The organism is Candidatus Fukatsuia symbiotica (genome assembly GCF_003122425.1).
In the GTDB taxonomy this organism is placed as follows: domain Bacteria; phylum Pseudomonadota; class Gammaproteobacteria; order Enterobacterales; family Enterobacteriaceae; genus Fukatsuia; species Fukatsuia symbiotica.
The window spans coordinates 1,095,758-1,211,100 of record NZ_CP021659.1 but is presented as its reverse complement, the minus strand read 5'-3'; the positions used below and the strand labels follow the sequence as shown (position 1 = coordinate 1,211,100).

Here is a 115,343-nt window from a genome sequence, read left to right as displayed (position 1 = left end):
TCCAGTTGATTTCTGGATAGGCTGCCAGGGCAATCTATTCAGAAATCAGCGGGTAAACGCAAGGGTGCACTTTGTCAGTGCTACCAAACCCCAAATTGTTAAAGAGCATCCGCCTGAGCGGGGTATATCGGGCATTCTATTTCGCGAATCATTCCGATTTTCATGCGCCTCGGACGGCTACTTCGTGGGCTTTCCTTGCCTGCTTCGCGGGGTGCTTGCCGTGTTGATAAAATATATGATAGTACGAACGATTATTTTAGTCAATCGCTTGTTCGATAAATATTTATAGCTTGTGCGATTCAATAAGAATGCAACACGTATTTATTTTCAAAAATACGTCTATTTTTCGATTGGCTGTATCTTATTACTTGAATTTGTTGCGTTTGTGTAATGAAGGTTTTTTGAAAAATACAAGGTCGGAAAGGAAGCCCACTCAAGCGAGTGGGCTGAAAAAAATAAAGTTTAATCAATTATGCCGGCAACATAATATACTTTTCCTATTATTGTTAACTCCTTTTTAGGGACAATCACTTCTGGATAATCAGAAGGGTTATTACTTTTCAAACGTATTTTTTCTTCAGGGAGTTCGAACAGTGTACGAAACATGCCAATACCACCAAAAGAGACAGCATAAATTTTTCCATTTTTAATATCCGTATAACTCGTATCCAATGTCACCATATCTTTTTCATTGATAGCAGGAGACATACTGTCGTCTTGCGCTACGATGGCGATAGAGTCATCAACCGAAACCTGAGCATTCACTGCAACTATTTTAGGAAGCCAAAACATAGATTCAAAGTCCTTTTTACCCCCTACGCCGGGGGTAAGCACCCACTCTATGCGGTTATATATTGTTAATGGATACACATCCTTTTTGGCTCTTTCTTCTGGATCATAACAAGCGACAGTATTAGAAATTGACAGGGGCATATCGACACCCAGAGTCGATTTCATTTCACCGATCCCTTCAGCAAGCCAGTGGGGGTTAATATTTAAAACCCGGGCTATCCTGAACAATCTTTTTGAACTGGCTCCTCCGCCGCTTGCCAAGCGCCACACACTAGATTGTGCCATGCCTACTGCTTTGGCTAAAGAACCCTGTGTATATCCAGCTTCCTTCATAGCTAGACTCAATCTTGCTGAAAAGTCCACGTGATTACCCCTCTTTTATTAACTCTTATGATTGTATCGCTTACACGATATTCAATCAAACCGTAATAACGATTGACATTTAACTTGGTTTATGACTAAAATCGCTTTTTAAAAGATAGGAAGCACGATTTATGAGAAATATAGGGTTAGAGAAAGCGATTGCTTTTGTCGGTAATCAAAGAGTTCTAGCTAACAAGTGTGGCAAGGCTCAATCAACAATTAGTGACTGGTTAAACGGGAATAAACGTGTAGCACCAGAAACCGTCCCTGCCTTAGTGAAGGCCACAGAGGGGAGAGTATTGGCTTACGAGTTTCGCCCTGATTTACCCGACCTTTTTCCACGTCCAAGTAAAGTATCCTGACTTTATTACCACCAATTCTCTCACAATCTGAGTAGAAATATAACCACAGAGGAAGCATTGGAATCATGGATAAACGCGCATTAATTAACCGGATGTGTGAACATATTGAAGGGGGAAGGAGTGTCGCAGCGGCTTATCTCGGTGTGTCTGAAGCCAAGTTTAACAATCGGTTATACGAAAGCAAAGGTTGTCGATTTTTTAGCGTTGATGAATTACTGGCCTTGCAAACGTTGAGTCAATCAACCCTGGTCGCGGAGTACTTCGCCGAGCGATCAGATGCACTCGTCGTCCCCATCCCTTCAGCCGATGAGGTCGATACGGTAGAACTGCATCACATGGGGTTACGCACCACAATTAAGCGCAGTGCAGTAGATAAGCTGATCCTGGATGCGATTAACAATGACGGTGCGGTTGATGAAAAAGAAAAGCAGAAAATCATTGAGGCTCACCGTAAACACATGGCAATGCGAGATTCTGAAATCAAAGCCACCTTGCTGGTTTACGCTAAGTAAAAACACCGCGACTGCAGATCAGACGAGTACGACGAAAATTTCGTCGTTCAAAATAAGAACAAAACAGGATAGGTTTTGAAAACGATCAAGAATGCGGCATAGGAAATAGAAAATGAGCATGAGCCAAGCTGGACAGGGTAACGACAGGGCAATAGACAGACAAGAACAACGTGTGGCGAATATTGATGAGGGCTATACCCGTTTGGCTAACGAATTATACGAAGAGCTTATTGGTGTTAATTTGACACGAACTCAAGCGAAGGTCGTGCATGCTGTTTGTCGTAAGACGTATGGTTTCCACAAGAGTATGGATAGGATCACAGATAGCCAGCTAGCCGATCTGTGTCGGATAACGCGTCCAAAAGCCAATGTGGTCAAAAATGAGTTAATCAAAATGAGGGTGTTATTGAGCGAAGGGAAGAAAATGGGTCTTAATAAGAATTTGTCGGAGTGGATCATCGCGAACTGCTCTCAAATTGAGAACACTGTACCTAAAACAGGAACAATAAAAAATGTTTCCAACACGATAACAGAAAGTGTTCTCAAAACAATGACACCCGATATATCTGAAGATGTTCCCAAAACGATAACAGAAAGTGTTCTCAAAACGATAACAAAGGTGTTCCCAATTCGAGAACACACAAAAGAAACTATTACAAAAAAAAGGAAAGAAATTATAACCCCTTTATCCCCTTTCGGGGATGAGCGTGTAAAAACGGTTTTTGCGTTCTGGCAAAAAAATCTGGTGCACCCCCAGGCCAGGCTGGACAAAAAACGCGCTAAGCGCATTCAGGCGCGGCTGAAAGAAAAATTCAGTGCGGAAGACCTCTGCCAGGCGATAACCGGTGCGACCTACGACCCTTGGTTGATGGGCAAAAACCCTGAAAACAAGCGCTACGACGGCATCGATACCGTGCTACGGGATGCCGCGCAGGTCGAGCGCCTGATGGGCCTGGCGGGTAATCACTATGCCAAGGCCCTCGCCCACGGTAAATATTCAGCGACCACGGCCAGAAACATCCAGAATTTACAAAGCTGGATGAGCGGCAGCGAGAACACGGGAGCACCTTTCTGATGAACGAGGCAGAAAAACCACAATTCGCGCAATCGATGGCGGCAGTAGGGGAAATATACGGCCGTGAGATATCAGAAATCATGGTGGATATTTACTGGAACGCGTTGAAAAACTACGAGATGACCGACGTTCAAAAAGCCTTTCAGGGGCATACTCGTGACACGGACAACGGTCAATTTTTCCCCAAGCCTGCCGACCTCATCCGGCATATCGACGGCAACAAGGACGGCAAAGCGTTAAGAGCCTGGTCGAAAGCCTACCAAGCCATTCGCCGTTACGGTCGTCGTAACAGCGTGGTGTTTGACGATGCATTAATCCATGCGGTGATAGAGGAGATGGGCGGCTGGATAGATTTTGCCGGGATGAGTGAGGAGGACGCGCCTTTTCGTGCCAGAGAATTTGAAAAAAGGTATCGCTCTGGGTTATTGACTGGGGTGGGTAACTACTTGCCGGTACTCATTGGTATGGACGATGCGCACAACATACTGGGCGGCTTTCAGGAAAAGCCGGCCCCTTTTTTGATGGGTGATACGGCGCGATGCCAGTTGGTGCTGAGTGGTGTTCCCGCCCTTGAGTTGAAAGGGGTAGCCTGATGGACGCTTTTTGCCTGCATGAAGCAAGCCCTGGCATCGGAGACGTAGAAAGGCGGCAGGAGGGAGATAATCATAACGGAACAGGAGGCAGCATGAACGTCGCACAACTTAGGCTCAATAATGAGCAGTATCACTGGGTTAACCACTGGCTGGAACGCTGGGGTGCTTGGGTGTACAGCGGCAGACTTGAGAAGCCACAGAGTAGCATCATCGCCCACTACATGGCGAAGGTAAATCCGCAAGAAAGCCCTACAAGACTAATGTGCAACGATGATGACGGATTATTGATCTCTCGGGTAGTCGATACGGTGATGCGCGTTGATATCAAGGCATTTAAGATTGTGCTCAGTTATTACGTACAATGCACATCAAGGCGTGCGATTGCCAATTATTATCACCACTGTGCCTCGCCCCGTAAAATGAATGGACGAGGGGGAGACAGAGTCAAGAAACCTTCGTTTGGAACCTGTAGGAATGAAATCGACGCTATCTTAGAGGCGGCGGTGTGGCTTTTATATCAACCTCTGCAAAAGGCTTTTGACTCGCGCAAACCAGTCGCCAAAATACATAAAACCGCATAAATATGTTGACTTTTTTTAGCCATTTAGCCACTATTGCAGGGTACGTTGCCGTGTCTGTGTATTGATAACGGGTAATAGTAAAGCCCTGGCCTTCGCTGTCGGGGTTTTTTGCATTTGAATTTGACGAAAAAGATATCTGGGGTTATATTCAGCTCGTAGCCGCAAAATCGGCTATCGGGCGTAGCAACCTGGATATCTACTCAGCGCACAACCGCGTTATGCGGTTTTTTTGTGTGCACAGTCACACTCTAAATTACGGTGGACTGGACAGGGGAGCCGTAAGGCTCGCCGGTACTTGAGTAGACCGGTATTGCTACACCCGTTCAGTTCACCACCAGTAAGCGTAGCAACTTCGGTGGTGATGGTTAACCAGATACGCAAAAGGTGAAGCTATGACTACTCAACCCATTCAAACTGTTAGTTTTTCATTTCACGAAATTTACGATGTACGAGTTCAGATAATCAATGCTGAACCTTGGTTCTGCTTGAAAGATGTTTGCGAAGTTTTAACTATTGCAAACGCTCATAGGGTGGCATCTGAAATGCTTGATGTAAAGGGGGTACGTAAAGCGTATACCCTTACAAAAGGGGGGACAGCAAGAGCTGTCTTACATCAACGAACCTAATCTCTACCGCGTTATATTTCGCAGTAACAAACCAGAGGCTAAACAGTTTCAGGATTGGGTATTCAATGAAGTACTACCACAAATAAGAAAAACGGGGACATATCAAAATCCAGAATACCAACCTCAATCCCCCGCACTTCTCAATGACGCCGATTTAAATAACCTTACACGGTTAGTCTGGTGCATAAGTAATGGATTCAAGTTCAATCGGGCGTGGAGTAACGGTATCTGGTACGCCTTGCGCAAGGTAACAGGTATCCCCTCACCGAAACAGTTCCAGGTAGACCAGATACCTATGCTAGCTGAAGAATGCCGCCGTATCTACGCTATAACCAATCAATTTAAAGAGGTTATTTTTGAAGCGGAAAAGCAGGTTATCCGGCGTTGTCTCCGCAAGCGAGAAGAAGCCGAAACGGTAATCAGCGAAATGAAACAACTACTCAATGCTGCGACACAAAAGGATTATGCCACGCTCAACACCACATTGGCGAAATGGGAAGAACGTGAAATTACTGCATTCTTCCGGCGTGACCATGACTGTATGGCTAATTATTAATCGATCTTATACTCCTAGTACTTTTCCAAGAAGTTATCAAAAAGTAGAAAACTTGTAATTGTACAGTATTTCTGTACAATTACTGTGATTGATCTAATCTGGGAATAGACGAAATGTTTAACACAACTTATAGCGCCGCCAGGAAAAATCTTGCTTCAATCATGACTCAAACCGTTCAGGATTGTGAACCCATACTGATAACACGGAAAAATGGAGAAGATTGTGTTTTGATTTCCAGTTCAGAGTACGGAAGTCTTAAAGAAACCGCTGATCTACTACTATGCTCTCCAGCAAATACCATGCACCTGCTAACATCGTTAGAGCAGGCGAGTAAAGGGGAATTGCGGGAACGTCAGCTTGATGAATAAGCTTTTTACTGACGAATCCTGGCGAGATTACCTTTACTGGCAACAAAACGATAAAAAGCTTGTTAAGAGGATTAATGAGCTTATTAAAGATATAGAGCGTACTCCTTTTAGTGGCATAGGTAAGCCTAAGTCTTTAAAACATAATTTATCTGGTTATTGGTCACGACGAATTAACGAAGAACACCGGCTTATATATAAAATAGACGATACACGTATAGTGATTATATCGTGTCGTTATCATTACTGAAACGTTAGCGTGATAAGCTATTGAACGACAAAATTTATTAGAATTAGATGTTAAAAACCTTAGTTAGTCGCTTTTACGTTGACTCGTTCATAAAAACGACTATTAACCTCATAAAAACTCTCACCCCCCCCCAAAAAAAATATGTTTATTTTATAAACAAAATAAAAAGTAGAAAAATGAATGTATTAGATACAATTGGACAAAAAATATTACATTTATCCTTGTTATATCCACTCCAAGAGAGTAACGTTCACTCAAAGTGACCTCGACTTCTTACTTTGTTGTCGTCGCCCTAAGTAGATTTGCCTGAATATATATGAGGGGGCTATGTATGATGGATGAAGTTAATTGCAGAAAAGAGACTGAGTCTCATAAGTTGATTGTAGAATCTCTTAATTCACTTTCATTTAGGTCGTTTATGGACATAAGTGAGCACTCTTGGGGAGTGAAAGATCGCGAATCTCGATTTGTTTATATGAATCCGGTAGCGTTGGATATGTGTAATATACCCGTTGGATTTGATGTTGAAGGTCGCCTGGATGATGAATGCCCTGCACCTTGGGCAGAATTTGCCTCCGACTTCCGAAAGCAAGATCGAGAGACTGAGAAAAGCGGAAAAAATGTAGCGATAATTACAACACAATACTACGGCAGGCAGCCGAAACTTGAACCTTATTATGCGGAAAAATCGCCGTTATACAATAAGATCGGCGAATGTATAGGTACCATTTGGTGTGCAAAAAAATTCAATTTTCTTAGCATTTCTCAATATGTTAATAAACTCACTCCCTCGGTATTGATATTGGAACCGCCTGTATGTGATACGTTTGATGATAAAGAACTTGAAGTGATGTTTTATCTACAACAGTCACTGCCCAGTAAGGTGATAGCCCAAAAGCTCAATATTTCTTACTGCATGCTCGAAGGATACAGAGGATCGATATATCAAAAGGCTGGTGTCAATTCAATGAAGCAATTTCAAGAATTTTGTGAATCAACTGGTTTTAATCGGTATATCCCAAAGGAACTTATACAGCCTGGTGTACAGTTTGTTTAGTTCTAAAATCTAAATGCGGCAGGGTTTTCTATTAAAGTAAGAGGATTACCTGTACCGTATCGCTATTCTACAATTTTTACATACTTTTTAAGGACAAAAGGATTAATGGACAAGGATAAACCTACCACTGACGATTACGTTGCCGAGCGTGTCCCTCTAACTGCACGCTCAAGCTTCCTCAGTGTTGCTTTGGTGCGTATTGGCATGACGACTGCGTTATCTCAATTTATGTTAGGTGCGATGCTGGGTAATTCGATGACCTTTGGTCAAGCGATGCTCGCTACCTTACTGGGTAGTTTAATTCTCGAATTTGTTAGCCTGGGGCTAGGGTTAGCGGGTTCTCGCGAGGGATTATCGACGAGTCTTTTAGCACGCTGGTGTGGGTTTGGGCGTTTCGGGTCGGTGTTAATCGGAATACTGCTTACTATCAGTCTGGTGGGCTGGTTCGGTGTACAAAATGCCGTTTTTGCTCATAGTCTGGATTATGCGTTAGGGGGACGATTGGGGTTTACCTGGTCTGCTGTGCTGGCAGGAGGTGCGCTCACGGTATTGGTTGCCTTTGGGTTTCGCGCCTTAAGTTGGGCAGCAAAAATAACAGTGCCCCTTTTCTTTCTGGTAATAGGCTGGATTTCATTCGGTATTTTGCAGGAACACACACTCTCTCATCTTGTTACCCGTCTTCCTATGGGAGCACCGATGACACTCGGGGCCGGTGCCACTATTGTTGCCGGTGGCTATATGGTAGGGGCCCTTATCACCCCCGATATTAGTCGCTTCTGCCAAAACGGTCGGCATGTATTTTGGATGACTTTGATTTCTATCATTGTTGGAGAATTTATTTTCAACGGCATTGCCATATTGGTTGCTCGTGCACTCAATACCGCCGATGTCGTCACTATCATGACCCAAAGCGCGGGCTGGATAGGCTTGTTGACCGTTATTCTTGCGACGACCAAGAACAACGATGCCTGTTTGTATTCTTCATCACTTTCCTTAGCAAACGTTGTGGAAGGTGTCACCTGTAGGAAATTGAGTCGTACAAAGCTGACGATAATATTAGGTGTGGTCGGCACCCTGCTATCAATGCTGGGGATTTTAGAGCGTTTTACGGGTTTCCTTATTCTACTCGGCGTTGTTTTTCCGCCTATTGCAGGCGTGATGCTGGTGGACTATTACATTTTACGTACCAGCCGTCACTTACTTGATGTAACATGCCAGAGACAGACGTTACCAGAATCAACACAATTAATGGGCTGGCCTGCCGTTGCTGCTTGTATCCTGGGCGCCATCGGGGAATGACTATCGAATTCGGTATTCCGTCATTCAATTCGCTGATTATCGCCTGTGTCGTCTACAGTGTCCTCGTTAAAGTGAGGCTGGAAAAATGAGACTACTGAATAGTGTATAACATTATAATTTTAATCAAAAATTAATAATAATTTCTAAACTAGAACCAGTATCTTCAGATAAAATGGGTATAACACTTTGTTGGTTAGCTCTCTCATGTGAACAAATCTGATGTCAGTCGTAGCCGAATCTATGATAGATTTTGGTTCATAGCATGTTCCTATAGGCATTAATCCATCCCAGGGAGCTTCACAGTCTCGAGGTCTTTCTTGAATAGCTTGAGCATGCATGGGTAATAATAAAATGGGTAATACCATTAAAAACTTTTTTATATTTTTCATCTAATCTCTCTCGTTTTCACAATAAGTTGAAGAAATAGACTATCCCGCCCACGGGGAAAAATGGGGAAACAGGATAAATCTTTCTCATATGTCTGTTTCATTTTCTGATTGAAAAAATGTATTACCTATGTTGGCAGACGTCTTTTCACACGAACATATTTTTGATGGGAAAAACTGAATCTCTCCCGATTTCCAAAGCTCTTGGCATACATTTGAAATTGTTCTTTCATGAGAAGCCCAGGCGAACATTGGCAATAATAAGATAGGTAATTTCAAGAGAGTCTTTTGCATATACCTGTCTCCCGCTTTCCGATTAGCATCATTTGATATGTACAGAGTTTATTTCTCTCATTAAGCATAGTCACAATAATAGTTATTTTCCTTTATCATTCTGATGACTACCGATTATTAGTCAGTGAGAATAAACAGGATACGAGACACACTAAAAGAGTGGAAAGAAACACTATAAGTAATGATGTCCCCTGAAAATTTCGTGGTTTTCTTTAAAGGAAATCGTTATGAAGACACGATACCCACCGGTCAAAAAGTTTTTATTGATAAAAATGGAAATATAAGACTGAATATATTGAACATTGAGGTTCAGAAGGATTTTGCCAGAAATGTTGAGAACATCAGTAAAAGGGGACGGCCCATGCCTATTTATTAAGCATTTTTTCAGGCGCACGTGGCCTTTTTACATGTCAGTAACCCGCAGACCTGTTCATATTACCTGAGTGTGAGAACAGCCCGTAAATTTTTTGACAGACAGGATAGCGTTGGGATAGGTATGCACCTACTTTTTAATCCCTATCTGTTCTTCCTGTTCGCCCATACCCACATGCAAAGAAGGCGCGGACGAGCTGGCTAATTGATTCAATACGGAATAATAATTATCCAGCAATACACTGAATTTTTTCAGCTTGTTGCCGATGAGTCTGCGTTTGAGCTTGGCAATATAACACGGGGGAAGTGTGTACTCTGTGAGGCAGGTTTCTTTTTCCAGCCAGGCTTGCATGTCTTCAAGCTTTTCAAGCACGGGTTCTGCCAACACATTAAATTCTTTACGTTTATCTCCGAGCGTATTTATTCCCGAGAACCAGGCCAAGGAAAAAGGTAAACAGACTGATAACCGGAGAGTAATCTTGTAAGAACTTTATGCTTTCATCCTTATGCCATTATTGATTTTTTTCGGTGGTGCCGTTTGGCTGGCCGCCTTTCACCGGGAAGCAAATGAACACCGTCAATATAAAGAGGTAACAATACGTTACCTCTTCTTTCGTTGTTGGGGAATAGCAGGAAGCACACGCCGGGCGAGAGTGATACCCGGCAATTATTAAGGGCTGCGCATCGCGTGGCCTTTTTTCATTTTAGCGCCTCCCTCCACTGCCCATCAGTGCCCATAACTTTTATTCATGAAGGGGTCAGGAGGGCAGCGCTATTTCTATGACACCCCCGACCCCTAGCGGGAAACGGTATCCCCACTCAGAGACGAGAATGAGCATGGAAAAACTGACCACCGGCGTTGCCTACGGGGCTTCCGCCGGTAGCATCCTGAATGGTTTGCTAAACAGCTACAGCCCGGAACAATGGAACGCCATTGGCGTACTCGCTGGCGGTGCTGACCTATTTGACCAATCTGTATTTCAAGATTAAAGAAGACCGGCGTAAGAGCGCAACAAGCCAATGAGCAAGCTAAGCAAACCCATGCTGGGACTGATTTTGGCAGGGACGACAGCGACCGCCCTTCTTACGCAATTTCTGCATGAGAAAGAGGGTAATCGGCTGACGGCCTATCGAGACGGCGCTAACGTGTGGACAATTTGCCGCGGTGCGACACGAGTTGATGACAAGCCGGTAATGCAAGGCCTGCAACTCAGTGCAGAGAAATGCGAGCAGGTTAACAAATTTGAGGTGAATAAGGCGATTGCCTGGGTAGAACGTCATGTTCAGGTGCCGTTAAGCGACGCCCAGAAAGCCGGTATTGCCTCGTTTTGTCCGTATAACATCGGTGCAGGCAAATGCCTTTCCTCTACCTTTTATCGCAAACTCAATGCCGGTGACTACCACGGTGCCTGTGCTGAAATTAAACGCTGGCTATTTGACGGCGGTAAAGATTGCCGCATTCGAGCTAATAACTGTGCAGGTCAAGTGATGAGACGCGCGCAAGAAAGTGAACTCACCTGTTGGGGACTCGATGTTTAATCGCTTATTTTTTATCCTGATGAGTCTCATTCTGCTCGTCAGTCTGGTGGCGGTTTATTACCATGCTGAATCAGAAAAAAAAAGACAGCGTCATCAAAATGATAAGGAATGAGCGCGATAACCTCTTTATCATGCTCCAAACAACGCAAAAGCAACATCAACAAATAGCCGTGCTTGATAACAAACACACCCAGGAATTAACCGATGCTAAAACTCAGCTCGCGGCCCTTGAACGTGATGTTCTTGCTGGCCAGCGTCGGATGCAGCTCGCTGCCCGCTGTGAAAAATTGCCCGCCACCCCCACGGCCACCCGCCTGGATGATGCTGCCGGTGCCCGACTTGACGACGCCGTTGTCAACGATTATTTCCGTCTCCGAAAAGGCATTGAAATAGTCACGCAGCAAATTGCGGGCTTGCAAGCGTACGTTACCCAGGTTTGTTTGACCCAATAAATAATCGAGAAGATAACGTTGGGTTACGGTGTTAGCGCCATGCGCATTTGAAATGCGACCCCTTAAACTACCCGTTTTACTGGTTAACCCATGGCTCACTTCGGTGGGCTTTTTTATGTCTGTGCTTCACACGCGTATTCACACCAAGAACCTTTTCAGGAATGAACCTTTGAGGAAGCCAGTAGTGGTAGGCGTACTCTCTTGGACTGGTATTCCTGTGTGACAAGGGTTCATTACTGAACAGGAACCACGTAATGAAATACCCCCTCGTTTTCATTGAAAACACCCCTATTCGCAGCAATGAGTATGGCACTTATCATCTCAATGATATGCATAAAGCCGCTGTTGACGCTTGTATGGCAAAGAAATGGCAGGTACCTAGCCAATTCTTAAATACCGACGGTGTGGTTCAGTATATTGAAGAAGTGACCAAAGTGCTAAAAAACACTTTGGAACAAAATCAAATACTTAAAACCATTCATGGCGGTAACAGTCGAGGCACCTAGGCACATGAGTTGATTGCTCTTCGCTATGCGGCATGGTTATCACCGGCTTTTGAGTTCAAGGTTTATCAAACCTTTCATGAGGTTGTCATACGTCGAATGAGTGTCATGGCGCAGCTTCACCGTCTTGATAGGGTGATTAATCGCGAGGAAAAAACCATCAGTGATTGTGCACGAAAAATGCGTCACTGGGGGAGGGGTGGCAGAAAGACAGAGTTACAGACCAAGAGACAAAGAATGAGAGAAGCAGCCCAGTTATCGATTCCCAGTCTAGCATCATGAAATGCCAAATAGCAGAAAACTATCGCATTTGAAATACATCCGTTAAATAGCGGTCAGTCGTCTTCATGATGAAGACAACTGTCCTCCTCCATGTTGAGGAGACAGGTTTCATTCATCATTCTCAGAATGCAAAATCACACTCTGGAATAAAATCCACCGGTTAGCACTGCCGCGCGCTGTTTTTTCCTATTCATTTTATTCACTTTTATCGACATCATTTTATGATATGTCGATCACATTAACACATCCACACAGGAGCAAACTATGTACACCATCAAAGTTAATTTCGGCAACGGTCGAGGTGAAATCGGCTATCCTAGCGTCAATTGGAGCTGGAACCGCAATTCTCAGTGCCTTGATATCGTCTCCGAGGGCATCAGTAATGCCATTCATCTTGCCTCCTCTGATACTGCCTTTGTGCTGAACGCTGCAGGCCAGCCGGTAGCGACCTATACCCATCTCGATAAATCCCCCTAACCCAAGGAATGCTCACCATGGCAAAACCTGACTGGGAGGCCATCGAATCGGCTTACCGCGCGGGTGCGTTGTCTGTCCGTGCGATAGCAAAACGCTATCAGGTACCTGAATCGACCCTCAGGAAGTTTGCAGTAAGAAACGCGTGGCAAAGAGACCTGACCGAGAAAGTGGCAGCAGCCACAAAAGATAAAGTGGTGCGCAGTGCGGCTGTGCGCACTTTTTCTACTAAAAATACCGTGCGCACCGACCACGATATTATTGAACAAGCTTCGGATGAAGCCTTATATCTTGATTATTAACTTTCAAAGGTTGATGATCCCCAACTGATCATTGGGATGTCACCGGAGAGTTTGTTTGCGCCCTTAGGCTTAAAGCTTGTGCAGTCAGATAAAACCCCGGTGACATATTTATCGTCGCCTGTAAGACCGAACGGTATCTTGTGCTAAGAGCACGTATTTATAAGGAAGGTCGGGGCGATCATTTAATTATCTGTTTTTCATGGGAGAATCAGCCATGGACAAGACCTCAGTGGGTATTGATGTTGCCAAATTAAAATTCGATGTTGCAGTGTGGGTAGAGAGAAAAAAGTATAAAACAAAAGCATTCCCGAATACCCCCTCTGGATTTAGCCAACTACTGAAATGGCTTATCCCTTACGGGGATTGTCATATTTGTCTCGAAGCCACAGGGAGTTACAGTGTTCCACTGGCTATGTTCTTAGTTGATAATGGCATTGACGTCAGCCTAGAAAACCCATCACGTATTCATGCCTTTGGTGAGAGTGAACTGAGTCGGAACAAGACGGATCAGGGGGATGCAAAAATGATAGTGCGCTACTGCGCACTGCATACACCTGTCCTCTGGACTCCTCCTCCCTTGAGCGAACGTCAATTAACCGCGCTAGTACGCCATCTAAAGAGTTTAGAGGAAATGAGGCAAATGCAAGAAAATCGGCAATCAGTGGCTGACGATGTCGTTCAATCCTCACTGCTTGAAATCATTTCTGCACTTAAACAACAAATCCAGGCCACCAAAGAAAAAATAAAAAACCATATCGATAACGATCCTGACTTAAAGAAAAATAAAGCGTTGCTGGAGAGTATTCCTGGTATCGGTGAAATACTAAGTGCCAGTTTGCTGGCGTATGTGGGTAATGTGTCAAAATTCACTAACAGTAAGGCAGTGGTGGCCTATGCCGGGCTTAACCCAAAACTTTGTGAATCAGGTTTATTTAAAGGACGGAGCCGCCTATCAAAACGGGGTCATACCGAGCTCAGGAAAGCGTTGTATATGCCCGCTCTGGCTGCCCTTTCTTGTAATCCGATAGTGAAAGCACAGTGGCAACGACTCGTATCACGCCATAAAGGGGGTAAAATGGGCGTCTGTGCAGCAATGCGCAAATTACTCCAACTGGCGTATGGTGTGCTGAAATCAGGCATCCCATTCGATACAAAAATAGCACTTGCATCATGATGGGCAAGACGGTATCTGATAGAGACCACAAGGTGTTTCCTCACAGAAGGTTTCCGGTACTAGATAAGCATGATCTTTTCCGATTCCTGCAACTTGTCGGACATAATTCTTATCGAAGATACCCATTTCTAGTAACCATAAAGACAACCTTGTAAGGGAGAGACGGATACGGTAACTTCCTCCCTCGATAGCCCTTCTTTTAAGTGCAACCATCGCACCAAGGGCGCCAAGCCAAGACATGGCGTAATCATTAACAACGAATATCTCAGTTAAGCGCGGATCCTCAGCTGTACCTTCCAGCGAAAGTATTCCACTAACTCCCCCAGCATTTTGATCGAAACCAATACGGTTGGCCCAAGGACCTTGATGGCCGTAAAGTGACATATCAACATGGATAATGCCAGGTTTAAGAGAGCTTATTGATTCTGCGGATAAATGTAACTTTTCCAGATAACCTGGCCTACGATTCGAGAAGAAAATATCGGCTCCCTTTAGGAGGGTATGGAATTTTTCCATTCCTTCTGTCTGACCGATCTCAAGTATTTTTGAACGCATACCCACATTTGCCGAGTAGTAAATCATATCAAATTCAAAATCCATGGGGCGCCAGATATTCAGTACATCGGCACCATGATAAGCCAGTGCACGACCGAAACCCGATCCGGCAATAACATGACCAAGCCCCAGTGCACGTATCCCGTCCAGCGGATGCTTAGGGCTATGCGTGAAAGGAACAGGTTTACTATCTCCAATTTTTTCGATTTCGATGAGTGGTAATGCATCGATATAAGGGAATTGTTCACAGGTTAAAAACTCTTCGACAGTACGGATGACGGTTGCCTGAATGCCATGACGATTGGCCGCCTCTTCAAGTTTAAAGGAATTCCATTTCTTAACGATCTCGGCAATAGCACTAGGATCTTCGTGACAACCTAATAATTTCAGTGTCTCAGCTTTGCTCTTAGGATAAGGATTCACCAATTGGATCCGACGATTATCTAGGGTTTCATACATACAACTTGGCATAAATGGTTTTTTTAGATCTTCCGGTGTACCTGGAGGGCATCCGTTGAGCAATTCCCATTTTCTATCGTAGAAGGGGCAGAGGCGGTGCAGTACCTGCCCGAGATTAATAGAAAGATTTTGACTTTGACCCGTTCGCATACGCCATATGTCTGCAACTGCAATGGCTTTCGCCATAAGGCTGACGCCTGCCATAGTCGCGAGCGGCAGTGGGCTGCTGATAATCGGATCTTTTCCGGTAAAACTTACAGAGCCACCACCAGAATTGAGATGTAGCCCGACACTTTCAATAACCTTTGTTAATTCACGTACAGGATCAAGAATATTGTCACTTTGCATGGGATGGGCTAGGGCTTGGAGGATATTTTTTTGTCTCGTATTCATAAGCATAATGTCCTTTTTTATATAAGGTAAATTATGATAGCTTTTATTAATGGGGGTTATTTAATATCAATCGATTAGCATGTGTTTTTAACATCAATTTGCATCGGTCCCGCTATACAGGATCTCTCTGCATTATCAATCAACTCAGCCTAAATTAGGTTAACTGTTTTTCGCAATATGTGTATCAATTCAGTTCTCAATGAACATGGCTCAGCGGGGAGATGACCTATTTGCAAGCAGAGTCACACTATCGAGTGTCATACTGTAATACAATCATATTGATGGCTATTTTTCTCCAACTCCCTCTAACAGTCACACCATTATGGTTTTATCCGTAGCGTATTGGCTGCTGAAAAAACGTAAAGCAAAATCATAACGGACACATACTTTATAATTGTTTATTTGGATAGACCGTTATCACATGCAGAGGGGTAGGCTATATGATTTCAAACAGGTTCCTGGCGATTTTTTTATCTGTGTTCTCTACTTGGGCACTTTCAGCTAACACAAACATCTCATTGTTTAAAAAAACATCAAAACAATGGGATTTCGTTTTAAAAGTTGCCAATTGTAATGATGATGAACTTTCTCCAAGCTGTGAGGGAGCAGGTACCCTGGATATTTTTAACAAAGGTCGGGATGATTTGTTTCAACGCATTACTATTAAGAAAATAGGTATCCAACTGGATACTACGAATAAAACAACAGTTAATACGGTAACAATAGACGATAAAGATAATAGTACATTGGTTATTGATGACTTCAATTTCGATAATCACGATGATATTGCTTTGCTCAATGGCTATGATGGGGGTTATGGCTCGCCATCCTATAATATTTATCTCTTTGATGTAGATAAAAAACAATTCCTGTTCAGTAAAACGTTGACTGTACTGGCGAGTGAGGGGATGGGATTATTTGATGTCGATAAAAAAAAGAGAACCTTAACGACTTTTATGAAAAGCGGTGCCTCTTGGTCGCAAGAATCCACTTACAAGGTCGTTCACAATACACCCATGTTAATTAGCGATGTGACAAAAGAATATTTATTTAACGAGAATATGTTAGAGATCACTATTCGTAATCTGGTAGAGGGTCAGTGGGAAATTTCGAAGAAAAAAAGCAAATTTACACAGTAATCTGGAAGATCTTATATAGTGTCGTCATGAAATTTTGAGCCATAGAGCAAGGCACCGTATTTGTAACATCCGAAAGAGGCAGTTTATAGTTTATCCAGAAGAGCAGGTGCCGCTGTACAATCATGAATTTCACCTCCCGTGATTTCAAAGGCAACAGGTAATCCGTAAGCATCCACACCGAGATGAATTTTTGTGGTGTTACCTGCTCTGCTTTTGCCAATCGCCTCCGGTGCCAATGCTTGCAGCACCGGTACTGTGTTGATGCGCTTTTACGTCACTGCCATCAATAAATTGCCATTCCAAATCAGGGTCATCAACTCACGCTTTGAACATAGATAGCCATTTCCCTTTTTTCGACCCATTATTGAATTTTTTTAAAATAGAATTCCAGCGGCCAAATTGTTCAGAGAGGTCACATCATGGGCATCCTGTGCGTAGTCGGAAAAACATGCCTTCTACCATTAAACGTAATTTTGGCTTGTCATAAATAATGTGTTGAAGCATGATACCTTTCAGCTTCGGCCAGAGCTCATCATTGAACATCAATCGGGGCATCGCAAACTCGTCTTATTAGGTGTAGGAACTGTAATAATACGAATTTGCTATTATTTTTCAATTCTTTATTATCAAACGTCAACAGCCCCTAACACAGAATTATGAACACTCTCAAATCAGGAAAGTTTATTTCTATCTCCCGTGGAGCAGTTCTATCTATTAGCTGCTTAAAAAATAGGTACACCGTTTCCAATTCATTTATCTCTATTAATGCAACAAAACCAATTTTGACACCGGGGCGCCAACGCTCAAATTGAGCCTTTAGCTCATCATTCAAAACAACTGTTCGTGTCTGAAGCAAATAATGAGCACCTTCCTGGCTCCATTACATCTGTTGCTTTTTAACCCTCCGCTTTGCAATAACTTCAATTATCCATCACAAGGACCGCGCCTGGAGGGGATTTTGGCAGTAAATCTTGGGTGACCCAGGCATAAAAAATATCGCTGTTGATATGGCAGTCGAAGGTACAAACCGTGGTTAATGTTCCGTTAAGCTGGGCACCAATGACATAAGTACGGGCTTTAGCATGCCAATCGTGCTGGCCGTAACAGCGCTTACCTTTCACTCAATAACCATAAAGACGCGGCATATCATGGGAAAAACCGCTTTCATCCACGTAAATTATCGGGGTATCACAGGTTTCATAGGCCTGTATCTTAGTCTGAAAATCTTTTCGAGCTTGGACGTCGATTTTGGGATGATAAAATGTTTTTTTTATAGCTAAACCCAGCCCGTTTTAACGCATCGCCTATCCCTCGAGCACTGACCCCCATACGTTGAGCGCGTTCGTATTGAGACGCCTCAGGATAGGTTTCCACATCAAGGAGCAACGCGGCGCGATTTATTTTGGTCGCCGGTTTATCACGCGTTAGGCAAGGGTCGATACGTTTAGCCCAGCGCATTAGGCTCGCTATCCCCACACAAAAACGTGTCGCCGTTTCGGCATAAGTGAGCTTTTCTTGCTTTTTAATAGCCAAGACATGTTGGCGGAATTTTATGCCATAACATCATTAAAGAAGCAGAAGAAGCCGGCATGCAAATCGTAAAATTCAACGCGAATACGATAAAGTGCTCTACAAACATCGACATCTCGTGGAGAATGCTTTTCTACTCTACACCTAAAGCGCTGGCGGGGGATTGCTACTCGCTATGTAAAGAATACCTCCTCTTTTCCCGCTGCTGTACAAATACGATGCCTTGCTCTATGGCTCAGTATTTCATGACGACACTATTTAAATCATTCCCTAGAAAACTACAAAGTGACCTAGGTACCTTGTTTTCTGCTCGATTATTTTAAATCAATTTATATGGAGCCATATAGTAACTGAGCAGTATGCTAAACGCCTTGTTATGGCACTGTTGACAAAGTTTGTTTTGAAATAAGCTTGTTTTTTACGTGGTTTAAAAGATAAGAGACCGACATTATCCAATCAAAGCAAGTGTTTTTACAAAAAAAACGAGCACCGTATTCTTAGGCATAAGTGCTACGGTTATAGGCTCTACGGATTTGGTGTGTATCCAACATGTACCAAGGCTGCTTCGATCACATCTGGAGCAAATCCTTTCCTTGCCTCTACCAGAGACAAAGTAGGGTAATGTCCTGGTGTTAACGTTGTCTGCTTTTTCGTTGTAGGGTGGTAGTAACGTAGACGCCATGTTTTAACGCCTGATGATTTAACAAACAGCAGTAATCCACCACCGTATAAAGATAAATCTTTGTTGGGTGCCTTTGCCGCTTCCACTTCGGTATTAGTCAAAGGTTTTGCTTGTATTGCCATATTAATCACCATAGTAGGACTACGGGACTACCTATTTTAAGGACTAGAGAATAGAGTCTCAAATCTAGTCCCTAAAAAACAGAGTATAACCCTGCCACACCGAAAGACAACAGGCAATAAAAAACCCACAAACTTAGTTAGAGTGCGGGTTTTTCTTGTTTTACCGGTACTCGCTGGTGAGTGCCGATAGAGTATTTGGTGGAGCTAGACGGGATCGAACCGTCGACCTCTTGCATGCCATGCAAGCGCTCTCCCAGCTGAGCTATAGCCCCACAAGCCTAAACATATTAAACGCTTCGAACCGCCCGCATCATATGAAACCACTGAAATAGTGTCAATGGTTAAATCAACCTTTTACGTTGAGCGTTGAAAAAGACGCCAAATTCACATCACTCAATAGATTTGCGAATGGATCTAAGAACCTGTTCGAAATCTTTTGTGCTCGCTGATACTTCGTCAAAAACGAGTTCAAAATGCTCACTTACTCTATGTAAACTGCGCTTTTTCGCTCATTTTTTCCTTGTCTGAGCGTCGCTCAAGAAGATTTAGAACAGGCTCTAAGACCTATTCGAAACCGTCATGAACAGCCAGAAAAAGAAAAAATCGAAGAAAAAGCACCGTCACTGTATATAGCACAAGACAATAATGAGCGTTTTACACCTATTTTTCACGAAGTATATCAAAGAGCATAATAATCTCGAACAGGCGTTATACTACCAAGGCATCAATTATTGAGCTTCACGTGCGGTAATAAATTTTAGTGCTCCATCGATACGGGTGAGCGTCCGCTGCTGACCAATAGCGCAAACAGTCACATCTATTGAAGGAGACTGACCACTTCCTGTCACTGCCACACGTAGTGGCATCCCAATTTGCCCCATACCGATACCGAGTGCCACCGCAGTGCTTTGTAGTGCCTGGTGAATGTTTTCCACATTCCATTCAGAAATTGCAGCCAGTTTAGTACGCAGTGCTTCTAATGGTTGACGGTCTAACGGACGCAAATGCTTTTTTGCCATATCTGCATCAAACTCATCAAACTCCTCATAAAAATAGCGGCAAGAGCTGGCCATTTCTTTCAGTGTTTTGCAACGTTCACCAAGTAACTTAATGATTTCAACCAATTGTGGTCCATTACGGGTATCAATACCTTGTTGTTTTATATGCCAAGAGAGATAAACTGCGACACTTTCCGGTGGAAGATGGTTAATGTAATGATGATTTAGCCACAGCAGTTTTTCAGTATTAAATGCGCTTGCAGATTTACTGATAGCATCAAATGTAAACAACGTTTTCATCTGCTCTAGAGAAAAAATTTCCTGATCACCACAAGACCAGCCCAAACGTACTAAGTAGTTTAGCAAAGCTTCTGGCAAATAACCGTCATCACGGTATTGCATCACGCTGACAGCACCATGACGCTTTGACAATTTTTTACCATCATCTCCCAAAATCATCGATACATGAGCATACTCAGGTATCGGTGCCCCTAAAGCATGCAGAATATTGATTTGACGCGGAGTATTATTGATATGATCTTCACCACGGACCACATGGGTAATTTGCATATCCCAGTCATCGATAACGACACAAAAGTTATAAGTGGGAGAACCATCACTACGACGAATAATTAAATCATCCAACTCCGCATTACTAACTTCAATTAATCCGCGAATTTTATCATTAAAAGCGACGGATCCTTCTTGTGGATTACGAAAACGTACTACCGAGCATTGATCCGAATTATACTGGCTATCGCGACAATGACCGTCATAACGGGGTTTCTCTCCTTTGGCCATTTGCGCTGCACGTAACGCCTCAAGACGCTCCCTGGAGCAACAGCACCGATATGCCTTACCATCTTCTAGCATCTGATCGATCACACTGTTGTAGCGATCAAAACGCTGAGTCTGCAAATACGGGCCTTCATCCCAGTCCAAATTCAACCAATTCATGCCGTCCATAATCGTATCAATAGCTTCTTGAGTTGAGCGTTCCCGATCAGTATCCTCAATCCTCAATACAAATTCACCGCCCAAATGACGAGAAAACAACCAGGAATATAGTGCTGTACGGGCACCACCTACATGTAAGTAGCCAGTAGGACTGGGGGCAAAACGGGTTTTGATTTTCATTCGGATGCCTTATTACGCTACGCTATATCAGCAAATGCTGACGATTGCCTTGGATGGGGAAAAATTAGCTAGCATTCTACCACTCCGCTTCGATTCCTCAACGCTGTTACTATCTGCTACACATTCATACGACCCCAATTGATAATGACATCATAATATTCTGACTAAATTTGCTGCTAATGACGGTTTTCGTTTTAAAAAGCGTTGACTCACTTACAACTATCCCTATAATGCGACTCCAATAACGCGACGGGGCGATTAGCTCAGTTGGTAGAGCATCTCCCTTACAAGGAGGGGGTCATCAGTTCGAATCTGGTATCGCCCACCAAACTCGGCGTGTTAAGGTATAAAAGAAATGATGGGCGATTAGCTCAGTTGGTAGAGCATCTCCCTTACAAGGAGGGGGTCATCAGTTCGAATCTGGTATCGCCCACCAGAACGTGTTTTTTTGGGTCGTTAGCTCAGTCGGTAGAGCAGTTGACTTTTAATCAATTGGTCGCAGGTTCGAATCCTGCACGACCCACCAAATTCCTCATCAGCCACTCCCATTTAGTAACAGTGATCCACTCAGCCAACTCACCCCGAGAAAACTAAAATTATCCTGAGTGAGTTAACTTGATCTTTAAGCACAACATTTGGCGACTACGCGCCATCCGTTAAATCATTTCTATCCAACACTTCATATTTAATTTCTCCACGCGACCACCCTGTTGTTCAAGTGATTACTTGACTCAGACCGTACCCCCGACCGTCAAATTATCCAGTTTCAATGTAGGTTGCCCAACACCCACCGGCACACTTTGTCCTTCTTTACCACAGACGCCAACACCTTTATCTAAAGCCAGATCATTGCCAACCATCGAAATCTGTTTCATTGCCTCAATACCAGAACCAATCAAGGTTGCACCTTTCACGGCATCAGTAATGCGGCCTTCCTTAATCAGATACGCTTCTGAGGTCGAAAAGACAAATTTCCCCGAGGTGATATCCACCTGACCACCACTAAAATTCGGTGCATACAAACCGTGTTTTACGCTGGCGATAATTTCCTCTGGTGTCGATGTGCCCGCTAACATATAAGTGTTGGTCATTCGTGGCATCGGCAAGTGAGCGTAGGATTCACGACGACCATTACCCGTCGGTGCCACACCCATTAAACGTGCATTCAGTTTATCCTGCATATAACCCTTTAAAATACCGTTTTCAATGAGAACATTGTACTGACCAAGGACACCTTCATCATCTATAGACAGTGAACCACGGCGATTTGCCAAAGTGCCATTATCAACCACCGTGCAACAAGGAGAAGCGACAAGTTCCCCCATCTGACCACTGAATACCGAGCTACCACGACGATTAAAATCACCTTCCAGACCATGTCCAACCGCTTCATGCAGTAATACACCCGGCCAACCTGCACCCAAGATCACCGGCATCGTTCCCGCTGGGGCAGCAATGGCCGAAAGATTGACCAGGGCTATTCTGACGGCTTCTTTAGCAAAAACATCAGCACGTACTTCACCATCAATTGATGTAAGAAAATAATCATAGCCACAACGACCACCGCCACCACTGGCACCACGTTCCCGTTTGCCATTTTCTTCAATTAATACACTTACCGATAGACGTACTAACGGCCGCACGTCTGCCGCCAATGTGCCATCGGTGGCAGCGACCAAAATTAGCTCATAAACTCCGGTCAGGCTGGCACTGACTTCCTGTACTCGATGATCTTCCTCACGAGCAGTTTTATCCACACGGTGTAGTAACGCAATTTTGTCTTCCCGTGATAAGCTTTCCAGTGGGTTCAATAACGGGTAACGCCGACAATGGACAATTTCTCTCAACTGATGAACTTTACTATTGCCGTTATCGCTAACAATGCTACGTGCCGCTTGTGCACTCTGCTGCAATGCATTGAGGGTTATTTGATCTGCATAGGCGAATCCGGTTTTTTCGCCGCTGACTGCTCGTACCCCAACACCTTGGTCAATATGGTAAGACCCTTCTTTAATGATACTGTCTTCAATCACCCAAGCTTCGTGATAGCACGATTGAAAATAGAGATCAGCATAGTCAAGGTGTCGTTGATTCAATTGTTCAAGTACTGAAAACAGATCTTGATGATTTAATTTGTGAGCAGCGAGTAGCTGCTCACTAACAAAAGTGAGGCTCATATTTTTATCGCTCTTTATTAGACTTCTTGCAAAATCGTCACGAGTGACGACACACAGCAACCGCAGTGTACATACGAGTACATGAGAACTGCGAACACCACGTAACGTAGAATTCGCGCCACGCAGCAGGTTATGCAAGAGGTCTATTAGATTAATTATTATTAAAGGGCACTATCAAACACCAGGCCTCTTCCAAAACGATTTTATACAACACGAATATCTTTAATATCTTTTATAATGCTAAGTTGCAACAGAATATTTGTCACTCATGCAACGCAGGTGAAACTGCTCTTGACGATAAAGTGGTTCAACCTGTATTTTTATCGGCTTACCAGTGACAGTTTCTATTGCCGCCAACACATCAGACTCTTCGTTTTTTAATGCGTTACTCACAGCAGAAGAGGTACAAACCAGAAGATCATTTGCAGGATAATCGTGACGAAAACGCAAAATTTCACGCAAAATTTCGTAGCATACTGTCTCCAGAGATTTTATCGTCCCGCGGCCATGACAGTTCGGGCAATGATGACATAAAACATGTTCAATACTTTCGCGCGTACGCTTACGAGTCATTTCCACCAGCCCTAGCTGCGAAAAATCGCTGAAGGTGGTTTTTACCCGATCTTTACTCAATGCTTGTTCCAAAGCTTGTAATACCTTTTGACGATGCTCCTGGCTATTCATATCGATGAAATCAATAATGATGATGCCACCCAAATTACGTAATCGCAGCTGACGGGCAATAACCTGTGTGGCTTCAATATTGGTATTGAAGATAGTTTCATCAAGATTACGCTGCCCCACAAAGGCACCAGTATTGATATCAATGGTGGTCATGGCTTCAGTTTGATCGAAAACCAAGTAACCACCTGAACGTAAGACCACTTTGCGATCCAATGAATACTGAATTTCCTTCTCAACATTGTGGCGAGCAAAGAGAGGCTGATTACCCGTGTAGTGCTCCAGTTTTGGTACCATTGCAGGAATATACTCAGTAGTAAATTTTACCAAAAGATCATAGGTCAGTTTAGAATCAACCAGAATGCGATCAAGTTCAGCAGCAGCAAAATCACGCAAAATACGCTGCTCGAGTGACAATTCCCGATAAAGTATGTCGGATTTTACTGTGCTGTTTTTTTTCCGTTTAGTGATTTTTTCCCATAACCGTTTGAGAAAAATAACATCGGCCAACAATTCTTCCTCACTGATATTTTCGGCAGCAGTACGCACAATAAACCCCTGCACCGGACCACAATGCGACGTAATGATACTTTTTAAACGCTCACGTTCTTTTTCATTTTCAATACGCCGAGAAACACCAACATGTGCCACCTTGGGCATCAGCACCAAATAACGAGAAGGCAAACTGATATCAGTCGTCAAACGGGCACCCTTAGTACCTAGCGGCTCTTTAACCACTTGCACCATTAAACTCTTCCCCGAATCAACCAGTTCGGCAATATCCCGATTCTGAATTTTTTTCGTTTCATCTTTAGCAGTATATGGGGTATCGGATACGATGTCTGACGCATGAAGAAATCCTGCTTTCTCTAAACCAATATCAACAAAAGCCGCCTGCATTCCCGGCAATACTCGACCAACGAAACCTTTATAAATATTGCCTACTATGCCTTTTTTTGCTTCACGCTCAATGTGAATTTCTTGCACAATACCATCATCGATATAAGCTATCCGTGTTTCATATGCAGTAATATTGACCAATAATTCAGTGGTCATGTAATCCTCTCGTACGCAATAGACCTTTTCACGAAAGCTGAAGGCTACTTGAAACGTAGCTCATCCTCATTGCACTCTGAACTGACGGCGAACTTTGCGCATTAATAAAAACAGCCAAGGCCATAGAATACCGTTTATTACGCTGCTATAGAAAATCTCCGGACGAAACGAAACGTTAATCACCAAAAATTCAGCCCAAAACACCACAATATCCCGCATGAGTACCAGTAATACCACAATGAGTGCCTGTTGCCACAACGCCATATTACGGAATAACTGAAATCTAAAAGCGGCAAAATAAGCCACTAGGCTTAATCCCAGTGCGCGGACACCCAAGGTCGATCCCAGAATAAGATCCATAATCAAGCCAAGAACAAAAGCACTACCGACATTAACCCGATGCGGCAATGCTATCACCCAATAGATCAACACCAGAGTCAACCAAGAAGGACGAAACATATACATTTGCTCCGGCCAAGGCATAATCTGTAAGACCATCGCCAACAGAAATGATAGCCAGATTATCCAACGACCATGACTATACAAGGCACTCATGGTATTACACCATCCCGAACTGACGGTGTATTCGTCATCGGAACCAATGGCCTCACGATATTTGTTGGCTCACGACCATGTGATGTTGTACTTTCAAAACCGACCGTGCCTGGTGAATCAGATGTTGTCTGATATGGGCAATTTTCATCGATTTGAGTACATTCTCTAGGCGTGGGCGCTTTAACTTGATCCCATTCACCACGCGGGTGAAGCAGGTCTACCATCTGTGTCAGACGTTCTTTGGCCACCTGATGGACAGCATCCGGCGCCAAGGGTGTATCGCCATGACGATCCCCAGCCCACAACAATAGCAGATAGCGTAAGCGTTGTAAGTCCGCCGTGGGGCGTGCCTGAATCATAGTATAAGCACGCTGATTATCTACTTTTACCGAAGAAACAATCGCAACCGGATAACCTTCAGAAAAACGCCCGCCTAGTCCCGATGTCACCAACATATCACCGACACGGATATCGGTATTGCTCGGCAGATGCTCCAATATTAAATCATCAGCACAGCCCCCTCCCGCAGCGATCACCCTAATATCATTACGCAATACCTGAATCGGCAACGCGTGGGAGATATCGCAAATTAATACCACGCGACTCGTGAATTTACTGACCGCCGTTACCTGACCAACAACCCCACGATCGCTGATAACCGGTTGACCTTCATAAACACCGTTATTACTGCCTTTATCAATAACCACTTGATCACTATAGGGATCAGTACCACTGGACATCACTTGCGTTACCATCTTATGCTCATCCTGACGCAAAGGAGAACCCAGTAACTCACGCAAACGAATGTTTTCGTGTTTAAATTGTTTCAATAGTTGTAAATCAGCATTTTTAAATAACAACTCCTGACGTAACACACTATTTTCCAGTTCAATCTGCTGTCTTGTTGCTAGCGTTTCAGAAACACCATCCAATAGAACACGTGGCCCATTAGCGAGAAAATAGAAAGGACTGACCAAGGTATCCATGTAAGTTCGTATTTTAACAAACGAACCGAACCGACTATCAGCAATAATCAGCGCAATGGCTGCAATGGCTGCAATGAACAGTCGCAGCTGCAGAGATGGACCCCGGCTAAACATTGGCTTCATAAATTACGCAAACTCCTCGACGACACCAAGAGGAGACACTAAATCCGCTGAGCGTAGAGTTCGTTCACCTGATTCAGCGTTCCCTTATCCGACTGACATTATTCTCTGTCAGCTATTTTCGCTGACATTCATTATTCTTCGCTAAATAAGTCACCACCATGCATATCTATCATTTCCAGCGCCCTACCACCGCCGCGAGCGACGCAAGTCAATGGATCTTCAGCAACCACGACGGGAATACCCGTTTCTTCCATCAATAAGCGATCCAGATTACGCAATAGCGCACCACCACCGGTCAGCACCATACCACGCTCAGAAATATCAGATGCCAATTCCGGCGGACATTGTTCCAGTGCAACCATCACCGCACTCACAATACCGGTCAGTGGTTCCTGCAAAGCCTCAAGAATTTCATTGGAATTCAAGGTAAAACCACGCGGCACACCCTCAGCGAGATTACGACCACGCACTTCAATTTCTAACACTTCTTCACCGGGATAAGATGAACCAATACCGTGCTTAATACGTTCGGCTGTCGCTTCGCCAATCAAGGAACCATAGTTGCGACGTACATAATTAATAATAGCTTCATCGAAACGATCACCACCAATACGCACTGAAGAAGAATAAACCACACCGTTGAGTGAAATAACGGCCACTTCGGTTGTACCACCACCAATATCCACCACCATCGAACCAGTGGCTTCAGAAACAGGCAGTCCGGCACCAATCGCGGCAGCCATGGGCTCTTCGATCAAAAATACTTCACGGGCACCGGCACCTTGTGCGGATTCCCGGATAGCACGACGTTCAACCTGAGTCGCACCCACAGGTACACACACTAGTACACGGGGACTTGGACGCATAAAACTATTGCTATGAACCTGCTTGATAAAGTGTTGCAACATTTTTTCAGTCACGAAGAAATCAGCAATCACTCCGTCTTTCATTGGACGAATCGCAGCAATGTTACCAGGGGTGCGCCCTAACATCTGTTTGGCGTCATGCCCCACGGCCGCTACGCTCTTAGGTGAACCGGCACGATCTTGGCGAATTGCAACTACGGAAGGTTCATTAAGTACAATACCTTGTCCTTTAACATAAATCAGGGTATTGGCGGTACCCAGGTCGATTGACAAGTCGTTAGAAAACATGCCACGAAATTTCTTAAACATAGTGAAAGGATAATCCTGCAAGCTGAGGGCGGAAAAATCCGCCTACTTTACCAATCACACGTAGCAGCGACAAGGCTCAAAAACATACTGCATTGGTGAGAAAAGTGGTTTAATTATATACATCCGCCATTGCTAAAAACGTATATAGATTGAAAATCCTATCTATTTTGCATGCAACCCGGCGTAGTACAGTACATTTGACATCCTCCCCCTAAAGGATGGAGTTTTACGGCACACTGGATATCCAACAATTAGTTTACCAGCGATAGGTCGGTCTTTGCTCGCTGCTGATAGAAACAGCTACAAAACATTCTACGTCAATTTTTGTGTTACGCTTAGGTTAAATATCAATCTCTGGCACAGGCTCTTGATTAAAATCTCAAATATTCCCTTGCCCCGTCCAAAAACATCTGTGTTGATAACATCACCAGGATCAACCCCATGAGACGCTCCAACGCGCTAACACCTCTTTTCCCCAATAAACGTAAAAACACATTAGACATAAGCAAAATGGCCACCGATAGCCCCCAGGCAATCATCAATGCCAACACCAGTTGTGTAATCTTATTTTTGTATTGATGAGACAACAATATCAAAGTTGCAAGGATAGACGGGCCAGCAACCAGCGGGATAGCTAATGGCACTAAAAAAGGTTCTTCTTGGGCAGGTAAACCCCGGACACTGTCTTCATGACTGGGAAAAATCATTTTAATGGCGATAAGAAATAAAATAATACCGCCGGAAATTGAAACCGTTTCAGTACGCAAATTAAGGAAAGTCAAAATTTTTTCGCCGACAAACAGAAATATCAGCATAACTATCAGTGCCATCAATAGCTCACGGATTAACACCACCCGCCGCCGCTGAGGCTCTAATTGTTTAAGCATTGACATGAAAATAGGCAAGTTTCCTAGCGGATCGATAATCAAAAATAGCAATACAGTTACCGCTATCATTTCTGTCATGTCGACCTCCTTAACCATAAAAATATCGGGGTTAGGCATTACGATGTTTGCTGCTCAAACCAACTTTCTAGAATACAAGCTGCCGAAGCAGCATCGATACGGTTTTTATCCAGTGCACGATAGCCCCTACTTTCGAACAAATAAGCTCGTGCCTCCACCGTACTCAGTCGTTCATCATGCAAAACAGCCTGCACACCAAAACGCCCATGTAGACGGTTAGCAAATTTACGTGCTCTGATGGTCAATGGTTGCTCTGTTCCGTCCATATTTAATGGTAATCCGACCACCACTAAATCTGGTTGCCATTCTTGTAACAATTTTTCAATCTGTTGCCAATCAGGAATGCCCTCTTGTGCCTTAAATGCAGTCAAACCTGTCGCTGTACCAATGATCTCCTGACCGATGGCGACACCAATACTTTTGGTACCAAAATCAAAAGCCATGATAGTACGATTAACCATTAATCCTATCCTGCTGGTTGCCTGCAATATACCTCGATAGCATCCATCAGCATACCCGTGATAGAGGTCGAAGACTCTGCTTCAATTTCTCTGATGCAAGTGGGGCTGGTGACGTTAATTTCAGTAAGACGGTCGCCGATAATATCCAAACCAACAAAAATTAGCCCTTTTTCTTTTAACAGCGGTGCGACAGTACGTGCAATTTCCCAATCACTGTCACTAAGAGAACGTACTTCACCACGACCGCCCGCCGCCAAATTACCGCGCGTTTCGCCCTGAGCGGGGATTCGTGCCAAACAATAGGGCACAGGTTCACCGTCAACGACCAGTACGCGCTTATCGCCCTCTTCGATTGCCGGCAGAAAGTTTTGTGCCATACAGAAACGGTGCCCCTGCCCCGTTAAGGTTTCAATAATCACTGATAAGTTAGGATCTTCAGGTTTTACGCGGAAAATCGAGGTTCCTCCCATACCCTCCAGTGGTTTCAGGATGATATCCCTGTATTTCTCATGAAATTCACGGATCCGTTTTGCACTCCTCGTCACCAAAGTATCCGGCGTTAAATCAGGAAACCACGCAGTGAATAGCTTTTCGTTACAATCACGCAGGCTCTGCGGTTTATTAACCACCAAAGTACCTTTCATTTCCGCTCGCTGTAAAATATAGGTGGCATAAATGAATTCAGTATCAAATGGTGGATCTTTACGCATCAGAATAACATTGAGATCATGCAGCGACTGATCCTGCTCATCCCCAAAGCTATACCATCCCTTATCGTCGTCTTTGACTGTGATTACGCGAGTGTGAGCATACCCCTCGCCGTTACGCAGATAGAGGTCATCGATTTCCATATAATACAACTGCCAGCCCCGCTTTTGGGCGGTAAGCAGCATCGCAAAGCTGCTATCTTTTTTTATATTGATCGATGAGATGGGATCCATCACGATACCAAGCTTGATCATTTTTTTTCCTTATAATCCAGATCACCAAAACGCAGCTGTAATGCAGTGATTGCAACAAGCGCCGTGGTTTCTGTACGCAAAACACGTGGCCCTAATAGGATATCAGTAAATCCATTGCTTGCAGTCATGGCAACTTCAGCAGTGGACAAACCACTTTCCGAACCAATCAACAGGCGAATATTATTTATTGATGGTGTTAAACTATTGATGCCTCGACCGGTGTGCGGATTCAGATTTAACTTAAGGCCATCACTTTGTTGTTGGCACCAATCGGAAAGTAGCATGGCAGCACGAATTTCGGGAATAGTATTACGACCACATTGCTCACAAGCAGCGATAGCGACATTTTGCCACTGCTGGTTTTTTTTCTCTAAGCGTTCTCCGTCGAGTTTGACACCACAACGTTGCGAAAATAACGGAGTAATTATATTGACACCTAATTCAACAGATTTTTGAATAGTGAATTCCATCTTTTCACCACGAGAGATAACCTGTCCCAGGTGCAATTTCAAAGGTGATTCACGATCCTCCACTTTGCCAGCGTCAAGCCGGACAGAGACATTTTTTTGATCCAGGTGAATGATGTTGGCAGTAAAAACCTGATTACTACCATCAAATAAATACAGAGCCTGCCCAACAGACATGCGTAACACACGGCTAACATGCCGGGCAGCGCTATCACTGAGCGACAACTCGCTGTAAGCGGACAACAGCACGGGATGATAAATACGAGGTATATGCATACATTTGCCCTGGTCAATACTGGCAAGCCCGCTGTACATAGGGATTGTGATTGCCTTGAACTTGAGCAATACGTGCTTCACGCTGACACTCCCATGAACTCACTGGATATTGTCGATCCCAAACTTCAAGCAGTTTACTCTGTTGGCTAGATAAGCGTAATTGATAACGGTCACTCATATAAAAATAAGTGCGGGCAATAGCACCACGAGCACGGACGGGGGGCTCAGCCTGTTTATTTTTGAAATCGACTTTCATCGCGCATTGACCATATTGATCTGCCTTACTATTCCATTGACTAAATTTAAAGTTACCACGATCTCCATTCACTTCGCCAATGGCAGGTTGTAAATTGTGTAAATCGTTTTCCATCTGACGATATACCGGATCATTAACACAGTTTTTGCGGCCGCCTTGCTGCCAACATTGACGTTGGTGACCAAACTGCCAGGCTGGTACCACATGTTCCCACTCGATACGCTCAGCACGCTGACTGGTCTTGCGTACCTGATAACCACAAGCGGCTAAATCAGGTATCCCTTTCTTCCCCTGCCAACGAATGGGACAGCCACAGTAAAAACTTCCTGATACATCCCGATGAATTTTAGCCGCTGCCATTTTAGCCTGCGAGAAATTATTTATACTTTGACTATAACTGATTGGAGAAAATAACGGGGAGAGTAGAATAAGAAAAAATAAAATTTTGCGTAGCATATCTCAAAATAGCTCAAACATGGAAAAACACGCAGATTATAGAAAGTTGTACAACAAGGCAAATTCAGTCGAACCTCTAACCCTATTCCCAACGGAGCAAAACAATAGATCCCTTGTGAAATCACAGCGAATAATGTGAAGTCAGCGCGGTAGCACGGTGTGCATAAGTACACCACATGACGCAAGATCCACATCACGCAGTAGGTTTCAAGTCAGGGCGGGATCCCACTTTAATGTGAACTAATAATAGGCAGTAAGCTCATAATATTATGTATCCTAAAGAATATGTAATCATGAGTATTTTAAAGCAATTAGCCCTGATCCCTGACCCGCGTAAAGATATTAATATCAAACATCACCTGCTCGATGTTATTTTCCTGTTTTTTGCCGCCGTGTTAAGTGGGGCCTCGGGATGGAAATCCATCCAGGATTTTGGCGAAGCTCAGCTCGATTGGCTAAAAAAATATGGCTCTTATCATGGTGGGAGCCCACGTCGTCATTGTATTGCTAAAATCATCAATGCATTAGATACAAATTTGCTGATTCAATCCTTGTTTTTATGGATTAACGAACGACGCCAACGAGCCGGTAAGACGTTGCTCGCCATCGACGGTAAAACCTTGCGGAGAACCTGGTCTGAAGAGATTTGCACTGCGCTGCATGTGGTGAGTGCCTATGATGTTGATGCTGGTATTACGCTTTATCAAAAAGCGGCGAACAATAAGGGAAAAGAAGGAGAATTAGCCCGTCAGAGCATTGACGCGTTAGCGCTGGATAATGCTATTGTGACGCTCGATTCATTGCATTGCCAAACCTCAACTTCATCACTTATCACGCAACGTAAAGGCAATTTTGTGGTGCAGCTTAAAGCGACTCAAAAGAAGCTGTTTGAACAGGTAAAACAGCAATTTGCTTTTGCCTATGATAGCGATAAATTGCACGAATATACGCAGACTAATCAGGGGCATGGCCGGATAGAAAAACGTACGGTTATGCAAATTAATGCGGAATTACCCAATGAATTAAAAGCGAAGTGGCCTACCATTCGTACTTTCATTGAGGTCGCTAGTGAACGAACAAAAAATAATGTCACCCACTGTCGGTCACGTTGGTATGTCAGCTCATTAACGCTGAATGCAGAACAAGCGGCACAGGCAATTCGGCTGCATTGGGGGATAGAAAATCAACTTCACTGGGTATTGGATGTGGTGTTTAGAGAAGATGAACTCTTGATAAAAGCTCCGGATGGAGCAGCCCATGTCGCTCTTTTCAATCGCGTCGTGTTGGGTGTGATTAAACAGCACAAAGGTAAACAAGATAGTATTGCCAGTAAACGTAGACGAGCCGCCTGATCAGCCGATTTTCGTAGTAAACTTATTTTTGGTTAAAAAATCAGCAAAGTGGAATCCCGCCCTGGGTTTCAAGTAGCCTTCGGCTTTCAAAAGAAGTCTAATTTGAAGATGGCATAATATCCATTAAGACAAGCAATGGCTTCATTACCTGATTTATTTTATATCTATTAGTCTTTAAGATTACGATTAACATTATCAATAATCATTTTGGCTTTATTTTTAAGCTCATCCAGTGACGGTAAGTTCAATCCGTGACTTTTTCTAGCTATATCATAAAAAGCATTACAAATAGCCATGTTTTCTTCGTAAGATCCCAGCAGTTGATTTTTTTTAAGTATTTTTAAAGTTTCATAAACTAATTTACTGACCAATCTTGTTGTCTTTTCTATACCTTCCGAAGCACCATTTGAATAGAGAAAGTTAATAAGCGAAGCTTCATAGAGAATAATTAATTTCTCTCCCTTATTTTTCTTAATTTGTTTCTTTGTGTAAGTAAACATATATTCTATTAAATAAGCTGTAATTGTCTTTTGGTCAAAATGATTTCTATAATAAGGCTCTATAATTCCCTTAGCAATAACATAATTAGCGTTACATTTTTTTACATTAAAAACAGATTCAGCAGTAGCAATAGCGATTGATCGTAATAACGCCTCTGCTGGAAGATTATACTTAGGAGCATGTTTTTTATAATAAAGAGAAAGAATATTATCGACTATTTTTTCTTTATTAGTCTCAATTTGATGATGAGTCTCCAAATTATCACTCAAAACCTGAAACAAGACTTCCCGCATTGCCATAATGCCCTTAGTACTGTTCCGTTCTGTAGACCTACTGCCCACCATACCTAGCATCTGTGAGATTTGACATAATAAATCGCCACATTTTTCGTTGTAGTGTTCGAGAGAAAATGTTTTTATTTGCAACCTAATATATTTCTTTTTAATATGAATTAAAGCCAATTCTGACATGAAACGAATTGCAAAAATACAGAGATAGTCCTTGCTAACATTCTTAAAACTCAGCGAAGATTTATGTATATCACACCAGGCTTTCTCACAAAATAATGAGCTGATCACGCTATTTTCTTGTGCTTTATTGAGATAAAACTCATAATATTTTTTATTAGCAAACATAACATCAATAATTAATTTTTTTATAGATTGAATACCAAGATTGTCTCTGGTACTTTCAATCAGCCTTCGGTCATGTGCATTAAACATAGAGAGGATATCGTCACACTCATGAGTAGATTTTTCATCCATGCTAGCTACTGCAACTAAAATCTGATTGAGTTCAGTATCAAATGTGTTGTTATAATAATTTTTGAAACGATTCGTTACCATATCAGAAACATTTGGGTCTATAAAATTCATTTTTATATTCTCCCTCTAAAAGTAAAGAGTATTTAATACTATTTTTGCTAGGAAATAAATATACTCAGTACCTTATATGATAACAATCGATCTTTTTCGATAACGAGAGATAGGAGTAACAGATACCAAACCCAGGTATCAATAGACTTCTTGCAAAACCATAATTCGTTATCAATCTGTATAAAAAAACCGCCCTTTAAAGGGCGGTATCATTAAAAAGCAATGATTTTTACGGCATTGATGCTTATTTCAACTTTGCAGCTTCCCGCAAACATTCCTTCTTATCGGTTTTTTCCCACGGAAAATCTTCACGACCAAAGTGACCATAGGCTGCCGTTTTACGGTAAATCGGTCTTAGCAGATCCAACATCTTGATTAGACCGTGTGGGCGTAGATCGAAAAACTCCCGCACTAACTCAACCAACTTCTCAGCACTAATTTTTCCAGTACCAAAGGTTTCTACCATGATGGAAATGGGTGCAGCCACGCCAATAGCATAAGAAAGCTGAATTTCACAGCGATCAGCCAAACCTGCAGCGACAATATTTTTTGCTACGTAACGAGCAGCATAGGCAGCAGAACGATCAACTTTCGATGGATCTTTACCTGAAAATGCACCACCACCGTGACGAGCCATACCACCATAAGTATCTACGATAATTTTACGGCCAGTCAAACCACAGTCACCCATAGGGCCACCAATCACAAAACGACCAGTAGGATTAATCCAATATTTAGTGTCTTTAGTAAGCCAGCCAGCAGGCAGAACCGGCCTAATGATTTCCTCCATCACGGCTTCTTGCAACTCTTTCAACTCGATATTTTCGTCATGCTGTGTTGACAACACTACTGTATCAATGCCGATAATTTTGCTGTCATCATATTTAAAAGTCACTTGACTTTTAGCATCAGGACGTAGCCACTCTAATGTACCCTCTTTACGTATTTTCGCCTGACGCTGTACCAAACGATGCGCATAGGTGATAGCCGCAGGCATCAGCTCAGTGGTTTCATTCGTCGCATAACCGAACATTAACCCCTGATCACCGGCACCTTGTTCCAGCGGATCAGTGCAATCAACGCCTTGGCTAATATCCGGTGACTGTTTACCAATGGCACTTAATACTGCGCAAGAATCAGCGTCAAACCCCATGTCAGAATGAGTATAGCCGATTTCACGTACAGTATTGCGGGTTATTGTTTCAATATCCACATACGCTTCGGTGGTAATTTCACCACCAACGATAACCATACCGGTTTTAACGTAGGTTTCACAAGCAACACGGGCTTGTACATCCTGTTCTAAAATTGCGTCGAGTACTGCATCGGAAATTTGGTCGGCTATTTTATCAGGATGCCCTTCTGAAACAGATTCTGAGGTGAAAAGGTGTTGTGCCATTTTTTTTACCTTGGAATAGAATTAAAAATTAATTCATATTATTAATTGTTATTTTTAATTTATTACTAAAATTTGTACTTTGTACTGACTAGGCTAAGAACTGACAGATATAGATGGATTTACATCTAGATGGCTATTATAAGTTGTTTTTTACCTCAGGGGTTACTTCTTTTTTTATCAAAATATTTCTAATCGCCTTAAAAAATATGTTTCAACATCTTAAAACATATACTGATACAACTAATGATGATGAATAGCGGTATACTCAGCAGTTGAAAACTTCTAACCCTCTGATCAGCATTTATGAACTCACCCTATATTGAAAAAATCAAAACCTTTCTGCTTTTTTTGCAGGATGACATCTGCGAAAAATTAGCTAGAACAGATGGTCAAGGTAAGTTTACAGAAAAAAAATGGGCGAGTGCTCCAGACAGCGGCGGACGTAGCCGAGTGATGACAGAAGGCGCGCTATTCGAACAAGCCGGTGTTAATTTCTCGCATGTCCATGGTGAAAAACTCCCGATTTCAGCGACAGCACATCGTTCCGAACTAGCGGGTCGCAGTTTTCAAGCTATCGGTCTTTCAGTCATTATTCATCCGCAAAGCCCTTATCTACCAACCAGCCACGCTAATGTACGTTTTTTTATTGCAGAAAAAGCCGACGAAGATCCCGTTTGGTGGTTTGGCGGAGGCTTCGATTTGACGCCCTATTATGGCTTTAAGGAAGACGCGGTGTCTTGGCATAAAACCGCAAAGGAACTCTGTGATAAGTTCGACAATGAAAAATATGGTCGATATAAAAAATGGTGTGACGACTATTTTTACATCAAACATCGCAACGAAGCGCGGGGTATTGGTGGATTGTTTTTTGACGATCTTAATACCCCAGATTTCAACAGCTGTTTTGATTTTATGCAAACTATAGGCAACGGATTTTTAGCCGCTTATTTGCCGATTGTTGAAAAGCGTAAAAATTTACCTTGGGGGGAAAGAGAACGTCAGTTTCAACTCTATCGCCGTGGTCGTTATGTAGAATTCAACCTCGTTTATGATCGCGGGACACTTTTTGGCCTGCAAACCGGAGGACGCACTGAATCCATTTTAATCTCGCTACCACCACTGGTTCGTTGGCAATATGATTATCAGCCTACTCCCAATAGCCCCGAAGCCAAACTGTATAGCGATTTTTTACCCGTGCGTAAATGGATTGATGAATAGAGGTCTTGCAAAACTGTAGTTCGTTATGCGAATTCAAGGCGCATGGCGCGCAGTAACTGCGCGGTACATACGAATATGAGGATTGCAAGCAACTAGGTAACGCAGAATTTGCAGCACGTAGTAGGCTTTGCAAGAAGTCTAATCATCTTCCATATTTAATCGCGTAAAATACCGAGGTAAGTTTTGCGAAAAATTTATCTGCATTAGCGGTGACGCCCGTGATATTTGAAAGAGGTTTATGCTAAATGGCCAATTTTTTTATCGACCGCCCTATTTTTGCCTGGGTACTCGCGATTATTTTGTGTCTTGCCGGCGTGTTATCCCTCTTTTCTCTACCTATTGAACAATACCCTAATTTAGCGCCACCAAAAGTGCGTATCAATGCCAGTTATCCTGGTGCTTCCGCAGAAACCCTGGAAAATACGGTTACCCAAGTCATTGAGCAAAGCATGACCGGCTTAGATAATCTGCTGTATATGTCTGCACAGAGTAGCAATACCGGCAAAGTCAGTGTCACTCTCACCTTTCAAGCCGGTTCCAATCCCAGTGAAGCCATGACACAAGTGCAAAATCAACTGCAATTTGCCATTAAAAGATTACCGCAGGATGTTCAACAACAAGGGATATCAGTATCAAAATCTGGCGATAATGCCTTGATGATGTTGGCTTTTGTGTCCACTGACGGCAGCATGAACAAGCAGGATATTGCCGATTACGTCGCCAGTAATCTGCAAGATCCTCTCAGTCGTATCCAAGGCGTCGGCAGCGTCGATGTCTACGGCTCTCAATATGCCATGCGTATCTGGTTAGATCCTGGAAAACTTAATAAGTATCACTTGACAGCTCAAGATATTGTTGCTGCCATTAAATCCCAAAACCGTCAGGTTGCCGTTGGACAGCTAGGAGGAACACCTGCCGTTGCTACGCAAGCACTGAACGCGGTGATCAACGCTCAGTCACAATTACAGACCCCTGAGCAATTTGACGCCATCACTTTACGTGTCAATCAGGATGGTTCAGTAGTCACCTTAGGCAATGTAGCCAAGGTTGAATTGGGAGCAGAAAAATACGATTATCTCAGCCGATTCAATGGTCAAACCGCGTCAGGTCTCGGCATCAAATTAGCCTCCGGTGCTAACCAACTACAAACTGATGCATTGGTGAAAAAACGCCTCGCCGAATTAGCGCCCTTCTTTCCCAGAGGATTGGAGGCAAAGATTGCCTATGAAACCAGCTCATTTGTGAAGGCTTCTATCCAGGATGTAATAGAAACACTACTGGAAGCGGTGTTACTGGTCTTTTTGGTGATGTATTTATTCTTACAAAATTTTCGCGCTACCCTTATCCCCACGATAGCAGTACCCATAGTGCTACTCGGCACTGTCGCCATCCTTTTTGCTTGCGGCTTTAGCATCAACACACTTACCCTATTTGCTATCGTACTGGCGATTGGATTACTGGTAGATGATGCTATTGTCGTCGTCGAAAATGTTGAACGAATAATGAGTGAAGAAGGACTCGGCCCACGTGAGGCAACACGTAAATCAATGGGACAAATACAGGGAGCATTAATCGGTATCGCTTTAGTCCTCTCCGCCGTATTTGTGCCAATGGCATTCTTTGGTGGCACTACTGGCGCCATCTATCGCCAATTTTCAATCACTATCGTCTCAGCAATGGGATTATCAGTATTGGTCGCACTCATCCTAACCCCAGCACTTTGTGCAACGCTACTAAAGCCCATTGCCAAGGGACAATATCATAAGAAAAATGGTTTTTTCGCCTGGTTTAACCACATGTTCGATCGCAACACTGGCTGCTATGAAACTGCGGTCAAACGGGTGCTACATCGCGGCGGATACTACATAATACTCTATTTATTACTCCTCACAGGTCTGATATTTCTGTTTTTTAAATTACCCAGTTCTTTTTTACCTCAGGAAGATCGTGGGGTATTTACGGCTCAAGTACAACTCCCGGTTGGTGCGACACAACAGCAAACACTCAAGATCGTTGAAAAAGTAGAACATTACTTCCTGAGTGAAGAACAGCATAACCTACTCTCGGTATTTTCAACCATAGGGGCAGGATCGGGCGGCAACGGACAAAACGTCGCTCGTTTGTTTATCCGTTTAAAAAACTGGCAACAACGCTCAGCCAGTCAGAACTCTTCTTTCGCCATCATTGAACGAGCTAACAAAGCCTTTAATAAAATAAGTAGTGCCAAGATTTCTGCCAGCAGCCCTGCAGCAATTTCCGGGCTGGGTAACTCGGCAGGTTTCGTTATGGAATTACAGGATCATGGCGGGTTGGGACACAATAAACTCACGGCAGCCCGTGACCAACTATTACAACTTGCCACCCAACAACCTCAACTCACCAAGGTACGACATAATGGACTCGATGACAGTCCACAGCTGCAAATTAATATTGATCAACATAAAGCACTAGCGTTGGGTGTGTCACTCGATGCTATTAATAACACACTAAAAACTGCTTGGGGCTCAACTTACGTCAATGATTTTATCGACAGGGGTCGAGTAAAAAAAGTGTATGTTCAATCAGAAGCCAAGGCACGTATGCTGCCAGAAGATATCTATAAATGGTATCTGCCGAATAAAAATGGCAGTATGGTGCCTTTTTCAGCTTTCAGCACCACTCATTGGGAATATGGTCCGCCACGGCTGGAGCGCTATAACGGTTACTCCTCATTGGAAATAACAGGCGAAGCTGCCTCAGGAGTAAGTAGCGGCAGCGCCATGAATATTATGGAAAAACTAGTCGATCAACTGCCTCATGGTTTTGGACTCGAGTGGACAGGCATGTCTTACCAGGAAAGACTATCAGGATCACAAGCTCCGGCACTGTATGTCGTTTCGCTCTTAGTCGTATTTTTATGCTTAGCCGCCCTATATGAAAGCTGGTCAATTCCCTTCTGTGTCATGCTAGTGGTTCCTCTAGGAGTGATAGGAGCTGTGAGCGCCACTTGGCTACGCGGCTTAGAAAATGATATTTATTTTCAGGTTGGTCTATTAACCATCACGGGTTTATCAGCAAAAAATGCCATATTAATCATCGAATTTGCTAATAATTTAAATAACAAAAACCAAGATTTATTAGCAGCGACATTGGAAGCTTGTCGTCAACGGCTACGACCCATTTTAATGACTTCCTTGGCATTTATTTTTGGTGTTCTACCTATGGCGATCAGCCAAGGGGCGGGTTCTGGCAGTCAGCACGCCGTTGGAACAGGTGTGACGGGAGGTATGATTTCAGCAACAATATTAGCTATTTTCTTCGTGCCACTGTTTTTTGTATTAATAAAGCGTCGTTTTCCAGGCAAAATCAAACTATAAAAACACAGACACTATGTAGATGCCGAACTTATACCACTACACCACAATGGAATTTGTAAGAAATCTATCTTAAAACCTATTCGAAATAGTTAGAGTAAAACTCAGTCAAGGAAACCAATGGCAAAAAAACGCAGTTTACACAAAGTAAATAAGAATTTTAAACACATTTCTGACGAAATATCAGCAAACGCAACGGGTTTAGAAGAAGGCGTTCAGAATTCTGTGTCAGGTTAAAAAATCACTGTAAGGTTATCATGCTATCAAGGCGTCCTTCAAAATAAAGGACTAACTGTGACAGCGTCAGATTCCAGCTCTGGATCGGCATAGTCCATTTTTCCTACGTATTCTGTAATCCAAGATAAAACAACTTTAGCAGGCTATTTTCATTGAGAAAAGCGCCCTTTGTTTTCGTCAGCTCTCTGAATTGACAGTGCACCGATGCTATGTCATTAGTCATGTAAATGATTTTACGTATGTCTGCCAGATAGCGAAAACAAGCTGACAGATTACCCCATTTTCTGCACCAGGACTGCAGGACAACAGGATATTAGCTACCCCCACATTGCACTTCCAGTACATCCAGTGCTGTTTGTTTCGGCTGCTTCTTTTGATACGGTGCGGTAAACCGGCTTTAAATCCGCCGTTGTAGCTCATTCCTAACTTGAGTTCGGGATAAGGAATTGACGTTTATTTTCTCTAACTTTTTGCTCAAGAAGAGGTAAGTGCCTCGTACTTCAAGATAATGATGTTTGCAGACATTATTCATCACGAAATAGCGAGACACTCATGAACGGTATTACCGAACTTTATTGCTTAATGGATGATTTTTGCAAAAAATTTGAGCCACTACTCAATGCAAAGCTCCTGATGGGTCCAAGCGGCGTATCCGTGCCAGTTCTCTTTCTTTGGCAGAGCTGATGACGCTAGTGGTATTGTTCCATCCAATTCGTTATCACCAGTTCAAATCATTCTATCTTCATCATGTGTGTCAGCATCTCAGGGCTGAGTTTCCAACCCTTCCCTTTTATTCTCGTTGTATTGAACTCCTTCCCCGCTGTGCAATGGCGCTTTATGCCTTCTTTGAAACAGTGAAGGGAGACTGTTCAGGGCTCTCTATTGTCGATTCCACGACGCTTGCCGTTTGCGATATACTCATTCAACTTGAAGGTCTGGATTAGATGGTTTGGAAATTATCGTTAATTCTGCCCCTGAGAAAGGGAGCAATTTTTGCCAATGTACTATCAAAAAATTCGGCTATAGCCCCACGAAACTCTTTGGCTGAAGAGAAAAATCGGTTGTTTCTGACACACTCGTTCATGACCTTCCATAATCGCTCGATGGGATTAAGATTAGGGCTATAAGGGGGTAAATAATGGAGTACGATAGCCTTCTCTAATGCGGCGTCTTTGACTCGCTGACGGCAATGATAGCCAGAATTATCTAAAATAATGTGTATCTTTTGTGCATCAGGATAAGCAGCTTTGAGCTGCTCAAAAAAAGCGACGGTGGTTTCTGAATTCACCTGCTCAGGACGGGCACTGACCACCTTCATGGTGCTCAATTCAATGGCTCCCATGACATTAACCCGTGTTTTTGCCCCTGTTTTGACCAGCGGCTTATCTTTGCCTTTCCTTATCCAACCGCAGACCACTTTGGTGGCCATCGTTGGAGGGGCTGAATCCATAAAAACAATCGGTTCATTCTTAAGAGCACTCTCTAGCAAAGTGAAATAAGACGCGATAAACGCTTCTTGCTGAGCAACATCCACTTTAACCAGCATCGCTTTGGGCTGCTTATAGCTAAAACAATGCGCTTTCAGCCATTTTGTCATGCCAGATACGGTGTAACAGACGCCAAATTGGGTTTCCACATAAGCACAGATATCGATGACACGGCTATAAGTCGTGCTTTCAATGTGTTTTTCAAGCAATAAAGATTCATGCACGCTCAACTTACTATACGAGCCGCCATTTTCAGGCTTTAATTTTTCGTCTGAAAGCCAATCTGTTACATGTTGCCTCACTGTTTCTTCATGAATACGTAATGCTTGGGCAAGCGCTTTGTTATTCTAGCCTTCATTTTTCAACAACACCGCTTTGATTCGATCTCGAACACGGCCATCGTGTTCGTAACGATGAAGCCGTTCCAAATCTTGTTTTTGAGAGGCTGTCAGTGAGTTTATTTTCATGACCTTATTTTTAATAAAATTAGGTAATCCCCCGGCTTTGCCGGGGGACTCCGTAAGGTTTGACCGTGTGGTGCGGTCACCCGAATCTTCTATCTCGACCAAGAGATAGGAAATTCAAATGAAAGATTACCAGAGTCTTAGCCATACGAAATGGGATTGTAAGTATCACATTGTTTTTATCCCGAAAGGCCGTAAAAAAACAATATTTGGTGAAATTAGAAAGCATCTCGGTGAGATGTTTCACGAGTTAGCAAGTCAGAAGGAATGCAAAATTATTGAAGGACATTTGATGATTGATCATATCCATATTTGCATAAGTATTCCGCCGAAATATTCAGTGTCATATGTAATGGGTTATCTAAAAGGAAAAAGTGCAATCTCAATCGTACGACGGTTTATGGGTAAAGTCCGGAATTATAGTGGTGAGAATTTTTGGGCTAGAGGTTACTTTGTATCTACAGTGGGTTTGAACGAAGAGCTGATACGAGCTTACATTCGATACCAAGAAAAACAAGACAATCATTATGAACAATTGAAGCTTAGGATGTAATGACCGCCTTCAGGCGGTTCAAGGTTTGTTGGCCTCTTCTAGGGGCTAATAATTAAAGCCCCCGGCTTTGCCGGGGATATTTACTCTAGTTGAGCAAATTTTCCAGTGGTTTTAATGGCGATGGGTATAGACCTTGGCAAAAGCGACTCTGGAATAGGTATCAACAAAGCTCTGCTGATACATTTTACCCACACCTTTAATGTGCCCCACGTAGTAAGTATCCTGAGAGCCGAGATAGCCCGGATGTTGCGTTTCAATTTGTCCATGAGCTTCTCGTTTATCCTGCACTTTTTCTAATGCTTGCAGTTGGGCTTCCGTCAGTAAGTACCCCTCCTGCGCTACTTTGGCTTCCAAGGCAGAAAGGCGTTTCTTGATATTTTCCAGGTCAGATACCGTCTTGCCCATCATGATGCAAGTGCTATTTTTGTATCGAATGGGATGCCTGATTTCAGCACACCATACGCCAGTTGGAGTAATTTGCGCATTGCTGCACAGACGCCCATTTTACCCCCTTTATGGCGTGATACGAGTCGTTGCCACTGTGCTTTCACTATCGGATTACAAGAAAGGGCAGCCAGAGCGGGCATATACAACGCTTTCCTGAGCTCGGTATGACCCCGTTTTGATAGGCGGCTCCGTCCTTTAAATAAACCTGATTCACAAAGTTTTGGGTTAAGCCCGGCATAGGCCACCACTGCCTTACTGTTAGTGAATTTTGACACATTACCCACATACGCCAGCAAACTGGCACTTAGTATTTCACCGATACCAGGAATACTCTCCAGCAACGCTTTATTTTTCTTTAAGTCAGGATCGTTATCGATATGGTTTTTTATTTTTTCTTTGGTGGCCTGGATTTGTTGTTTAAGTGCAGAAATGATTTCAAGCAGTGAGGATTGAACGACATCGTCAGCCACTGATTGCCGATTTTCTTGCATTTGCCTCATTTCCTCTAAACTCTTTAGATGGCGTACTAGCGCGGTTAATTGACGTTCGCTCAAGGGAGGAGGAGTCCAGAGGACAGGTGTATGCAGTGCGCAGTAGCGCACTATCATTTTTGCATCCCCCTGATCCGTCTTGTTCCGACTCAGTTCACTCTCACCAAAGGCATGAATACGTGATGGGTTTTCTAGGCTGACGTCAATGCCATTATCAACTAAGAACATAGCCAGTGGAACACTGTAACTCCCTGTGGCTTCGAGACAAATATGACAATCCCCGTAAGGGATAAGCCATTTCAGTAGTTGGCTAAATCCAGAGGGGGTATTCGGGAATGCTTTTGTTTTATACTTTTTTCTCTCTACCCACACTGCAACATCGAATTTTAATTTGGCAACATCAATACCCACTGAGGTCTTGTCCATGGCTGATTCTCCCATGAAAAACAGATAATTAAATGATCGCCCCGACCTTCCTTATAAATACGTGCTCTTAGCACAAGATACCGTTCGGTCTTACAGGCGACGATAAATATGTCACCGGGGTTTTATCTGACTGCACAAGCTTTAAGCCTAAGGGCGCAAACAAACTCTCCGGTGACATCCCAATGATCAGTTGGGGATCATCAACCTTTGAAAGTTAATAATCAAGATATAAGATAACCGTGGCATCGCCTACTCCTAAATCCCAAAAGGTGTGCACCGGCAGGTGCGGATTAGCCGGTAAGGTACCAATGCGCTGATTCTCATAGAGATAACGGAACTGATTGGCGTAATATGCGCCCTCAATCGATTGCTGAAAGGCCTCGCTCGGGATTGACGGATACTCGCGTTTCATGTCGTCACCCAGTGTGCTTTCTTTGGCGTAATACCAGGCTTTTTGTTCCGCCGTTAGCCTAATCGACTGTTTGGTTTGCAGCTCGCTAAAGTAGGCTTGCAAGCGCGGCGGCAACGGACTGCTCACTGGCAAGGCATACTGCGGATTGTTCCACCAGGAAAAGAAGAAGAACTTCCAATCCAATGGGCCTAAGGGTTTGTTGCTGAGTAAGGCTTTTTCCGCTGTTTGGCAATAATCGAAAAAATACCCCGCACGCCCTTCCGCTGTCGATTCAATGGTGACCACGCAGTCTGTGGCGACCGCTTCAAAGGCACCGGTGACGATTTCACGGGCTTTCTCAGGAAATTTGGCACACAGCTTGCCGAATTCGGAAATATGCAAATAGCGCAAGGTGCCACCGCGAAAGGAGGTGCTGATGTACAGTGAGCCGCCGTTGTGAAACACCAATTCGCCTGCGGAATCATTGCGGGCGGGATTAGCACGTTTAAGAAGGTCAGGCAAATGGTCGTAGGCGTATTTCACTTTCTCGCGGAACAGGCGTTTGGCATCGTTTAAGGTATGTGCAATCAAGGCACATTTGGCTGACTCAAAGAGTGCGGCATCCAGTTGGATAAGGCACACCTCGGTGGTAAAGCCCAGCTGGCGGGCTTTCAAAATCAGATTACGGGTATGCATGCCCGTGAAATAGGCACGCTGCTGCGCCGTCATCGTAAAACGGATTTTGCGACCGTGTTTATCGGTAATAAAATACAGGTGGTTAAGACGCCAAAAACGGTCAGCTAACTGTGCTTTCAGCGTCGCATTGAATGCCATGGGCGTTGCCTTCCGCAAGGTCTTTCATCCATTGTGCTAACTCTTTCTCTGCGCCGGGGGCCGTCTCGTTGTTCAGGCCATAGGCATCGCGCTCACCCTTAATCAGTTTCAGCTGAGCATCCACCCCGGCGCTGAGCGTTCTAGCGAGCGAGGCATGATTGTCTTCGGTGATAACGATGCTGCTGAGGAAGGCTTTCAGATGGTTGGCAATCTGCCGCCAACCGGCTAAGGCCACACGATGGGACAGGACGACAGATAAGGCTTCATCCGAAGCTTGTTCAATAATATCGTGGTCGGTGCGCACGGTATTTTTAGTAGAAAAAGTGCGCACAGCCGCACTGCGCACCACTTTATCTTTTGTGGCTGCTGCCACTTTCTCGGTCAGGTCTCTTTGCCACGCGTTTCTTACTGCAAACTTCCTGAGGGTCGATTCAGGTACCTGATAGCGTTTTGCTATCGCACGGACAGACAACGCACCCGCGCGGTAAGCCGATTCGATGGCCTCCCAGTCAGGTTTTGCCATGGTGAGCATTCCTTGGGTTAGGGGGATTTATCGAGATGGGTATAGGTCGCTACCGGCTGGCCTGCGGCATTAAGCACCGAGACCGTATCGGAGGGCGCAAGATGAATGGCATCACTGATACCCTCGGAAACGATATCAAGGCGCTGAGCATTGCGGTTCCAGCCCCAATGGGCGCTAGGATAGCCGACTTCGCCTTGACCGTTGCCGAAAGTCACTTTGATGGTGTACATAGGGTGCTCCTGTGTTGATGCGATCGACATGTCGTCGCGTTATGTCGATAAAAGTGAATTTCATGAACATGAAGAAATAGCTTGAATCATGGTTATTACGGGTGAATTTACCCTCGGCATTTGAAATGCGCATGGCGCTAACACCGTAACCCAACGTTATCTTTTCGATTATTTATTGAGCCAAACAAACCTGGGTAACGTACGCCTGCAAGCCTGCAATTTGCTGCGTGACTATTTCAATGCCTTTTCGGAGACGGAAATAATCGTTGACAACGGCGTCGTCAAGTCGGGCACCGGCAGCATCATCCAGGCGGGTGGCCGTGGGGGTGGCGGGCAATTTTTCAGAGCGGGCAGCGAGCTGCATCCGACGCTGGCCAGCAAGAACATCACGTTCAAGGGCCGCGAGCTGAGTTTTAGCATCGGTTAATTCCTGGGTGTGTTTGTTATCAAGCACGGCTATTTGTTGGTGTTGCTTTTGCGTTGTTTGGAGCATGATAAAGAGGTTATCGCGCTCATTCCTTATCATTTTGATGACGCTGTCTTTTTTTTTCTGATTCAGCATGGTAATAAACCGCCACCAGACTGACGAGCAGAATGAGACTCATCAGGATAAAAAATAAGCGATTAAACATCGAGTCCCCAACAGGTGAGTTCACTTTCTTGCGCGCGTCTCATCACTTGACCTGCACAGTTATTAGCTCGAATGCGGCAATTTTTACCGCCGTCAAATAGCCAGCGTTTAATTTCAGCACAGGCACCGTGGTAGTCACCGGCATTGAGTTTGCGATAAAAGGTAGAGGAAAGGCATTTGCCTGCACCGATGTTATACGGACAAAACGAGGCAATACCGGCTTTCTGGGCGTCGCTTAACGGCACCTGAACATGACGTTCTACCCAGGCAATCGCCTTATTCACCTCAAATTTGTTAACCTGCTCGCATTTCTCTGCACTGAGTTGCAGGCCTTGCATTACCGGCTTGTCATCAACTCGTGTCGCACCGCGGCAAATTGTCCACACATTCGCGCCATCTCGATAGGCCTTCAGCCGATTACCTTCTTTTTCATGCAGAAATTGTGCAAGAATGGCGGTCGCTGTCGTCCCTGCCAAAATCAGTCCCAGCATGGGTTTGCTTAACTTACTCATTGGCTTGTCCCGCTCTTGCGTCTGTCTTCTTTAATCTTGAAATACAGATTGGTCAAATAGGTCAGCACCGCCAGAGAGACGCCCGCGAGCACGCCAATGGCGTTCCATTGTTCCGGGCTGTAGCTGTTTAGCAAACCATTCAGGATGCTACCGGCGGAAGCCCCGTAGGCTGCGCCAGTGGTCAGTTTTTCCATGCTCATTCTCGTCTCTGAGTGGGGATACCGTTTCCCGCTAGGGGTCGGGGGGGTGTCATAGAAATAGCGTCACCTCCCTGTGAATAAAAGGGTTGAGCACTGATGGGTATTTTGGGTAGGCGCTAAAATGAAAAAGGCCACGTGATGCACAGCCTTAAATAAGCGTTTTTTGCAAGCATGTTACAAAAATATTCTGTATAACGTTTCTTTGTATTAATATGTAAAGATACGTAATTATTACATCTCCAAACGTAAATATGCTATTTGAAAGAAGAGTTTTATCAATTATGCTCGGTTGGATTGCTATTTTTAAATATCTTTAATTATCATCGAATAAATAAAGGCAATTAATTTTTTCATTTAACTACATAAAAATTTATCGTTCACGTTCATTAAATTACAATAGAGAAGAGTAAAATGCCAGGTAACGTATCACATTCATCCCAAACTAATCATATACAAAATTTCTCTTCTTCGTCGGAGAGGCAATCTGACAAACTGCCATTTTCACAAGAATTCCGGTCCGTAGATAATACACCACTCTCACCGGAATCCATGGCTACTTTCCATCGAGACCATCCAAGTGTTGTTAACGGTATTCGCCTTCCTATTAAAATGCAAATGATTGCATGCAACTTAATAAATATAATAAGAAAACTTAACGATAAAGCTTACTCCTCGGACCAAACAAATTATACCGTACAAAAGGAAATCAAATTAAAAGCATTAACGACAGAGGAGGTTATACAACTATTGGTAGTTGATAACTTCAAATCGGAATATTTTCTATCTTTAGGAGCCGAGACGCTAACCATAATTGTTAAAGAACTTTCTAGAAGGTCTGAAGAAATTTCATCAACCATTTTTACAAATAATAATAATGAGAATACTCAAATATATCCCTGTCTTCCTACAGATTATCAAACTAGTGCAACAGATGTACCTGCTTTTCATAAAGGTTTTGTAGGATCGAGTACGCACGGAGATTATCGTTATCATCCTTATAGTAGATCGCTACGTTTTGTGTCTCAAGTGGCAAATCCACACACACATGATCTACAAACCAGTTCCTTATATACGGTAGAGACAACTACCCCAAAGCAAAATGAATCCGGGAATATGGTTTCTAAAACTCTAGATGAACCTTTTAAAGGTTTATCAAAGGTCCAGGAATTGGAACAGTGTAAAAAAGATAGAATCAGTTCTATGGCATTAAAAATCTTGGATATAAAAAAACAATCTCTTTGTCAAGGAAATACTAAACAAGTACTCCCCAGGGAAGCAGTATTAACGGAGGATAATATAAACAATGTTATAAATAAATTACTAGCTAATAACCTAGATCCAAAAGAATTGTTGCCGTTGGGGTCTGATAAATTAAACACTATTTTTTTAGAACTTGCGAAAAGGGGTGGAAAGGAACCATCAGTCCTGTGTAAAGAATTTGAGAATTATTTAACGAGCCGCTCAAGTAGAGATGAATTAATAGCTGAATTGCCGAAAGGACAAGATGAAGAGCAGATACTATCTCAGAAAATTCCTAAGATGAATGAAAGTTTGAATGCGTACAGTCTAGAAGAGCAATTCAGTATTTTGAAAGACTGGTCTCAGGAAATTATTAAGTGTCAGGATGGACGTAATCTAGATATAATTACATCTCCAACCCTATTTAAGTTATTTTTTTGCAAATTAACAGAAAAAAACATTCCATCCTTTACCAAGATGGCATTCTATTTAGGTGTATCTAGAGAGAAAGAGAATTCTGCCGAAATATTATTCCACAGTTACAATAGTGGACAATTCTATATATAAATTAATCCTTTTGACTGGAATTAAGGCATTATAGAGTAAGTAGATAGTTACTCTTTCTCGAAATGTGGCCGTGATGTGAGAGTAAAAAACATTTTACACGTTCGTTTTTTCTGTTGATATCCGAGCTACCAATCTCGGTAGCCGATTTCACGGTTACGAGATCAATGTCGCTCCGAGTACTTATTATAATCAAAGGCGAAAACCCCGACAGAGAAGGTCAGGGTTTTACGGTTGTTCGTTATCAATACATAGACACGGCAGGGTACCCTGCAATCATTGCTCATTTGCTCTTTTCAGTCAATAGCATTACGCCACTTTTTTAATTTTACCGACACGTTTGCGACATTTAAATGCCTGTTCGAGGGAAGGATGGAGTAGATATAGACTTTCCTCTAGTATCTGGTCGACTTCTCTACGACAGGTAGCCAGTGAGGGGGTTTTAAAGCGGTTGCCTCCTCGTGTGCTGACATTACGAGGGATGGCGACTTTCTGACTATAAGCCGCTATCGAATAGCGGGAAAGGCGTTGTACGTAGTAACTGAGCAGGATGCCAAAAGCCTGGTTATCCACCGGTATCACCGTATCCACGACCCGAGAAATCAACAACCCGTCATCATCATTACACATTGGCCTGGTAGGACTTGCTTGCGGCTTTTTTGTCGCCATACAGTGGGCGATGAGGCTACTCTGTGGCTTCTCCAATCGACCGCTGTATACCCAGGCTCCCCAGCGTTCCAGCCAGCTGTTAACCCAGTGATACTGCTCATTATTGAGCCTAAGTTGTGTGACGTTCATGCTGCCTCCTGTTCCGTTATGATTATCTCCCTCCTGCCGCCTTGCACCTGTTCACCCCGAATGATGTGCAGGTCATCAATCACACTGTCATCGGCAATCATGCCCGCGTGTACCAAGGCATCCAACGGTGCCTTTAGCAGATTATCTAAATCGCGTTTCCTGCGGTCTGGGACATGAACTCGTACCTTGACACGAAGTTTGCTTTTTAGGCACAGGGTAAGCCCCTTACGTGCAATTAACGCAATAACCTCGGTACGGTACTGCCTGCCCTGTTTGCTGATGTAATGTCGGCCTCTGGCATGTCGCCAATAGGTATTCACTGTCGGCGGGTAAGGCAGCACTATTCGATATTCATTCATGTTTCATCTGTCTCTACTGGCGCCGGTTGATTTTTGTTACACGGCTCTGGCTCGATAACTCTCCCAGGTAAACGCCAAGGTACAACCGCCACCTTCGTTCATTCTGTCCAGTACTCGCTCACCGAGGTAAGTCGTTAAGTCTTCTTTCGGCAAATTGCTCAGCAGCAGCGTCGGTTTCATGTTTTCATAGCGGGTGTTGATGATTTCAAATAAAATCAGCTTTTCCGCCTCACTGCCAAACTGCACACCGATTTCATCGATAATCAACATGTCGACACCGGTGTAGTGCTTAATCACCTCGGATTCGGTTTGGGTGGCGTCTTTCGCCCAGGTGCTCTTGACCTCTCGAGTAATACGTAGCGCGGATGTCAGAACAACCGAGGCGTGGTGTGTCGTAATGATGTGTTTAGCAATCGCAACCGCCAGATGATTTTTTCCTGTCCCGGGTTTGCCGCACATCACCAACCCACCGCCTTGCGCTAAACGCTCATGCCATTTTTGTGCATAGGCCTGGCATACCTTCTGGCAACGCAAGGATTCAGCATTAATCGGCTGATAAGACTCAAAACTGGCAGTGGTAAAGCGCGCAGGGATACCCGTCTGGCTCAGCAAATTTTTAATCAATTGGGCCTGATTTCGCTGCTGGTCTGAGGCGATATTCTTTTTCAATACGGTGATTTTTTCGTGTAAACACGCCGGACAGTCCGTTTTCTGTTGCACGTTGGCAAAGCCCTGCAGGGTTCGACAGCGTTGTTCAAAAGCCCCGTGTTGTGGGCAGAGGACCTCTGCTACATCAACCCGAACCCCTGCTATTTCCTTCAGCGGGGCACGGGCACTTTTCAACCGGTCTTCAAGAAAAGTGAGGTCTTGCTGCTGACGCGAATTTTCTATTTTTTCAATGACATTCATCACATTACCCTTCCATCCACGCCGGAAATACCGTGGTGCCGTAGTCTTTTTTGGCGAAGCGGTCGCCAGAAACCCGTTTGAAGGTGGTGCCATCCACTGCCCGTTTGTTCTGGTAATTCAGTTTCTGACTGGCGGTGCAAAACCAGCTTTTAGGCGTGTCGTGACGAAACTCTAAATCCAATCGTGTCAGCTCGTAGACCAAGTCCAAATGCGGGAATAGCGTTTGCCAGCTGTCGAAATCTTGCGGGGTCAGGCGGATTATCTTCCCTTCGAAGGCGTAACGGCTCGCTAGGCTGGTCTGAGTGTCAACGTGAGGGGAATTACGCTGAGCAGGAAAACAGTCAGGGTGGGGGATGGGGTCTTCTCGCTTGGCAGGACACTCATCGACTTTGATTGCACAAATTTTGCTCGCAGTTGGGGTGTTAGGTTCTATGACAGGTTCTATGACTGGTTCAAAAGAATGACTGATTCTGGGTGTTCCTGATTCACCCCTTCCTGGTGTTCCAGATGCGCTACCCCGTGTGCCAGATACTCCACCCAGCGTTCTTGATTCACCAGGAGGTGAACCTGTATCCTCCCGGGTGACTTATTTTCACCCTTCACTTTTGGGGCATTGTTTAACGTCAAATGATAAACATTCGATTTATTCACGCCCTGCTCATTTTTACGATATTCAATCCACAGCAAGCCGTCTACTGCCAACTGGTGAAGATGTTTTTGTACCGAGCGATCTGTCATTTCACACTGATGAGCGATATAGGGCACTGACGGCCAGCATTCGCCTTGGTCGTTGGCATTATCAGCCAATTTGAGTAAAATCAGTTTTCTCAGCGGATTCCCCACTTTGATACTCATGGCGTGTGTCATTAATTTCATACTCATTGTCTATTCCCTATGCCGCGTTTGTGATCGTTTTCAATAAGCCTGCTTCACATAGCTTTTTTGTTAGCCACGCTTGGCCCTTGCCGGTCAGTAGCGGGGTGAAGGTGATTTTCATCCCGTGCTCCGTCTCGATGGGCGTTTCTCTGAAGGTGAAATAGTCCCGCTCCAGGTACTCCTGTCGAGGCACATTTCTGCGAGAAGGAATACCCATTAGCACGTGATTTTTGCGTAACCAAACAAACAATTTGTTGGGACGAAGGCCCATCAGCTTGGCAAAATTGCCCACCAGAATGCCACTGGCTTCGCTCACACGGTCGGCGAAATCTATCTTAGGGGCAGCCCGTGCTAACGGGTTTTCTAGCCGTTGGCGTCGCTCAACCTCTTGCGTTAATGTTTTCAAGGCTGATAAATAATCGACCGGTAAAAACGAGTAGGCCGCTTTCTCTTCCAGTTGCTGCCAACGATCGACTACGCGGGCGGTAAATTCAGGGGAGAGTTGGGCGACCACCACATAGCTATCACGTTTACCTACCCTGTATTCAAAAACGTATTGGTCTGATTGATTTTTAACCTCCTCCATTGGAGGAAGTCTGATAATCCCCTTTTCAACCAAGCGCTCAATGGCTCTTTTCACATTGTCGTGACGAGACTCCACTAAATCGGCTATCTCTCGACTCCCCATGCTGGGGTTGACTGCGTTTGATAATGGGTTCATCATCACTCCGTGTGTTTGTGTAGGGCGACTGCCTGGTCCGCAGTCGCGGTGTTTTTACTTACTGTAAACCTGCAGCGTGGCGCGAACTTCACCGTCTCGTGTTGCGATGTGTTTACGGTGAGCATCCAGAATTTTCTGTTGGGCTTGTTCATTAATCCCCCGTGCTCCCTAATCGCATCAAGAATTAACTGGTCGACAGCACTGCGTTTGACTGCTGTGTTCAGGCTCATGTGGTGCAGTTCCACGGTGTCCACCTCCGCAGAAGGTGCAGGTACGACGATGGCATTCGATCGTGCAGCAAAATATTCCGCAACCCAGGTTGACTCACTCAGTGTTTGCAGTGCTACCAATTCATCGACGCTGAAAAATCGAGCACCTTTGTTCTCATACAAGTGATTGTTAAATTTAGATTCAGACATCCCTAAATACGCCGTAGCAACGGCGCGTCCGCCTGTCACTCGCTCACACATCCGGTTAATTAATGCGCGTTTGTCCATAATTTATCCTATTCCTTATTGGGTTATACTTTTGTTTGCGTTATGAGAGCATGGCGTCACGATGAGATCAGGCCGCTTCGTCTGGATGTGGAAAAAGGTCGGGCAAATCCGGGCGAATTTGGTAAGCCTGAATGACACCCTGAGTGGCCTCTACCAAAGGTTTAACATTTTTAGGGGCCACTTTTGACTTACCATACAACCACTTCTGTACCGCAGATTGAGTCACACCACAGGCTTTAGCGAGTCTCGTTTGAGTCCCTACAAGGGTAATTGCGGTTTTAATTACTATGTTCATATGAATCACCTTTATTGTTTTCAATGACTAATATAATACCCTGGTTATACAAAAGCAACCTCTTTAGTTGTTTGACGGTTAATGACTGAAGTTGTATTTTTAATGGTATGAAAATGACGTTTGCACAACGAGTTAAACATGCGATGAATGTGGAAGGGTTAACCCAAGCCTCTCTCGCCGTGAAGGCGGGTCTTTCACAAGCCGCCATCCAAAAAATTACATCAGGAAAGAGCCAGCGCTCGAGAAAGCTGCTGGATATTTCGCGTGTGCTTAGAGTTCGCCCTGAATGGTTAGGCGACGGTGTGGAGCCTATGAAGGATAAATGGGTTCAAGAAGGAATAAGGTTTGAAAGGATACACATTGATGACCCAACGAGTCCAGTTAGCGAAAATGAGTATGAATTTCCTCTTTATGGTCGCATGGAGCGGCTGCTGATCCCCAGAGATAAGGGACGAGAGGATATGCTAAAAATGATTCGATTACCTATGGACATCGCTGTAAAAACTAAAACCACCCTGACTAATTCCGTCGCTATACTGGCACCTGATTCAAGTATGTGTCCTACCATTCAAGAAGGCGCAATTGTTGCTGTTGACGAGAGCATCACGGAGATCAAGAACGGCAAAATATATGCCGTATCTGTCGGTGGTCTCTGCATGTTGAGGATACTCTATGCTTTACCCAATAATATGGTGAAGATGCGCAGCCTAAATCAAAATGAATATCCAGATGATACGGTGTTGCTTAGTGACGTTAAAATCTTGGGAAAAGTTTTTTACACTGCCAGCATAATTGATTAATCAGAGGATACCCTGCCTATTTGTGCAGGGTTTTTCATTGGCAGTCTATCAAACATTCACACACTCCGTCGCTAAACCTTTAACACATTGTCGATCGGTTCTTTTCCACTGACGATCTATGAATTCACCCCGACCTTTCCTCGATAGATACTCTTCATTCTACACTTTTATACCTGATTACTCGGTATGATCAGTTATAGCTCAATATTTTTAAAATAAAAAACTACTTTAAAAACAACTATATATTACTTTAATCACTCAAATTAACACTTTGGTGATTGACATTTATATAACCAGGGTATTAAATACTGTATATCAACACGGCAAACACTAACGCGAAGCAGGCAAGGAAAGCCCATGAAGTAGCCGTCCGAGGCGTATGAAAATCGGAATGATTCGCGAAATAGAATACCCGCTTTACCCCGCTCAAGCGGATGCTCTTTAACAATTTGGGATTTGGTAGCACTGACAAAGTGCACCCTGGCGTTTACCCGTTGGTTTCTGAATAGGTTGTGTCACCAGCTTATCCAGAAATCAATCGGAGGTAAGTTATGGCAACGATTATTTACCCGCCATCGAAACGCAAGGCAACGTATGGCGGTAATGCCAAATACCGCAGACATCAACGCCGTAAAGCACAGGCTATCTCTCGCGAAGCGATCGAAAACAGCCTTGGTCGGAGAGTGGGCCATCACGCAAAAATAGCGCGTGCTCAACCTCGCTCAGAGGTAGATCGGGCGATTGCTCTAGCGACGGCCTTTCCTTTACGTAAAAAGCCACAGGACAGCCTGTACAACCGGCTAATGCCAAGAGCCTGGTTATTTTCGGTTCGAGGAACACGCTGGACAAACAAGGTTATCACCGCTTCTGCTTAGCAGGGGCGTTATTGAATTAACCCACAAAGGTGAACCATGAACGATTTTTTAAGCGAACACCGTATCACCCTATGGCCTCACAGCACGCCTGCGGAAAAACCCAAACGCAATCAATTCATTGACCTTTTTATCTGGCTAAAAAAAACACTCAACCAACGAGGTGAACCATGATTTTTACTATCCAAGATAACGCATTAATCATCATGATCAACGGTGTGAAGCGAGTTTTCCTTAACAGCGAGCGGGGCTATGCACGTATGTCTCAAGCGTATTGTAAAAGCAGAGGGCGACTGGCATGACACCCGAGACGCTTATTGAAGCACGAAAAATAATGAACACGTTCAGTGATCAAGATTGGCACAACATTAATGAACAGGCGGAAGAGTGGGATAAATATTTCACCTTTGACCACATCGCCCAGCTCTTTAAAAAATTGCCCCATTTTGATAGTGAGGCCTTGACACTCGCCTTGGATGAGACCGAACCCGATGACATCGATAAGGCATTTTTCAGCATTTTTATCTCAAAAGCGAAGTGGATGTTAGCCAAAGAACGGCTCTACCAAGGTGATGAATACAATGAGGTCTATTATGGATACTGCACAAACGACCCTCACGGCGGGTCAGACTGAACAACAACCAAGGAAAAAACCATGGGCACTGCCACATTAATACTGGGGGAATCGGGTACCGGCAAATCCGCCAGTTTGCGCAACCTCAATCCCAAAGCATGCTTACTTATTCAACCTATTAATAAACCCCTGCCTTTTCGTTCTTCAGGGTGGCTGCCCTGGGATAAAAAAAATCCCGACACCGCGCTCTATGTTGTCGACATTTGGCACACCATTATGACCGCGATTGGGAAGGCGCACGCTTACGGCAAAAAAATCGTGATTATCGATGACTTTCAATATGTCATGGCACATGAATTTATGCGCCGGGCGGATGAGAAGTCCTATGATAAATTTACCGAAATTGGCGGACACGCCTGGAATATTATCTACAGTGCGATCCACAATACCCCGCCTGAGCTGCGTATTTACTTTTTATCGCACACCGAAGAAACCGCATCAGGCAAAACCAAGATTAAAACCATTGGCAAAATGCTGGATGAAAAAATCACCCTAGAAGGCATGTTTACCCTGGTGTTACGGACCTGCGTGAAAGACGGCAGGTACGTGTTTACCACACAAAATGACGGCGCAGACACGGTTAAATCCCCGATGGGGATGTTCGACAGGCATGAAATTGATAACGACCTCGCCGGGGTGGATGCCACAGTTTGCCACTATTACCACCTTGATACGGGTCACAACACAGAAGGACATGCAGCATGAATGAGGTCATCTTTACGTATCATCAAGAAGCGGCGCTCGCCGCCGGCCAAAGCGGGTTTATCAGTGAGTCAGGCGCGTATATTGTCACTCTCACTGAAGCGAAATACATGACCAGTCCCAGTGGGACCAAATCGATTGAATTTTCTGTCGAAACGGAGGATGGACGCAAAGCCCACTACCTGAACCTGTATTATGAAAAGAAAGACAGCACGCCCAACCCCTACGGCGTCAACCTGATCAACGCCATGATGGGCTGTACCGGCATTAAGCAGCTCACCCGTGTCGTGAAAGACATCAACGCCCCTCTGGCTCCCGAATTAATCGGTAAGAAAATTGGACTTGTGTTGCAAAAAACACTGAAGACCAAAAGCGATGGCAAGGAAACCTACAGCTTGGATATCCAGTTGCCTTTTTTCGCCCAAACCCGTCAGACATTACAAGAGAAAATGGCAGGCAAACCCGCCACCACCCTGAATAAAATCGTGGCTAACCTGAAGGATAAAGATGAACGCCAACCGAGGGCAAATCTGTCTCCGTCGTCACCCGGTAAGCCGTTATACATGCCCTCTTCACTGCCACAAAGCAACCTGACGCCGTCTACCGATTTTAATGACGACGGGGATGACATCCCGTTTTGAGCGGTTCGCTAAGCTGCTCAGTTTCTTGCAGGTGCGAGTCCTGCTGCAATAATTGGTTAGTTTGATTGCGTAGCTATGGCGTACATGTGGAAGGCGACTGAAACATGGAAGCAACGCCGGATAAACGTTGCCCCTGACCCAGTCCGTGGGCGCGCGCAAGCACACAGCCCGTAACGAAAGTGAACCTGAACAAGCCTCGTAAATGTCAGCCACACGGCAATGCTGGGAGAGTGTGGTGTAGGGTGGTTCCGCCGAGCCTTTGGAATGGGGGCGAAGGTCATCGAGTTCTAGTGGATTAACTAACCACTTGAAGCTAGAACGGGAACTCGGGGTATTGAGGATGGGATGTGCGCATAGAACTGAGCGGAACGAACGAGACCTCTACCCGTCGTGGTTTAACCCACCGCGTAATTGAAGATATAAGGTAACCGCCGAAGTTCGAATAGACGCGGGATAGAGGAGTCGGAGGAGGCCATAGTACTGTTGATGATGAGGACAACATAACCTCGTCGGAGAGAAGGGCCTCTGCTTCTGTCATGCTATTTTTTGTAGGAGGCATTACGTGATTGCGAAAGCTGAAAACACGTCGCTAGAAAGAGTGCGAGTACTGCAACGAAAGTTATACCTAGCAGCCAAGACGAATCCAACACGGAAATTCGGCATGCTGTATGACAAGGTGTGTCAGATCGATGTGTTATGGATGGCCTACAAGCAAGTCCGAGCCAACAAAGGTGCCCCAGGCATCGACCAGCAGACTTTTGAAGTCATTGAAAAGGAAGTTGGAGTTGGGTCATTCTTGGCTGAAATCCAAACAAAACTCATGGAAAAGAGGTACACGCCTCTGCCGGTCAAACGGGTGTACATCCCCAAGGCTGACGGAACGCAAAGACCTCTAGGCATTCCCGTTATCGCAGATCGTGTTGTTCAGGCAGCGGTGAAAATTGTTATCGAACCTCTTTTTGAGGCTACCTTCAAGGATTGCTCGTATGGCTTCCGGCCTCGGAAGAATGCACAACAAGCATTGCGGGAAATCTACAAGTGGCTGAATTTCAAGTGCCACTGGGTGGTAGATGCGGATTTGAAGTCGTACTTTGACACAATTCCGCACGATAAATTACTGCTGTCCGTTCGAACCAGAGTCATTGATCGCTCGGTTGTAAAGCTGATCGAGATGTGGCTTAAAGCTGGAGCGATGGAAGAGATGAAAATCCGGAAGGAGACGACCGGTACGCCGCAAGGGGGAGTGATTACTCCGCAAACAATAGTGCAAACTTTCGCGTAAGCTGGGGCCTGCGTTTTCACCGGCGCTGCCTCAAGTCTGGTCATCCGGATGGGAGCATCACTGAGTTTTCCCTCGTTATTGAGACTGATAACGGCACACGGAGTGACCCTCAGCAATGAAACCGAAGCCATTTTCACAACACGTACGTATCACTTTCGAGCCCAGCCGGTTTTCTGACGACCAGCTGACGGATGTTTATGAACAGCTGACTCCCGTTAACCACCACGTGCTTACCCCTCACGACCAGGCCCGGGCCAAACCTCACCGGGCTCCTGCCCGCTCAACCGCTAGACGGAGCAAAATGTTATGAACAAGGCACTGGTCGCACTCTACGCCCGCGTTTCTTCCGGGCAACAGGTAAAAAATGGCACCATCGGCAGTCAGCTTGCAGCAATCAAGGACCGCATCCGTGAGGACGGCCACGTGTTGCCTGACGCCATGCTCTTTATCGATGATGGTGTCAGCGGTGCTACACTTATCCGCCCGCAACTAGAGCGCCTGAGGGACTACGCGGCGGCAGGCGATATTGAATGCCTGTACATCCTGTCGCCCGACAGGCTAGACCGTAAATACGCCTATCAGGCTCTGCTGATGGAAGAGTTCAGCGCCTGCGGCGTGGAGGTTATCTTTATCTGTCACACCCCCGGCGACACGCCGGAAGACATGATGCTTCTGCAGATGCAGGGGATGTTTGCTGAATATGAGCGGGCAAAGATTATGGAGCGCAACCGGCGTGGTAAGCTTCACGGTGCACGCTGTGGTAATGTCGGTGTCCTTTCCGGTGCACCTTACGGTTATCGGTATATCCGCAGGCAGCCGGACGGGACACCCGCACAGTATATTGTCAACCTTCATGAAGCCTCCGTGGTCAGGAAGATATTTAGTTGGGCTGGCATAGAGCGCCTGAGTCTAGGCGGTGTGGTCAGACGTCTGGCTGAGAAAGGCATAGAAAGCGCCACCGGCAAACCCGGCTGGGACCGCAGTACGGTATGGGGCATGTTAAAGAACCCCGCTTACAAAGGACTTGCTGTGTTCGGAAAAACGAAAAACTGCGCCCCCCGTCCCCGGGTGAGAGCAGCGCGCAACAGTGCAGATATCCTCAAGAACGGTTATTCAGTAATACGAAGTAAGCCGGATGACGGCATCGGGATCCCTGTGCCTGCCATCATCAACAGCGCTCTTTTCTTGACGGTCAACGAACAGCTGGAAGAAAACCGCCGACATGCACGACAGGGGCGCCGGGGAGCCGCTTATCTCTTACAGGGGCTGACTGTGTGCGGCCACTGTCGCTATGCGTATTATGGCAAAAAAGTCAGTAAATCTGCGGCAAAAGGGGGGGCGCAGTATTCTTATTACCACTGTACTGGGACGGATGCTTACCGCTTTGGGGGCATTCGGGTGTGTGACAATAAACAGGTCAGGACATCCATGCTGGATGAAACGGTCTGGGCACAGGTCATTGCGCTGCTGTCTGAGCCGGAACGGCTGAAAAAAGAATATGAGCAGCGTCTAACGCAGGCGTCAGAGCACAGTGGACAGACCGCAGATGCTGAGCGTCTGAAAAAGCAAGAAAATCAGCTAAACGTGGGGCGGTCCCGATTGATTGATAGTTTTGCCGAAGGGCTGATTGGCAAAACAGACTTTGAACCACGGATCAGAGTGATGACGCTCAGGCTGGCGGAACTTGCGCGCCAGAGAGTGAAGGTGAAACAGGCCACAGAGAACCAGCATGAGTTGCTGCTACTGGTTAACCGGGTGGAGGATTTTGCTGCTGCGGTCACGGAACGCCTGAGTACGGACGATTTTCTGATGAAGCGAGAAATTCTGCGTGCGCTGGTGAAACGGATAGAAATTTATCGTGATGAAATTGTGGTGGTTTTTCGGGTGAATCCCGGGAATGATACCAGCCTGGAAGCAGGATCAGACAAAACATATGGCAGAAGTTTGCCAGATTGTTTGCGGAGTAATTTCTCCCTTGCTCGCTAATCTCTACCTGCACTGGCTTGATTCGACGTGGGAGAAAAAGGCGTTCGGTAAACGTCCGCATGATGCTCATATCGTGCGATATGCCGACGATTTTGTGATTTTGTGCAGCAAGCGCCCGGAGTTTTATCTGGATCAGGCCAAGAAAGTCTTAGACCGACTTGGGTTGACGCTTAATGCCAAGAAAACGCGGATAGTTAATGCCATGAAAGAGCCGTTTGACTTTCTAGGTCACAGGTTCGCAGTTCAACCATCGAAAGTGACGGGCGAGTTGAAGACCTTTTACTATCCGACTCCCAAGGCTATGAAGTCTGTTAAGCAGAAAATCCGTGATGTTGTCCGAAAAGGGCAGCACTGGGATTGGCCCACATTGGTGAAAGAAAAGGTAAACCCGATTCTTCGCGGATGGGGGAATTACTTCAAGACAGGTAATTCAAGGAAGCATTTCTTGAGCATAGCGAATTACACGATATGGACACTCTGCATCATGTTGCGGAAGAAGCACAAGAAACGGGGTAAGGGGTGGAGGGGACCACCCGCCGTCCTGGTTCTACGATTACCACGGGCTGTTTAAGCTGTACAGCCTGTCCGTAACCGGAGATGAAGGGAGTCGGTATGCCCACCTGTGCCGTCGTAACGCTGTGGAAAGAAGACAGTCGGAAAGCCGTGTGCGGGAAAACTGCAAGCACGGTTTGACGAGAGGTCGCTGGGGAGATGATGTCAAACCAGAGACCTACTCTACGAGCGGTTCTCCGTTTTGATGACAAGACAATTTATCGAGGTAAAAATGGAACAACGAACAGAAGCCTGGTTTGCTGCAAGAAGCGGCAAAGTGACGGCCAGCAAATTGGCAGAGGTGATGGCAAAAGTCAAAACCGGCGATGCCGCAACGCGAAAAAAATACAGGGCCGAGCTGATTTGCCAACGCCTGACGGGGAAACGGGAAGACACCTTTGTCACGCTCGATATGAAGCACGGGACGGCACTGGAACCCGTCGCCCGTGAGGCTTACATCTTGCGTGAATTTGCAGTAGAGGTCACGGAGGTCGGTCTCGTCGACCACCCCACTATTGAGGGGTTTGCGGCCAGTCCCGACGGATTGGTTAATGAGGATGGCCTGATCGAGATTAAATGCCCCAAAACCTGGACGCATCTGAAAACGATAAGAACAGGTGAACCAGAAAAAAAATACCGCCTGCAAATGCACGCACAAATGCTGTGTACGGGGCGTCGATGGTGTGACTTTGTCAGTTATGACAATCGACTACCTGACACATTAGCCTACTTCAAAAAGCGCATTCACTTTGATGAAGCGCTGGGCAAGGAAATTGAAACCGAAGTGCGAAAATTTCTGCAGGAACTTGAACGTGAAATCGAACAGATTAAAACCTATGGGCGGGTAGCATGAAGAGGGTGTCTTCATCCCTCTGATCCTATGTTTCCAAAGAGGTCATCATATTGTCTGAAAGGTCATTAAACGACAACCCAAATAGGTGTTTAGCGAAAATTTCGCTAATAAATATTCCCTCTGTCAACGCTAAAAATCGACATGAATATTCAAGAATTTATCAGTCATTATAAAAACCACCCCGTTCTGTTTATAGGTACCGGCTTTAGCTTACGTTACCTTAAAAATGCCTATAGCTGGGATGGGCTATTATCAAAGATTTCCTTGGAGTTAACCGACAATGCTGAATTCTATTATGATCTCAAAGCGTCCTGTATGCTATCTGGTGTTTGTCACTTTGATCGCCTGGCGACAAAATTAGAAAAAGAATTTAATCAACGTTTATCTAAAGAGAGAGACGGTAAATTTAAAGAGATTAATACTGTTTTTTATGAAAACATGAAAAAAAATATTAAATTAAGTCGATTTAAAATATACATTTCATCCCTATTCTCTCAATTGAAGATAAGAGAAGAGCGGCAGGAAGAAATCAGTGACCTGATTAAAGCAAGGAAAAATATGGGTTCTGTTATAACAACCCACTACGATGGATTGATAGAGAAGTTTTTTAATTTTACCCCATTAATAGGAAATGACATATTACTCAGTAATCCCTACGGGTCAGTTTACAAAATTCACGGGTGTGCCCAAGACCCTTGCAATATCATCATAACGCATGAAGACTATGCCCATTTTAATAATAAATACGAATTAATCAGGTCTCACCTGCTTTCTTTATTTATCCATAATCCCATAGTATTTATAGGTTATAGCATAAGCGACCAAAATATTAAATACTTACTTAAAACGGTGTTTTCCTATGTGAATGTGAACACTGAATTAGCGAAGAGAATTCGTGATAATTTTTTATTGATTGAATATCAGAAAGGGACCGACTCGATAGACATCACTGAACATGACATAGAAATAGAAGGTATGGCAACGATACGGATCAATAAAATCAAAACGGATAACTATAAAGCAATTTATGACGCCCTGTCTCGTCTTGTTCTTCCTGTCTCAGCAAGGGATATCAGGAAAGTACAAAAAGTGTGGAACACAATAATAAGCGGCGGAGAAATTAAGGTAAAAATAACGGAAAACATCGACGATCTAAAAAATGAGGAGAGGGTTATTGCTGTTGGTTCAGAAAAAACCCTCTCCTATGAATTTCAAACGAAATCTGAGATGAGGCAAAATTATTTCAGTATCATTGATGAGGCGAAGGGTAAAATGGTAGAGTCATTGAATAAATAAAAAATGCAATCTAACCCGTTTTTTTCTGTTTTTGCATTTAGCGCTATTTGTTCTTTTCTGGATAATGTTGACTGTTTAAAAGCACAACAACTTAAAAAAGTCAATGAACATTTTCAACGTATAGAGCAAATCTGTAAAAATAGCCCTACCTCCCTTACGCGCCATTTTATGTGATAACGCTATCTCTGACGCTAGAAAAGAAAATTGTATCATTTATAGCGTATATCGTGACCAGATCCCACTCAACGAAGTGAGAGAACATTTATTATCCTAAAAAAAATGAGACGCCTTACCGTAGATTACTGTGTCTTTATGATTATAAGATATCAAGTCAAATCCAAAGCGCCCGTTGAGCATTAAAACCCTATGGAAAAGTGGCATGAAGATAACGCCACTGAAAAAAGTGATCGTCTACCGGATGAAATACGCGTAGAGTTGCCTGTCGATAATATCGACGCCACATTGTAGAGAATAATCACAGGGAGATTGCGCCGTGCCTCAGGTACCGAACCCACATGATGCAACATTTAGGAAGTGCATGAGCAATGTTAACGTTGCCCGTGATTTCCTACAGTTCCACTTACCGCCTGAAATCAAGGAGCAATGCGATTTTTCTACGTTGAAGATCGAACCGGGTTCATTCATTGAGCCGAATTTGAGACAACATTATTCTGACATTGTTTATTCACTCAAAACGAAGGAGGGTAAGCGTTGCTACATTCATTGTCTCATCGAACATCAAAGCACGCCAAAAAAATTAATGGCTTTCCGCTTGTTCCGCTACAGTATTCCCATCATGCAACAGCATCTTGACCAAGGCCATGACGAGTTGCCGGTGGTAATACCGATCCTCTTTTATCATGGAGAAACAAGCCCTTATCCCTACAGTATGGATTGGCTGGATTGTTTTGCTGACAGAGACTTAGCACAAAGAGTCTATTCTCAGCCTTTTCCTTTGGTGGATGTGACCACGATACCCGATGAAGAAATCTTGACTCACCGCAGTGTTGCTCTTCTTGAATTAGTACAAAAGCACATTTATGCGCGTGATATCATAGTGATAAGTCAGTCTATTGCACATTTACTGAATACGGGTTATACAGAGAGTGAACTGGTTAAGACATTAATGTATTATATTGCTCAGAGAGGAAAAACAGCGGATACACCGCAATTTTTCAAAACGATTGTGGAGCACGCACCGACTTACAGTGAGGACATCATGACGATTGCACAAGACTTGAGAAGAGAGGGCCGTGAGGAAGGCATGCAACAGGGCATGCAACAGGGCATGCAACAGGGCATGCAACAGGGCATGCAACAGGGCATGCAACAGGGACGTCAGGAAAGAAACACAGAAATTGCCAAAGCGCTTCTTAAGAATGGTGTGGATAGGGCTTTGGTTAAAACATCTACTGGACTTTCTGACCAAGATATTGAAGATATTGAAGTATTGCTACATTAAGGTGTCTTAACACCTGCTATACCCGGACGGGCTGAATGATGATTCAGCCTCGGGGAATATTTCGTTAAAGGTGTTAAATACCTTTAACTAGCGAATGCCGCATACGCAAGTAGTGCGGTTTTTTTTACGCCCATAGCGTGTAATGGGTCAGATAGTGAGCAATTATACACCTTCAATAAAACTAAATTCACCTTTAGCCTACCATCTTTGTGACTGTTTCAAAGATGGGATGGTATTCGCCAATTTTGTTAATAGAAGCCTCAACGCCCAGCTCTCCACTGGCACAACACCAAGACGTAATTAATCTTCCACTCCTGTAACGTACAGGGGTTTTATGAATCGCAATTCATTTGTGAGAATTTCTGCATGTCAAATGTCATCACTATCTATCAACAGGTAAAAATGTCTAGCCGTGAAATTGCTCGACTAACAGGCAAACAGCATAAAGACGTACTTTATGACTGTAGAAAAATGTTTGAAGTGCTCACTATTCAATCGGCGGACTTTTCCGCCGATTACAAAGACGCCAGTGGTCGCACCTATCAGGAATATTTGCTTGACCAAGATTTAACCATGACATTGGTCATGGGTTACAGTATTCCACTTCGCCATAAAGTCGCCACACGCTGGCGGGAGCTGGAAGAGAAAGCAACACGGCCTGTCTGCATATTACCTAATTTCGAAGACCCCCCTGTTGCGGCTATGGCATGGGCAGAGCAGTTTCGCGAAAAAACCAGGTTAGCCTTAGTGAACAAAGAACAGGAAGCGGAATTACACGAGTTGAAAAACCTGTTTAAGGAAGGAATAACGACCACTCAATTTTGCAAAATGCTCAACGGTATTAATACACAACAGATTAATCACTGTTTGGCAGAAAGAAATTGGCTCTATAACGAAAGTAAATCCCATACCCGCTGGCGTGCAACCTCTTATGCGCGTGACCGATATTTGACGGAACATCAACATAAAATCAGCATTCATAGCGGTGATGACTTTATCAAGTACCAACCCGTTTTACTGCGCAAAGGGGCAATCCGATTATTTGACCTCTACCGCAAAAATAAGCTGCCGATGAAAACCCATTGGGACGGGCAATTCACCCACGCCAAAGAACTCAACATTGCGTCATAAATCATAAACCAACGGAGTCATACACCATGAAAACATAAATAGTCACAACAAGTTGCAAATAGCGACGGTGACGCAATCACCGTTTATATCACTTAACCTTAGCGCTAACAGAGATGGTTCTCAGCCACCCCTGTCAGCTAACCACCATAACCTCTCACGGAGGCTACAATGGCTCACCTCGATATTACCCAATTTCCTGAATTACGGGAAGTGTTTCCTGAGTTAACGACTGTTCAATTTGAAACGGCGATGCTTTTCGCGTTAGGCGTATCACAAAAAGACATCGCTTTATTACGCTCGGTATCCTATCCCGCAGTGAAACAGACGTTGGCAAGTGCAAAACTCAAATTTGAACTGTATTCTCTGCATGGTCTGTTTACCGTATTTCATGTCCGCCTTGCGCTTTTTGCTTTGAAGGGATGTAGAAAGCGATAGCGTTTAGCATGATAAAAATAGAAAAGATAGTCTCTCTTGTGGAGACTATCCCATTTTATTTTTCTAATTAGACTTTCGCACTGACTAAGTAATTTACCCTCTCCTAAATGGGCGTCATTCACAATGAAGGGACTGAATGGAGTTAGGACAGATGATGAAAAAAATAGCAAAGGTATCACGCTCATTACCTCTGACAGCTATGATGGAAAACAGTCAAGATGTTTGGGGAATAAAAGACTGTGACTCACGCTTTATTTATACGAATCGTGCTTTTCTTGATTTTTTAAATGTGCCACACGGATTTTATGTAATAGGACGACGTGATGATGAACTTCCTACGTGTATTGCAGAATTTGCTTTAATAATTCAAAAACTGGAAAGAGAGGTTATAAAAAGCGGACAGAAAATTACCCTCATTAAAACGCATTTCTTTGGTCGTGAGCAGAAACTGCAACCTTATTTATACGAAACCTTTCCGTTGCATAATAAAAGAAATAAATGCATCGGCACCGTTTTTTATGGCAGAAAATTGGCTATTATTTCACTGCCTCACTACGTGGGCAAGCTGACGGCCACGCTATTATTTGAACCTCCCTCGACTCTCTTCACACAATCTGAATTGAGGATAATCTTTTATTTATTACGCACGATGAGTGCCAAGGAAATAGGTAAAAAATTGGCACGTTCTCATCGCACAATAGAAAATAGAATTCGTATTCTATACCAAAAAGCGAAAGTGCATTCATTGCTGGACTTTAAACATTTTTGTCATCAAACCGGCTTTGACCGCACTGTTCCCCACGCGTTTATACGCCCCGGGATACAGTTTATTGAGTAGGAGGTTTTCTTATGAGCAACAGACAGAGCAGAGCGAGAAAACGAGCGTTAAAAGATAAGGTCTTGGAAGCTAAGCGAAATGAAAAAAAATTGGTTTACTCGATTAAGAAGTTGGTTTAAAAAGAGAAAAAAGCCTACACATCGATTGCCATAAAACCATTTTATTGCTTCTTCGAAAAATAATGCGTTTAGCGAAGGGCTTCGTCTTATCAATACAAGTGGAGTACTTACATATTATCTCTAAAAAAAGGAAGCGTTATGTTACAAGACGTGATGAAAGAACCGTCAGAGATGATTTATATTGGCGCGATACTCCACCAAGCACTTGAAACCTTTGCCGCGTCTGTCAGCGCTCATTGTGGATACAGTATAACTGCAGCTCATTTTGCTCAATACCTTATCGACCATTATGGTGAAATAGCCAAAGACACGATTATTGCCACATTGAAAAATTGAAAATGGATTTTATTACAGAATAAATAAAATAGCCTTCTTCATCAAGGCTATTTTTATTGGATAAATTTTATATGATTGCCTCATTATTCGACCTATAAAGAGAAGACCCTATTTTAATACTACCCCCTCATAACAATGAAAGACGCTATTATTTATTGATATTGATTATTCCTCTCATTATTTTTTATTCTTGAAATAAAGTTATTCACATGACCCTCTATGATTCTTCTGTCTAAAACACGGACGAGGTCATGACGTTTTTAACGTTGATAAGGAAAGCACTGCGATGGAAATCAGCCTCAAGCAATGGAATCAAAATCAGCCTCGCCCACGTTGCATGGAACAAGTACGTCGATGGGTCCGCTCTGGTGCCATCCAACCGCCACCACGGCTCGATGGCAGAGAATACCTTGTTAACGCTAATGCCGTGAAGATCGACCCCACAACCCCCGCCAGTTACGCCGGAAAGCGCTTAATGGAGAGACTGTATCATGGCACGCAAAAGAAAGCCGGCTAACCGAGACCTGCCCCCCAATCTGTATGTCCGCAATAACGGCTACTATTGCTACCGAGACCCCCGCACAGGTAAGGAATACGGCCTAGGGAGCGTGAAACGTATCGCAATCAACGAAGCGATTGCCATGAATATGCAGATTTTTGACCAACGCTACAATTTGGTAGACAGAATTAACGAGGTGAATACGCTGTCGGTGACAGAATGGATAGCCAGATTTAAAGAAAAATTGCATCAACGTGGCCTTCGTTCTAAAACACTCACAGACTACCAATCAAGATTAACGGCCATCACCCAGGCTTTTCCTGATAGTACATTGAACACCCTTACCACCAAAGACATTGCTAAATTTTTAAAGAGTTACAGCGAACAAGGCAAAACCGCCAGTGCAAAATTAATTCGCAGCTTGTTGATCGATATGTTTAATGAAGCCATTGCAGAAGGGCATTTGGCAACCAATCCGGCTACAGCGACGAAGAAGCCTCGCGTACAGATACAGCGAGAACGTTTATCACTGGAAGAGTTTCTTGTGATAAGAGAAGCGGCAAACAAACGGCAGCCGTTGATAGGTTTAAGCATGGATTTGGCCTTACTGACAGGTCAGCGGGTGGGGGATATCCAACGGATGAAATGGCAAGATGTTCATGATGGGAAATGGTGGGTAGAGCAACAGAAGACAGGGATGAAATTGGCGATACCTTTAACCTTGAATCTGGAGGTGATTGACAAGAACCTTGAAGGTGTTCTCGCGGATTGTCGGCAACAAATAAGGGGTGAAAATTATGTCTTTGCGGGAAGGAATAAAACCCGCTTCAGTCAGAGATCGCTATCGACAGGTTTTGCCGATTCAAGAGAGAAATCAGGCTTGAAATGGCAGGGCACACCGCCTTCATTTCACGAGATTAGAAGTTTATCCGCGCGGCTGCACAGTGAAGCCAGAGGTAACGATTTTGCACAAAAATTACTGGGACACAAATCTTCTGCCATGACGGATAAATACCGTGATAGCCGAGGAAGTGAGTGGGACGAAATTCGATACTAATTATTACCTTTTGGGCTACCAAGTAAGGTGTTAGGATGCGAGCCGCATCTATGTATTTTGACCTAATTTCGATCGATTGTGACTTTTTGTTTTTAATTTATTGATTTATATGATAAATAAAATACTCGCACTATGAGGAGTTAAGTGATGTTGGTTTTAGGAGTCAAAAGGTGAAAATTACCCTACCTCATTTTGGTCGTGGCAATGTATTGGTGGTTGGTGATCTGATGTTAGATCGCTATTGGTATGGATCGACGAATCGCATTTCACCAGAAGCACCAGTACCTATTGTAAAAGTAGATACAAATAGCATTGAAGAGCGTCCGGGTGGCGCTGCTAACGTGGCAGTGAATATTGCCGCCCTTGGTGCTTTTTCTCGTGTGATCGGTTTGACAGGCACTGATAAGGCGGCAAAGGTGCTAAGGAGTAAATTAAAAGATGCTAATGTGAAATGTAATTTTGTTGAGCTACCGACTCATCCTACCAATACTAAACTGCGGGTGCTTTCACGTCATCAACAGCTGATTCGTCTGGATTTTGAAGAGGGTTTCAGCGATGTTGATTCGCAATCATTGTTTACGATTATTCAGCAAGGGTTGTCTGATGCTCAGGTACTGGTGTTATCCGACTACGCCAAGGGAGCATTGAATGATGTCCAGCGTATGATCCAACTGGCACGAGAAAAAAATATTCCTGTGTTGATTGATCCGAAAGGGAGTGATTTTGAAAGCTATCGCGGTGCGACCCTACTGACGCCGAATTTATCCGAATTTGAAGCTGTCGTCGGTCATTGTAAAGATGAAAATGAAATTGTCATTCGTGGCATGGAATTGATAAAAAATTTCGCATTTTCCGCTTTGTTAGTAACGCGATCTGAGCAAGGAATGACGTTGTTACAGGTGGGCAAACAACCGTTACATTTCCCTGCTCAGGCGCAAGATGTGTTTGATGTAACGGGTGCTGGCGATACAGTGATTGGTGTTCTGGCCGCCGCCTTGGCAGCAGGTGACTCTCTAGAAGAGTCCTGCTTTTTGGCAAATGCTGCGGCAGGTGTGGTCGTGGGCAAATTGGGAACATCGACAGTCTCACCCATTGAGTTGGAAAACGCTATCCGAGGTCGAGCTAAAACCGGCTTCGGTGTGGTCAGTGAGCAACAGCTAAAAGATGCTATTAAACAGGCACACCGTGGCGGTGAAAAAATTGTAATGACAAACGGATGTTTCGATATTCTTCACGCTGGGCACGTTTCTTATTTGGCTAATGCACGTAAATTAGGTGATCGCTTGATTGTGGCAGTCAACAGTGATGCCTCGACACAACGTCTCAAAGGTCCTACTCGTCCGGTGAATCCCTTGGGGCAACGTATGATAGTACTTGCGGCGTTGGAAGCCGTTGATTGGGTGGTGTCTTTTGAAGAAGATACGCCACAGCGATTGATTAGTGGTATTTTGCCGGATCTACTGGTGAAAGGTGGGGATTACCAAGCACACGAAATTGCCGGTAGCGAAGAAGTACGGAAGGCTGGCGGTGAAGTTAAAATATTGAATTTTGAAGAGGGCATTTCGACCAGTAATATTATCACAATGATAAAAGATTCAGACAATTAGTACAAAAATTCTTCACCAATAGACTTCTTGCAAAACCTACTACGTGGTCTAAATTCTACGTTACGCGGCGTTCGCAATATACTACGGTGGCTGCGCGCCGGGCGCCTTGACATAACGAACAACGGTTTTGCAAGAAGTCTAACACATGTAGAAAATTCAATCAGTGAGCGTTTTGCTACGGAGTTTCACCCGCGAGTCCACGTAAATACTGGAAAATTTGACGTAAGGCTTGTGCTGGCTTACCCGTCGCTTTTTCTTTCTGTGCGTTACGAACCAAACTACGTAATTGCTGACGATCGGCATGTGGATAAAGTGCTAATACGGCAAGGATGGCATCATCACCTTCTGTAATCAGGCGGTCGCGCAGTGCCTCTAATTTATGGAACAGAAAAGTTTGTTGGTCGTGACGATTTTTTAGTTTGTCTAATGCTGTTTGAATGGGTTCAATGTCGCGGCGGCGTAATATTTTACCAATAAGCTGGATTTGGCGACGGCGCCCTTCTTTTTTGATTTTTTGCGCCAGTTGAATGGCGGCGAGCAGATCTTCATCCAACGGAATACGCTCCAGCGCATTTTTCCCCAGATCAACTAACTCACTACCAAGATCTTTCAACATTTCTGCATCGCGTTTTATTTCACTTTTACTTACCCAGATAATTTCATCGTCATCATTTTGATCTTCTGTTACTTTGTCGAGCCAATTTTCGGGCTGCTGGTTCATGGTCGAACTCCTTAAAAAGAGGTCGATCCTATCAGCTTCTGCTCTTTGTGAGAAATTGTATGTGGATCCTGTTAAACTTGGGCAGCTGTTTACTATGATTGTGAACAGAAATTTTTCGCAAACAGTCTATTAACTATGGCAAATCGATGAAAGTAGTCACTCAAGTTGTAGAACAACGTAAAATTCTGGAACAAGCTGTTGCACAGGCATTAGAATTGGCCAGCCCTTCTTGCGATGCTGCTGAAGTTGCGATCACCAAAACGACCGGTATCAGTGTCAGTACTCGCTTCGCTGAAGTGGAAAATGTGGAATTCAATAGCGATGGTGCGTTAGGAATTACTGTTTATCATAAACAGCGTAAAGGTAGTGCATCTTCAACAGATTTAAATCCTGATGCCATTGCTCGTACAGTGAACGCCGCTCTGGATATCGCCCGCTATACTTCAGTCGATCCATATTCGGGGATAGCAGATAAATCTCTGCTAACATTTGATGCACCGGAACTGGATCTTTTTCATCCAGGTGATTTGGAGGCTGTTCATGGCATTGAACTGGCGGCTAGAGCAGAACGGGCTGCATTAGAGGCTGATAAGCGTATCACGAATACTGAAGGAGGCAATTTTAATAGCCATTATAGTGTTAGGGTCTTTGGTAACACTCATGGCATGTTACAAAGTTATTGCTCCAGCCGCCATTCACTTTCCAGCAGCGTGATTGCCGTACATGAAGGGAAAATGGAACGTGATTACGCTTATAGCGTCAGCCGTCGAATGGAAGATTTACAAACTCCTGAATGGATAGGTAAGGAATGCGCTCGCCGTACGTTATCGCGTTTGGCTCCCCGTAAATTATTGACTATGCAGGCACCTGTATTATTTGCCGCAGAAGTGGCAACGGGTTTATTGGGGCATTTGGTTGCTGCTATCAGTGGTGGCAGTATTTACCGTAAATCGACTTTTTTGCTTGATCATCTGGGTAAACAAATTTTACCCGAATGGTTGACGATAACAGAACATCCGCATTTACTATGTGGCTTGGCGTCTACTCCTTTTGATAGTGAAGGCGTGCGTACTGTTAAACGAGAGATAGTTAAAAACGGAGTGCTGGAAACCTATCTACTGAGCAGCTATTCAGCACGTAAACTGAAACTACAAAGCACGGGTCACGCCGGCGGGATCCATAATTGGTGTATTGCGGGTCAAGGGCAGGATTTTACCGGTATGCTGAAACAGCTAGATAAAGGTTTACTGGTAACAGCACTGATGGGTGATGGTGTCAGTAATGTCACCGGTGATTACTCGCGTGGTGCTGCCGGGTTTTGGGTTGAAAAGGGTGAAATTCAGTATCCGGTCAGTGAAATCACCATTGCGGGTAATCTGAAAGATATGTTACGCAATATTGTCAGTGTCGGCAGTGATATTGAAACCCGTAGTAACATCCAATGTGGTTCTGTGTTGTTACCCGTAATGAAGATCGCGGGTGAATAATGAGAAGACAAGCGTAGAGTAATCGGGTGCTCAGATTTTGCATTTTGCATAAAATGGGCGTAGAGTGCGCGGAAAGTTGGGGTTTTATTATTGCCTCCTTCCCTTGGTACCCTGATTGATTGCCGGAGTATTCTGCGTTTGTCTTTACGTAAATTCCCTCCATTCTTAGACCGCCATTAGAACCATTGCAATGTCATCAGTATAGGGCCATTCTCCGTTATATTCTGGTCAAATAACTTTGCTCAAGGATCCTGTTCGCCGTTTCCCGCTTCGAACCCATTAAACATTTAGTTAGATATTCTCTAACCTCCTTATTCTTTTAAAATTTTTGCTTTTTTAGTATCCCGATCTATTAAACCGCAATTTACAGGTTTTTCTCTTTTTTTTAACCCACTTCAATTTTTTAAAATCTATTCAAAAAAATATAATCCATGCCCATGGTGAGCAAAAAATATTCATCTTAGCAACAATAATCAAAAATGGTAAACAGCATGACCAATTCAGAACTCGCAAAAAAAATAGACGCCTTTCTCACACAAAATCTCGTCATATTAACCAAACCTGGTGAAGAGGAGCTAGCTACAGTCCTAATAGAATATGTCGCTAGTAACAAAAAGTACTCTTTACAGGAAGAAAGAGTACTTTCCGAAAGGCCGAATACACCAATGACAGAATATTTACTCCGAAGCCAACAGCTTTCACCAAAATCCGAAATGGAAGCGCTAACCAGCATACTTTACCGGATGGGGAGATGTAACTACTATCCTTTCAATCAAAGTAAATTGCTTAAAGCTATCAAGCAACGTATAACTGTACTATCAGAAGCAATTCCACAGGAAATACACTTCATGTCTTTGGTCAAGTTTGAAGCGATCCAACTAGACTATATCAAGCTATGGATACAGCAGAACGCCAGCGACTATAAGATAAATATATGGATGGACTCCGGGACGCTACTGGCCGGCGAACTTTGCGGGCGTCTACAGGAAGCAGCTATTAGACATTCATTGAATGCGGGATATAGAAGCAACGAAGCCTTTAAAACACAGCTGATTGATTGGCAAGACAAAGCATATAAAAATATTGTTAAAACGATGTCACAGTACGACGCCAGTCAACCCGATAACCGAAAATTTTCTTTCGACCAGGCAGTGATAATATTTTTGGAGGCAAACGGGCTAGCAAAACCAGGTGAGTTGATCAGGATCCGTAAAGCCAATGCTGACAGTTTTCAATTTGACCTGGAAAAACTGCGACAGGGCACAGATCATCCCGACAATGTTAGATTGATCGATTTTCACCCAATGAATAAGCTACCTGATTATCAACTTTACATTAAGGAACTCGCTTCAAGAGGCAATTTAATCGCAGCTACCGATATTAGTCGCCTGCTAATATTGGAGGAATATGGTGGGCTTTACCTTAATAATGAGCTACTGCCCAGTTTACATCATATGCTTATCACTCAGATCGGCAAAATAGATGCCATCGATGTGTCAAAGACACAAAGTCAGGAAGTGATCATGCGTGTTGTGTTAGATGAGCTAACACGCTGTGGTGAAATGCCTGCGCGTGCAAGCATTCTTGCCAGTGAAAATCGGGGAGGCTATATTGATCAACTGCAAGGAATCGATGACATAGATGTACAACGTATAAGGGATAAGGTGATTGAAGCCATCGATCGGAGGCAACCACTCTTTGCACCGCTTGGAAAATTAACCGTCGATCCCTATTTCCAATATAATTACGCCGATCGCAATAACAAAGCAATTATAGCCACACCAAGCAGCCGCTTTATTGATCAGGTATTGACGAATGTAAGGCAGATACACGAAGTTATTGGTAGACATAACATTGATGGACTAAACCCTACTCAGTCTATTCCACGTGCAATTAGCAACGAAATCATGGAAGACCTACAAGCCAACGGGTTGCTATTTTGTGATAACTCTTCCTTACTTTCTTATCGTTCTGAAGGTATCGTCACGGCTAATATCCCAGGTACTCGCGAGATTGGCGGTATCATTGCTTACGATCATGCTTATGCCGCATTGCTCGAGGATATTGGAGTAGTACCTGATAGATACCCACGATCATCCCTGCATAAGATTTTATCTCCTGTCACTCCAGCCTTCTTCGCTACTGAAGAAGCTTATCTTTCGCGTTTACGAGGGCCGGGGATAAAATTGCCGTACGATGTGTTTCCACAGCACAGCAATTATGACAGTCAATATATTATACAACTGCAGGACGATGCTTCAGTTAATCCAATGGCGCGTTATCTCTACAACAAAAATAGTAATAGTACCACCCACTACCTTTATCAACAGGCAAGTAATGAGTTAGTAGCCGTTAATATTGCGCCGAACTTTGAATTTAACCGTCGAACACGTATTATTCTGATAAGTCATGGTCGTTTTATGCAAGCACTAGGAGGAAAAAAAATAGTGCGCTTACTCATCAGCAAAGGCTTGTTAAAAAAAGATGCTGATGGATTATTTCCCGTAGTGGATCGCATATCGATAGCAGCCTGTTATATCACAGAGCGTGTTCCCGAAGGCTCGGCTGCAGCTGCTTTACCGCCAAAACCCGTAACAGACATCCCCCCTGAAAAATTTATAGAAGATCTCTATCACTCTTTTTCTGCTGTGAAAATACCGGTGAATAGCATCAGTGTGCGTGAAAAATTAGTAGCCGTTGATGTTTTAGGGCGTAAATGGTCAGGCGAGCCTATCAACCCGAATGCACCTGAGAATAAATGGCAAATTAATTGGGCCTTACAAAGAAAGTGATAAAAAAATCATTTTTACCCAGAAAAGCAATGGAAAAATAGTCAGTGAACGTATATCGAAGACAGAAAAAACCCCCATGCGCAGTAGTCGACTGCGTACCTCCTACCTGGGACGTTTTGGCATAGACTATATGATTAAACTTACCTCTGAACAGACAAGAAAACTCAATGGACAGCTGGACGAAAAAACGGCCATCAGTCTTGTGGAAAACTTAAAGAAAGGCGCTGTTTTGATGGCTGCTGATAGTATGGATCGCAGGTATGAGTGAAAGTCGTGAGCGTTATGGCATTATTATCAATGGGAGTGAACCGAATATGGCCGCCTTACAACAGGCTTTGTGGCAGACCAAAAATCATGATGATTATAAGAGTTGGTTGGCTAAGCTAGAGCTGGAGGGTGGAACAAAAGAATTAACATCACGTATAGAGAAATTGTTTGTCGATCCACAAGAGGCTTTCAGGCGTCTAAAACAGCGCTACTTGCATGATGAGTTTGATCTCTTTTGTCTAGACCTCAGTGATCCAAGTAGTGCGGGCATTATTGAGCGTGATATGCGTAGAAAAAAAGCTGTTGGTAGCATTTATTTAGGTCAGATTGAAGAATTACTGGATAACACTACTCGACAAAGTATGCAATTTGATGATGAACTGAAAGTTCATCAAGAAAAAATAAAAAACACCATTGATAAAATCAACAACACTCTGATTCACTTAAGCGGGAACAGATATCATACACCCCTTTACCATTGTTCAAGAATAACGAATAAATCCGTGCAAAGTACCGTCGGCGAGAGTAAGTTGGAAAAAAAATACACTAAAAAGCGTTATCTCATTCAAATGCGGGCGTGTCATGTTGATACAGCTACACAACTTAGTCACTCCATCAGTATGCCAATAACATTAAGCGATACCTTTAGTACTGCAAGCCGAGAATTATTTGCGGCCACCCCCCTACAAGCTGATAAATGTATGCCGCTATTATTGGCAATGACCTACGACAAAAACAGCAAAAGTTATGGGATAAATTATTTACATAATGGCGTTGTGCAAGGAAAAATGCTAACCACCAGTAACGATGAATTTGCTGAAATGAAGCGCTTCCTGGAACAACAACATGAGACTTTGCATCAGCACTATCATGTGGTCAATGGGCGCCTTTATCCTCATGAAGGTGCGCGTAATAAATTTTTTAGTAAAATAGAAACTCTAGGCATGGGTGTGAATGCGGTATTTGCTATTATGGCGATACAACACTGGCTACAAAATGGTAGCACAGTGCCCGGTAACACACAGCTTGCTAACGTATTGCAGCTGCATACTTATCTTGCCATGACGCAGGTGGCTTTCAACATCCATAACGATGGCGTGACCTTGCTACAAGCAGCTCTAAAACAGGATAATATTGGTCGTTTTTCACGCCTTTTTCAATTTATAACTGTACCAATGGGGCTAGGATTAACCTTCGCTGATGTTACCCTTAGCGCAATTGAATTGAGCAAAACTGAAAACGAAGATCAACGTATCCTAGCGACGACCCAACTTAGTTTTTCGGCAATGGGCTTGTCATTATTCGTCGGCAGTATGGCTGCCGGGTTGCTTGGCTCGACTCTGCTTGTCAGTGGATTATTTGCTGTCGGTATTACACTGGCTGTCGTGGGCTATGTGATACAAACGGCAATGGCAAATACCCTGAATAATCTGGACAATGCCAAAATCATTGCTGATTATTTTTCTAGTATGTTAACGGGTTGGCGACAAGCCGGCTTTACCCTGAACCGAGGGATACTCGTGCCCTGTCAAGGGACAGTGATCACGCAAGTAGACCTACGGGGTGCCAGCTCTATTTTTGTGGTGTTTGATACCGAGGGGCAGTTAATAAAGAGGAAAGAAGCACGGGGTGAATCTACCCGTGATTATATCAATTTATATCAGCAACGTCCGGTGGAAAAAACCGTTCAAACCCTTGTTCTACCAGATAATGCAGCTGGGATCAAGACGCTGATCTTACCTACACAACCGCGCGCGAAAATTACTCCTGTCCTGAGCAGTGGCTTTAATTTTTCGCTCCAAAGTGGAGGAGATAGCAAATTTCTGTCAATGAATTTCTTCGCTAGAAAGGACGCGGAATTTCCATTTATCCTGTATCGCGATCCACTTTCTATGTTGCCTTATTTCTCAGCCCCCAGTGAACTTAGGTTTAACTATGTTTATACCGAAGTCGATATTTTACTTGGTAATCATCATTATTATTTGATTGCCGCGGGGATAGGACAAGAGCAATCAAAGCATCCGCTGATGAATCTACCGGTATACAGTGAACACTTATATTATAAATTCCACGCGCCTCTAGAGAGGAACGGCTGTGGTTGTTCTGGTATTGAACCGAGCACAGGCCAATATGACTATTGATTGTGTTAACGATCAGGTAAATTGGCTAATTGATGCTAGCCATCTTAATGATATTGAAGTGATATGCGATCAGAGTGCGAGCCTCCCCGAAGGAAATATAATGAAATTTATTTGTCGTACACTGACGACAAAGGGTCAATACACGACGGAAGTCATCACTATCATCAAAGTTAAAAACAGTGAAAAAACCAAAATCACGCTAAATCTACCGCAAGGGATCACAAAATGGAAACCACAACAGACTATTTTTTGCCGTATTCATTTTTCTGAGTTGCCGCTCAACCAGGGTGAGCAAGATATTATCAGTGAGGAAGAGGTACAAGCGGCGGTGCAAAAATATCTGGCACAGCAGGGTAGGAATAACCGCTATGCTATTAACACACTGCGCCTCGATAATTATATTTGCCGCAATAGACATCTCGACAGCACAACCTATGAAATAGAAAAAATTGACGACTGTTTCTATCTACTCACACAACCTGCCTTACTCTATACCGCTAACTACAATCAGACTATTTTCAACCGTAGTATCGAACGCCATAATGTGACATTAATTTTCCACAACGGTGCCTCTGCCTGGTATCGTGGCGATCTTTCTATTACCTTTCAGCAGACTGATGGTCCCTCTGATCTGGCGATCTATAAAAACGTTTTCTGGATGTCGAATACTAAAACAAAAAAATTACAGCATTTGTACCTACCCGCTATTCACCTGCCGACTATCACGCGGTATACATCTAGCAGAGTGGATCACCCTCCCGCTGCTACCTCAGAAATTGTCCAAACCCATGTATTGACCAATGGCATTTTGTTTCAGCAAGATTACATTTATTATCTTCCTCAGGGGGATAATAAAACCAGTGTTAGCAAGCAGATACAGCTTATTTATATGATTGATACTTCCTCTGTTGAGGGGCGTTTGACATTGCTTGAAGTCCGGGGTCTACCCATCGATATTGTGACTCACTTAATTAACAGCCACAAACTGGAGATGCTGGATCGTTTTATGACGAAACAAGCATCAGCATCCTCTGCTGGCGTTCGATTCTCTTCAGTCACTCCTGCACATATCAACATCGTTAAGCTGTCTATCCCACAAACCACAACGACAGTATCCATAGGTAACAACAGGCTAATATGGCCGTTGCCTAACAGTTTAGATGGGGTGACAGGGAACATATCGGCAAAAATTGATAGCCAGCTGCTCAATAATGCCCAGTATTTTATCACTCTCTTGAGCGCCGTTAAGGGAAATAGTGCAGAGGATAACTATTACTTCTGGGGCGTGACAGAGCCAGATAATCATCATCAATTTTACAAACTCTATCGGCAAAAAGGCCATACTCTGGCAAAAGAGATCAGATTAAACAATTTTGGTCTCGCTAGCACCGATGTGTTGAGCGTCACAGGTATTCATCAGGGGATCGCGCTGAATATAAAAAGTGGGCAGAGTTACCACCTCACACTCGGGTTGCTTGAACATGAGCAACTCACTTTACACAGCCTAGGCAAAGCGTGGCGAGAACTACATCAGAATTGGTTGCCTACTTTGAAGATGTATATCCACCAACTTAGAAACAAACAAAAAACATCTCTCTTAGTAAAAGCCATTGATATCGCGCCTATTTTGACTATCACTGATCTAATACACAGTGATGGCCTTACTGCTCTTCCTGTCTGGTATGACAGTATTTGTCATAATTTGTTTATCTGTAAGGAAAAGTTTAGCTCTGTTATGCAACCTGATTGCTTAGGTATAGCTAATGATCAGCAAGGTGCCTGGATCTTAAATAAGCGTGCTAACAATGTGGAAATTGGCTATTTACCGGCAATCAATATCAATCCCAGCTCTACGTTTTTTAACCATAGTTATTTGCTGAACACAGCTGAAACACCGGCTTTGGTATTATTGTCTGTCGACGAATTACTCAGCGGTGAGATTTTCACTGGCGCATCTTTAGCGGAGCAAGGCCACATTAACGTAGTAACACAAAGTGGGATCATCCTTGATATTAGTAAGTATGATAGTAATAGCCTTGATGTTAATACACCAGACAAATTTATCGCCAAGCTACTGGGAGTGAATAGCCTGTTTAGTGGCGCATATTATGATGCTGCAGACCATCTACAGCGGATAGCATTGAAGCATGCTTTAGATGTCCTGAGTAAAAAATATCTCTGCCCAGAAATTATCGCTATTCTATTAAAACGGAACCAACATGGTTGGTATCATCCGCAAAGTGAGGGTTTATTTATCTTGCCGGCTAATGAAAGTACAGCAAAATACCTTGGTTTTAGCGAAAGAGAACAATCTGCTTACTTTACTACCTACAGGCCTGGTTTTTTATTGAAGATGTCTTCATCAGGTAACTATGATTTTATTGATAACCAGGGGCGACTTACCAACGTTTAGACGATTGGTTAATTTTAAAATGTAATGCCGTTGCAACTTCTGATCATCTCAATACTGTTGATATCCCCTATGCTCTCAATATTGATGTGATATCCAGTTTATTAATAACCAGCGGCCGACAACAGAACAGTAATAAAAAGTTTACTGTCGATATCGAATTGCTTAATTATGCTGTGATACAGATTGTTCATCGTGGTGCGGGATCGTTACATTGTCGTATTCCCCAGCAAGATACAACCATTGGTTGTACTATCACCCGAAAAGGAGAGGATCTTCTGTTATTTATCGTTGGTCAGATATTAATCATTACTGATGTTTTCAATCCACGAAAAAATGCTGCCTACGGCAGACTACAGTTGATCTTTGCAAATGGCGGTATTACAGCGAGTGAACTAGCGAACTACTACAATGACAGTAATGCAATCGGTGAATATGTGATACCGATGCCTAATTTGGAATAACCTCAGTACGAGATGACAGAGTAGTATCCTTGAGCTAATGAATTGACCCAAAATGAGCAAGTGCCTCACATTATCCAGGTAATCCTATTTTCTTAGATAGGGTTAATTATAAAATGGTAAGGCACCTATTAGTAAGGTACCTATGGGAGATGAAAGAAAGAGCCTATTGGACATCCATTGCGTAACACATGCCACTATTGACCGTTGTTCTTTGAAGAAGATGAAATCTCATCTAGCTTTTTATTAAGTTCTTCTGGTGCCAGGTAACCCGGCAAAATGACACCATTCTGCAACACAATGGAGGGTGTTCCCTGTATTCCGAGTTGAACACCTAATTCGTAGTGTTTCTTGATATCTATCTTGCAGGACGCCGGAGAAATCTCTTCGCCCTTTATTGCTGCATCAAAAGCTCTTTGTCGATCAGCCATACACCAGATCGATTCCATATCCTTTGCTGCTTTCGCATTGAGACCTTGACGTGGAAACGCAAGATACCTGATAGTAATGCCTAAATCATTATATTTTTTCATCTGACCGTGCAATTTGTGGCAGTACCCACAAGTAATATCAGTGAATACGGTCACTACGTGTTTTTCTCTCTGTGCTTTATACAGGATCATTTCATTTTCAAAGCTGATTAATTTTTTCATTAACAGCTGATTCGTGATGTTGATCGGCTCCTTGCCACTGACGTCGTAGAGAGGCCCTTGAAATAAACGTTTACCGTCGGTCGAAATATAAAACACACCCTCCTTAGTAAGGACAGTATTCAGCCCAGCAATTTGTGAAGGCTGAATATCAATAGCTTGAATATCCATTTTTTTTAAGGTTTTTTCAATAGGGTTATCATCAGTATTGGCATAGGCGCAAGCTACCCCGACAAATGAAGGAATTAACATTGGCAACAGCAGTAAACTCTTTTTCATTGATTGATCCTATGGTTGTTTCTATTTTGTGCACATGGCAGCCCTTCACTCAACTTATTATTTTTAACTAGGCGCGCGGATGATGCTGTTGATGTAGCTGTTTTAGTCGTTCAGTTGCTACATGAGTATAAATTTGCGTGCTTGACAAGTCACTATGACCTAATAACATTTGTACTACACGTAAATCAGCACCATGATTTAACAGGTGGGTGGCAAACGCATGGCGTAAAACATGGGGTGATAACCGTTCACTGTCAATACTAGCCAGCATCGCATAATATTTAATACGATGCCAGAAAGTCTGACGAGTCATTTTTTGACAACGATTACTGGGAAAAAAAATATCCAATGGCTGTCCGTTAATAAGCCAATGGCGACCATGTTCCATATATTTTTCAATCCAATACATAGCTTCTTCTCCCAAAGGCACTAACCGTTCTTTATTACCTTTCCCGATTACCCGCAGCACCCCTTGGCGCAAGCTGATATCACTTATCTTCAATCCAACAAGTTCAGAAACACGTAAACCGGTGGCATACAACACTTCCAGCATTGCTTTATCACGCAATTGTAGTGGAATATCAACGTTGGGGGCATTTAATAGCGCTTCAATCTGTGCTTCGCTCAAATTTTTGGGTAAACGTTGTGGCAATTTGGGCGAGGCAAGCAATAGAGTGGGATCGTTTTCTCGCAACTGTTCACGATATAAATACTGAAACAATCGCCGCATGGCACTCAGTAAACGTGCTGAACTGGTTGCCTTATAGCCATTCTCAAGGCGTTCGGAGAAAAAACGCTGTAAATCGCATGCTTGCGCACGCAGTAAATCGTTACTATGTTGTTGCAACCAATGGGTTAGTGCCTGTAAATCCAGTCTGTAAGATGCCAAAGTGTTTTCAGACAGATTCCGCTCCAGCCACAGTGCATCAAGAAATTGTTCAATCAGCGTGCTATTGTTTTGTGTTTGCATATCAAATCCTTCCCATCCTTCTATTAGAAGCTGTTCGAAATCTCTTGTGCTCGCCGTGTTTTTGTCAAGTAATTCGTCAAACATGCGCTCAAAATACTCATTTATCCCCCCTTTTTATTGCATACAAAGAGTAAACTGCGCTTTTTCGCGCGTTTTTTCCTCGTCTGAGCACAGTGAAAAAGATTTGGAACGCTTCTTCTTAGACCTCTTGCAAAATCTACTGCGTGGTGTGAATTCGGCGTTGCTATTGATTGTTCAGCTTATCGCCATTGTGTTCACCAGCCAAACAAAAGAACTTTGATCCCGCTCTTTTGATAAAAAACCAGTTGACGCAGATCAAGCATATCCGCATAATTGCGCTCCGCAACGCTGGTGAGGCGGATGTGATGTAAGAATGGCTACGTAGCTCAGTTGGTTAGAGCACAGCACTCATAATGCTGGGGTCACAGGTTCGAATCCCGTCGTAGCCACCATTTTTTTTGCGGGAGTGGCGAAATTGGTAGACGCACTAGATTTAGGTTCTAGCGCCGCAAGGTGTGCGAGTTCGAGTCTCGCCTTCCGCACCATGATCTGAGTTTATTTTGTTGTAATTGGGATATCGCCAAGCGGTAAGGCACCAGGTTTTGATCCTGGCATTCCCAGGTTCGAATCCTGGTATCCCAGCCATATTTTTTAAATCACTGCTCTATAGCTCTTTGTTTTCCTTCAAATGAATTTCCATCGCGTTATTGGGGTATCGCCAAGCGGTAAGGCACCGGATTCTGATTCCGGCATCCCAGGTTCGAATCCTGGTACCCCAGCCAATTCAATAAATTTTCCTCTCATTTCATTAGCTTAGTGGCGGTCACACTGCTACCCTGCACAGTGTTTTTAACAAAAACTACCCGTTAATCAGCCCGTTGATATCAAAGAGTATGTGACAGCAACGGGTACAGATTATTCAGCAACGCCGGTGGTGATTAATTTTTATTTATAGGCTGACTGATGAACACCTACCGCACGACCTGACGGATCATCCGTATCTTTGAACGATTGATCCCATCCAATGGCTGTGGCGGAAGAACAAGCCACCGAAGGTCCTCCGGGGATACATTTTGCCGCACTTGCTGAAGGGAACAGTTTTTCAAAAATTTCCCGATACAAGTAGCCTTCTTTGGACGTTGGAGGATTGTGAGGGAAACGGGAATGAGCATCTTTTAGCTGCTCATCTTTGATCTGTTGATTAGCCATATCTTTTAGAGAATTGATCCAACTGTAGCCAACACCATCAGAGAACTGCTCTTTTTGTCGCTGTACAACATCACCTGGTAAGTAGGATGAAAAACTTTTACGCAGTATATATTTTTCTATTTTTCCATTGCCACACATTTTTTTCTGCGGGTTAATGCGCATCGCCACATCGATGAAATTTTTATCAAGGAAGGGGACGCGTGCTTCAACACCCCAGGCCGACATCGCTTTATTAGCACGTGCACAATCGTACATATGCAGTGCAAGTAATTTACGCACTGTTTCTTCGTGGAATTCTCGCTTATTGGGTGCTTTATGGAAATAGAGATAGCCACCAAATATTTCGTCAGCACCTTCACCTGATAACACCATTTTGATACCCATCGCCTTGATCTTACGCGCCATAAGATACATGGGTATTGAGGCTCGGATGGTAGTGACGTCATAAGTTTCGATGTGATAAATCACCTCTCGGATGGCATCAAGGCCTTCTTGTACAGTGAAATGAATTTCGTGATGTACGGTGCCTAAATCATCAGCCACTTTCTGTGCAGCAGCCAGATCGGGCGACCCCTTTAGACCCACAGCAAAGGAGTGAAGCTGTGGCCACCAGGCGTCCTTACGTTCTTCATCTTCTATCCGACGTGCCGCAAATTTTTTGCTAATTGCCGCAATAATGGAAGAATCCAGCCCTCCTGACAGTAAGACACCATAAGGCACATCAGACATCAGATGGGTTTTTACCGCAGCCACCAACGTACTGTGTAGTTTCTTAGCATCGGCATCGGCATCGGCATCGGCATCGGCATCGGCATCGGCAACATTATCTTTGACCTTATTGTAATCAAACCAATCGCGATCATAATACCGCCGGATTTCACCATCTTGACTCCATAAATAACTTCCTGGTGGAAATTCTTCTACAGTACAGCAAATCGGAACCAGTGCTTTCATTTCAGAAGCAACAAACCTATTACCTTGTTCATCGAATCCCATATACAGTGGGATAATACCTAGATGATCACGACCAATTAGGTAAGCATCTTTTATACTATCGTATAATACAAAAGCAAACATACCCTGTAGATCATCAAGGAATTGTTCCCCTTTTTTCTGATACAGTGCCAGAACAACTTCACAGTCCGAGTGCGTTTGGAATTGATAACATTCGCCGCTATTGCTATGTTGCTGACGCAGGGCTTGGTGATTATAAATTTCACCATTAACAGCTAAAACATGAGTACTATCGGCATTATATAGTGGTTGGGCACCCGTATTAATGTCAACGATAGATAAACGTTCATGAACGAGGATGGCTTTATCACTGGCATGGATACCCGACCAATCGGGACCACGGTGGCGCATCAAACGTGACATCTCTAAAGCTTTAGTGCGTAATAGGCTCGCATCTCCTTTAATATCGAGCACCCCAAAAATAGAACACATAACAATCTCCCTAACTTTTTTAGCGGTGATAATACTGTCATTGAATCATTAAATAAACATTGATTAGCTTGCCAATAGTTTTTGTAATAGTACTCCGTTTAACATGGAGCGTTTAGCTAATGCAAAAGCACAGATAGCGGAATGATGATCAAGCGTAGAGATGACTACTGGCAAATTTTTACGGAAATCTTGCAATACTTGGGTATTAATACAGCTTTGAATAGCAGGCAACAGTACCTTTTGTGCTTTGGTTATTTCACCGGCTATCACTATTCTTTGCGGATTGAATAGGTTAGTCATGATAGCAATGGCTTTTCCTAAATAGCGGCCTACATTTTCAATGATTTCTCTGGCTAACAAATCATTGCCGCTAGCTGCTTTACAGATAGCATTGATATGACAATTGTCCACCGTTAGTTTACTGGTGTAACCTTGGGTTAGCAAATGACGCACTCGATTTTCAATAGCCGCGTTAGAGGTTACGGTTTCCAGGCAACCAAAGTTACCGCAATAACAACGTTCACCGATCGGATCAATCTGAATATGACCGATTTCGCTGACGTTGCCGTTATTACCGAGAAATACCTGGCTATTAACGACAATACCCGCGCTTATGCCACAGTGCAGACGCACCAAAATAGAATCTTTACAATCACGGCTAGCACCAAAATAGTGCTCTGCCAATGCGAAGCTGCGAACATTATTACCGATAAAACTGGCCACATTAAATCTTGTCCACAGCTTATCGGCCAATAACCAGTTATCGACACTGATATGAGGCATATAGCGCACAATACCCCGATGAGTATCAACTAGACCCGGTAAACTGACGGCGATAGCAATCAGCTCAGATCGTTTTTGCCGATGGTTTTCAATAAACAGATTAATGATACGGAATAAGGTTTCTTCTAGCGCTTCTTGTGTACAACCGCCGAGAGTATAATATTTTTCATTCAGCGACTTACCATTCATATTAAATAGAGTAATGGTGGCATCGTGACGCCCCACACGTACGGCGAGCGTGTGAAGCTGACTGTTTTTTGTGACGATGGAGATGGCGCGTCGCCCTCCTGTCGAAGCTTGTTGTTCGACTTCTTTGATCAGTCCGCGTTCGAGTAATTGGCGTATAATCCTTGTAATGCTGGCAGGCGCTAAATGACTAAGCTCCGCGAGTTGAATACGCGATATCGGACCTTGTTGATCAATAAGCCGATAAACTGCCGTGCTGTTCATCTTTTTAACCAGATCAACATTGTCTGTTTGTGCATGCCTATCGGTGTTCATCAATAAAGTACTCATTTTTTCAAACTTCGTTGCCATTAACGATAGTCCTAGTGATGTGGTAATCACGGGTAAAAGCGGTCAAATTGGCTACTTTTCCAATTTCAACGCTGCCCAACTGCTTATCAAAGCCAATCGCACGCGCCGCATAAAGCGTTGCCATGCGCAACGCTTCATCTAACGCGATGCCCACATGTTCAACACTGTTCTGTACTGCCTGGATCATGGTAAGCGCAGAACCGCTGAGAGTACCATCTTGATCCCAACAGACACCATCATGATAGTCAATTTTTTTACCGGCAAAAATAAATTGCTCAATATCTGAGTTAGCCGGTGCGGTGGCATCCGTAACCAGAATCAGTTTGTCGCCTTTTAAACGCTTAGCCTGGCGGATATTGACCCAAGACACATGGTGTCCATCGCAAATTACACCACTATAAGCTGCTGGAGTATCAAAAATTGCGCCGATCAAACCGGGTTCACGTCCAGTAACGGTTTGCATAGCATTGTAAAGGTGAGTCGCACAACCCACACCTGCCGCGAATCCCTTACGAGCCTGTTGGTAAGTGGCAGTAGAATGCCCAGCAGAAAGCAAAATACCCGCTTCAGCTAGCTGACGAATGTATTCTTCAGCGACTGTTTCTGGTGCTAAGGTAATCTTGCGAATGACATCCGCATTAGCACACAGATAATTTATCATGGTCGAGTCAGGCTCACGGATAAACGCGGGGTTATGTGTCCCTTTTTTTAACGGGTTGATATAAGGCCCTTCCAGATGTAGACCCAACGCCTTATACTGATTTTTTCCCAGATAGCTGCGCATGACTTCAATGCTGTGTCGCATCAACTCATCGCTACAAGTAATAAGGGTCGGTAAATAACTGGTACAACCTGATTTTTCGTTGGTACACTGCATGATTGCTAACGTTTCTGGTGTAATATTCTCAAAAGAATCATTAAATTGTACGCCTCCACAACCGTTAAGCTGTAAATCAATAAAACCGGGAGCCAGTATCGCGCCGCTCAGATCACGAATCTCAATATTGTCAGAGAGTTCAGCCTCTGGACAAATACGTTCTATCAGACCCTTACTAACCACGACAGCATGGTTATCCAATATTTCATGACCGGTATAAATTCGTCCCTGAGTTAAAGCATACATTAATACCCCCTGATAAAATTAAGGATTTTTTATATTTTCAGCTTCGAGGTCGCGAAAATATTGTACAGTTTTGACTTTCAATTCCATAGTAGCTGCTTCATCACAGACGATAAGTGCTTTTGCGTGCAATTGCAGGCAACTGATGGTCCACATGTGGTTTATATTACCTTCTACTGCTGCCTGTAATGCTTGTGCTTTGTGATGACCGGTGACCAGAATCATCACTTCTTCTGCATCTAACAGGGTGCCAATACCAATGGTCAGAGCGTATTTGGGCACCTTATCGATATCGTCATCAAAGAAACGGGAATTCGCAATACGGGTATCGAAAGTCAGCATCTTGACACGAGTGCGTGATGTCAAAGAAGAGGTCGGTTCATTAAAAGCAACATGACCGTCACTTCCCACCCCTCCCATAAATAGATTAATCTTACCGTAAGACTTAATTTTTTCTTCATAATTCTGACATTCTGCGTTGATATCCGTTGCATTACCATTGAGTAAATGGATATTTTTGGCTGGTATATCAATATGATCGAAAAATTTTTTATACATAAAACTGTGATAGCTTTCTGGATGTTTTTCAGGTAGCGCCACGTATTCATCCATATTGAAAGTGACAACGTGCTTGAAGCTCACTTTTTTATCTTTATACATGTTGATCAAATAATGGTAGGTGAGCAATGAGGTACTACCGGTGGGCAATCCAAGAACAAATGGACGCTTTTCTTGGGGATTAAACCTGTTTATACAACTGACAATATAGTTAGCTGACCATTTACCGACTTCTGTGGCATTTTGCAGAGGGATAAGTCTCATGACACACCTCATTTTTTGATAAATATTGGATAGAAAGCATGATGAACGACCTGATCACCGGGCGTGATACTGTACTCAGTTTTACTGTAGATTGCTTGCGAAACTGATTTGTGATGAACTCAAAAGCGGTACATCCTCATGTACTTTGGTATAAGTTGCTGTGTTCCGTCTTCTGTTGCACACTGGAAACGAATAATATACCCTTTTCTAAAAGGGAGTAACCGCTTTGGAAAAAAGGCAAGATTGAAGTTTTAATTGCGAATGAATAGAGGAGAAAGGGAATATGCTTAGTTATTTGCAAAAAGTAGGGAAGGCTTTGATGGTTCCGGTAGCCACATTACCTGCTGCTGCCATATTAATGGGAATAGGGTATTGGATTGATCCTATAGGCTGGGGAGGCGATAACAAATTAGCGGCGTTATTAATTAAATCCGGTTCTGCGATTATCGGGAACATGTCGGCGCTGTTCGCAATCGGGGTTGCTTATGGCATGTCGAAAGATAAAGATGGTGCTGCGGCCTTGACCGGTTTTGTTGGCTATTTGGTATTAACCACGCTCTGTTCTCCAGACGTGATATCCATCCTTCAACAACTGCCACGGGACCAGGTACCAGCCGCTTTCGAGCAGATCCACAGTCAATTCATCGGCATCATGGTAGGGATTATGTCTGCCGAATTGTATAACCGCTTTAGTTCTGTCGAATTACCAAAAGCATTATCATTTTTTAGTGGTCGCCGTCTAATACCGATCTTAACTTCTTTTTTGATGATTTTCGTCGCCTTTATCCTAATGTACCTTTGGCCAATAATTTACAATGCATTAGTTACCTTTGGTGAATATATTAAAGGAATGGGATCTTTTGGTGCTGGTCTTTATGCTTTCTTTAACCGTTTGTTAATCCCAGTTGGCATGCATCATGCGCTAAACTCGGTATTTTGGTTCAATGCTGCTGGTATTAACGATATTCCTAATTTTTTAGCAGGTCAACAGGCTATTGATTCAGGTAAGGCAATCGTGGGTATCACTGGGCGTTATCAGGCGGGCTTCTTCCCGATTATGATGTTTGGTTTGCCAGGTGCTGCGTTGGCTATTTATCATTGTGCGCGTCCAGAAAATAAAAGTAAAGTCGCGGGTATTATGTTAGCAGGTGCATTCGCCGCATTTTTCACTGGTATCAGTGAGCCACTTGAATTCTCTTTCATGTTCGTTGCCCCGATACTGTATTTCATTCATGCCGTATTAACCGGTATCTCAGTGTATATTGCTGCAAATATGCATTGGATTGCCGGTTTTGGTTTTAGTGCTGGCTTAGTGGATATGATCCTCTCTTCGCATAATCCTCTTTCCACACATTGGTATATGTTAATTCCGCAAGGTTTGGTGTTCTTCGTTATTTACTATTTACTATTTCGCTTTACTATCAATAAATTCAGTTTATTGACGCCTGGCCGTGAAGATCAGGTTTCGGGTAATGAAGAAGATGGCTATGACATTGATAGAAATAATACCAATAATGAGAATGCTATTAAATTGTTAGCTCGTCGTTATATCAGTGCTGTTGGTGGTTCTGATAATGTGGTGGCTGTCGATGCTTGCATTACCCGTTTGAGGCTAAATGTGAAAGACGCCAGCAGGGTCAATGATGCTTTAGCGAGACATTTAGGTGCATCAGGCGTTATTCGTTTGAATAAATATAATGTGCAAATTATTGTTGTATCTCGCGCCGAGTTGATTGCTAATGCGATGCAAGCAGTATTGGCGTTAAGCTCAATTTCTCCGGCGGCACTTACCGCCTCGCCTGGACATATTGAAGCACAAAAAGGGATTAAAAAACCGCAAAGTACACCCTTGATATTGCTCTCTCCTATTACTGGGGATGTTTGCGCCTGGGATCAGGTTGCTGATCCCACTTATGCCAGTGGCTCTATCGGTGATGGTGTGGCTATTTATCCAACAGGTAAAACAGTGGTTGCGCCAGCCAATGGTAAAATCTCCTGGAGATTCAATACTAACCACGCTTTTTGCCTGACAACCGCCACAGGCGCTGAAATTTTGGTTCATATTGGCAGCAATATAGAAAAACAGTATAGTCATGGTTTTAAACGCCTGGTTGAAGAAGAGGCTACTGTGGTAGCCGGTCAGCCCGTTTTAACTTTAGATTTAGCGTATCTTGAGACTAGTGGTGTTTCTTTACTGAGCTCGATTTTGATACAAAATATCACCGATTTTGGCAGTATCGCTGTGCTTGCCAGTGGCTTTGTGGTGGCGGGACAAACTGATTTATTGGCAATTGGCGAAAAATAAAATATCAACAGGCTGCATGCTAACGGGAATAGTGCGATCTCTTCCCGATTTTTATTTGTCTTTTGGTATAATCGCGTCTTTCAACAGGTATATTAGACACAATTTTCTGCGCTTCACCCTTTTGGGGTGGGTGTGGGTTTCATTTTAATATTGAGGAACAGCATGATGAGTGAGGCTGAAGCCCGCCCCAATAATTTTATTCGTCAGATCATTGATGAAGATTTAGCCAGTAGTAAACATGCTGTGATACATACTCGTTTCCCACCTGAACCAAATGGTTATCTACATATTGGTCATGCTAAGTCTGTTTGTCTGAACTTTGGTATAGCTCAAGACTATCAGGGACAGTGTAATCTACGTTTTGACGACACTAATCCAGTAAAAGAAGATGTTGAATATATCGAATCAATCAAACGTGATTTACAGTGGCTAGGCTTTGAATGGAGTGGTAGGGTACATTATTCATCCGATTATTTTGATTCATTGTATGAATATGCGCTTGAATTAATTAAAAAAGGCCTAGCCTATGTTGATCAATTAAATGGTGAACAAATACGCGAATATCGTGGTACCTTGACGTCTCCGGGTAGAAATAGTCCATTTCGTGATCGCCCTATTGAAGAAAATGTCATGTTATTTGAAAAAATGCGAGCAGGTGACTTTACTGAAGGGAGCGCTTGTCTGCGAGCCAAAATTGACATGGCATCACCTTTTATGGTGATGCGTGATCCGGTGTTATATCGCATTAAATTTGCCGAACATCATCAAACGGGTAATAAGTGGTGCATCTACCCGATGTATGACTTCACTCACTGTATTTCCGATGCATTGGAAGGAATCACACACTCACTCTGTACCCTTGAATTTCAAGATAACCGTCGTTTATATGATTGGGTATTAGATAATATCAATATTGAGTGTCGTCCACGTCAATACGAATTCTCTCGCCTGAATCTTGAATTCACTATCATGTCGAAACGCAAACTGAGCCTGTTGGTGACTAAAAATATCGTTGAAGGCTGGGATGATCCGCGTATGCCGACTATCTCAGGTCTACGTCGTCGCGGCTACACTGCGGCGTCGATCCGTGAATTTTGTCGGCGTATCGGTGTGACCAAGCAAGATAACAATGTCGAGATGATAGCATTAGAGTCTTGCATTCGTGACGATTTGAATAAAAATGCACCACGGGCAATGGCAGTTTTGGATCCGCTAAAAATTATCATCGAAAACCGGGCACCCAAAATAGAACAATTAACCATGCCTAATCATCCAAATAATCCACAAATGGGCAATCGTCAGGTGCCTTTCGATAGCATTATTTATATCGATCGGGCGGATTTTCGCGAAGAAGCTAATAAACAATACAAACGTTTAGTGCTGGGTAAAGAAGTGCGTTTGCGCTACGCCTATGTCATCAAAGCAGAGCGTGTTGAAAAAGATCAAAAAGGTAACATCACCACAGTCTACTGTAGCTATGATGTGCAGACACTAAACAAGGATCCACTGGATGGCCGTAAAGTAAAAGGTGTCATTCATTGGGTTGCTGCCGATTACGCGTTACCGGCAGAAATCCGTTTATATGATCGCCTTTTTAATGTAGCAAACCCTGGTACGGCGGACGATTTTATAGCAACAATTAACCCGAATCTTTGATTATTCGTCAGGGTTTTATTGAACCGGATTTAGCGGATGCAACCCCTGAACAAACCTACCAGTTTGAACGCGAGGGTTATTTTTGCGTCGACAGTCAGCATCGCCTAGCTGGAAAACGCGTGTTTAACCGTACTGTTAGTCTACGTGACACTTGGCAGATCAAAACTGGGTATTGAGCATTCGGCGTAACGGCGGTTTTATGTACCCTATTTTTTTGTAATAAAGCTGGCGTATTATGTAGTTAAAGGATTTGTTGATGCTTCACTTATCGATTCGTCGGGTCTGTCACCTGTTTATGTTGATCACAATAATCGTGGTTTGCGCGCTGTGGTTAGGGCTAATGAGGCATTCAAATACACTCTGGAAAATCATTAGTCAGCAGTGTATCCCTAATCAGGAACAAAAAAATAATCCCGCACCCTGTAGCGAAGTAAATAAAAAAGCAGGGTTCGTGGTCTATAAAGATCGCCAGGGTCCACTACAATACCTGTTGATACCGACTACAAAAATTACTGGGATTGAAAGCCCGGAACTCCTTGTGGCCACAACACCCAATTTTTTTGCTCAAGCCTGGCAAGCCAGAAAATTTATGGCTAACAAGTACGGCTCGTCCATTATGGATGCAGATATTTCACTAGCGATTAATTCTCAATATGGTCGCAGTCAAAACCAATTACATATTCATATATCCTGCCTATCACCTAAGGTAAAGGCCAAGCTGGCCAATCTTGAAGCAAGCTTTCAACCACAATGGCAACGGTTGCCTGGTGGCTTACTCAATCATGATTACATTGCTAGACGGGTCAGAGTCAATGAATTGCAACAACAAGGTGTGTTTCGCTTACTGGCAGAAGAAGTGGAAGGTGCAAAAGAAAACATGGGCAGCTATGGGTTGGCGATGACCAGCTTATCAAATGGAGATTTTCTACTACTGGCGACACAACGCAATCTCTTGAAATTTAATCTAGCATCTGCAGAGGAGATCCAAGACCATCAATGTCAGACGCTCTTTTATCAGTTAGAATAGACAGTGGCACGTTTCGAGCGTGGATTCCTCTATTTATCATGATGACGACGATATTATTATGCCAAAAAAAATTACCTCATCAGAGTCTATTGCAAAACAGCGGGCAACTTCTGCTAACAATAGAAATAAAACCGCCAGTTTTGAAACAGTACTCAACGAACTAGAACAAATAGTGACGCGTTTAGAATCAGGAGAATTACCACTTGAAAATGCATTAAATGAGTTTGAACACGGGGTGAAATTGGCTAAACAAAGCCAGCAGACGCTGCTACAGGCTGAGCAACGAGTGCAAATTTTGCTCAGTGATGATGTAGGGAAACCGCTAACTCCCTTTATCGCTGATCCTGAAGAAGCCCGATAGACCGGCTATGTAGCGCAGTGCTGGCAATTTTTGTACACTCAATGCATAAATTGCGGCATGCTGTGCACTTTGATTTCTCCCCCACAAGCTAGGTTTAAGAATAAATATCATGTCTGACCTCAACTCACAGCTCACAGACTATCAACAGCGTGTTGATCAAGCGCTGAAAAATTTTATCAATGAGCTACCTTTTCAAAACAGCCAGCTAGTGCAAGCGATGCGTTATGGCACCCTACTTGGTGGTAAGCGGGTACGTCCTTGTTTGGTCTACGCTACCGGTCAAATGTTTGGCCTGTCTCTCAACAGCTTGGATGCAGCAGCAGCAGCGATTGAATGCATACATGCTTATTCATTAATTCATGACGATCTACCAGCAATGGATGATGATGATTTGCGCCGTGGACAGCCAAGCTGCCATATTAAATTTGGCGAAGCCGATGCTATTTTGGCTGGCGACGCCCTGCAAACACTGGCGTTTTCTATCCTGATTGATAAGCCGATGCCGCATGTTACCCTTGAAGATCGCCTTGCAATGCTATCTGAACTTGCACAATCTAGCGGTGCTGCGGGCATGTGTGCTGGGCAATCATTGGATATCACGTCCGAAAATTGCCAAATTTCACTGACATCGTTAGAACAAATTCATCGCAATAAAACCGGGGCTTTGATCCGTGCCGCCGTACGTATCGGTGCATTAGCCGCAGGAGAGAGAGGGAAAAATGCCTTATCACTACTGGACGAGTATGCTGAAGCGATCGGCTTAGCTTTCCAAGTACAGGACGATATTTTAGACATTATTGGTAAGACTGGTAGAATTGGTAAACAGCAAGGTTCTGATCAACAATTGGGTAAAAGTACTTACCCGGCACTGCTTGGTTTTGACACCGCGAGAATAAAAGCCGAGGATCTTTATCGGGAAGCGCTCGTGGCTCTCGATAGCCTGACAGCACAGTCCTATGACCCTGGATTATTGCATGCGATGGCAGATTTCATCATTAAACGCAATAATTAGTTAAAAAATATAACAGCCTGACATGAGCAGCCAATGAGTTTTGATACAGCTAAATACCCGACATTAGCTCTGGCGGTGGATCCGCCAGAGCTACGCTTATTACCTCAAGATCGCCTCCCACAATTGTGTAAAGAGCTTCGGCAATACTTACTCGATTGTGTCAGCGTTTCCAGCGGTCATTTTGCCTCAGGGTTAGGCGTCATTGAGCTGACTGTGGCGTTGCATTATGTCTATAACACTCCCTTCGATAATGTAATCTGGGATGTCGGGCATCAAGCTTATCCACACAAAATCCTGACGGGTCGCCGCGAAGCGATCTCAAAGATCCGACAAAAAGAGGGGCTACATCCTTTTCCTTGTCGTGAGGAGAGTCAATATGATGTGCTTTCTGTCGGTCATTCTTCAACCTCGATAAGTGCTGGGCTTGGCATGGCGGTAGCTGCAGAACGAGAAGGCAAAGGGAGACGTACAGTTTGTGTCATCGGTGATGGTGCTATCACGGCAGGCATGGCTTTTGAAGCAATGAATCATGCCGGAGAGATAGATACTGATATGTTAGTGATACTCAATGATAATGAAATGTCAATTTCAGAAAATGTCGGTGGCTTGAATAACTATTTAGTTAAATTGTTATCAAGTAAGTGCTATGCAACGCTGCGGGACAATGGGAAAAAGGTATTCGAAGGATTACCACCGATCAAAGAGTTACTAAAACGCACCGAGGAACATTTAAAAGGAATGGTAATACCTGGGACACTATTTGAAGAGCTAGGATTTAACTACATTGGCCCCATTGAAGGACATGATCTTGCCATGCTGATGAGTACTCTGAAAAAGATGCGTGTCCTGAAAGGTCCACAGCTCTTGCATATCATGACCCAAAAAGGCAAAGGTTATACCCCAGCAGAGCTGGATCCTATCAGCTGGCATGCAGTGCCTAAATTCAATTTGCAAGCAGGTGCTTTGCCTAAAAGCAAAGGTGGCCCCCCTACCTATGCCAAAATTTTCGGCGACTGGCTGTGTGAAACCGCCGCAAAAGACGATCGATTAATGGCGATCACGCCCGCCATGTGTGAAGGCTCAGGCATGGTTCGTTTTTCACGCGAATACCCACAACAATATTTTGATGTCGCCATTGCCGAGCAACACGCAGTGACCTTTGCTGCGGGTCTTGCCATTGGTGGTTATAAACCGGTAGTAGCCATTTATTCTACCTTTTTACAGCGGGCTTATGACCAATTAATCCATGATGTCGCGATACAGAAACTACCGGTGCTTTTTGCTATCGACCGAGCAGGTTTAGTCGGTGCTGATGGTCAAACACACCAAGGCGCCTTTGATCTTTCTTTCATGCGCTGTATTCCTAACATGGTGATTATGGCACCAAGCGACGAGAACGAATGCCGTCAAATGCTGCATACCGGTTATCTACATCATGCTCCAGTGGCAGTGCGTTATCCACGAGGTAGCGGTACTGGTGTTGAACTGCAATCCTTGCAAGTTTTTCCTATCGGTAAAGCGATAGTGCGACGCACAGGGGAAAAAATTGCCATTCTCAGTTTCGGTGCTTTATTACCTCAAGCACAGCAAGTAGCAGATAAGCTCAATGCCACCCTGGTCGATATGCGTTTTATTAAGCCTTTGGATGAAGAATTGTTGCTAGATATGGCTGCCAGCCATCAACTGTTAGTGACTTTGGAAGAAAATGCTATCAGCGGAGGTGCCGGCAGTGGCGTCAATGAGCTATTAATGGCCAAACGAAAGTTATTACCGATACTGAATATCGGTTTACCCGACAAATTTGTTTCCCAAGGTGAGCAAGATGAAATACGCTCCGAATATGGTCTCGATGCTGCAGGCATTCAACGACAAATTGAGACATGGTGGGAATTTTACAACCACGACAAGTGAGACAATTTGAAATGTGTTATATTGCCAGTGCAATACAAACTAACAAGGTAGAGGCAATGGTAGGCATTTTTTTTGGCAGTGACACTGGCAACACTGAGAATATTGCCAAGACGATCCGAGAGCAACTCAGTCAAGAGATTGCCCAGGTATATGATATTGCTAAAAGCAGTAAAGAAGATTTAGAAAAATTTGATATTCTTCTGCTTGGCATCCCAACCTGGTATTACGGCGAAGCGCAGTGTGATTGGGATGATTTTTTCTCAACATTGAAAGAAATCGATTTTAGCAGAAAACTCGTTGCTCTATTCGGTTGTGGTGATCAAGAAGATTATGCCGAATATTTCTGCGATGCTATGGGCACTGTACGCGATATCATTGAGTCTCGTGGCGCGACTATTGTCGGTCATTGGCCGGTCGAAGGTTATTATTTTGAAGCTTCTAAAGGTTTGGTCGATGATAAACATTTTATTGGTCTCGCCATTGATGAGGATCGGCAGCCGGAACTGACCGAGGAACGTGTTAAGACTTGGGTAAAACAAATTAGTGAAGAACTGAACCTGGACGAACTGAATAAACTTGTTGTACAACCTTAGCCTATGGTGTAGAAAAATAGTGCAAGATATGTCATTAATTTCTGTGCTAATCACTTGTTGTTTTCATTTTGAACTACGCGGTTCTATAATGGGGCACGGGTATATTTTAATAGGTAATAGGGCTGGAACCGCATGACTGATAACAATACAGCATTAAAGAAAGTCGGTCTCAAGGTGACACACCCGAGACTCAAGATCTTGGAAGTATTGCAAGATCCAGACTGCCATCACATCTGTGCGGAGGAACTCTATAAAAAGCTGCTCGATATGAGTCAAGATATTGGTTTGGCGACCGTCTACCGTGTTCTTAATCAATTTGAAGGTGCCGGTATCGTTATCCGTCATAATTTTGAAGGCGGCAAATCTGTCTTTGAACTGGCACAACAACAACATCATGATCATTTGATCTGCCTGAATTGTGGAAAAGTGATTGAATTTAGAGATGAGTTTATTGAAAAACGTCAGAGAAATATCGCCGAGCAGCATGGTATTACACTAACTAACCACAGTTTATACCTTTACGGTCATTGCAAGGAAAAGCAGTGTAGCGACAACGAGTCTTTGCACAATGTTTAGCCTTACAAAGAATACTTTACTGCCACTAGAACTTGGGGCATAAACTGCAACCAATTACTCCATATAAAATAACCCATTTAAAACGAATAGATAAGACGACAAAACACAACTTATTAATAAATAGTGAGCAAAAGGTCGTGTTTTGTTGCCTTTTTGTATCTATTATTTATTAGTGTGTAGTTCAGCTATTTGTTTTAAATGATTTATTTTTAGAGCCTGTTACAAATCTTTTTCGCTGTGCTCAGACGAGGAAAAAATGGGCTGAAAAGCACAGTTTACTCTTTGCATGCAACGAAAGAGAGTAAAGGGAGTAAAGGAGCATTTTAAGCGCGTTTTTGACGAATTACTTGACCAAAACACGGTGAGACAAGAGATTTCGAACAGGTTCTTAGATAGCTTTCCTTACGATAGATGGAGACAAGCTGGTTGCGATGTTTGTGCCAGGCCATCAAGTTGAAGTTAGGTTGCGTAATATGTCTTGTCTGTAAAGGGGATAGCAAATGTTTACGGGAAGTATAGTTGCACTGATAACACCGATGGACGAAAAGGGTAAGGTTGATTACAAGAGCCTAGAGAAATTGGTCGATTATCATGTAGCCAGTGGTACTAAGGCGATTGTCTCTATGGGTACGACTGGAGAATGCGCAACGCTTAAACGTGACGAGCATGTCGATGTCGTATTGAAAACAGTGGAGCGGGCTGGGGGTCGTATCCCCGTGATAGCAGGTACTGGCTCTAACGTAACAGAAGATGCAATATCACTGACCCAACGGTTTCAAAACAAAGGTGTTGCTGGTTGTCTAACGATCACGCCGTATTACAATTGCCCCACACAGGAAGGTCTATATCAGCATTTTAAGAAGATTGCTGAGAGTACCGATCTGCCCCAAATTTTATATAATGTACCTTCACGTACTGGGTGTGATTTGTTGCCGCAGACAGTGGCTCGATTGGCTGAAATTAAAAATATTGTGGCGCTGAAAGAAGCAACAGGAGACTTAACCCGTGTGAGCCAGATACAAGCATTGGTTGATGAACAATTCATTTTGCTAAGTGGTGACGATAGGAGTGGCCTGGATTTTATGCAATTGGGGGGCAAAGGGATTGTGTCAGTAACGGCAAATATCGCCGCTCGTGAAATGGCGGATCTCTGTAAGTATGCCACACAAGGCGATTTTGCTGCCGCCCGGGGTTTAAATCAGCGTTTGGGATCACTGCATCAGTATTTATTTGTCGAATCGAATCCCACTCCAGTTAAATGGGCTTGTCAGCGTCTGGGTTTAATAGCCGCTGATACTTTACGTCCGCCTCTGATGTCACTGACTGACGTCAACCAGCGGGTAGTAGAAGAAGCGTTGCAAAGCGCAGGACCGCTTGAAATTTATTCACTATCTCGTGATGCTGCATTGGTTTTTAACTCTTAGGAAAATTTTAATGGCTATATTGCAAACAACTGTATCGCAAACGGCTATATCGCGAACAAAGAATAGGGCGATAAGGGGTGTCGCTGTTTTATTGGTTATGCTATTAGCAGCATGTTCGATGGATCAACGTTATAAACGTCAGGTGAGTGGTGATGAGTCCTATCTCGACACAGCTGCACAAAAACCACTGAAGGTGCCTGCTGGTATGATCTTGCCGTTGCGAAACGCTACCTATGACATCCCGCAGGGATCGCAGCAAGGTGCTGTTGGAAAGCAACTAGATATTCGTCCACCGGTACAACCCTTGGTATTATTAAATGGCGCTCGCACAGAATATACTGCGGATACTAGCAAATTATTGTTAGAAAATGGCCCACAGAATCGTGATTTATGGACGCAGGTTAGCCGTATTGTTGAAAATAATCACCTGCCAATAGCCAGCCGTCAGGACGCAAATCAAACACTGATTACCGATTGGGTAAAATGGAACAGAGCCGACGAAAATGAAGAGGAACAGTTCGCCGGTCGTTACCAGATAAGTGTGCAACAACAGGGATATCAATCAGCATTGCTGGTAAAATCGCTTGGTTTACGTCAAGCAAATAATCCAGTTACTGATGGCATCAAAGTACAGCGTTACAACGTCGCCATGTTAAATACTTTAGTTCAAGGGTTGTATAAAATACGTACTGATACTGAAAATAATCAGGTCGCCCGCGGGGCAGGTAGCTTGGATGTACAAAGTGGTAGTGACGACAGTGGTTTACCGGCGCTTATTGTACGAGCACCGTATGCCACGGTTTGGCAACGCTTGCCGGCGGCACTGAGCAAAATAGGAATGAAAGTTGGAGATCACAGTCGTTCACAAGGTGCGATTACGGTGACTTACCGAGCTATTAGCAACAGTGATTGGGATGCGTTAGGTACGAAAGATCCTGCACTAAAAATAGGTGATTATAAGCTTCAAGTGGGTGATCTTGGTAACCGTAGTAGCTTACAGTTTACTGATTCTAAAGGGAATACATTAAACCAACAGCAAAATGATTCACTGATCGTGGTGCTCCAGGCGGCGTTTAACCAGACTGGTACAAAATAAATATCGACGTAAAACAAAAAAAGAAGCTACGGTTTCTCTGTCAAAAATAACCACACTACTGGAGTTAGTAAAGATGCAGAAATTAGCTGAGTTGTATCGTGGAAAAGCTAAAACTGTCTACAGCACCGAAAATCCTGATCTGTTAGTGCTGGAATTCCGTAACGATACATCAGCAATGGATGGTCAGCGTATTGAACAACTTGCCCGCAAAGGCATGGTCAATAATAAATTTAACTGTTTTATTATGGATAAACTTGAAACAAAAAAAATTCCAACACAGATAAAAAAGTTACTTTCAGATAACGAAGTATTAGTCAAAAAACTGGACATGATCCCAGTAGAATGTGTGATCCGTAATCGGGCAGCGGGTTCTCTGGTTAGACGATTAGGTCTTGAGGAGGGTTTAGAGCTGAAACCTGCATTGTTTGATCTTTTTTTAAAAAATGATGCAATGCACGATCCAATGGTTAATGAATCCTATTGCATAACCTTCGGTTGGGTGAGTAAAGAACACCTGGAGCGTATGAAAGAACTGAGTTACCGAGTGAATGACATTCTTGGTAAATTGTTTGACGATGCTGGCTTTATTCTTGTGGATTTCAAACTAGAGTTTGGTTTATTCGAAGGTGAGGTGGTACTGGGAGATGAATTTTCACCCGATGGTTGCCGCCTGTGGGATAAAAAGAACTTAGCAAAGATGGATAAAGATCGCTTTCGTCAAAATCTGGGTAATGTCATTGAGGCTTATGAAGAGGTCGCTAGACGTATCGGCGTTAAATTAGACTAACGGTTTTAGTGGGCGGCCTCTGTCATCTTGCTAATGGTAATCGGATGACTCTCGAAGTAACTGACAGAGCGTACGCCATTCTTTTTCTGTCATACTGTCGGACGCTAACCACAGACGTTGATGTTTCTTGTTATCTGAGTGTTTTAGCGCAAGCAGTACACCGTAGCGTGTGATCCGAGCAGGTTGACTGATATACCGTTCTTGCTGATCCCATTCCAGTAAATTATCAGCTTTAAATTTGACGATAGACGAAGAAGAAACCCTTTTTTTCTGCTGGCGGATATACTCAAATACAATCGCTGCCAGCAGCAGCAAACCAAGAGGCTGGTATCCCACCGGCCAAGGTGCGGATAAAAGCGATAATATCAGCACGATATACAGCAACAGCGAAAACAACTGGCTGCGTCCTGAGATCCGTGGTTCAGATTGCCACAGAACCACGGGCTTTATTTCTCATCTGAATCAGTTTGACCATCCTTTGTAATTCGTAATCCGGTGATTCTCCATAATTCATTAGCCAATTAAACAGGTCCGGATCGTCACTACTGAGTAAACGGATAAATAAACATTTGTCATTATCATCGAGCGTATCATACTCGTATTCAAAAAATGGCATAATAGAAAGATCCAGCTCACGCATCCCACGACGGCATGCCCAATGGATACGCGTTTTATTATCGATATTCATATCTTGATTGCCTCAAAATTATTTCTGCTAATAGCATAAACCCATTGGATAATAGTTTGCAAAGCCGGTTTGCTCTTTTATCATGGAAAAAACGCTACACCGGTAGGATATAACAATATGACATGTGAAATTCCATTTTCTGCACAAAAACCTCAAGCTTCGTCTCAATTACCCTTGACACTGATTTCACTTGATGATTGGAGTTTGGTAACAGTAAAAGGCCCCGATAGGGTGAAATACCTTCAGGGCCAAATAACCGTCGATGTAGCAGCTGTGACAGCTGAGCAACATGTGATCGCCGCCCATTGTGATGCCAAAGGAAAAATGTGGAGCAATCTACGTTTGTTACATCGAGGAGAAGGGTTAGCATTTATTGAACGTCGTAGTGTATTGAATAATCAATTAGAAGAATTGAAAAAATATGCAATTTTTTCCAAAGTCACCCTGGCTGCAGACAAGGATGCTAAATTATTGGGTGTTGCTGGACTTGCCGCTAGGGAGGCACTGGCAGATGTTTTTTCTGAACTGCCAACGGTAGAGCATCCAGTTGTGCAGCAAGACATGACCACAATATTACATTTCACTCAGCCTACGGAACGTTTTTTACTGGTTACTGACACTATACAAAAACAACAGTTAGTCGCGAAATTGGGTACCACGACACAGTTTAATGACAGCCAACAGTGGCTGGCATTGGATATAGAGGCGGGTTTTCCGTTGATCGATGCGGAAACTAGCGCATTATTTATACCTCAGGCGACAAATATTCAAGCTTTGGGCGGTATCAGTTTTACCAAAGGCTGTTATACCGGTCAAGAAATGGTAACCAGGGCAAAATACCGTGGCGCCAATAAACGAGCGTTATATTGGTTAGCCGGCAATGCTAATCGGGTTCCTATTGCCGGAGAAAATTTAGAGTGGCAGTTGGGCTCGCATTGGCGTAGAACTGGCAGCGTATTATCAGCAATACAACTAAGTGATGATACCCTTTGGGTTCAGGCGGTATTGAATAACGATTTAACTGAAGACACCGTGTTGCGGGTGCGAGATGACAGCAGCAGTATGCTAAAAGTACGGACTCTACCTTATTCATTGAGAGAAGGTGAGTAACATCTTGCTTGGCCTGGCTTATTAGACTTCTTACAAAAATTACTATGTGTTTGCAAATACGTGCTGCAAATTCTGCGTTACCTAGTGCTCGCGATCCTCATATACTCGCATGTACTATGCAGTTGCTCCTTGACTTCACATAACGAGCTAGGGTTTTGCAAGAAGTCTATTCAAGCAGGTTCTTAGAGCCTATTCTGTGTTTTTCACCTTTGCACATCAACGATCAGAAAAGTCGTGTTATCGTTCCGTCTATTGTTGACACGAGCAGCGCCAACCCCATTTTTTAAAGCCTACTCTAGCAGACTTAGTTCTTATCCCAATGGTTTTTCTTTCCGCAGTGTGGAGCAGTGATGCTAACAACATTCGTACCCAACAAACCAAAATTACTTAATCGAACCTTTTATGTGTCCTTTTGGTAAAGGTTTTCAACTGCAGTAAAGTCTATTATCATTCCCATTCTTGCTCTCTGAAGGAATGTGATTACTATGTGTTGTAAAATTCTGTGCCGTAACAGGCTGATTACCACTACTCTGATGCTTATGATACTTGTTACGGGTTGTTCCACTGTAGAAAAAGTAGTTTATCAATCTGATATTAATCAGGGCAATTACCTATCATCTACTGATCTGGAAAAAATTCACAAAGGTATGACACAGCAGCAAGTAGCCTACATACTGGGTACACCGATGCTACAGGATCCCTTTGGCACAAAAACTTGGTTCTATGTCTCCCGTCAGCAACTGGGGCACAGAGAAATAACACAACGAACATTGACATTAGTTTTTGACGCCAACAACAAGCTAGATGACATCAAGAATATACCTATTTGACCTGAAGATACTGATTTTTGTGTTTAGAAGAATATTATCAATTTTTAATAAAAATCATAATATTGCGCACTATTAAATAATCCAGTTTTTCCAGTGTTTTGAATGGTGATGAGTATAAGCTCTTGCATAACCTTATAGTTGGAATTTCCAATTATGAATACCTGTGGTAAGTTTAAACCTCAGCTCAAACCATTTACGTCTGTTGTGATATTTATCGGCAATGATTTTAAAACGCCTCAGCATGCCGATAACGTTTTCATGTAGGGCGTGTTCAGAATACTGTGGTGCGATACGATGCTGTTCCTATGATTGTTTCAGCCAATCAGTAACGAGGCGAAGAAACCTACTGTCTCACCGGTAGTTCCCTGCCCGACTGTGCATTAATAGTAACATAAATGTGCAAAGCGTCGGCGACAATGTAGCCACGGGGTTCCGTAGGTGCGGTTCGCGAGAGCCAATCCGAAACTGCCAGTCGCAGGTGGTGAAGGTGCTAGTGATAAGAGTATGGCCAGTAAAAGCTAATTCCAACAAGCACCGTAAACTGTAAGGAGCCAAAGCGGCTGTTAGGCTCCAGCCAAAACGGCAAGCGAGCAGGTATGTCTTCTCACAGATGGGGCATCGTAAGTGTCAGCCTAGTTGCCGCCTCTAATTTTTGTAGTAGCTCAAACTTAACCTGACAGACACAAGCTAAGCGATCGAATTTGTCAGAGTAGTCTGAGTGTGCGATGGTTCAAATAAATTATCGAGTTGTTTTTCTTTTACTAACTCTTTTGATGCAATCCAAGTTTCCCAGGGGGTTTTGCCATAACAATACCAGCCTGAATGAGGTCGCTCTCTGTTGTAGAATGCGAGCCATTTATCGATGTCTTGCTGAATGTCTTCCAATGATGAATAAATTTTACGCCGAAACATCACGTCATAGCCTTCATTTTTCATCGTCTTATGAAACCGCTCACAGATACCATTAGTCTGCGGGCTGTATGCCTTGGTCCGCGTATGCTCGATATCTTCTAGCTCCAGGTAAAGCTGATACGCATGGGTTTCCTTTTTCCCCGAGTATTCTGACCCTCTGTCGGTCAGGATACGCAATAAGGGAACCGCTTGCTCATCATGTAATGGCAGCACCTGATCGTTTAACATATCTGCGGCAACCAAGGCATTTTTCTCTGTATAGACCTTGGCAAAAGCGACTCTGGAATAGGTATCAACAAAGCTCTGCTGATACATTTTACCCACACCTTTAATGTGCCCCACGTAGTAAGTATCCTGAGAGCCGAGATAGCCCGGATGTTGCGTTTCAATTTGTCCATGAGCTTCTCGTTTATCCTGCACTTTTTCTAATGCTTGCAGTTGGGCTTCCGTCAGTAAGTACCCCTCCTGCGCTACTTTGGCTTCCAAGGCAGAAAGGCGTTTCTTGATATTTTCCAGGTCAGATACCGTCTTTTTCCTCATAGCCTCGCGCTTGAAGTTCACGAAATAACACAGTGGCAGGGATCCAGTCAGGTTTTGCTGCTTTAATCCGTTCGAGTAAATAAAATTTAAAGGGATCCAGTTTTGATAACGGTGCAGTACGCTGGCTGTAACGGGGTGTTCTGGCGATATTCCGTAAATAACGGCGTACCGTATTACGTGATATGGCTGAACGATATAATAATGATTATGCACTATATTGAGAGAATAAGGCGTCAAGGCTGCAATTTAAGTCCCTTCTTTTGCTTTTGGCTTGTGCCCATTTATGTTCAATGGGATTGAGATCAGGTGGGTAGGGAGGGAGATATTCAATCCGATGCCCGGCTTTACTGATAGCCTGCTGAATGTCGAGACGTTTGTGGAAACTGGCGTTATCCATCACGATGACACAATGAGGAGGAAGAGTAGGCAAAAGGCGCTGGGTAACCCAGGCGTAAAAAACATCACTGTTAATGGAATAAAAAAATAATCCGACCGCCATCAGGACGGTTCCCAGTAACGCGCCAATGACATTTGTTCGGCCCTTGGCCTGCCAATCCTGGGTACCCCAACAGCGTTGACCTCGTGCAGCATAACCGTGGGTTCGTGGCCTATCGTGTGCGAAACCGCTTTCATCCAGATAAACGACCGGTTTTCCCTGCTTTTTATAGCAGGCTATCGTGTCCTGGAAGGCGCGCCGTGTCTCTTCGTCTGCCTTGGGATGACGCAGGGTTTTTTTTATAGGTGACGCCCAGGTTTTTCAGTGCCTGCCAAATGGCTTTCTGGCACACCTGAAAGCGCGCCGCCCGTTCCCGTTGGTAAGCATCGGGATAAAGTGCAACATCTTCAGCTAACGCCACTTTATCAAGCTTACGCCGACGGGGGGAAGAAGGTTTAACCTCGATACGACTGAGCCAGCGGGTAACGGAAGCTGAACCAATGTGGAAGCGTTTAGCGGTCTCTCTGATACTCAAGTTTTCTTGCTCTCGAATACCCAGAACTTTACGGCGAAAATCGACAGAGTGGCTCATCGCTAACTCCCTGCTAAATAATTTAGCTATACATTGTAATCAAAATTAATACGTTATGCTATACCTTATTGCGCGATAAAATCGCCCGAGAATTACCGGTGATTATCCGCCACCTGCTGACCCGTTTTGTTGAGCCTGCCAAAGCTAAATGCTTATTGCTTATTGCTTATTGCTGGAGCAGCAAAAATCAGCCGAAGCGCTTAATGTCAAACGGAGTACTGATTCGCTGGTAGATTTTTGTGGCTATCTGTTAACCTCGGCTGAGGCGGATGGGATGTTGGTAGGCAATGCGGAGATTATCCCGTGTAACCCGCGTAAATATCTGTATCACGCTTATCTTGCGTACATGAGAGGTAACAATCTGGCTAAACCGATATCAATAACACGTTTTGGCAGTGATATGCCGGGCTCCTTAGCGGAATTTGGCTTACAGTATCTACGTAAGAAAAGCAGGCAGGGGATCCGTAGCAACCTGAATTTGAATGTAGACAGTGCGGATGAATGGCTACCCCGAGCGACAGGCATCGCTGATTTAAACAACTAATGGGGGGTACTAAAAATTATTCGAGCCATCGCTAAACAGCTTCACCTATAGCGTAACGTATTAATTTTGATTACAATGTATAGCTAAATTATTTAGCAGGGAGTTAGCGATGAGCCACTCTGTCGATTTTCGCCGTAAAGTTCTGGGTATTCGAGAGCAAGAAAACTTGAGTATCAGAGAGACCGCTAAACGCTTCCACATTGGTTCAGCTTCCGTTACCCGCTGGCTCAGTCGTATCGAGGTTAAACCTTCTTCCCCCCGTCGGCGTAAGCTTGATAAAGTGGCGTTAGCTGAAGATGTTGCACTTTATCCCGATGCTTACCAACGGGAACGGGCGGCGCGCTTTCAGGTGTGCCAGAAAGCCATTTGGCAGGCACTGAAAAACCTGGGCGTCACCTATAAAAAAAACCCTGCGTCATCCCAAGGCAGACGAAGAGACACGGCGCGCCTTCCAGGACACGATAGCCTGCTATAAAAAGCAGGGAAAACCGGTCGTTTATCTGGATGAAAGCGGTTTCGCACACGATAGGCCACGAACCCACGGTTATGCTGCACGAGGTCAACGCTGTTGGGGTACCCAGGATTGGCAGGCCAAGGGCCGAACAAATGTCATTGGCGCGTTACTGGGAACCGTCCTGATGGCGGTCGGATTATTTTTTTGTTCCATTAACAGTGATGTTTTTTACGCCTGGGTTACCCAGCGCCTTTTGCCTACTCTTCCTCCTCATTGTGTCATCGTGATGGATAACGCCAGTTTCCACAAACGTCTCGACATTCAGCAGGCTATCAGTAAAGCCGGGCATCGGATTGAATATCTCCCTCCCTACCCACCTGATCTCAATCCCATTGAACATAAATGGGCACAAGCCAAAAGCAAAAGAAGGGACTTAAATTGCAGCCTTGACGCCTTATTCTCTCAATATAGCAGGCGCCATGTAACGTGATCACTTTTGTTAATAAATATTAATTAATATCAATATTTTATTGCTGATTTTCATAATCAACTTATACGGCCCCTGCTATATAGTGCATAATCATTATTATGTCGTTCAGACATAACTCATTTGGATTATTTTTTATATTGTAATTAAAGTTAAAGTTCATAAATATGTAAGCGATAACTCGCATGTACCGCACAGTAACTGCGCGCCGAGTGCCTCGACTTCACATAACGAATTACGGTTCTGCAAGAAGTCTATTTATTGACCACCTGGATACTCGAGGAGTATTGCTGTCCCGTAACAGGCTCTTAGTTTTATATAAGAAAATTGATGGTATTCCCTTCAGTAAGATTTGTTACAATCCTGTTTTATTCTTTTATCAATGGATGAGGTTAAGAGTGATTCAACAAGATATTAGTACGCAGGAGCAACAAGACGCTCCGAGATTGCGTCGCCAACTTAAATCACGGCACTTGGCGATGATCGCTATCGGTGGCTCTATCGGCACAGGTTTATTTATTGCCTCGGGTGTGACAGTCTCACAGGCAGGGCCAGGTGGAGCCTTGCTTTCCTACGCGCTGATTGGTTTGATGGTTTATTTTCTGATGACCAGTCTCGGTGAACTTGCGGCATTTATGCCCGTTTCCGGTTCATTTTCTACCTATGGCTCAAAATATGTTGAAGAAGGTTTTGGTTTCGCACTAGGCTGGAATTATTGGTATAACTGGGCAGTGACTATCGCCGTTGATTTGGTTGCGGCTCAATTGGTGATGCATTATTGGTTCCCAGAAACACCTGGTTGGATATGGAGCGCTTTATTCCTTGGCCTGATATTTTTGCTCAATTACATTTCGGTTAAAGGATTTGGTGAAGCAGAGTACTGGTTATCGCTAATCAAAGTCGCTACAGTCGTACTGTTTATTGTTGTTGGTGTTTTGATGATCAGCGGGATTATCCGTGGTGGTGAAAATGCAGGTTGGCATAATTGGACGATAGGTGATGCCCCCTTCGCCGGTGGCTTTTCTGCGATGATAGGAGTGGCGATGATCGTCGGTTTTTCTTTTCAGGGAACTGAATTGATAGGTGTTGCTGCTGGCGAATCAAAAGATCCGGGCAAAAGTATCCCACAGGCAGTGCGCAAAGTTTTTTGGCGTATTCTGTTGTTCTATATTTTTGCGATTTTGATTATCAGCCTGGTTATTCCCTATACTGACCCAAATCTGCTACGCAATGATGTAGAGGATATCAGTCTTAGTCCGTTCACCCTGGTATTTCAGAACGCGGGATTATTGTCTGCAGCCGCAGTGATGAATGCAGTGATCTTAACAGCAGTGATATCAGCAGGTAATTCAGGGATGTATGCCTCTACCCGTATGCTATTTACCTTGGCAAGGGAAGGTAAAGCTCCGCAGATTTTTGCCCGTTTATCGACAGGTGGGGTGCCTCGTAATGCATTGTATGCTACCACTGCAGTAGCCGGTTTGTGCTTTTTGAGTTCAATGTTTGGCAATAAGACTGTCTATTTATGGCTATTAAATACCTCTGGAATGACCGGTTTTATTGCCTGGTTGGGGATTGCCATCAGTCATTACCGTTTCCGCAAAGGGTATATAGCACAAGGGCTTGATCCAAACGATTTACCCTACCGCTCTGCCTTCTTCCCGTTGGGGCCGATTTTTGCCTTTGTGTTATGTCTTACTATTACCTTGGGACAAAATTATCAAGCTTTTCTGGCAAATCAAATCGATTGGTATGCCGTGACAGCAACTTATATCGGTATTCCACTGTTCTTGGTGATTTGGTTTAGCTATAAGTTGACCCGTGGCACCCGTGTAGTCAAGTACGACGCCATGGAGTTCCCGAAATGGAAAAATGAAGACTAAGCAGCCAATGATCCCATCGTAAATACCTCCCACATAGTCGGTTTCGCAATAGACTTCTTGCAAAACCGTCGTTCGTTATGTGAAGTCAAGGCGCACTGCAACCGCAGTGTGCATACGAGTATATGAGGGTTACGAGCACTACGTAATACCGAATGCACTCCACACAGTAGGTTGTTATACAAGGGGTTTAGATCCAATAACCTATTCGAAATTTTTATGCGTAATGTGAATTACATAATGCTAACACATGTGCATAAATGTAAATTTAACTTTACAGTAATTGTAAATTTTATTTGACATCATTAAGATGCTCTTTTACCCTACCGTATTTAATAAGCTGAATATGCCTATTTGACATGAAGATACTGGTTTTTGTGTTTAGAAGAATATTATCAATTTTTAATAAAAATCATAATGCTACGCATTATTAGATAATCCAATTTTTCCAGTGTTTTGAAGGGTGATAAGTATATATCCTTGGCCAATAGCAAAAACGTAGGGGAAAACATGAGAAATCGGACTTTGGGTAGTATCTTGATTGTTGCAGGAACCACTATTGGAGCAGGAATGCTAGCAATGCCGCTAGCCGCTGCAGGTATAGGTTTCGGCATGACATTTACACTGTTGATCGCACTGTGGCTATTGATGTGCTACACCGCTTTACTATTGGTCGAAGTTTATCAGCATGAAGTGGCTGATACTGGGCTAGGCACTTTGGCTAAACGGCATCTCGGCAATCATTGGCAATGGTTAACCAGTTTTAGCATGTTGTTTTTGATGTACGCACTCACTGCCGCTTATATTAGTGGTGCAGGCGAATTACTGGCGACCACAATGAGCCAATGGGCGGGGCACTTATTACCCCATTATTTTGGCGCTTTGCTATTTACTCTCATCGCCGGGAGCGTGGTGTGTATCGGTACTCACTCCGTAGATTTCTTTAATCGCATTTTATTTAGTGCGAAAATTATTTTTCTGATTGTGCTACTCACACTGATCATGCCCTATGTTGAGAAAAGTAATCTGATGACTTTGCCACTAGAACAAGGTTTAGTGTTTTCTGCAATACCGGTTATTTTTACTTCATTTGGTTTTCACGGTAGTGTACCTAGCATTGTCAATTATATGGAGGGAAATGTTCGCAAATTACGTTGGGTTTTTATTATTGGCAGCGCCATCCCACTGATCGCTTACCTTTTTTGGCAGTTCGTGACCTTAGGTTCTATTCCCTCGCACACTTTTATTGGCATCCTCGCGGAGCACACGGGATTGAACGGCCTGTTACAGGCAGTGCACACTATTGTAATTTCACCACATATTGAATTAACAGTGCACCTATTTGTCAATCTCGCGTTAATCACTTCATTCCTCGGCGTATCATTAGGGTTGTTTGACTATCTAGCCGATTTATTTAAGCGTAGTAATAACTTAAACGGTCGTCTGCAAACTGGATTAATCACTTTTCTGCCACCATTAATGTTTGCGCTATTCTATCCACGTGGTTTCATCACGGCTCTGGGTTTTGCTGCAATGGCACTGGCAATACTGGCACTATTGCTGCCGTCGTTGCTAGTTTGGAAAGTACGAAAAACTCATCACGATCATTATCAAGTATGGGGTGGAAAACCAGCACTGATACTGGTATTTGCCTGCGGTGTCTCGGTGATTGCTATTCAGCTGGGGATCGTCATGGGTATATTGCCAGTATGATTACACCCTATTCCTTAGTGAAGGCCGCATCGTACACGGATTCTTGTCGGTAAGGCTAAGCCAAAAAACGACAAACCGGGCAAAAACCCGGTTTATACATTAATATTACCCAATACCATATTACGCAATCAGGCATCTGAAGGGATCTCTCAGAATGATAGTGTCTACACGATCAGGACCAGTGGAAACAATATCTACCAATACACCCGTCAAATCTTCCACACGTTTAATATAATCGCGGGCTGCTTGCGGCAACTTACAATACTCCTTCACACCAACAGTAGTTTCTTGCCAGCCTGGCAGTATTTCATAAATGGGTTCGATGCCTTCCCAGTCCTTTGCTGCCAACGGAGTCGTCTCAACAACCGTCTTAACAGTTGTCTCAACAGTCGTCTTAATCGTTGTCTCACCAATCGTTTCAATAGTCGTACTAACTTCAGGTTTACCCTGTACACTATAACCGACACAAATCTTAACTTCTTTCAAACCATCCAATACATCCAGTTTGGTCAGGCAAAAACCAGAAATAGAATTAATCTGAATGGCACGACGCAGTGCCACGACATCCAACCAACCAGTGCGGCGCTTACGACCAGTGGTGGCACCGTATTCATGACCTTGACTGCATAAAAACTCACCATTCTCGTCATGTAACTCAGTAGGAAAAGGCCCGGCGCCGACACGAGTCGCATAGGCTTTTACAATACCCAAAACATAATCGACATAACGCGGCCCCATGCCAGAACCCATAGCAACGCCACCAGCAGTAGTGTTAGATGAAGTCACGTAGGGATAAGTACCATGATCGATATCCAGCAGGGCACCCTGTGCACCTTCGAACATGATCCGAGCACCTTTTTTACGTGCATTATCCAATAACTGTGTAACATCAACTACCATCGAAGTTAAAACGTCGGCAACAGCCAGTACCCCATCCAGTACTTTTTGATAATCAACAGCTTCAACTTCGTAGTAATGCACCAATTGGAAGTTGTGATATGCCACAATTTCTTTTAGCTTGGTAGCAAAGATCTCTTTATCGAATAAATCACCAACACGCAAAGCACGACGAGCAACTTTGTCTTCATAGGCAGGGCCAATACCACGGCCTGTCGTTCCAATAGCATTTTCACCACGTGCTTCTTCGCGTGCATTATCCAAGGCGACATGATAAGGCAGGACTAATGGACAGGCTTCCGAGATTAGTAACCGTTTAGTTACCGGAACGCCACGTTCTCTAAGCTGCTCCATTTCTTTCATTAAAGCATCTGGTGCCAAAACGACACCATTACCAATAATACAGGTCACATCTTCACGCAAAATCCCAGAAGGAATTAAATGAAGAACCGTTTTTTCACCGTTAATAACTAAAGTATGGCCGGCGTTGTGCCCTCCCTGATAGCGTACAACATAGTTAGCCTGTTCAGTCAGCAAGTCGACAATTTTGCCTTTACCTTCGTCACCCCATTGAGTGCCCAGTACGACGACGTTTTTACCCATTTCAGAAAATCACCAGGTTGCTTAAAAAAGAATTCTAACATTCCACTGGTATGCTTTCAGTATTTTTTGATAAAAGGCTATCCCAACATTCACGAGATGGAATAACTTTCATAATAGGAAATGGGATCGAACGAAGACAACTTATCCAGGACAATGTAAATACCCTTCCAGAGCATTTTGCCAGTTTACTTGCGGATCAACATCCTTCCCTGCAACATCATTAGCTACAGAGGTGTTTTTATTAATATAGTCAGGAGAATAATCAGGCATACCAATATGCTGGATCTGCGTACAAATTTTTGCCAGTCTAGCCTTATCACCGAGTGTCCGTTGGAGTTCTTCTCCAAACATTTTACGTTTATTCTCATCGCCAACAGATTTCATGGCATTCGCTAACAAAGAAGCATGGACATTACCCGTTCTACTATCGGCAGCTCTGTTCACATCAAAATAAGAGTAAGTTCCCGCTAGCGAGAATAGAATAACGGCATTGTTGTATTGGCTATTATCGATACATTCGACCATTTTTGGGTATAAATTAACCGGAGTTAATCTATTAGTTACTTTCAAGTCGGCGCCACATCCGCGTACTGTCAGGGTAGATAAATTATCAGAGGTTCCGAATACATTAAATATATTGCTACTACACCCCGTCAATAAAGCGATAATCATAAAAATGAATAAATATTTTGATTTCATCATCTCTCCACACAGGTTAAAAGATCCAATATTATTGTAATACACAATAGACCTAAGCTACAGATAACGCCATGATAACTGCATGTTCGCGTCCATGCGCGCAGGGATAATAGTTGTGCCGTAGAGAAACCTGATTAAAACCCAAATTTTCATACAGAGCAATGGCTCCAACATTTGACTCACGCACCTCTAGCCACACAGTAATAACACTATGCACCATTAGCTGTTCAAGCAAATACTCAAGCAACAAACGACCATAGCCGCGACGCTGATGCTGTGGATCAATGGCAATATTAAATAATGTCGCTTCGTCCCGTACTTTTTGTGTAATGACAAAACCCACTATTCGATGATCGATACTTAATTTATAGTTAAGATATAACTTACCTTGATTGCTGGTAAAAATTTTTTCCGTCCACGGGAAAGCATGACTGGTTTGCTCAATCTGGTAGGCATGCGCCAGATCTGCTGGCGTCAGGATAGAAATCTGCTTCATATTGACAAATCTGCTGCCAAAGTGCACGTTTGGCGTGCACATCTTGATAAAGTTCGACCAAAGCCGGGCTATATAATTGCACACCCTCAACCGCTAAAGGTTCATCAATGCCTAAACGCCAACTATTGCACTGAGTTTCCTTTGGCAACATCATGGCCTGATACGGCGTCAAACTGTAAGTCTGCCAAGGAGTGAGATGCAAACTCAGTAAAACATCACAGAGCACCGGATCAGCACAATTAGGCAACGACTGTGCCACAATCAGTAAGCGAATATTTTTTGGCAAATTAATGG

General features: G+C 43.7%; 113 protein-coding genes, 8 tRNA genes and 14 pseudogenes (1 of these 135 cut by a window edge). 77 read left to right on the top strand and 58 right to left on the bottom strand.

Translation table 11 applies throughout. The features are described 5' to 3' along the window. Positions 1-462: 462 nt before the first annotated feature. The gene (locus CCS41_RS05965) at positions 463-1,155 is read right to left on the bottom strand and encodes an XRE family transcriptional regulator (RefSeq protein WP_119797344.1); all 693 of its coding nucleotides are present in this window, start codon (positions 1,153-1,155) and stop codon (positions 463-465) included. Between the two features lie 131 nt (positions 1,156-1,286). Here CCS41_RS05965 and CCS41_RS05960 point away from each other — a divergent pair, with 131 nt between their 5' ends. The 11 genes and pseudogenes from CCS41_RS05960 (at position 1,287) to CCS41_RS05910 (ending at position 8,520) form a co-directional block, all read left to right on the top strand. Next, positions 1,287-1,517, top strand: coding sequence for a transcriptional regulator (locus CCS41_RS05960; RefSeq protein ID WP_119797343.1), 231 nt, complete (start codon positions 1,287-1,289; stop codon positions 1,515-1,517). A gap of 65 nt (positions 1,518-1,582) precedes the next feature. Beyond that, positions 1,583-2,029, top strand: a complete 447-nt coding sequence (locus CCS41_RS05955) for a YmfL family putative regulatory protein (RefSeq protein ID WP_119797342.1) — start codon at positions 1,583-1,585, stop codon at positions 2,027-2,029. Positions 2,030-2,141: 112 nt separating this feature from the next. Beyond that, positions 2,142-3,104 carry a replication protein gene (locus CCS41_RS05950; protein ID WP_119797341.1) on the top strand — a complete coding sequence of 321 codons (963 nt, stop codon included), beginning with the start codon at positions 2,142-2,144 and terminating at the stop codon, positions 3,102-3,104. Beyond that, positions 3,104-3,697 carry a DUF6475 domain-containing protein gene (locus CCS41_RS05945; RefSeq protein ID WP_119797340.1) on the top strand — a complete coding sequence of 198 codons (594 nt, stop codon included), beginning with the start codon at positions 3,104-3,106 and terminating at the stop codon, positions 3,695-3,697. The genes CCS41_RS05950 and CCS41_RS05945 overlap by 1 nt, the downstream gene beginning before the upstream one ends. A 92-nt stretch (positions 3,698-3,789) precedes the next feature. Then, complete coding sequence (locus CCS41_RS05940; RefSeq protein WP_119797733.1) at positions 3,790-4,278, top strand: antiterminator Q family protein; 489 nt, start codon at positions 3,790-3,792, stop codon at positions 4,276-4,278. A 392-nt stretch (positions 4,279-4,670) separates the two neighbouring features. Further along, positions 4,671-4,904: a BRO-N domain-containing protein gene (locus CCS41_RS05935; RefSeq protein WP_205411498.1), complete on the top strand. Its 234-nt coding sequence runs from the start codon at positions 4,671-4,673 to the stop codon at positions 4,902-4,904. Between the two features lie 238 nt (positions 4,905-5,142). Then, positions 5,143-5,460 (top strand): hypothetical protein, encoded by a 318-nt coding sequence (locus tag CCS41_RS05930; protein ID WP_205411497.1) that lies wholly within the window; start codon positions 5,143-5,145, stop codon positions 5,458-5,460. 113 nt (positions 5,461-5,573) lie between these two features. Further along, entirely contained in the window at positions 5,574-5,828 is a 255-nt protein-coding gene (locus CCS41_RS05925; RefSeq protein ID WP_119797339.1) for a type II toxin-antitoxin system Phd/YefM family antitoxin, read from the top strand. Beyond that, a complete protein-coding gene (locus tag CCS41_RS05920; protein ID WP_119797338.1) occupies positions 5,821-6,075 on the top strand; it encodes a Txe/YoeB family addiction module toxin in 255 nt (84 codons plus the stop codon). The genes CCS41_RS05925 and CCS41_RS05920 overlap by 8 nt, the downstream gene beginning before the upstream one ends. 331 nt (positions 6,076-6,406) lie before the next feature. Next, complete coding sequence (locus CCS41_RS05915; protein ID WP_240313861.1) at positions 6,407-7,132, top strand: helix-turn-helix transcriptional regulator; 726 nt, start codon at positions 6,407-6,409, stop codon at positions 7,130-7,132. 105 nt (positions 7,133-7,237) lie between these two features. After that, positions 7,238-8,520 (top strand): annotated as a pseudogene (locus CCS41_RS05910) (cytosine permease). Between the two features lie 1,093 nt (positions 8,521-9,613). On the opposite strand, the gene CCS41_RS05890 reads toward CCS41_RS05910, so the two are convergent. Next, entirely contained in the window at positions 9,614-9,925 is a 312-nt protein-coding gene (locus CCS41_RS05890) for a hypothetical protein (RefSeq protein ID WP_205411496.1), read from the bottom strand. Positions 9,926-10,320: 395 nt separating this feature from the next. Here CCS41_RS05890 and CCS41_RS05885 point away from each other — a divergent pair. The 8 genes and pseudogenes from CCS41_RS05885 (at position 10,321) to CCS41_RS05855 (ending at position 14,209) form a co-directional block, all read left to right on the top strand. Then, positions 10,321-10,507 (top strand): annotated as a pseudogene (locus CCS41_RS05885) (class II holin family protein). After that, positions 10,504-11,022, top strand: coding sequence for a lysozyme (locus tag CCS41_RS05880; protein ID WP_119797333.1), 519 nt, complete (start codon positions 10,504-10,506; stop codon positions 11,020-11,022). The pseudogene CCS41_RS05885 and the gene CCS41_RS05880 overlap by 4 nt, the downstream one beginning before the upstream one ends. A 62-nt stretch (positions 11,023-11,084) precedes the next feature. Then, on the top strand, positions 11,085-11,474 hold the full coding sequence (locus CCS41_RS05875) for a lysis protein (protein ID WP_119797332.1): 390 nt from the start codon (positions 11,085-11,087) through the stop codon (positions 11,472-11,474). 254 nt (positions 11,475-11,728) lie between these two features. Beyond that, on the top strand, positions 11,729-11,980 hold the full coding sequence (locus CCS41_RS16515) for a KilA-N domain-containing protein (protein ID WP_240313860.1): 252 nt from the start codon (positions 11,729-11,731) through the stop codon (positions 11,978-11,980). A gap of 9 nt (positions 11,981-11,989) precedes the next feature. Then, positions 11,990-12,259: a hypothetical protein gene (locus CCS41_RS16510; protein WP_240313859.1), complete on the top strand. Its 270-nt coding sequence runs from the start codon at positions 11,990-11,992 to the stop codon at positions 12,257-12,259. Between the two features lie 264 nt (positions 12,260-12,523). Then, positions 12,524-12,736, top strand: coding sequence for a hypothetical protein (locus CCS41_RS05865; RefSeq protein ID WP_119797331.1), 213 nt, complete (start codon positions 12,524-12,526; stop codon positions 12,734-12,736). Positions 12,737-12,753: 17 nt separating this feature from the next. Then, the gene (locus tag CCS41_RS05860; protein WP_119797330.1) at positions 12,754-13,035 is read left to right on the top strand and encodes a helix-turn-helix domain-containing protein; all 282 of its coding nucleotides are present in this window, start codon (positions 12,754-12,756) and stop codon (positions 13,033-13,035) included. 214 nt (positions 13,036-13,249) lie between these two features. Beyond that, positions 13,250-14,209 (top strand): IS110 family RNA-guided transposase, encoded by a 960-nt coding sequence (locus CCS41_RS05855; RefSeq protein ID WP_162859989.1) that lies wholly within the window; start codon positions 13,250-13,252, stop codon positions 14,207-14,209. Here CCS41_RS05855 and CCS41_RS05850 read toward each other — a convergent pair. After that, positions 14,204-15,616 carry a CoA transferase gene (locus CCS41_RS05850; protein WP_072551002.1) on the bottom strand — a complete coding sequence of 471 codons (1,413 nt, stop codon included), beginning with the start codon at positions 15,614-15,616 and terminating at the stop codon, positions 14,204-14,206. The genes CCS41_RS05855 and CCS41_RS05850 overlap by 6 nt on opposite strands. A 440-nt stretch (positions 15,617-16,056) precedes the next feature. Between CCS41_RS05850 and CCS41_RS05845 the strand changes: the two genes are divergently transcribed. Next, positions 16,057-16,755, top strand: a complete 699-nt coding sequence (locus CCS41_RS05845) for an XAC2610-related protein (RefSeq protein ID WP_072551001.1) — start codon at positions 16,057-16,059, stop codon at positions 16,753-16,755. 86 nt (positions 16,756-16,841) lie between these two features. Here the strand turns inward: CCS41_RS05845 and CCS41_RS16505 are convergent. The 4 genes and pseudogenes from CCS41_RS16505 to CCS41_RS05825 all read right to left on the bottom strand — a co-directional run. After that, positions 16,842-17,310, bottom strand: a pseudogene (locus CCS41_RS16505) (IS5 family transposase); the annotation flags it as partial. A gap of 223 nt (positions 17,311-17,533) precedes the next feature. After that, positions 17,534-17,683, bottom strand: a pseudogene (locus CCS41_RS05835) (ISKra4 family transposase); the annotation flags it as partial. Further along, entirely contained in the window at positions 17,676-17,876 is a 201-nt protein-coding gene (locus CCS41_RS05830; RefSeq protein WP_119797328.1) for a hypothetical protein, read from the bottom strand. The pseudogene CCS41_RS05835 and the gene CCS41_RS05830, both read right to left, overlap by 8 nt. 91 nt (positions 17,877-17,967) lie before the next feature. Beyond that, on the bottom strand, positions 17,968-18,309 hold the full coding sequence (locus CCS41_RS05825; RefSeq protein ID WP_072551000.1) for an IS630 transposase-related protein: 342 nt from the start codon (positions 18,307-18,309) through the stop codon (positions 17,968-17,970). A gap of 40 nt (positions 18,310-18,349) precedes the next feature. On the opposite strand from CCS41_RS05825, the pseudogene CCS41_RS05820 reads away from it, so the two are divergent. Further along, a pseudogene (locus CCS41_RS05820) lies at positions 18,350-18,534 on the top strand (IS5/IS1182 family transposase); the annotation flags it as partial. A gap of 276 nt (positions 18,535-18,810) precedes the next feature. On the opposite strand, the gene CCS41_RS05815 reads toward CCS41_RS05820, so the two are convergent. From CCS41_RS05815 to gltX, 3 genes are all read right to left on the bottom strand, one after another. After that, positions 18,811-19,089: an integrase arm-type DNA-binding domain-containing protein gene (locus CCS41_RS05815; protein ID WP_240313857.1), complete on the bottom strand. Its 279-nt coding sequence runs from the start codon at positions 19,087-19,089 to the stop codon at positions 18,811-18,813. Between the two features lie 196 nt (positions 19,090-19,285). Continuing rightward, positions 19,286-19,361: transfer RNA gene (locus CCS41_RS05810), tRNA-Ala, on the bottom strand. A 456-nt stretch (positions 19,362-19,817) separates the two neighbouring features. Beyond that, positions 19,818-21,224 carry a glutamate--tRNA ligase gene (gltX, locus tag CCS41_RS05805; RefSeq protein WP_072550999.1) on the bottom strand — a complete coding sequence of 469 codons (1,407 nt, stop codon included), beginning with the start codon at positions 21,222-21,224 and terminating at the stop codon, positions 19,818-19,820. 252 nt (positions 21,225-21,476) lie between these two features. Here gltX and CCS41_RS05800 point away from each other — a divergent pair. From CCS41_RS05800 to CCS41_RS05790, 3 genes are all read left to right on the top strand, one after another. Beyond that, a tRNA-Val gene (locus CCS41_RS05800) sits at positions 21,477-21,552 on the top strand. Between the two features lie 32 nt (positions 21,553-21,584). Continuing rightward, positions 21,585-21,660 (top strand) — tRNA-Val (locus CCS41_RS05795). Between the two features lie 14 nt (positions 21,661-21,674). After that, positions 21,675-21,750 (top strand) — tRNA-Lys (locus tag CCS41_RS05790). A gap of 205 nt (positions 21,751-21,955) precedes the next feature. On the opposite strand, the gene tldD is transcribed toward CCS41_RS05790, so the two are convergent. The 10 genes from tldD to endA form a co-directional block, all read right to left on the bottom strand. Then, a complete protein-coding gene (tldD, locus tag CCS41_RS05785) occupies positions 21,956-23,401 on the bottom strand; it encodes a metalloprotease TldD (protein ID WP_072550998.1) in 1,446 nt (481 codons plus the stop codon). A gap of 240 nt (positions 23,402-23,641) precedes the next feature. Further along, positions 23,642-25,138, bottom strand: a complete 1,497-nt coding sequence (gene rng / locus CCS41_RS05780; protein ID WP_072550997.1) for a ribonuclease G — start codon at positions 25,136-25,138, stop codon at positions 23,642-23,644. A 66-nt stretch (positions 25,139-25,204) separates the two neighbouring features. Continuing rightward, the gene (gene mreD, locus CCS41_RS05775) at positions 25,205-25,693 is read right to left on the bottom strand and encodes a rod shape-determining protein MreD (RefSeq protein WP_072550996.1); all 489 of its coding nucleotides are present in this window, start codon (positions 25,691-25,693) and stop codon (positions 25,205-25,207) included. Further along, the gene (gene mreC, locus CCS41_RS05770; RefSeq protein ID WP_083429658.1) at positions 25,690-26,802 is read right to left on the bottom strand and encodes a rod shape-determining protein MreC; all 1,113 of its coding nucleotides are present in this window, start codon (positions 26,800-26,802) and stop codon (positions 25,690-25,692) included. The genes mreD and mreC overlap by 4 nt, the downstream gene beginning before the upstream one ends. A 131-nt stretch (positions 26,803-26,933) precedes the next feature. Continuing rightward, entirely contained in the window at positions 26,934-27,977 is a 1,044-nt protein-coding gene (gene mreB, locus CCS41_RS05765; protein ID WP_072550995.1) for a rod shape-determining protein MreB, read from the bottom strand. A 371-nt stretch (positions 27,978-28,348) separates the two neighbouring features. Next, positions 28,349-28,942, bottom strand: a complete 594-nt coding sequence (locus tag CCS41_RS05760; RefSeq protein ID WP_072550994.1) for a YhgN family NAAT transporter — start codon at positions 28,940-28,942, stop codon at positions 28,349-28,351. Positions 28,943-28,980: 38 nt separating this feature from the next. Continuing rightward, positions 28,981-29,403 carry a Holliday junction resolvase RuvX gene (gene ruvX / locus CCS41_RS05755; protein WP_072550993.1) on the bottom strand — a complete coding sequence of 141 codons (423 nt, stop codon included), beginning with the start codon at positions 29,401-29,403 and terminating at the stop codon, positions 28,981-28,983. A 5-nt stretch (positions 29,404-29,408) separates the two neighbouring features. Then, a complete protein-coding gene (gshB, locus tag CCS41_RS05750) occupies positions 29,409-30,365 on the bottom strand; it encodes a glutathione synthase (RefSeq protein WP_072550992.1) in 957 nt (318 codons plus the stop codon). After that, a complete protein-coding gene (rsmE, locus tag CCS41_RS05745) occupies positions 30,362-31,108 on the bottom strand; it encodes a 16S rRNA (uracil(1498)-N(3))-methyltransferase (RefSeq protein WP_072551003.1) in 747 nt (248 codons plus the stop codon). Before rsmE ends, gshB begins: the two co-directional genes overlap by 4 nt. A 13-nt stretch (positions 31,109-31,121) precedes the next feature. Further along, positions 31,122-31,820: a deoxyribonuclease I gene (gene endA, locus CCS41_RS05740; RefSeq protein ID WP_072550991.1), complete on the bottom strand. Its 699-nt coding sequence runs from the start codon at positions 31,818-31,820 to the stop codon at positions 31,122-31,124. A 293-nt stretch (positions 31,821-32,113) separates the two neighbouring features. Between endA and CCS41_RS05735 the strand changes: the two genes are divergently transcribed. Beyond that, positions 32,114-33,172: an ISAs1 family transposase gene (locus CCS41_RS05735; RefSeq protein WP_119797327.1), complete on the top strand. Its 1,059-nt coding sequence runs from the start codon at positions 32,114-32,116 to the stop codon at positions 33,170-33,172. 167 nt (positions 33,173-33,339) lie between these two features. Here CCS41_RS05735 and CCS41_RS05730 read toward each other — a convergent pair whose 3' ends face one another. Continuing rightward, positions 33,340-34,548, bottom strand: coding sequence for a hypothetical protein (locus CCS41_RS05730; protein ID WP_072551095.1), 1,209 nt, complete (start codon positions 34,546-34,548; stop codon positions 33,340-33,342). Positions 34,549-34,792: 244 nt separating this feature from the next. Next, a complete protein-coding gene (metK, locus tag CCS41_RS05725; RefSeq protein WP_072551096.1) occupies positions 34,793-35,947 on the bottom strand; it encodes a methionine adenosyltransferase in 1,155 nt (384 codons plus the stop codon). A gap of 303 nt (positions 35,948-36,250) precedes the next feature. Between metK and hemF the strand changes: the two genes are divergently transcribed. Together hemF and acrD are read left to right on the top strand one after the other, a co-directional pair. Beyond that, positions 36,251-37,165, top strand: a complete 915-nt coding sequence (gene hemF / locus CCS41_RS05720) for an oxygen-dependent coproporphyrinogen oxidase (protein ID WP_072551097.1) — start codon at positions 36,251-36,253, stop codon at positions 37,163-37,165. 245 nt (positions 37,166-37,410) lie between these two features. After that, on the top strand, positions 37,411-40,521 hold the full coding sequence (acrD, locus tag CCS41_RS05715) for a multidrug efflux RND transporter permease AcrD (RefSeq protein ID WP_072551098.1): 3,111 nt from the start codon (positions 37,411-37,413) through the stop codon (positions 40,519-40,521). 238 nt (positions 40,522-40,759) lie between these two features. On the opposite strand, the pseudogene CCS41_RS05710 reads toward acrD, so the two are convergent. After that, positions 40,760-41,171: pseudogene (locus CCS41_RS05710) on the bottom strand (transposase); the annotation flags it as partial. Between the two features lie 136 nt (positions 41,172-41,307). Between CCS41_RS05710 and CCS41_RS16500 the strand changes: the two are divergent. Beyond that, positions 41,308-41,669 (top strand): annotated as a pseudogene (locus tag CCS41_RS16500) (IS982 family transposase); the annotation flags it as partial. A 26-nt stretch (positions 41,670-41,695) separates the two neighbouring features. On the opposite strand, the pseudogene CCS41_RS05705 reads toward CCS41_RS16500, so the two are convergent. Next, positions 41,696-42,709: pseudogene (locus CCS41_RS05705) on the bottom strand (IS630 family transposase). 118 nt (positions 42,710-42,827) lie between these two features. Between CCS41_RS05705 and tnpA the strand changes: the two are divergent. Next, positions 42,828-43,259: an IS200/IS605 family transposase gene (gene tnpA / locus CCS41_RS05700; protein ID WP_119797021.1), complete on the top strand. Its 432-nt coding sequence runs from the start codon at positions 42,828-42,830 to the stop codon at positions 43,257-43,259. A 123-nt stretch (positions 43,260-43,382) separates the two neighbouring features. Here tnpA and CCS41_RS05695 read toward each other — a convergent pair. From CCS41_RS05695 to CCS41_RS05660, 8 genes and pseudogenes are all read right to left on the bottom strand, one after another. Next, positions 43,383-43,646: pseudogene (locus tag CCS41_RS05695) on the bottom strand (IS481 family transposase); the annotation flags it as partial. A 17-nt stretch (positions 43,647-43,663) separates the two neighbouring features. Beyond that, positions 43,664-44,623: an IS110 family RNA-guided transposase gene (locus CCS41_RS05690; RefSeq protein ID WP_162859989.1), complete on the bottom strand. Its 960-nt coding sequence runs from the start codon at positions 44,621-44,623 to the stop codon at positions 43,664-43,666. A gap of 223 nt (positions 44,624-44,846) precedes the next feature. Then, positions 44,847-45,848, bottom strand: a pseudogene (locus tag CCS41_RS05685) (terminase); the annotation flags it as partial. Then, positions 45,811-46,371, bottom strand: a complete 561-nt coding sequence (locus CCS41_RS05680) for a hypothetical protein (RefSeq protein WP_119797193.1) — start codon at positions 46,369-46,371, stop codon at positions 45,811-45,813. The pseudogene CCS41_RS05685 and the gene CCS41_RS05680, both read right to left, overlap by 38 nt. 17 nt (positions 46,372-46,388) lie before the next feature. Then, a complete protein-coding gene (locus CCS41_RS05675; protein ID WP_162920494.1) occupies positions 46,389-46,631 on the bottom strand; it encodes a hypothetical protein in 243 nt (80 codons plus the stop codon). Between the two features lie 142 nt (positions 46,632-46,773). Then, on the bottom strand, positions 46,774-47,163 hold the full coding sequence (locus CCS41_RS05670; RefSeq protein ID WP_119797100.1) for a lysis protein: 390 nt from the start codon (positions 47,161-47,163) through the stop codon (positions 46,774-46,776). A 62-nt stretch (positions 47,164-47,225) separates the two neighbouring features. Further along, positions 47,226-47,744, bottom strand: a complete 519-nt coding sequence (locus CCS41_RS05665) for a lysozyme (protein WP_119797099.1) — start codon at positions 47,742-47,744, stop codon at positions 47,226-47,228. Continuing rightward, entirely contained in the window at positions 47,741-47,944 is a 204-nt protein-coding gene (locus CCS41_RS05660) for a class II holin family protein (protein ID WP_119797194.1), read from the bottom strand. Before CCS41_RS05660 ends, CCS41_RS05665 begins: the two co-directional genes overlap by 4 nt. A 549-nt stretch (positions 47,945-48,493) precedes the next feature. Between CCS41_RS05660 and CCS41_RS05655 the strand changes: the two genes are divergently transcribed. Then, on the top strand, positions 48,494-49,750 hold the full coding sequence (locus CCS41_RS05655; RefSeq protein ID WP_119797195.1) for a hypothetical protein: 1,257 nt from the start codon (positions 48,494-48,496) through the stop codon (positions 49,748-49,750). 306 nt (positions 49,751-50,056) lie between these two features. On the opposite strand, the gene CCS41_RS05650 is transcribed toward CCS41_RS05655, so the two are convergent. From CCS41_RS05650 to CCS41_RS05615, 8 genes are all read right to left on the bottom strand, one after another. After that, on the bottom strand, positions 50,057-50,545 hold the full coding sequence (locus CCS41_RS05650) for an antiterminator Q family protein (RefSeq protein ID WP_119797196.1): 489 nt from the start codon (positions 50,543-50,545) through the stop codon (positions 50,057-50,059). Beyond that, positions 50,542-50,904, bottom strand: a complete 363-nt coding sequence (locus tag CCS41_RS05645) for a RusA family crossover junction endodeoxyribonuclease (RefSeq protein WP_119797012.1) — start codon at positions 50,902-50,904, stop codon at positions 50,542-50,544. The genes CCS41_RS05650 and CCS41_RS05645 overlap by 4 nt, the downstream gene beginning before the upstream one ends. A 36-nt stretch (positions 50,905-50,940) precedes the next feature. Continuing rightward, positions 50,941-51,813: an ATP-binding protein gene (locus CCS41_RS05640; protein ID WP_119797197.1), complete on the bottom strand. Its 873-nt coding sequence runs from the start codon at positions 51,811-51,813 to the stop codon at positions 50,941-50,943. 4 nt (positions 51,814-51,817) lie between these two features. Further along, positions 51,818-52,021 carry a hypothetical protein gene (locus CCS41_RS05635; RefSeq protein ID WP_119797326.1) on the bottom strand — a complete coding sequence of 68 codons (204 nt, stop codon included), beginning with the start codon at positions 52,019-52,021 and terminating at the stop codon, positions 51,818-51,820. Positions 52,022-52,254: 233 nt separating this feature from the next. Then, positions 52,255-52,695, bottom strand: coding sequence for a helix-turn-helix domain-containing protein (locus CCS41_RS05630; RefSeq protein WP_119797325.1), 441 nt, complete (start codon positions 52,693-52,695; stop codon positions 52,255-52,257). A 10-nt stretch (positions 52,696-52,705) separates the two neighbouring features. Next, positions 52,706-53,410 (bottom strand): phage antirepressor KilAC domain-containing protein, encoded by a 705-nt coding sequence (locus CCS41_RS05625; protein WP_119797324.1) that lies wholly within the window; start codon positions 53,408-53,410, stop codon positions 52,706-52,708. A 2-nt stretch (positions 53,411-53,412) separates the two neighbouring features. Next, the gene (locus tag CCS41_RS05620) at positions 53,413-53,907 is read right to left on the bottom strand and encodes a YmfL family putative regulatory protein (RefSeq protein WP_240313856.1); all 495 of its coding nucleotides are present in this window, start codon (positions 53,905-53,907) and stop codon (positions 53,413-53,415) included. Positions 53,908-53,974: 67 nt separating this feature from the next. Next, positions 53,975-54,202: a transcriptional regulator gene (locus CCS41_RS05615; protein WP_119797323.1), complete on the bottom strand. Its 228-nt coding sequence runs from the start codon at positions 54,200-54,202 to the stop codon at positions 53,975-53,977. A 113-nt stretch (positions 54,203-54,315) separates the two neighbouring features. Between CCS41_RS05615 and CCS41_RS05610 the strand changes: the two genes are divergently transcribed. From CCS41_RS05610 to hldE, 19 genes are all read left to right on the top strand, one after another. Continuing rightward, on the top strand, positions 54,316-55,002 hold the full coding sequence (locus tag CCS41_RS05610) for an XRE family transcriptional regulator (protein WP_162860000.1): 687 nt from the start codon (positions 54,316-54,318) through the stop codon (positions 55,000-55,002). A 551-nt stretch (positions 55,003-55,553) separates the two neighbouring features. Further along, a complete protein-coding gene (locus tag CCS41_RS05605) occupies positions 55,554-55,877 on the top strand; it encodes a transcriptional antitermination N peptide (protein WP_119797321.1) in 324 nt (107 codons plus the stop codon). A gap of 36 nt (positions 55,878-55,913) precedes the next feature. Continuing rightward, positions 55,914-56,048 (top strand): hypothetical protein, encoded by a 135-nt coding sequence (locus CCS41_RS17110; RefSeq protein WP_275887683.1) that lies wholly within the window; start codon positions 55,914-55,916, stop codon positions 56,046-56,048. Between the two features lie 124 nt (positions 56,049-56,172). Next, positions 56,173-56,508, top strand: a complete 336-nt coding sequence (locus CCS41_RS05600) for a hypothetical protein (RefSeq protein WP_119797320.1) — start codon at positions 56,173-56,175, stop codon at positions 56,506-56,508. Positions 56,509-56,529: 21 nt separating this feature from the next. Beyond that, a complete protein-coding gene (locus CCS41_RS05595) occupies positions 56,530-57,213 on the top strand; it encodes a DEAD/DEAH box helicase family protein (protein ID WP_119797319.1) in 684 nt (227 codons plus the stop codon). Then, the gene (locus tag CCS41_RS05590) at positions 57,210-57,851 is read left to right on the top strand and encodes a DUF669 domain-containing protein (RefSeq protein WP_205411495.1); all 642 of its coding nucleotides are present in this window, start codon (positions 57,210-57,212) and stop codon (positions 57,849-57,851) included. Before CCS41_RS05595 ends, CCS41_RS05590 begins: the two co-directional genes overlap by 4 nt. Positions 57,852-58,413: 562 nt before the next feature. Further along, complete coding sequence (locus tag CCS41_RS05585; protein ID WP_119797318.1) at positions 58,414-59,133, top strand: reverse transcriptase domain-containing protein; 720 nt, start codon at positions 58,414-58,416, stop codon at positions 59,131-59,133. 306 nt (positions 59,134-59,439) lie between these two features. Beyond that, on the top strand, positions 59,440-61,119 hold the full coding sequence (locus CCS41_RS05575) for a recombinase family protein (protein WP_119797219.1): 1,680 nt from the start codon (positions 59,440-59,442) through the stop codon (positions 61,117-61,119). After that, positions 61,067-61,690: a group II intron maturase-specific domain-containing protein gene (locus CCS41_RS05570; RefSeq protein ID WP_205411494.1), complete on the top strand. Its 624-nt coding sequence runs from the start codon at positions 61,067-61,069 to the stop codon at positions 61,688-61,690. Before CCS41_RS05575 ends, CCS41_RS05570 begins: the two co-directional genes overlap by 53 nt. A 213-nt stretch (positions 61,691-61,903) precedes the next feature. Further along, positions 61,904-62,524, top strand: a complete 621-nt coding sequence (locus CCS41_RS05565) for a lambda exonuclease family protein (protein WP_119797730.1) — start codon at positions 61,904-61,906, stop codon at positions 62,522-62,524. Between the two features lie 141 nt (positions 62,525-62,665). After that, complete coding sequence (locus CCS41_RS05560) at positions 62,666-63,820, top strand: SIR2 family protein (protein WP_240313855.1); 1,155 nt, start codon at positions 62,666-62,668, stop codon at positions 63,818-63,820. A 493-nt stretch (positions 63,821-64,313) separates the two neighbouring features. Then, on the top strand, positions 64,314-65,282 hold the full coding sequence (locus CCS41_RS05555; RefSeq protein ID WP_119797316.1) for an Rpn family recombination-promoting nuclease/putative transposase: 969 nt from the start codon (positions 64,314-64,316) through the stop codon (positions 65,280-65,282). A 366-nt stretch (positions 65,283-65,648) separates the two neighbouring features. Next, on the top strand, positions 65,649-66,413 hold the full coding sequence (locus CCS41_RS05550) for a Rha family transcriptional regulator (protein ID WP_119797160.1): 765 nt from the start codon (positions 65,649-65,651) through the stop codon (positions 66,411-66,413). A gap of 168 nt (positions 66,414-66,581) precedes the next feature. Further along, on the top strand, positions 66,582-66,848 hold the full coding sequence (locus tag CCS41_RS05545; RefSeq protein WP_119797178.1) for a transcriptional regulator: 267 nt from the start codon (positions 66,582-66,584) through the stop codon (positions 66,846-66,848). Between the two features lie 136 nt (positions 66,849-66,984). Continuing rightward, positions 66,985-67,686, top strand: a complete 702-nt coding sequence (locus tag CCS41_RS05540) for a helix-turn-helix transcriptional regulator (RefSeq protein ID WP_240313829.1) — start codon at positions 66,985-66,987, stop codon at positions 67,684-67,686. Between the two features lie 257 nt (positions 67,687-67,943). After that, positions 67,944-68,141 carry a hypothetical protein gene (locus tag CCS41_RS05535; RefSeq protein WP_119797179.1) on the top strand — a complete coding sequence of 66 codons (198 nt, stop codon included), beginning with the start codon at positions 67,944-67,946 and terminating at the stop codon, positions 68,139-68,141. Positions 68,142-68,427: 286 nt separating this feature from the next. Further along, the gene (locus tag CCS41_RS05530; RefSeq protein WP_072550645.1) at positions 68,428-68,658 is read left to right on the top strand and encodes an excisionase; all 231 of its coding nucleotides are present in this window, start codon (positions 68,428-68,430) and stop codon (positions 68,656-68,658) included. Further along, positions 68,633-69,697 (top strand): site-specific integrase, encoded by a 1,065-nt coding sequence (locus CCS41_RS05525; RefSeq protein WP_072550644.1) that lies wholly within the window; start codon positions 68,633-68,635, stop codon positions 69,695-69,697. Before CCS41_RS05530 ends, CCS41_RS05525 begins: the two co-directional genes overlap by 26 nt. 170 nt (positions 69,698-69,867) lie before the next feature. Then, positions 69,868-71,304 carry a bifunctional D-glycero-beta-D-manno-heptose-7-phosphate kinase/D-glycero-beta-D-manno-heptose 1-phosphate adenylyltransferase HldE gene (gene hldE, locus CCS41_RS05520; RefSeq protein WP_072550643.1) on the top strand — a complete coding sequence of 479 codons (1,437 nt, stop codon included), beginning with the start codon at positions 69,868-69,870 and terminating at the stop codon, positions 71,302-71,304. A gap of 175 nt (positions 71,305-71,479) precedes the next feature. Here the strand turns inward: hldE and yjgA are convergent, their stop codons facing one another. Continuing rightward, positions 71,480-72,025, bottom strand: coding sequence for a ribosome biogenesis factor YjgA (gene yjgA, locus CCS41_RS05515; RefSeq protein ID WP_072550642.1), 546 nt, complete (start codon positions 72,023-72,025; stop codon positions 71,480-71,482). 146 nt (positions 72,026-72,171) lie between these two features. Here yjgA and pmbA point away from each other — a divergent pair, with 146 nt between their 5' ends. From pmbA to CCS41_RS05485, 6 genes are all read left to right on the top strand, one after another. Continuing rightward, positions 72,172-73,512: a metalloprotease PmbA gene (pmbA, locus tag CCS41_RS05510; RefSeq protein WP_072550641.1), complete on the top strand. Its 1,341-nt coding sequence runs from the start codon at positions 72,172-72,174 to the stop codon at positions 73,510-73,512. 848 nt (positions 73,513-74,360) lie between these two features. Then, complete coding sequence (locus tag CCS41_RS05505) at positions 74,361-76,304, top strand: TcdA/TcdB catalytic glycosyltransferase domain-containing protein (RefSeq protein WP_162859999.1); 1,944 nt, start codon at positions 74,361-74,363, stop codon at positions 76,302-76,304. After that, on the top strand, positions 76,255-76,572 hold the full coding sequence (locus CCS41_RS05500) for a hypothetical protein (protein WP_072550639.1): 318 nt from the start codon (positions 76,255-76,257) through the stop codon (positions 76,570-76,572). The genes CCS41_RS05505 and CCS41_RS05500 overlap by 50 nt, the downstream gene beginning before the upstream one ends. Beyond that, entirely contained in the window at positions 76,565-78,712 is a 2,148-nt protein-coding gene (locus tag CCS41_RS05495) for a TcdA/TcdB pore-forming domain-containing protein (RefSeq protein ID WP_072550638.1), read from the top strand. Before CCS41_RS05500 ends, CCS41_RS05495 begins: the two co-directional genes overlap by 8 nt. After that, a complete protein-coding gene (locus CCS41_RS05490; protein ID WP_119797315.1) occupies positions 78,666-81,125 on the top strand; it encodes a hypothetical protein in 2,460 nt (819 codons plus the stop codon). The genes CCS41_RS05495 and CCS41_RS05490 overlap by 47 nt, the downstream gene beginning before the upstream one ends. Positions 81,126-81,211: 86 nt before the next feature. Next, the gene (locus CCS41_RS05485) at positions 81,212-81,586 is read left to right on the top strand and encodes a hypothetical protein (RefSeq protein ID WP_119797314.1); all 375 of its coding nucleotides are present in this window, start codon (positions 81,212-81,214) and stop codon (positions 81,584-81,586) included. A 194-nt stretch (positions 81,587-81,780) separates the two neighbouring features. Here the strand turns inward: CCS41_RS05485 and dsbC are convergent, their stop codons facing one another. Together dsbC and xerD are read right to left on the bottom strand one after the other, a co-directional pair. After that, complete coding sequence (dsbC, locus tag CCS41_RS05480) at positions 81,781-82,512, bottom strand: bifunctional protein-disulfide isomerase/oxidoreductase DsbC (RefSeq protein WP_072550636.1); 732 nt, start codon at positions 82,510-82,512, stop codon at positions 81,781-81,783. 67 nt (positions 82,513-82,579) lie between these two features. After that, a complete protein-coding gene (gene xerD, locus CCS41_RS05475; RefSeq protein ID WP_072550635.1) occupies positions 82,580-83,482 on the bottom strand; it encodes a site-specific tyrosine recombinase XerD in 903 nt (300 codons plus the stop codon). A gap of 396 nt (positions 83,483-83,878) precedes the next feature. Between xerD and CCS41_RS05470 the strand changes: the two genes are divergently transcribed. From CCS41_RS05470 to CCS41_RS05455, 4 genes are all read left to right on the top strand, one after another. Then, positions 83,879-83,955 (top strand) — tRNA-Met (locus CCS41_RS05470). An 8-nt stretch (positions 83,956-83,963) separates the two neighbouring features. Continuing rightward, a tRNA-Leu gene (locus tag CCS41_RS05465) sits at positions 83,964-84,048 on the top strand. Between the two features lie 25 nt (positions 84,049-84,073). Beyond that, positions 84,074-84,148, top strand: a tRNA-Gln gene (locus tag CCS41_RS05460). 63 nt (positions 84,149-84,211) lie between these two features. Then, positions 84,212-84,285 (top strand) — tRNA-Gln (locus CCS41_RS05455). Positions 84,286-84,448: 163 nt separating this feature from the next. Here the strand turns inward: CCS41_RS05455 and asnB are convergent. The 4 genes from asnB to nagB all read right to left on the bottom strand — a co-directional run bounded on the left by asnB (position 84,449) and on the right by nagB (position 89,420). Next, the gene (gene asnB, locus CCS41_RS05450; RefSeq protein WP_072550634.1) at positions 84,449-86,158 is read right to left on the bottom strand and encodes an asparagine synthase B; all 1,710 of its coding nucleotides are present in this window, start codon (positions 86,156-86,158) and stop codon (positions 84,449-84,451) included. A 63-nt stretch (positions 86,159-86,221) separates the two neighbouring features. After that, a complete protein-coding gene (nagC, locus tag CCS41_RS05445) occupies positions 86,222-87,442 on the bottom strand; it encodes a DNA-binding transcriptional regulator NagC (protein ID WP_119797729.1) in 1,221 nt (406 codons plus the stop codon). A gap of 19 nt (positions 87,443-87,461) precedes the next feature. Next, entirely contained in the window at positions 87,462-88,601 is a 1,140-nt protein-coding gene (gene nagA / locus CCS41_RS05440; protein WP_072550633.1) for an N-acetylglucosamine-6-phosphate deacetylase, read from the bottom strand. Between the two features lie 18 nt (positions 88,602-88,619). Continuing rightward, positions 88,620-89,420: a glucosamine-6-phosphate deaminase gene (gene nagB / locus CCS41_RS05435; protein WP_072550632.1), complete on the bottom strand. Its 801-nt coding sequence runs from the start codon at positions 89,418-89,420 to the stop codon at positions 88,620-88,622. 319 nt (positions 89,421-89,739) lie between these two features. On the opposite strand from nagB, the gene nagE reads away from it, so the two are divergent. The 11 genes and pseudogenes from nagE (at position 89,740) to purC (ending at position 102,168) form a co-directional block, all read left to right on the top strand. Then, on the top strand, positions 89,740-91,725 hold the full coding sequence (nagE, locus tag CCS41_RS05430) for an N-acetylglucosamine-specific PTS transporter subunit IIBC (RefSeq protein WP_240313896.1): 1,986 nt from the start codon (positions 89,740-89,742) through the stop codon (positions 91,723-91,725). A 165-nt stretch (positions 91,726-91,890) separates the two neighbouring features. Then, positions 91,891-93,557: pseudogene (gene glnS, locus CCS41_RS05425) on the top strand (glutamine--tRNA ligase). Between the two features lie 80 nt (positions 93,558-93,637). After that, complete coding sequence (locus CCS41_RS05420) at positions 93,638-94,408, top strand: CDP-diacylglycerol diphosphatase (protein ID WP_072550629.1); 771 nt, start codon at positions 93,638-93,640, stop codon at positions 94,406-94,408. A gap of 58 nt (positions 94,409-94,466) precedes the next feature. Continuing rightward, positions 94,467-94,769, top strand: coding sequence for an exodeoxyribonuclease VII small subunit (gene xseB, locus CCS41_RS05415; protein WP_083429626.1), 303 nt, complete (start codon positions 94,467-94,469; stop codon positions 94,767-94,769). Positions 94,770-94,878: 109 nt separating this feature from the next. Further along, complete coding sequence (gene ispA, locus CCS41_RS05410) at positions 94,879-95,781, top strand: (2E,6E)-farnesyl diphosphate synthase (protein WP_072550628.1); 903 nt, start codon at positions 94,879-94,881, stop codon at positions 95,779-95,781. 33 nt (positions 95,782-95,814) lie between these two features. Further along, complete coding sequence (gene dxs, locus CCS41_RS05405; RefSeq protein WP_072550627.1) at positions 95,815-97,692, top strand: 1-deoxy-D-xylulose-5-phosphate synthase; 1,878 nt, start codon at positions 95,815-95,817, stop codon at positions 97,690-97,692. A gap of 11 nt (positions 97,693-97,703) precedes the next feature. Continuing rightward, entirely contained in the window at positions 97,704-98,285 is a 582-nt protein-coding gene (gene fldA / locus CCS41_RS05400; protein WP_072550646.1) for a flavodoxin FldA, read from the top strand. 132 nt (positions 98,286-98,417) lie between these two features. Further along, positions 98,418-98,861, top strand: a complete 444-nt coding sequence (gene fur, locus CCS41_RS05395) for a ferric iron uptake transcriptional regulator (RefSeq protein WP_072550626.1) — start codon at positions 98,418-98,420, stop codon at positions 98,859-98,861. A 500-nt stretch (positions 98,862-99,361) separates the two neighbouring features. After that, positions 99,362-100,285, top strand: a complete 924-nt coding sequence (gene dapA, locus CCS41_RS05390) for a 4-hydroxy-tetrahydrodipicolinate synthase (protein WP_072550625.1) — start codon at positions 99,362-99,364, stop codon at positions 100,283-100,285. Positions 100,286-100,295: 10 nt separating this feature from the next. After that, positions 100,296-101,381 carry an outer membrane protein assembly factor BamC gene (gene bamC, locus CCS41_RS05385; protein WP_072550624.1) on the top strand — a complete coding sequence of 362 codons (1,086 nt, stop codon included), beginning with the start codon at positions 100,296-100,298 and terminating at the stop codon, positions 101,379-101,381. A gap of 73 nt (positions 101,382-101,454) precedes the next feature. Next, positions 101,455-102,168, top strand: coding sequence for a phosphoribosylaminoimidazolesuccinocarboxamide synthase (gene purC, locus CCS41_RS05380; RefSeq protein WP_072550623.1), 714 nt, complete (start codon positions 101,455-101,457; stop codon positions 102,166-102,168). 30 nt (positions 102,169-102,198) lie between these two features. On the opposite strand, the gene CCS41_RS05375 is transcribed toward purC, so the two are convergent. Both CCS41_RS05375 and sdhE read right to left on the bottom strand, forming a co-directional pair. Next, positions 102,199-102,609: a protein YgfX gene (locus CCS41_RS05375; RefSeq protein WP_072550622.1), complete on the bottom strand. Its 411-nt coding sequence runs from the start codon at positions 102,607-102,609 to the stop codon at positions 102,199-102,201. Next, positions 102,590-102,856, bottom strand: coding sequence for an FAD assembly factor SdhE (gene sdhE / locus CCS41_RS05370; protein ID WP_072550621.1), 267 nt, complete (start codon positions 102,854-102,856; stop codon positions 102,590-102,592). Before sdhE ends, CCS41_RS05375 begins: the two co-directional genes overlap by 20 nt. 117 nt (positions 102,857-102,973) lie before the next feature. On the opposite strand from sdhE, the gene ygfZ reads away from it, so the two are divergent. Both ygfZ and bamE read left to right on the top strand, forming a co-directional pair. Further along, positions 102,974-103,966 carry a tRNA-modifying protein YgfZ gene (gene ygfZ / locus CCS41_RS05365; RefSeq protein WP_119797312.1) on the top strand — a complete coding sequence of 331 codons (993 nt, stop codon included), beginning with the start codon at positions 102,974-102,976 and terminating at the stop codon, positions 103,964-103,966. A 485-nt stretch (positions 103,967-104,451) separates the two neighbouring features. Beyond that, the gene (gene bamE, locus CCS41_RS05360; RefSeq protein WP_072550619.1) at positions 104,452-104,796 is read left to right on the top strand and encodes an outer membrane protein assembly factor BamE; all 345 of its coding nucleotides are present in this window, start codon (positions 104,452-104,454) and stop codon (positions 104,794-104,796) included. Positions 104,797-104,928: 132 nt separating this feature from the next. Here bamE and CCS41_RS16495 read toward each other — a convergent pair. The 5 genes and pseudogenes from CCS41_RS16495 to CCS41_RS05340 form a co-directional block, all read right to left on the bottom strand. Then, positions 104,929-105,069: pseudogene (locus tag CCS41_RS16495) on the bottom strand (IS5/IS1182 family transposase); the annotation flags it as partial. 414 nt (positions 105,070-105,483) lie between these two features. Beyond that, positions 105,484-106,227: pseudogene (locus tag CCS41_RS05355) on the bottom strand (integrase core domain-containing protein); the annotation flags it as partial. A gap of 16 nt (positions 106,228-106,243) precedes the next feature. Beyond that, positions 106,244-106,441 (bottom strand): annotated as a pseudogene (locus CCS41_RS16490) (IS21 family transposase); the annotation flags it as partial. A 12-nt stretch (positions 106,442-106,453) separates the two neighbouring features. Further along, positions 106,454-106,975 (bottom strand): IS630 family transposase, encoded by a 522-nt coding sequence (locus CCS41_RS05345; protein WP_240313894.1) that lies wholly within the window; start codon positions 106,973-106,975, stop codon positions 106,454-106,456. Further along, the gene (locus CCS41_RS05340; protein WP_072550348.1) at positions 106,911-107,276 is read right to left on the bottom strand and encodes an IS630 transposase-related protein; all 366 of its coding nucleotides are present in this window, start codon (positions 107,274-107,276) and stop codon (positions 106,911-106,913) included. Before CCS41_RS05340 ends, CCS41_RS05345 begins: the two co-directional genes overlap by 65 nt. A gap of 148 nt (positions 107,277-107,424) precedes the next feature. On the opposite strand from CCS41_RS05340, the gene CCS41_RS05335 reads away from it, so the two are divergent. The 5 genes from CCS41_RS05335 (at position 107,425) to tyrP (ending at position 112,354) form a co-directional block, all read left to right on the top strand. Continuing rightward, positions 107,425-107,820, top strand: coding sequence for a primase-like DNA-binding domain-containing protein (locus CCS41_RS05335; protein WP_323586490.1), 396 nt, complete (start codon positions 107,425-107,427; stop codon positions 107,818-107,820). A 109-nt stretch (positions 107,821-107,929) separates the two neighbouring features. Then, on the top strand, positions 107,930-108,295 hold the full coding sequence (locus CCS41_RS05330) for an IS630 transposase-related protein (protein WP_072550348.1): 366 nt from the start codon (positions 107,930-107,932) through the stop codon (positions 108,293-108,295). After that, positions 108,219-108,764: an IS630 family transposase gene (locus CCS41_RS05325; RefSeq protein ID WP_338025032.1), complete on the top strand. Its 546-nt coding sequence runs from the start codon at positions 108,219-108,221 to the stop codon at positions 108,762-108,764. Before CCS41_RS05330 ends, CCS41_RS05325 begins: the two co-directional genes overlap by 77 nt. A gap of 395 nt (positions 108,765-109,159) precedes the next feature. After that, positions 109,160-110,644, top strand: a complete 1,485-nt coding sequence (locus CCS41_RS05320; RefSeq protein WP_072550970.1) for an amino acid permease — start codon at positions 109,160-109,162, stop codon at positions 110,642-110,644. 507 nt (positions 110,645-111,151) lie between these two features. Then, positions 111,152-112,354 carry a tyrosine transporter TyrP gene (tyrP, locus tag CCS41_RS05315; protein WP_072550969.1) on the top strand — a complete coding sequence of 401 codons (1,203 nt, stop codon included), beginning with the start codon at positions 111,152-111,154 and terminating at the stop codon, positions 112,352-112,354. A 120-nt stretch (positions 112,355-112,474) separates the two neighbouring features. On the opposite strand, the gene CCS41_RS05310 is transcribed toward tyrP, so the two are convergent. The 4 genes from CCS41_RS05310 to CCS41_RS05295 all read right to left on the bottom strand — a co-directional run. Beyond that, entirely contained in the window at positions 112,475-113,854 is a 1,380-nt protein-coding gene (locus CCS41_RS05310) for an adenylosuccinate synthase (protein WP_119797308.1), read from the bottom strand. 141 nt (positions 113,855-113,995) lie between these two features. Further along, positions 113,996-114,556, bottom strand: a complete 561-nt coding sequence (locus tag CCS41_RS05305) for a hypothetical protein (RefSeq protein ID WP_072550967.1) — start codon at positions 114,554-114,556, stop codon at positions 113,996-113,998. Positions 114,557-114,605: 49 nt separating this feature from the next. Next, positions 114,606-115,049, bottom strand: a complete 444-nt coding sequence (gene rimI, locus CCS41_RS05300) for a ribosomal protein S18-alanine N-acetyltransferase (RefSeq protein ID WP_072550966.1) — start codon at positions 115,047-115,049, stop codon at positions 114,606-114,608. Further along, positions 114,994-115,343, bottom strand: partial view of a DNA polymerase III subunit psi gene (locus tag CCS41_RS05295; protein ID WP_072550971.1) — the 3' portion only. 88 nt of this gene lie beyond the right edge of the window; 350 of the gene's 438 nt are visible here — the last part of the coding sequence; the start codon falls outside the window, past its right edge; it ends in the stop codon at positions 114,994-114,996. Before CCS41_RS05295 ends, rimI begins: the two co-directional genes overlap by 56 nt.

Bases quoted from the DNA above. Each gene is read 5' to 3' on its own strand.
- CCS41_RS05605 (WP_119797321.1), top strand. From the start codon at position 55,554: ATGGCAACGATTATTTACCCGCCATCGAAACGCAAGGCAACGTATGGC.
- rsmE (WP_072551003.1), bottom strand. From the start codon at position 31,108: ATGCATATACCTCGTATTTATCATCCCGTGCTGTTGTCCGCTTACAGC.
- CCS41_RS17110 (WP_275887683.1), top strand. From the start codon at position 55,914: ATGAACGATTTTTTAAGCGAACACCGTATCACCCTATGGCCTCACAGC.
- gltX (WP_072550999.1), bottom strand. From the start codon at position 21,224: ATGAAAATCAAAACCCGTTTTGCCCCCAGTCCTACTGGCTACTTACAT.
- CCS41_RS05505 (WP_162859999.1), top strand. From the start codon at position 74,361: ATGTCTTTGGTCAAGTTTGAAGCGATCCAACTAGACTATATCAAGCTA.
- CCS41_RS05855 (WP_162859989.1), top strand. From the start codon at position 13,250: ATGGACAAGACCTCAGTGGGTATTGATGTTGCCAAATTAAAATTCGAT.
- CCS41_RS05620 (WP_240313856.1), bottom strand. From the start codon at position 53,907: ATGGACAAACGCGCATTAATTAACCGGATGTGTGAGCGAGTGACAGGC.
- CCS41_RS05730 (WP_072551095.1), bottom strand. From the start codon at position 34,548: ATGAATTTTATAGACCCAAATGTTTCTGATATGGTAACGAATCGTTTC.
- CCS41_RS05565 (WP_119797730.1), top strand. From the start codon at position 61,904: ATGGAACAACGAACAGAAGCCTGGTTTGCTGCAAGAAGCGGCAAAGTG.
- CCS41_RS05850 (WP_072551002.1), bottom strand. From the start codon at position 15,616: ATGAATACGAGACAAAAAAATATCCTCCAAGCCCTAGCCCATCCCATG.
- CCS41_RS05310 (WP_119797308.1), bottom strand. From the start codon at position 113,854: ATGGGTAAAAACGTCGTCGTACTGGGCACTCAATGGGGTGACGAAGGT.
- dapA (WP_072550625.1), top strand. From the start codon at position 99,362: ATGTTTACGGGAAGTATAGTTGCACTGATAACACCGATGGACGAAAAG.
- hemF (WP_072551097.1), top strand. From the start codon at position 36,251: ATGAACTCACCCTATATTGAAAAAATCAAAACCTTTCTGCTTTTTTTG.
- CCS41_RS05610 (WP_162860000.1), top strand. From the start codon at position 54,316: ATGACGTTTGCACAACGAGTTAAACATGCGATGAATGTGGAAGGGTTA.
- CCS41_RS05535 (WP_119797179.1), top strand. From the start codon at position 67,944: ATGTTACAAGACGTGATGAAAGAACCGTCAGAGATGATTTATATTGGC.
- nagB (WP_072550632.1), bottom strand. From the start codon at position 89,420: ATGAGACTTATCCCTCTGCAAAATGCCACAGAAGTCGGTAAATGGTCA.
- rng (WP_072550997.1), bottom strand. From the start codon at position 25,138: ATGACCACTGAATTATTGGTCAATATTACTGCATATGAAACACGGATA.
- CCS41_RS05955 (WP_119797342.1), top strand. From the start codon at position 1,583: ATGGATAAACGCGCATTAATTAACCGGATGTGTGAACATATTGAAGGG.
- CCS41_RS05640 (WP_119797197.1), bottom strand. From the start codon at position 51,813: ATGAATGTCATTGAAAAAATAGAAAATTCGCGTCAGCAGCAAGACCTC.
- ygfZ (WP_119797312.1), top strand. From the start codon at position 102,974: ATGACATGTGAAATTCCATTTTCTGCACAAAAACCTCAAGCTTCGTCT.
- CCS41_RS05935 (WP_205411498.1), top strand. From the start codon at position 4,671: ATGACTACTCAACCCATTCAAACTGTTAGTTTTTCATTTCACGAAATT.
- CCS41_RS05880 (WP_119797333.1), top strand. From the start codon at position 10,504: ATGAGCAAGCTAAGCAAACCCATGCTGGGACTGATTTTGGCAGGGACG.
- dxs (WP_072550627.1), top strand. From the start codon at position 95,815: ATGAGTTTTGATACAGCTAAATACCCGACATTAGCTCTGGCGGTGGAT.
- CCS41_RS05650 (WP_119797196.1), bottom strand. From the start codon at position 50,545: ATGAACGTCACACAACTTAGGCTCAATAATGAGCAGTATCACTGGGTT.
- CCS41_RS05675 (WP_162920494.1), bottom strand. From the start codon at position 46,631: ATGTCGATCGCATCAACACAGGAGCACCCTATGTACACCATCAAAGTG.
- CCS41_RS05600 (WP_119797320.1), top strand. From the start codon at position 56,173: ATGACACCCGAGACGCTTATTGAAGCACGAAAAATAATGAACACGTTC.
- CCS41_RS05625 (WP_119797324.1), bottom strand. From the start codon at position 53,410: ATGAACCCATTATCAAACGCAGTCAACCCCAGCATGGGGAGTCGAGAG.
- CCS41_RS05595 (WP_119797319.1), top strand. From the start codon at position 56,530: ATGGGCACTGCCACATTAATACTGGGGGAATCGGGTACCGGCAAATCC.
- CCS41_RS05305 (WP_072550967.1), bottom strand. From the start codon at position 114,556: ATGATGAAATCAAAATATTTATTCATTTTTATGATTATCGCTTTATTG.
- CCS41_RS05590 (WP_205411495.1), top strand. From the start codon at position 57,210: ATGAATGAGGTCATCTTTACGTATCATCAAGAAGCGGCGCTCGCCGCC.
- CCS41_RS05915 (WP_240313861.1), top strand. From the start codon at position 6,407: ATGATGGATGAAGTTAATTGCAGAAAAGAGACTGAGTCTCATAAGTTG.
- purC (WP_072550623.1), top strand. From the start codon at position 101,455: ATGCAGAAATTAGCTGAGTTGTATCGTGGAAAAGCTAAAACTGTCTAC.
- ispA (WP_072550628.1), top strand. From the start codon at position 94,879: ATGTCTGACCTCAACTCACAGCTCACAGACTATCAACAGCGTGTTGAT.
- fldA (WP_072550646.1), top strand. From the start codon at position 97,704: ATGTGTTATATTGCCAGTGCAATACAAACTAACAAGGTAGAGGCAATG.
- CCS41_RS05575 (WP_119797219.1), top strand. From the start codon at position 59,440: ATGAACAAGGCACTGGTCGCACTCTACGCCCGCGTTTCTTCCGGGCAA.
- pmbA (WP_072550641.1), top strand. From the start codon at position 72,172: ATGAAAGTAGTCACTCAAGTTGTAGAACAACGTAAAATTCTGGAACAA.
- CCS41_RS05865 (WP_119797331.1), top strand. From the start codon at position 12,524: ATGTACACCATCAAAGTTAATTTCGGCAACGGTCGAGGTGAAATCGGC.
- CCS41_RS05845 (WP_072551001.1), top strand. From the start codon at position 16,057: ATGATTTCAAACAGGTTCCTGGCGATTTTTTTATCTGTGTTCTCTACT.
- CCS41_RS05540 (WP_240313829.1), top strand. From the start codon at position 66,985: ATGGAGTTAGGACAGATGATGAAAAAAATAGCAAAGGTATCACGCTCA.
- yjgA (WP_072550642.1), bottom strand. From the start codon at position 72,025: ATGAACCAGCAGCCCGAAAATTGGCTCGACAAAGTAACAGAAGATCAA.
- CCS41_RS05660 (WP_119797194.1), bottom strand. From the start codon at position 47,944: ATGAGCATGGAAAAACTGACCACTGGCGCAGCCTACGGGGCTTCCGCC.
- tldD (WP_072550998.1), bottom strand. From the start codon at position 23,401: ATGAGCCTCACTTTTGTTAGTGAGCAGCTACTCGCTGCTCACAAATTA.
- CCS41_RS05860 (WP_119797330.1), top strand. From the start codon at position 12,754: ATGGCAAAACCTGACTGGGAGGCCATCGAATCGGCTTACCGCGCGGGT.
- tnpA (WP_119797021.1), top strand. From the start codon at position 42,828: ATGAAAGATTACCAGAGTCTTAGCCATACGAAATGGGATTGTAAGTAT.
- nagA (WP_072550633.1), bottom strand. From the start codon at position 88,601: ATGTATGCTTTAACTCAGGGACGAATTTATACCGGTCATGAAATATTG.
- CCS41_RS05615 (WP_119797323.1), bottom strand. From the start codon at position 54,202: ATGAACATAGTAATTAAAACCGCAATTACCCTTGTAGGGACTCAAACG.
- CCS41_RS05940 (WP_119797733.1), top strand. From the start codon at position 3,790: ATGAACGTCGCACAACTTAGGCTCAATAATGAGCAGTATCACTGGGTT.
- xseB (WP_083429626.1), top strand. From the start codon at position 94,467: ATGCCAAAAAAAATTACCTCATCAGAGTCTATTGCAAAACAGCGGGCA.
- CCS41_RS16515 (WP_240313860.1), top strand. From the start codon at position 11,729: ATGAAATACCCCCTCGTTTTCATTGAAAACACCCCTATTCGCAGCAAT.
- CCS41_RS05530 (WP_072550645.1), top strand. From the start codon at position 68,428: ATGGAAATCAGCCTCAAGCAATGGAATCAAAATCAGCCTCGCCCACGT.
- CCS41_RS05340 (WP_072550348.1), bottom strand. From the start codon at position 107,276: ATGAGCCACTCTGTCGATTTTCGCCGTAAAGTTCTGGGTATTCGAGAG.
- CCS41_RS05670 (WP_119797100.1), bottom strand. From the start codon at position 47,163: ATGCTGAATCAGAAAAAAAAAGACAGCGTCATCAAAATGATAAGGAAT.
- dsbC (WP_072550636.1), bottom strand. From the start codon at position 82,512: ATGAAAAAGAGTTTACTGCTGTTGCCAATGTTAATTCCTTCATTTGTC.
- sdhE (WP_072550621.1), bottom strand. From the start codon at position 102,856: ATGAATATCGATAATAAAACGCGTATCCATTGGGCATGCCGTCGTGGG.
- CCS41_RS05735 (WP_119797327.1), top strand. From the start codon at position 32,114: ATGAGTATTTTAAAGCAATTAGCCCTGATCCCTGACCCGCGTAAAGAT.
- tyrP (WP_072550969.1), top strand. From the start codon at position 111,152: ATGAGAAATCGGACTTTGGGTAGTATCTTGATTGTTGCAGGAACCACT.
- asnB (WP_072550634.1), bottom strand. From the start codon at position 86,158: ATGTGTTCTATTTTTGGGGTGCTCGATATTAAAGGAGATGCGAGCCTA.
- CCS41_RS05945 (WP_119797340.1), top strand. From the start codon at position 3,104: ATGAACGAGGCAGAAAAACCACAATTCGCGCAATCGATGGCGGCAGTA.
- nagC (WP_119797729.1), bottom strand. From the start codon at position 87,442: ATGAACACCGATAGGCATGCACAAACAGACAATGTTGATCTGGTTAAA.
- rimI (WP_072550966.1), bottom strand. From the start codon at position 115,049: ATGAAGCAGATTTCTATCCTGACGCCAGCAGATCTGGCGCATGCCTAC.
- CCS41_RS05760 (WP_072550994.1), bottom strand. From the start codon at position 28,942: ATGACAGAAATGATAGCGGTAACTGTATTGCTATTTTTGATTATCGAT.
- CCS41_RS05655 (WP_119797195.1), top strand. From the start codon at position 48,494: ATGGCTACTTTCCATCGAGACCATCCAAGTGTTGTTAACGGTATTCGC.
- CCS41_RS05925 (WP_119797339.1), top strand. From the start codon at position 5,574: ATGTTTAACACAACTTATAGCGCCGCCAGGAAAAATCTTGCTTCAATC.
- mreC (WP_083429658.1), bottom strand. From the start codon at position 26,802: ATGAAGCCAATGTTTAGCCGGGGTCCATCTCTGCAGCTGCGACTGTTC.
- acrD (WP_072551098.1), top strand. From the start codon at position 37,411: ATGGCCAATTTTTTTATCGACCGCCCTATTTTTGCCTGGGTACTCGCG.
- CCS41_RS05630 (WP_119797325.1), bottom strand. From the start codon at position 52,695: ATGAGTATGAAATTAATGACACACGCCATGAGTATCAAAGTGGGGAAT.
- CCS41_RS05335 (WP_323586490.1), top strand. From the start codon at position 107,425: ATGCTTATTGCTTATTGCTTATTGCTGGAGCAGCAAAAATCAGCCGAA.
- gshB (WP_072550992.1), bottom strand. From the start codon at position 30,365: ATGATCAAGCTTGGTATCGTGATGGATCCCATCTCATCGATCAATATA.
- CCS41_RS05420 (WP_072550629.1), top strand. From the start codon at position 93,638: ATGCTTCACTTATCGATTCGTCGGGTCTGTCACCTGTTTATGTTGATC.
- mreB (WP_072550995.1), bottom strand. From the start codon at position 27,977: ATGTTTAAGAAATTTCGTGGCATGTTTTCTAACGACTTGTCAATCGAC.
- CCS41_RS05550 (WP_119797160.1), top strand. From the start codon at position 65,649: ATGTCAAATGTCATCACTATCTATCAACAGGTAAAAATGTCTAGCCGT.
- CCS41_RS05875 (WP_119797332.1), top strand. From the start codon at position 11,085: ATGCTGAATCAGAAAAAAAAAGACAGCGTCATCAAAATGATAAGGAAT.
- CCS41_RS05560 (WP_240313855.1), top strand. From the start codon at position 62,666: ATGAATATTCAAGAATTTATCAGTCATTATAAAAACCACCCCGTTCTG.
- xerD (WP_072550635.1), bottom strand. From the start codon at position 83,482: ATGCAAACACAAAACAATAGCACGCTGATTGAACAATTTCTTGATGCA.
- CCS41_RS05680 (WP_119797193.1), bottom strand. From the start codon at position 46,371: ATGGCAAAACCTGACTGGGAGGCCATCGAATCGGCTTACCGCGCGGGT.
- metK (WP_072551096.1), bottom strand. From the start codon at position 35,947: ATGGCACAACACCTTTTCACCTCAGAATCTGTTTCAGAAGGGCATCCT.
- CCS41_RS05920 (WP_119797338.1), top strand. From the start codon at position 5,821: ATGAATAAGCTTTTTACTGACGAATCCTGGCGAGATTACCTTTACTGG.
- bamC (WP_072550624.1), top strand. From the start codon at position 100,296: ATGGCTATATTGCAAACAACTGTATCGCAAACGGCTATATCGCGAACA.
- CCS41_RS05545 (WP_119797178.1), top strand. From the start codon at position 66,582: ATGGCTCACCTCGATATTACCCAATTTCCTGAATTACGGGAAGTGTTT.
- nagE (WP_240313896.1), top strand. From the start codon at position 89,740: ATGGTTCCGGTAGCCACATTACCTGCTGCTGCCATATTAATGGGAATA.
- CCS41_RS05815 (WP_240313857.1), bottom strand. From the start codon at position 19,089: ATGGCAATACAAGCAAAACCTTTGACTAATACCGAAGTGGAAGCGGCA.
- CCS41_RS05690 (WP_162859989.1), bottom strand. From the start codon at position 44,623: ATGGACAAGACCTCAGTGGGTATTGATGTTGCCAAATTAAAATTCGAT.
- CCS41_RS05665 (WP_119797099.1), bottom strand. From the start codon at position 47,744: ATGAGTAAGTTAAGCAAACCCATGCTGGGACTGATTTTGGCAGGGACG.
- bamE (WP_072550619.1), top strand. From the start codon at position 104,452: ATGTGTTGTAAAATTCTGTGCCGTAACAGGCTGATTACCACTACTCTG.
- CCS41_RS05950 (WP_119797341.1), top strand. From the start codon at position 2,142: ATGAGCATGAGCCAAGCTGGACAGGGTAACGACAGGGCAATAGACAGA.
- CCS41_RS05500 (WP_072550639.1), top strand. From the start codon at position 76,255: ATGCACCTGAGAATAAATGGCAAATTAATTGGGCCTTACAAAGAAAGT.
- mreD (WP_072550996.1), bottom strand. From the start codon at position 25,693: ATGAGTGCCTTGTATAGTCATGGTCGTTGGATAATCTGGCTATCATTT.
- CCS41_RS05645 (WP_119797012.1), bottom strand. From the start codon at position 50,904: ATGAATGAATATCGAATAGTGCTGCCTTACCCGCCGACAGTGAATACC.
- CCS41_RS05495 (WP_072550638.1), top strand. From the start codon at position 76,565: ATGAGTGAAAGTCGTGAGCGTTATGGCATTATTATCAATGGGAGTGAA.
- CCS41_RS05330 (WP_072550348.1), top strand. From the start codon at position 107,930: ATGAGCCACTCTGTCGATTTTCGCCGTAAAGTTCTGGGTATTCGAGAG.
- CCS41_RS05960 (WP_119797343.1), top strand. From the start codon at position 1,287: ATGAGAAATATAGGGTTAGAGAAAGCGATTGCTTTTGTCGGTAATCAA.
- endA (WP_072550991.1), bottom strand. From the start codon at position 31,820: ATGCTACGCAAAATTTTATTTTTTCTTATTCTACTCTCCCCGTTATTT.
- CCS41_RS05525 (WP_072550644.1), top strand. From the start codon at position 68,633: ATGGCACGCAAAAGAAAGCCGGCTAACCGAGACCTGCCCCCCAATCTG.
- CCS41_RS05570 (WP_205411494.1), top strand. From the start codon at position 61,067: ATGGCAGAAGTTTGCCAGATTGTTTGCGGAGTAATTTCTCCCTTGCTC.
- fur (WP_072550626.1), top strand. From the start codon at position 98,418: ATGACTGATAACAATACAGCATTAAAGAAAGTCGGTCTCAAGGTGACA.
- ruvX (WP_072550993.1), bottom strand. From the start codon at position 29,403: ATGGTTAATCGTACTATCATGGCTTTTGATTTTGGTACCAAAAGTATT.